We start from the raw sequence: 91,904 nt of genomic DNA, 5'->3' as shown, positions 1-91,904 counted from the left end.
TACGGGGGGTTTGGTGTTGTGGTGTGTTGTTTCAGATATTGTATAGTGGACGCGTATTCATGCTTTGTTTTGTTCTTATGGTTAATTATGGTCAAGTTATCGGCTTATTAGTACCGGTCAGCTACACACATTACTGTGCTTCCACGTCCGGCCTATCAACCCAGTAGTCTGCTGGGAGCCTCTCCACCCAAAGGGTGTTGGAAACCTCATCTTGAAGCGTGCTTCCCGCTTAGATGCTTTCAGCGGTTATCACTTCCGAACGTAGCCAATCAGCCGTGCCCTTGGCAGGACAACTGACACACCAGAGGTTCGTCCATCCCGGTCCTCTCGTACTAGGGACAGGTCTTCTCAAGTTTCCTCCGCGCGCAGCGGATAGGGACCGAACTGTCTCACGACGTTCTAAACCCAGCTCGCGTACCGCTTTAATGGGCGAACAGCCCAACCCTTGGGACCAACTCCAGCCCCAGGATGCGACGAGCCGACATCGAGGTGCCAAACCATGCCGTCGATATGAGCTCTTGGGCAAGATCAGCCTGTTATCCCCGGGGTACCTTTTATCCGTTGAGCGACGGCGCTTCCACAAGCCACCGTCGGGTCACTAGTCCCGACTTTCGTCCCTGCTCGACATGTCTGTCTCACAGTCAAGCTCCCTTGTGCACTTACACTCAAAACCTGATTGCCAACCAAGCTGAGGGAACCTTTGGGCGCCTCCGTTACCTTTTAGGAGGCAACCGCCCCAGTTAAACTACCCACCAGGCACTGTCCCTGAACCAGATCATGGTCCGAAGTTAGGAGCCCAAAACGACCAGAGTGGTATTTCAACAATGACTCCCGCCCCCGCTGGCGCGAGGGGATCAACGTCTCCCACCTATCCTACACAAGCCGTTCCGAACACCAATACCAAGCTATAGTGAAGGTCCCGGGGTCTTTCCGTCCTGCTGCGCGTAACGAGCATCTTTACTCGTAATGCAATTTCGCCGAGTTCGTGGTCGAGACAGTGGAGAAGTCGTTACGCCATTCGTGCAGGTCGGAACTTACCCGACAAGGAATTTCGCTACCTTAGGATGGTTATAGTTACCACCGCCGTTTACTGGCGCTTAAGATCTCAGCTTCACACCCGAAGGTGTTAACCGGTCCCCTTAACGTTCCAGCACCGGGCAGGCGTCAGTCCGTATACATCGAATTGCTTCTTCGCACGGACCTGTGTTTTTAGTAAACAGTCGCTTCTCCCTGCTCTCTGCGGCCCCCACCCCTAACCCGTAAAGGGTTTCAAGGTGGAAGGCCCCCCTTCTCCCGAAGTTACGGGGGCATTTTGCCGAATTCCTTAACCACGATTCACTCGATCGCCTTAGTATTCTCTACTTGACTACCTGAGTCGGTTTAGGGTACGGGCGGCTCAGACCTCGCTAGAAGCTTTTCTCGACAGCATAGGATCACCCTACTTCCCACATATGTGGTCACCATCAAGCCTGACCCAAAGACACCACGGATTTACCTATGGCATCGGGCTGCACTCTTGGACGTGGACAACCATCGCCACGCGGAGGCTACCTTCCTGCGTCACTCCATCGCTTACCTACTACAAGATCGGGTCCCACGCACCCCCACGCCCCGTCCCTCGAAAGGAACTAAGACACGGGTTAGGGTGGTTAGCATCACCTGGTTCAATATGAGCGGTCTTTCGCCGGTTCCGGAATATCAACCGGATATCCATCGACTACGCCTGTCGGCCTCGCCTTAGGTCCCGACTTACCCAGGGCAGATTAGCTTGACCCTGGAACCCTTAGTCAATCGGCGCACGGGTTTCTCACCCGTGATTCGCTACTCATGCCTGCATTCTCACTCGTGTAGCATCCACAACTAGCTCACGCTGCTGCTTCACCCGCTACACGACGCTCCCCTACCCAACCGCACCCCTGAACCACGAAGGCTAGGGTAAAATGCGGAAGCCACAGCTTCGGTGGTGTGCTTGAGCCCCGCTACATTGTCGGCGCGGAATCACTTGACCAGTGAGCTATTACGCACTCTTTCAAGGGTGGCTGCTTCTAAGCCAACCTCCTGGTTGTCACAGCAACTCCACATCCTTTTCCACTTAGCACACGCTTAGGGACCTTAGCTGATGATCTGGGCTGTTTCCCTCTCGACTACGAAGCTTATCCCCCGCAGTCTCACTGCCACGCTCTCACTTACCGGCATTCGGAGTTTGGCTGACGTCAGTAACCTGGTGAGGCCCATCAGCCATCCAGTAGCTCTACCTCCGGTAAGAAACACGTGACGCTGCACCTAAATGCATTTCGGGGAGAACCAGCTATCACGGAGTTTGATTGGCCTTTCACCCCTACCCACAGCTCATCCCCTCAGTTTTCAACCTAAGTGGGTTCGGTCCTCCACGCCGTCTTACCGGCGCTTCAACCTGGCCATGGGTAGATCACTCCGCTTCGGGTCTAGACCCGGCGACTCAAACGCCCTATTCGGACTCGCTTTCGCTACGGCTACCCCACACGGGTTAACCTCGCCACCGAGCACTAACTCGCAGGCTCATTCTTCAAAAGGCACGCCATCACCCACCACAAGGGCCGGCTCTGACGGATTGTAAGCACATGGTTTCAGGTACTATTTCACTCCCCTCCCGGGGTACTTTTCACCTTTCCCTCACGGTACTAGTCCGCTATCGGTCACCAGGGAATATTTAGGCTTAGCAGGTGGTCCTGCCAGATTCACACGGGATTCCACGAGCCCCGTACTACTTGGGAACACACAAACGAAGTCACACACATTTCGGTTACGGGGGTAACACCCTCTACGCCGCGCCCTTCAAAACGCTTCACCTATGCGCACGATTTATCACTCCGCGCCGGCATGTCAGTACCAGCAATGCACGTCCCACAACACCCACTCCGCAACCCCTGACAGGTATCACACGAAACAGGTTTAGCCTCATCCGCTTTCGCTCGCCACTACTCACAGAATCACTGTTGTTTTCTCTTCCTGTGGGTACTGAGATGTTTCACTTCCCCACGTTCCCTCTACACGCCCTATATATTCAGGCGCGAGTAACACCCCATGACGGGTGCTGGGTTTCCCCATTCGGAAATCCTCGAATCACAGTCCGGTTATCGACTCCTCGAGGCTTATCGCAGATTCCTACGTCCTTCATCGGTTCCTGGTGCCAAGGCATCCACCATGTGCTCTTAAAAACTTGAACACAAAAAACAAAGATGCTCGCGTCCACTATACAATTCTCAAACAACACACACCCCACACACACAACCCACAAACCATGAGCCACACATGCGAAACGCACAACAAAGAAAACACCACACCAACCCCCACACCCCCCACAAAACACAAGGGAAGCGCAAAGAATTGGTCCGCATGTTCTCTCAGGACCCAACAACGTGTCGACACCCAACCAGCGAACACCACCACACGCTTTCCAACCCAACCCCACAACAGCAGGACCAGGCGTACTCACCCACAGCAGCACCCACAACCAGGCACCATGATTGATGATCTATCCACGCCCGCGCTCACACCCGACAACCGGACATGACCACACGAGCAAAAACAACAAACCCCACACCCACCCCCACAACGGAGGCGAACATGAGGAGTGCTCCTTAGAAAGGAGGTGATCCAGCCGCACCTTCCGGTACGGCTACCTTGTTACGACTTAGTCCCAATCGCCAGTCCCACCTTCGACCACTCCCTCCAGAAAACTGGTTAGGCCATGAGCTTCGGGTGTTACCAACTTTCGTGACTTGACGGGCGGTGTGTACAAGGCCCGGGAACGTATTCACCGCAGCGTTGCTGATCTGCGATTACTAGCGACTCCAACTTCATGGGGTCGAGTTGCAGACCCCAATCCGAACTGAGACCAGCTTTAAGGGATTCGCTCCACCTCACGGTCTCGCATCCCTCTGTACCGGCCATTGTAGCATGCGTGAAGCCCAAGACATAAGGGGCATGATGATTTGACGTCATCCCCACCTTCCTCCGAGTTGACCCCGGCAGTCTCCCATGAGTCCCCACCATTACGTGCTGGCAACATGGAACGAGGGTTGCGCTCGTTGCGGGACTTAACCCAACATCTCACGACACGAGCTGACGACAACCATGCACCACCTGTGCACCAGCCCAAAAGGAAACCACATCTCTGCGATCGTCCGGTGCATGTCAAGCCTTGGTAAGGTTCTTCGCGTTGCATCGAATTAATCCGCATGCTCCGCCGCTTGTGCGGGCCCCCGTCAATTCCTTTGAGTTTTAGCCTTGCGGCCGTACTCCCCAGGCGGGGCGCTTAATGCGTTAGCTGCGGCACGGAACTCATAGACTGAATCCCACACCTAGCGCCCAACGTTTACGGCATGGACTACCAGGGTATCTAATCCTGTTCGCTCCCCATGCTTTCGCTTCTCAGCGTCAGTAATGGCCCAGAGACCTGCCTTCGCCATCGGTGTTCTTCCTGATATCTGCGCATTTCACCGCTACACCAGGAATTCCAGTCTCCCCTACCATACTCTAGTCTGCCCGTACCCACTGCAGACCCGGAGTTAAGCCCCGGGCTTTCACAGCAGACGCGACAAACCGCCTACAAGCTCTTTACGCCCAATAATTCCGGACAACGCTCGCACCCTACGTATTACCGCGGCTGCTGGCACGTAGTTAGCCGGTGCTTCTTCTCCACCTACCGTCACCCCGAAGGGCTTCGTCAATGGCGAAAGGAGTTTACAACCCGAAGGCCTTCATCCCCCACGCGGCGTCGCTGCATCAGGCTTTCGCCCATTGTGCAATATTCCCCACTGCTGCCTCCCGTAGGAGTCTGGGCCGTGTCTCAGTCCCAGTGTGGCCGGTCACCCTCTCAGGCCGGCTACCCGTCATCGCCTTGGTAGGCCACTACCCCACCAACAAGCTGATAGGCCGCGAGTCCACCCTTGACCAAAAAATCTTTCCACCACGCACCATGCGGCACGCAGACATATCCAGTATTAGACCCAGTTTCCCAGGCTTATCCCAGAGTCAAGGACAGGTTACTCACGTGTTACTCACCCGTTCGCCACTAATCCGCGATACAAGTACCGCATCATCGTTCGACTTGCATGTGTTAAGCACGCCGCCAGCGTTCGTCCTGAGCCAGGATCAAACTCTCCAAAAAAGAAAATCAAAAACCCGGCCGAATCAACGGAAACAAAAAAAGTTTCACAATGATCAACCAAACAAACATTTGGCATCAATCACTCGACACGCTGTTGAGTTCTCAAAAAACATGCACCCACGCGCACCTGAATCTGCAAGATTCTGTGGTTGTGAGCAACTCGCCCAACTTACCCGAAGTGCGACACCCTCGTCAAACTGGTGAGGATCTTCGCTCTTGGTGTTGGGCCCACTGATGTGCTGGAGTCCCAGCCATCCAATGGAGTGTCATCCGTGGACCGGCCAGCCTGGCGGCTGTCCGTGCCTCCTTGCGGCGACAAAGAGAACACTACGGCACCGATCGCGACCACACCAAATCGGGGTCGCTACCCCCGACGGGCCGCGACCTGATGCTTCCGGCCCCGCTTGATGAGCGCCACGCGCCCATGGAGGAAGTCGCCCTCCTCGAGGGCGTAGTCGGGGTCGGCGAGCTTGGCATTGTTGAGGGATATTCCGCCGTCAGACAGCAAGCGACGGGCCGCGTTTCGGCTGTCTGCGACGCCCGTCTTGATGAGGACGTCAACGATCGTGTCCCCCGCGTCAGCCGGTCCTCCTGGCAGCTCTGCAGTCGCGTCCAGCAGCGTCCGCTCGTCGAGCACGCCGACGTCACCCTTGCCGAACAATGCAGCTGACGCCGCCTCCACGGCGGCCGTCGCCTCAGCACCGTGGACCAGGGTCGTGACGTCAGTGGCTAGGCGACGCTGTGCGGCTCGTCGGAACGGCTCATCAGCCACCTGGTGTTCGTACTCGCCGATGTCCGCGGCACTCAGGTCGGTGAAGACCTTCATGCGGTCGATGACGACGGCATCCTCGGTGTTGAGCCAGTATTGGTAGAAGGCGTACGGGCTCATCAGGTCCCCGTTGAGCCAGAGCGCGTTGCCTTCGGACTTTCCGAGTTTGCGGCCTTCAGCGTCGGTGATGAGAGGTGTGGTCTGCGCGTGAACACGCGCTCCTTCGGCACTGTGGACGAGATCAACTCCGCTCAGCAGGTTGCCCCACTGATCGCTCCCACCTACCTGAAGCGTGCAGTCGTACGTCCGGTAGAGATGGAGGTAATCCAGACCCTGCAGCAACTGGTAACTGAACTCGGTGTAGCTGATCCCCTGATCGGACTCCAGGCGCCGCGCGACGATGTCGCGCTTGATCATCGAGTTGACCCGGAAGTGCTTACCCACGTCGCGGAGGAAGTCGAGCGCACTCATCGGCGCCGTCCAGTCCAGGTTATTCACCATGACGGCGGGGTTGTCCCCCTCCAGATCCAAGAACGGCCGTACTTGTTCTTGGATTGAGGCCACCCACTCAGCGGTCTGCTCCTTGGTGTGCAGCACCCGCTCTGAAGTGGGCCGAGGGTCGCCGATTTGCCCGGTCGAGCCGCCCACCAGACAAATCACCCGGTGGCCGGCCCGTTGCAGGTGCCGAAGGACGATGAGCTGGACCAGATGTCCGATGTGCAGAGATGCCGCAGTGGGGTCGAACCCGCAATAGACGGTGACCTGTCCGCCGTCTATTGCTTCCCGCAAGGCGGCCTCATCGGTGGACTGCGCCACCAGGCCACGCCATTGCAGTTCGTCGAAGACCTTGCTCACTGTCGGTCGTCCCTTCCGTCCGTGTTGCCTGCCCACGCGCGCAGGCTCTCGGCCCGCGCACGTACATCAGCCAACTGCTCTCGTACCCGATCTGGTGCAGTGCCGCCCTTGGCCGAGCGGGAGGCGAGCGAGCCCGGCACGCTCAAGACCTCGCGCACCCCAGGGGTGAGGCTATCGCTGATGGCCGCGAGGTCGGCGTCACTCAGATCCCACAGTTCGATGTTCCGTTCTTCGCAGGCCTGGACGCACGCGCCCGCCAGCTCGTGCGCGATCCGGAAGGGCACACCTTCGCGTACGAGCCACTCGGCGATGTCGGTGGCCAACGAGAAGCCCTGAGGGGCAAGCGATTCAAGACGCTCAGCATGGAAAGTCAGAGTCTCGAGCATGCCAGCGAAAGCAGGGAGCAGCAGTTCGAGGGTGTCGACGGCGTCGAATACCGGTTCTTTGTCCTCCTGAAGATCCCTGTTGTAGGCCAGCGGAAGCGCCTTTAGCGTCGTCATCAGACCCGCCAGGTCCCCTACGAGACGTCCCGCCTTCCCACGCGCAAGTTCAGCCACATCGGGGTTCTTCTTCTGCGGCATGATGCTCGAACCGGTCGAGTACGAGTCATGCAACGTCACGAAGGAGAACTCCTTGGTGGCCCAGAGCACGACCTCTTCGGCGATGCGGGAGATGTTCACTGCCGCCATTGCCGACACGAAGGAGAACTCGGCGACGAAGTCGCGGGACGCCGTTCCGTCGATCGAGTTGTCGACCGAGCGCGAGAACCCCAACTCGGCTGCGACTGCTTCGGGGTCCAACCCCAGCGACGATCCAGCGAGAGCGCCTGAACCATAAGGCGATTCGTCCGTACGGCGGTCCCAGTCGCGCACGCGGTCGACATCACGAAGGAGCGCCCACGCGTGGGCGAGGAGATGGTGCGACAACAGAACCGGCTGCGCGTGCTGCAGATGGGTACGCCCCGGCATCGCCACACCAAGGTGCGTGTCAGCCTGGCCCGTCAGGGCATCGACGACGTCCAGAAGCAGGCCAGCGACCACGCGGCCGTGCTCGCGCAGATACATCCGGAACAGCGTGGCCACCTGGTCGTTCCGTGAACGCCCAGCCCGCAAGCGGCCACCGACCTCCTGCCCCGCGCGTTCAATCAGGCCCCGCTCCAGAGCCGTGTGCACGTCCTCATCAGAGGCAGCAGGCACAAAGGCCCCCGAATGCACATCGGCCTCAAGCCGGTCAAGGCCGGCGAGCATGGCGGCCAACGTCTCGTCATCTAGAAGTCCAGCCGCGGCGAGCACTCGGGCGTGCGCCCGGGAGCCAGCGATGTCCTGTGGTGCAAGGCGCCAATCGAAGTGGGTGGACTTCGACAATGCGGCGAGGGCGCCTGCCGGGCCGCCGGAGAACCGCCCTCCCCAAAGCGCCGTGGGCTGATCGGTGGGTGGGGTGGTCACGCTTCTCCTTCGGATAGGGCGAGCAACAGGGTTGCCACATCATCGGCCGTGTGCCCGGCACGCGGAATGATCACGATGGTGTCGTCACCGGCAACAGTGCCAAGCACCGGGGTCAGGGCTGTGTGATCGATTGCCGACGCGAGAAAGTTCGCTGCTCCCGGCGGGGTGTGGACGACAACGACCTGACCGTTGCTTTCGGCGTCGACCAACAGTTCGGTCAGCACCCGGCGCAGCCGGCTGTCGGAGTTCGTCAATCCGTCGGCGCCAGAACGCATTTCACGCTCCGGCCCGTCTGAAGGAACTGCGTAGATCAGGCGCCTGCCATGGCGGACCTTCTCAGCTCCGATTTCGCCAAGATCACGCGAGAGAGTTGCCTGTGTGACCTCAACGCCCTCGTTGGCTAGCCGATTCAACAACTCGACTTGGGAGTGCACCGACTCCCGCTGGATGATGTCCGCGATCAGTTGGTGCCGAGCCACCCGAGTCTGCGCAATCACGTCGCATCCTTGTGCCACTCCAGCAACTGAGCGAGCAACGCCTTCTGGACATGGAGACGGTTCTCTGCCTCGTCCCACACCGCAGACTGTGGGCCATCCAGCACCTCCGCGCTAATCTCATAGCCCCGGTATGCGGGCAGGCAATGGAGCACAGTGGCCGCTGGAGCCGCATGGCTCACCAGCTCCTGGTCGAGGCTGAACTTGGTGAATGGCGACCCCTCGCCCTTGCGTTGTTGGGTCTCATGCTCCGCGCCCATCGACACCCAGGTGTCCGTGATGACCACATCGGCACCCATCACAGCAGCGACGGGGTCGTCCGTCACCATCACCGATCCGCCTGTCTGCGTGGCGATCTCGTGGGCTCGATCAAGAACCTCAGCAGGAGGCTGGTGCGAGGGCGGGCCCGCCACGCGGACGTGCATACCCGCAGTTGTGCCGCCAAGCAGGTAAGAGGCTGCCATGTTGTTGGCGGCATCTCCGACATAAGCCATGGTCAGTCCCCCGAGCTCCCCCTGGTGCTCGCGGATCGTCAGCAGGTCGGCGAGGATCTGACACGGGTGGAAGTCATCGCTGAGGGCGTTGACGACCGGCACGCCGACGTGGGCCGCCATCTCCTCAAGTCGCTTCTGGTCGTATGTGCGCCACACCAACGCCGCGACTTGGCGACCCACGACCCGAGCGACGTCTGGGATGGACTCCCGCGTCCCGATCTGGGCAAGACCACCGTCGACAGCCATCGGGAAGCCTCCGAGCTGGGCGATGCCCACCGAGAAGGACAACTGGGTCCGCAACGTGGGCTTGTCAAAGATCATGGCGACCGCGCGCGGCCCCTCCAACGGACGTTGGCTAAAAGGCTGCGCTTTCAGCGCCATCGCGCGATCAAGGACGGCGCTCTGCTCGCTCGGCGTGAGGTCATCATCGCGCAGAAAGTGGCGCATTATGGAGCTCCGCATGAGGTGAGGGCTGGGCCGAACGCCGCGACAAAGCTGTCGATTTCGGTGTCGGAGATGATCAGCGGCGGAGCCAGGCGCAGTGCGTCTGGTGCCACCGGGTTCACCAAGAACCCCTGCTCGCGTAAGACCCCCGCCGCGGCAGCAGCGATCGGCTCACGCAAGGTGATAGCGCGTAACAGGCCAACGCCGCGGACTCCCGTCACGAGCGGATGGTTAAGCGCCAGGACGCTGTCGCTCAAGTGCGTGCCGCGCGCGATGGCCGACTCGCGAAGATTCTCAGCATCGATGGTCTCCAGCACGGCCAGCGCGGCCGCCGCCGCAAGCGGGTTGCCACCGAACGTGGTGCCGTGCTGGGTTGCGGTCAGCAGATCTGAGGTCTCCTGCCCGAAGGTCACCAACGCACCAATCGGCACTCCCCCGCCCAGGCCCTTAGCGACCGTGATGGCGTCAGGCACGATCCCGGAGGCCTGAAAGCCAAACCAGTGGCCCGTACGCCCGATGCCTGTTTGGATTTCGTCGATGATCAGCAGCGCACCATGCTGCTGAGTGAGCGCACGCGCTGCCTGCAGATACTCAACGGCGGGTTCGATGACACCGGCCTCGCCCTGCACTGGCTCCAGGAAAACGGCGGCCGTGCGTTCCGACACCGCCGAGGTCAACGCGTCGATGTCGCCGTACGGGACATGGCCGACGCCAGGAAGCAATGGCTCGAAAGGCTCCCGGTATGCCTGCTTGTGGGTCAGCGCCAGCGCTCCGGTGGTGCGTCCATGGAAGGCGCCCTCGGCGGCGATGATCTCGGTCCGGCCCGTACGCCGCGACAGCTTGATCGCCGCCTCGATGGCCTCCGCGCCGGAGTTGGCAAGGAAGACCTTCGAGGCCTTGGGTGCGTCCGCGATCTCGATCAGTCGCTCCGCGAGCCGGATCTGACCCGGGCTGGTGAACAGGTTGGAGACGTGCAGCGCCTCACTCACCTGCTTGCTCACCGCCGCGACCAAGGCCGGATGGCCGTGCCCGAGGGCGTTGACAGCGATCCCACCGATCAGGTCGAGATAGCGCCGCCCATCGATGTCGTGCACCACACACCCCTCCCCATGGGACAGCACGAGCGGTGGAGTTCCAAACACTCCGAGCACGCTCTGGGCATAACGCTCGAGCCACTGCTCCGACTGCGGGGTTGCCTCAGGCGTGGTCATGAGCTGTCCTTTGTTGCCTCGTCGGGAAGGATCATGGTTCCGATCCCTTCGTTCGTGAAGACTTCGAGCAGGAGCGAGTGCGCGACTCGGCCATCGATGACGTGGGCCTGCGGAACTCCGCCTTGAACAGCGCGGATGCACGCGCCGAGCTTTGGCACCATTCCGGCATCGACCGTCTTGACCAGGTCAGCCGCCTCGGCCAGGCTCATCTGGGCCATCAGACTGTCGCGGTCTGGCCACCTGGCATAAACGCCCTCGACGTCAGTAAGCACGATCAGCTTCGCGGCGTCCAGCGCCAGGGCCAACTCGCCTGCCGCGGTATCGGCATTGACGTTGAGGACCGCCCCGTCGTGGTCCAAGTCGGGGGCCACGGACGAGATCACGGGGATGCGTCCGGCATCCAAGAGGTCCCGCACTGATTCGGGATTAACCGACTCCACGTCACCCACTAGGCCGAGGTCGATGGCGGAGCCGTCCGCTGCAGTCTGCCGACGACGGGCACCGAACAAGGCCGCGTCCTCCCCCGACATTCCCACCGCAAGCGGCCCGTGCTGATTGATCAGCCCGACGAGTTCGCGAGAGACCTGGCCGGTCAGGACCATCCGCACGACGTCCATGGCCTCAGGCGTCGTCACGCGGAGGCCGCCACGAAACTCGCTCTCGATCCCGAGGCGGTCGAGCATCTGCTGAATCTGCGGCCCGCCGCCGTGCACCACGACGACCCGAAGGCCCGCGTAATGCAGGAAGGCAATATCCGCCGCAAAGGCCTCCTTCAGGTGCTCGTCCGTCATGGCGTTGCCGCCGTACTTCACCACGACGAGTACATCGCGGAAGCGCTCCAACCAAGGCAGGACTTCCACCAAGGTTTGCGCCTTCAGGGCTGCGGCCGCAAAGGATTCGGTGTCGCGCGTCGTCATCGATTCACGCCTTCTCAGGTGCTGTATGCGGAGTTCTCATGGACATAGTCGTGGGTGAGGTCGTTGGTCCAGACCGTCGCCGACTCTTCACCGGCGTGCAGGTCGACCACGACGTGCACCTCGCGTGGCGTGAGGTCGACCAGCGCGCGGTCCTCTCCCACACCACACCCTCGACACACCTGTACGCCGTTGACCTCTACGTCGAGTAGGGCCGGATCGAACTCCGCCGCCGTCGTCCCGACTGCGGCCACCACGCGGCCCCAGTTCGGGTCATTGCCAAAGATCGCGCACTTGAAGAGGTTGTTGCGCGCAATCGCCCGAGCCACCAGAAGCGCGTCCGATTCCGTTGCAGCGCTGCGGATTTCGATCGCAATGTCGTGATTGGCGCCCTCGGCGTCGGCAATCAGTTGCCGGGCAAGATCAGCGCAACAGGCCGTGACAGCGGCAGCGAGCTCTTCGCGAGAAGGTCGGATGCCGGAGGCTCCCGATGCAAGCAACAGCACCGTGTCGTTGGTGGACTGACAACCGTCGGAGTCGATGCGATCAAAGCTCACTGCAGTCGCCTCGCTGAGCACCGTGCTGAGATCGCCGGGCTCCACTTCGGCGTCAGTTGTCACGACAACAAGCATCGTCGCCAGGGCTGGGGCGAGCATCCCGGCTCCTTTGGCCATTCCTCCTACGGTGAATCCCGCTCCATCAACCCGCGCTTCTTTAGCCACCGTGTCGGTCGTCATGATCGCCGTGGCGGCATCACGCCCACCGGATGTCGCGAGTTGAGCCGCTGCCAAGTCGACTCCCGCGAGAAGCCGTTCCATCGGCAACCTCTCGCCAATCAGACCGGTCGAGCACACGGCAACATCGGCCGATGAGATCGCGAGCGTCTCGGCCACGACCTCCGCCGTGCGATGTGTATCGAGGAACCCCGGTGCACCCGTGCAGGCATTGGCGCCTCCAGAGTTGAGAATCACCGCATCGAGGCGGCCATCGCGGACGGTCTCCCTCGACCAGGTGACGGGCGCCGCTTCGACCCTATTACTGGTGAACACCGCGGCCGCAGATCGTTGCGGCCCGTCGTTGACCACAAGTGCGACATCTGGCCGACCACTGGGCTTGAGCCCTGCAGTCACTCCGGCGGCCCGAAAGCCTTGGGCAGCAGTCACACTCATGTCAGGATCCCTCTAGGTGCAGTGGCGTCATAGTGATGGTGGAAGTGGTCACGGCGCGATCCCGGCCTGAGGTAGGCCGCGTCCTTCGGGGAGACCTAGCGCAAGATTCATGCTTTGGACCGCCGCCCCAGCGGTGCCCTTAGTCAAGTTATCCACGGCAGCCACCACGACGACACGACCCGCATGCTCGTCGACGATCACCTGGACCTGCACCATGTTCGAACCCAGCACAGCGCCCGTATGAGGCCATACCCCCTCGGGCAGCAAAGTGACGAATGCCTCTGTGCCGTAAGCCTTTTCGTAGGCAGCACGAACTCGTTGTGGGTCAACGCCGTTGGCCAACTTGGCAGTGCAGGTAGCCAGGATTCCGCGCGGCATGGGAGCCAGCGTCGGGGTAAAGGACACCGTCACTGGTGATCCGGCCGCCACGGTGAGGTTTTGCTCAATCTCCGGACTGTGGCGGTGCCCGCCACCCACGCCATACGGGCTCATCGCCCCCATCACCTGACTGCCCAGCAGGTGCGGCTTCAGAGCCTTGCCCGCACCGGACGTCCCACTCGCAGCGACCACGACCACGTCGTCGGTCTGGACCAGCCCACCTTCGAAGGCGGGAGCCAAAGCCAACGAGACCGCAGTCGGGTAGCACCCAGGTACCGCGATCCGCTGCGATCCGACCAGTTCGGAGCGCTGTTTCGTTCCATCAGCGCGCACGAGTTCAGGCAGGCCGTATGGCCACGAACCGGCGTACTCGGTGTCATAGAACGCCGCCCACGCATCCGCGTCACGCAACCGGAAGTCGGCGCCACAATCGATGACCACCGTGTCAGTCGGCAGCGCAGACGCCAGTGCGGCGGAAGCGCCGTGGGGCAACGCCAGAATCACCACCTGATGGCCCTCAAACGCCTCGGCGCGCGTCGCCACTAACTCCCGGTCAGCCAGGGGCGCAAGCGCCGGAGCGTGTGCACCGAGCAGGGTTCCCGCATTCGACGACGCCGTGAGCGACCCGATCTCGACATCAGGATGGCCCAGCAGGAGGCGTAGTGCCTCGCCGCCTGCGTACCCACTGGCACCGGCAACACCGACAGTAATCATGTGGATAAGCATACATAGTCATGCATGCCTATGCGTAGCGGCTCGGTCAACCTCATCAGGCCCGTTGCACCGCGCCATGGTCTCGCGCTGCAGCAGCAACGGCCGCGTCGCGCAGCGCGTTGACGTCTTCGGTTTTGAGCGTCCTATCGGGCGCCCGGAACACTAGCCGGAAGGCCAGGGACCGTCTCCCCTCGCCCAACTGGTCACCTACGTACGTGTCGAACAGGGTCACGCTCTCCAAGAGATCGCCTGCACCTGACCGCAGGCTCCGCTCCAGCGCCAGGGCGCTCACCGTCTCGTCGGCGACCAAGGCAACGTCACTGGTCGCCGTCGGGTGATGGCCAAGCGTCACAGCCTCGACGACAGCCTCGCTGGCTTCGACGAGCACGGCAAGATCAAGCTCGCCAGCGACCGTACGATCCGGCAACTTGAAGCGCTGGACGACCTTGGGGTGGAGCTCACCCACTGCACCGATTCGCGTTCCGTCCGACAGCGAGAGCACCGCACAGCGCCCTGGGTGGAACGGTGCCTCGTCGCCCGCCGCCACATCGATGTCGAGGTGTAGCGCCTCCGCGATCGCACGACCCGCGGCGAGAGCGTCACTCCAATCGGCGTCCCGTCCGGTTCCCCACCAGCCTGATCGCTCGACTTGGCCGCAGAGCGCGAAACTGAGGTGGCGTGGTTGGTCGGGAACGGCGTCGATGATTTCCTGCACCGCTGCCGCCCCGGGATAGCAGCCGACGTCGTAAGTAGTCGCCTTTGAATGCGCACCGGTGGAGATCTGCCCAAGCTCGAAGAGTGCTAGGTCTCCCGCCCCGCGAGTGACATTGCGACGAACCACCTGGAGCAGGGTCGCCAAGAGCGAGGTCCGAAGCAGCGGCTCTTCCTCCGAGAGCGGGTTCGTCAGCCGGAGCGCCGAACGCCGCGGATCATCATCCGAGTAGCCGAGCGAGTCGAACACCGCAGGCGAGACGAAGGGCGGGCTCAGGACCTCCGAAAAGCCCTGGCCAGCCAGGAGATTGGCCACCAATCGGCGCACTTGCTGCTCGTGGGTCAATCCGCGACCACCCGGCGGGGTGGGCAGGACTGAGGGGATCTTGTCGTATCCGTCAATGCGCGCGACTTCCTCGACCAGGTCCGGTCCGGTGGTCACGTCCGGACGCCAGGTCGGCGGCGTCACGATGAGGCGTCCGGCGTTTTCGTCGACAGCGCAGCCGATCTCACGCAGAATCTCGACCACACGTGCGGTCGGGTAGGCGACGCCAACAAGGCGTGTCGGCAACTCGGGATCCAACTCGATGCTCGCTGGCGACACGGGCTTGCCAACATCAGTCACGCCAGTGTCGTGGGAGCCTCCGCCGAACTCGACGAGAAGCTCTGCAGCGAGTTGCGCCGCCGCAGGGGCGATCAGCGGATCGACGCCCCGCTCAAATCGACGGGAGGCCTCGCTCGACAGACGGTGACGGCGGCTACTGCGTGCGATGGATTTGGAGGCAAAGTGCGCCGACTCGATCAAGACGTCGGTCGTGCGTGCGCTGACCTCGCTGCTTTCACCGCCCATGACACCAGCAATCGCGAGCGCACGCTCTCCCCCGTCAGTGATGAGCAAGTCCTCGGGCGATAGCGCCCGGTCAACGTCGTCGAGGGTGGTCAAGCGCTCACCGGAGCGAGCACGGCGGACCACAATGGGACCGGTCACCGTGGCCAGGTCGAACGCATGGAGCGGTTGGCCGAGCGCCAGCATGACGAAGTTCGTGATGTCGACCGCGAGCGAGATGGGTCGCATGCCTGCCTCGGTGAGCCAGGTCTGCATCCACCGCGGGGACGGCGCCGCCGGGTCGATACCGCGGACGATACGGGCGACGTAACGGTCACACCCAGGAAGTCCGCCGATAGGCGCCTCGTCGCGGAGCTCGACCGGAAAACCATCGTCATTTGCTGTGGGCGCACGCTCCCCCGGACCCTGCGCTGGGTCAGTGAACGCCGCGCCAGTCGCGTGGGCGTACTCACGGGCAATCCCGCGCAGGCTGAAGCAGTAGCCACGGTCGGGGGTGATGTTGACCTCGATCGTCTCGCGGTCCAGTCCGAGCAGAGGAATGGCGTCCTGCCCTGGGACAAGGGTTTCGACAAGCTCAACCGGCGAGGAGGGCTCAACCGGCGAGGAGGGCTCAACCGGCGAGGAGGGCTCAACCGGCGAGGAGGGCTCAACCGGCGAGGAGGGCTCAACCGGCGACGAGGGCTCAACCGGCGAGGAGGGCTCAACCGGCGACAGGACGATGATGCCGTCGTCGCGGGTGCCGGGCAGGCCTAACTCGTCGGCCGAGCAGATCATGCCAGCGCTCACGTGCCCATAGGTCTTGCGGGCCGCTATAGCGAAGCCCCCGGGCAGTTCGGCTCCGGGAAGCACGACGACCACCAGGTCACCGACGCCGAAGTTATGGGCGCCACACACGATGCCTTGGGGCTCGCCGGTTCCGTTGGCATCACCGACATCGACGGTGCACCAATTGATGGTCTTGCCGTTCTTCTGCGGCTCCGGCTCTAGGGTCAACACCTTGCCGACGACGAGCGGTCCGGTGACTCCGCCACCGGTGATGCCTTCTTCCTCGAGGCCCACTCGGACCAGGTCAGCCGCGACCTGGGAACCGGTTGCGTCCTCGGCCAGGGCGACGTACTCGCCCAACCAGTCGATGGGGACGAGCATCAGACCTCCAGTCCGAACTGTGCGTTGAAGCGGACATCGCCCTCGAACATGTCACGCATGTCGGACACGCCCGTGCGGAACATCAACGCGCGGTCGATTCCCATGCCGAAGGCGTAGCCGGTGTAGCGGTCGGGGTCGATACCGCAGGCGGAGAGCACGCTGCGATTCACCATGCCGCAGCCACCCCATTCGATCCAGCCCGTTCCAGAGCAGGTCCGGCACTCCGGATTGGTGCCGTCACAGACGAAGCAGCGCAGATCCATCTCCGCGCTGGGCTCAGTGAACGGGAAGTACGAGGGACGCAGCCGCGTCGTGATGCCTGCGCCGAACAACTCAGACGCGAGCCGGTCCAGCGTGCCACGAAGGTGGGCCATCGTCAGGCCCTCATCCACGGCGAGGCCCTCGATCTGGTGGAAGGCCGGCATGTGCGTCGCGTCGAGCTCGTCGGTGCGGAACACCTTGCCTGGGCACCCGACATAAAGGGGTACGCCGCGCTCCAGCAGCGCACGCGCCTGCACCGGAGACGTGTGCGTGCGCAAGACCAGCCCGTCCTCGGGCGGATCGATATAGAAGGTGTCTTGCATCTGGCGGGCCGGATGATCGGCGTCGAAGTTCAGCGCATCGAAGTTGAACCACTCGGCCTCAACCTCTGGCCCGTCGGCGATTTCCCAACCCATCCCGACGAACACATCCGCGATGCGCTGCGCCATCAACTCGACCGGGTGCCGACGACCGAGCGGGCGACGCGCCGGGACCATCGTCACGTCGACGGCTTCCTCCCGCAGAATGCGTGCGTCCCGCTGTGCCTCTAGCTCCGTCTGACGTTGCTTCATGGCCTGACCAACTCGGCCACGCGCTTGACCGACACGCTTCCCTGCTTCGGCCTTGGCCGTGGGTGGGAGCGCTCCGATCTCACGGTTCGCGAGCGCCAAGGGGCTTTTGTCGCCCTGGTGCTGGGGGCGGATTGCCTTCAACTCTTCCAACGAGCCAGCACCGGAAATCGCCGCAAGAGCGTCGGTCACCGCCTGTTCGATGGTGTCCGGATCAAGGGCATTGACCTCGACCGGGTCGTACTGCGTGTTGGGGCCCGACATCGCTCTCATTTCACCACTAGGCGGCACAGGCCTGACGAATGTGGTCGATTCGCAGGCAGATCGGCAGAAGTCTATCGACGGGCCGTCGGCTGCTTCACCTGGTTATCGCGCGGCCTCGGCGGAGGCGTACAGGCACAGCGTCGCGGCCATCGCCAGGTTGAGGGACTCGGCCTGACCATAGATGGGCACCCGCACGACTCGATCGCACCTGGCGCGCAGATCCTCGGGTAGCCCCCATGCCTCATTACCCATGAGCCAGGCATGCGGAGTGGTGAGGTCAACGTCAGGAAGCAGATCCGTACCGGACCCGTCCGCGGCGAAGACCAACAATTCATGATCCCGGGCAACGGCCAGCACCGACTCGGCATCAGCGCCTCGGCTGATGGGCAGGTGCCACAGCGAGCCGGCTGTTGAGCGGACGACTTTGGGGTTATAGATATCGACGCTGTCCGCGGTCACGATCACCGCGTCGGCGCCGGCTGCATCCGCCCCGCGAATTACCGTGCCGGCGTTTCCTGGGTCGCGCACATTGCTCAGGATGATGACGCGGCGAGCGTTCGAGAACGCCTCAGCGAGCGGAACGTCGATACTCCGGCAGACCGCCAGAAGCCCCTGCGGATGCTCGGTGTCAGCCATGGCCGCAAGGACGGCGGTGCTGGCCGCGTGCACTGATACTCCGGCCCGGCCTGCTACCGCTAGGAGGTCTGGATAGCGGTCCAGTCCGGTGTCATCGACATAAATATCGATCACGCTCTCGGCCGCACACCGAAGTGCCTCCCGGACCGCTTGCGGGCCTTCGGCGACGAATCGCCCGGCCCGCTCACGTGCCGAACGCCGACCGAGCGCACGTACTGACCGCACCCGCTCTGCGCGGGGGTTGGTCAGCACGTCGGCTCGATCGGCGTTCAGTGTCGTGGACGAGCTCAGGCAGCCGAGGAATCGGCGTTGGCGGCCGGCTGCGCGGGCACGTTGGCCTTGGCGAGCTCCACCAGCTGGGCAAAGGCCGGAGCGTCGTTGACGGCGAGCTCGGCGAGCATGCGACGGTCAACCTCGATCTCGGCAGCCTTCAGGCCCTGAATGAACCTGTTGTAGGTCATGCCGTTTGCGCGGCATGCCGCGTTGATCCGCTGGATCCACAGACGACGGAAGTCGCCCTTGCGAGCCCGACGGTCGCGGTAGCTGTAACCCATCGAGTGGGTGACCTGCTCCTTGGCCTTGCGGTACAGGCGCGACCGCTGACCGCGGTAGCCACTGGCCTGTTCCAAGACGGTGCGGCGCTTCTTATGGGCGTTTACTGCCCGCTTCACGCGTGCCATGTCTCAAATCTCCTGGTTCGTTGGTGGTGAAGGGGGCTTACTTGCCCAAGAGGCGCTTGACCTTGGCCGCATCGGCCGGCGCGACGACGATGTCCGGAACCAGACGACGGCTGTGCCGCTTGCTGCGCTCCTGGAACTTGTGCACGTGGCGGGCGCGCTGACGCTTGATTTTGCCCGAACCGGTCACCTTGAACCGCTTCTTCGCACCGCTGTGCGTCTTCATCTTCGGCATCTGCCGATCTCCTTCTCATCCTCGATGTGGTGACACATCGAACGTGGGTGCCGCTCATCGCGGCAAGTTCGTCGGGGACGCGACTATCGTCCCGCGCGTTGGTCAGTCGGCTGACTGCGGTTGCGCAGCCTGCGCCTCAGCTTCACGCTTGCGGCGACCCTCGGCGCGAGCCTCGGACTTCTTCCGCGTCGGGCCAAGCACCATGATCATGTTGCGGCCATCCTGCTTGGGCTTGCTCTCGACAAAGCCCAGTGCCTCAACGTCCTCTGCGAGGCGCTGCAGCAGTCGGAAGCCCAACTCTGGGCGGGACTGCTCGCGTCCGCGGAACATGATGGTCACTTTGACCTTGTCACCGGCCTTGAGGAAGCGCTCGACGTGGCCCTTCTTGGTGCCGTAGTCGTGCGGATCGATCTTTGGCCGGAGTTTGATCTCTTTGATGACCGTGTTGACCTGGTTCTTACGAGCCTCACGGGCCTTCATGGCAGCTTCATATTTGAACTTGCCAAAGTCCATGAGCTTGGCCACCGGTGGCTTAGCCATCGGTGCCACCTCGACCAGATCCAGATCTGCCTCGGCGGCTAGTCGCAATGCGTCCTCGACGCGGACGATGCCGACCTGTTCGCCGTTGGGGCCAACGAGCCGCACTTCCGGAACCCGGATGCGCTCATTGATGCGGGTCTCAGCGCTGATGTCTGCTCCTTCTGAGTTGCTGAAATTGCTGTCCAACAACGAGGAAGGCTCCCCGCCGCTGGAGTGCGCGAGGAGCCTCAAAGGTGCAATGGACTGTGTTGCCCTGACGGGCTCACAATCCTTCACCGGGACCCGGCGACCAGTGGTCAACGCGGGTGGAAGCGGGGCTTCTCTTGCACATCCGTGAACAGTGCGGTGCACGGATCGGTGGCCCAACCTTAGCACCGGGTCGACACACGTCGAAATCGGTACGCCGGAAGTCTAGGCAGCCAGCGCGAGGCGCTGGGCCCGCCGACGCTCACGCAGCATCACGCTGCCACCACCCAGTGCAATTGCCAGACCCACCGCGCAGACCACCAGAATCGCAACCTGGTAACCCCCGTGATCGATCGCGACCCCCGCGAGCGGAGCAGCAATGGCGGAACCCATCGTCATGGACGAGCCATGCCACCCCATCGCTTCGCCTCGCGCGAGCGCCGGGACCGCACGACTGACCGCTTCAACCGAGGCCGTGACAGTGGGCGCACAGAACACGCCAGCAATCAGCCCGAGAACAGCAACTGCGCCGGCCGAGGAAGCCCACGCCATAGGCACCGAGGTCACCGCCAGCGCCGCCAACAACAAGAACGGCGAGAATCCACGAGACAGCGCCCCATAGGTCACCCCGCCGAGAATCGAACCAAGGCCCCACGCCGCGAAGATCACGCCCAATTGGCCCTCATCACCCCAGTCCTTGACCGCGGCGACAACGGCAACCTCGCTGCCGACCAGAACGATCGTGGTCGCGGCGGCCGCAAGACAAAGCACCACGAATCGCGGGCCCAACCACGACGAACGCGCAACTGAGGCGGCCGGCGCATCCACCGGGCCAGCCTGTTGGTCCCCTTCTTCACGCAGTGGCGGATTGAGAATCCACAACGTCACACTGCCCAGGAGCGCCAGCATCTGCACCATCAGTAGCGTCCACGCCGTCCCGATCTGGGTGGAGATAAGCAACGCCAGCGCCGGGCCGGACATATAGGCGAGCTCGACCGTGACGCTGTCCGCCGACAGTGCCGTGCGCCGGTCCCCGCTCGGCACGGCCGCGATCACACCCTGGCGGGCGATAGAGAAGATCGGCACGACGAACAGCCCGGCGACGCCGACCATGATCAGCAGCGGCCAATAACCCACGAAGGGCGCAATCGCCCAGGTCGTCCCCGTGATGACAATCGAGGGGATCAGCACCCGCCGCAGACCATAGGTGTCGAGCAACCGCCCACGCCACGGCCCGCTGATCGCGATAGCCAAGGTCGCTAATGCCGACACGACCCCTGCCTCAGTCCAGGACCGTCCCAAATGGTCGGTGACGTGCAACATCAGCAGCACGCCCGTGCTGAAGATCGGCACTCTCAGGAGCAAGCCCAGCAGCAACATCTGGCGGGCCCGCGGGTAGGAAAAGACGCGACGGTAGGGGGCGAGGGACATGGACGTTATTATTCCATATCGAAATGTTCTTAGTCGAAGGAAATATCGCCCGCCGGCGGAGACTTTCGTCACCTGATCTCGTGCGAGGTGTTCCCGAAGCCTGGCCGTGATTGGCTGCCTCCATGAGCACTCCGCTTTTCCACCTCGCCCTGCCCAGCGACTGGGAGGAGGCCCAGCGCCGAGGCGTCTATGAGATCTCCACGCGCGGGGCAACCTTGACGCAGGTGGGCTTCATGCACCTGTCCTATGAGCATCAGTGGCCCCAGGTCCGCGCCGCGTTCTACGGCGACGTCGAGGAACTCGTGTTGCTCACCATCGATGCCGAGCAGATCGAGGCCGACGTCGTGGTCGAGGTCGGCAATCCGCAGACCGGTGAGGAGTTCCCACACCTCTACGCACCCCTACCTGTGGCCGCGGTGCGTGAGGTGCGGGTGTTGTCGGGCGACGCGGAAGCACTCCGCGAAGACCACTAAGCCCACTCGACGCGCGCGCCGAGTGCGGCGTACTGCTCGCGGACCCGCCTGCCCGCAGCACCGTCGCCTGGTGCAAGTTCGTCGTCAACCGCGATCTTCCAGTCCGGGTACTCGCCGGTCAGCGCCCACGCAGCCTGGCGGGCGGCGCCCAGGCCGACGTACTCGGCGGAGGCCGGGATGACCACCGGCGCATCGAAGATGGTTGAGGCCAGTGCGCGCACGGCTTGGGACTTGGACGCTCCCCCGATAAGGAGGACTCGGTCGATGGAAATCCCTTGTGCCGCAAGGCCGGCCGCGCTGAATTCCAGGTTGCACAGCATGCCTTCGACACAGGCCCTGGCCACATTCTCTGGGGTGGCATTGGTTCGGGTGATGCCGCCCAGCAGGCCTGTAGCGCCCGGCAGGTTCGGCGTCCGCTCCCCGTCGAGGTACGGCAGCATCGTCAGACCACCCGCCCCCGGCTCAGCCCGCATCGCGAGTTCGTCCAGACCCGCGAGATCGGTGCCAAGCATCGAGGCGCCCGCCGTCAGCACCCGTGCGGCATTCAAGGTGCAGACCAAGGGCAGGTGTCCCCCGCTCGCACTCGCAAAACCCGCGACATAGCCGCGCTCATCGGCCACCGACTCGTCGTGGTCGGCGAACACGGTTCCGCTCGTGCCCAGGGACAGAACTACGTCGCCAGGACGAAGTCCGAGCCCCAGCGCAGCGCCCATATTGTCGCCCGTGCCTGCCGCCACGATCCGGCCGTCGCTAGTCTGCCCAGCGCGTTCGCTTGGCCCCAAGACTTCGGGAAGGTTCAGTTCCCGACCGAACGCCGCGCGCACGATCTCCGGGCGATATTCACCTTCGCGCGCTGACCAGTAGCCGGTTCCCGAAGCGTCTCCGCGGTCTGTGGTCCAGCGCTGAAAACCGTTGCCTTCCTGAAGGATTCGACCAGTGAGCCAGTCGTGGGGCAGAACGACGGTGCGTACCTTTTCGGCATTCTTGGGCTCATGCTCGGCGAGCCACCGCACCTTGCTCACGGTGAAACTTGCCACCGGAATCAATCCCACCGCTCCGGCCCAGAACGAAGCACCACCGAACTCGTCAATCAGATCCGTTGCGGCGTCTGCTGACCGGGTGTCGTTCCAGAGCAGCGCATCGCGCACCAACTCGTCGTCATCGTCGAGAGTGACCATGCCGTGTTGCTGGCCAGCAACCGAGATTGCTTCGACGCCGTCGAGGAGGCCATCAGCGGTGGCCAACTGGTACGCCTCCCACCACCGACCAGCATCGATCGCCGTACCGTCCGGGTGGGCAGCTCGCCCTTCGCGAAGCACCGTGCCGGTCTCGGCGTCACACACCACAACTTTGCAGGACTGGGTCGACGAATCGACTCCAGCAACCATTCGACCCATCACACCCGGCCTCTCATCGGCACGACCACAGTTCAGCGTCAGTCTCGCAGAGTCGCGACAACCCGTTCGGTCGTAGCCCGTGCCCCGTGCTCATGCAGTGAGTCGAGGTGGCGCAGATAGGCCGCGGTGAACTCGGGACGATCGGCCAGGTCGCCGAACAACGTGGTGTCCCGCAGGAACGACAGCGGATCGTCGCCGCGAGCTGCCGCGGCCGCCATCACGGCATCCTTGCGGTGATCCACGATGTCAATCGACTCCCCCGCCTCGTCGACACCCTCGGCATACCGAGCCCACGCCGCGACCACGAGCGCCGAGCGTTCCGGAACTCGCCCTTGATCCAGGTTCTCCCGAATCACCGGTACGAGCCACTTCGGAATGCGGTCGGAACTCTCAGCGCACAACCGGGCCAGCGTGTCCCTGACCTGAGGGTTGGCGAACCTCTCAACCAAGGTCGTCGCGTAGGCGTCGAGGTCCACTCCCGGGACCTCAGGCAGGGTCGGTACGCCCTCGCCCCGCATGTAGCCCCCCAGGAACTCCACGAACAGCTCGTCTTGGCACACCTCGTGGGCATACCGGTAGCCCGCCAGATACCCCAAGTAGCACAGCGCCTGGTGGCTGGCGTTCAGCAGTCGAAGTTTCATCAACTCATAGGGCACAACATCGTCGACGACCTGGACGCCGACCCGTTCGAATGCGGGCCGCCCTGAGGTGAAGTGATCCTCCAACACCCACTGGGTGAACGGCTCACACACCACCGGCCACCCATCAGTCACACCCAACTCGGCTGTCTTCTCGATGTCCTGCGGTGTGGTGACCGGTGTGATGCGGTCGACCATGCCATTGGGAAAGGCCACGTGCTCGAGCATCCAGTCCGCCAGATCTGCGTCCTTCAGGCGGGCATACGCCGTCATCGTCTTGCGCGCGACGTCACCGTTACCGGGCAGGTTGTCGCAGGACATCACGGTGAACGGCGCAGTCCCCGCGGCACGGCGCCGTTGGAGTGCCTCCACGATGAAGCCAAATGCGGTCGCCGGGGTCGAACCGGGCTGCAGTTCAGCCTGGATCGAGGGGTGCTCCCCGTCGAACTCGCCGGTGGCCTGATTAAGCAGATAACTGCCCTCGGTAATCGTGAGCGACACGATTCGGATAGCGGGGTCAGTCATCGTGTTCAGGACGGCTTCCGGGTCACGAGGCGCGAGCAACATGCGCTGGATGCTCCCGATCACCCGCGCCTCGAGCGCCCCGTCAGGAGACTTCTGCACCAAGGTGTAGAGCCCGTCCTGAGCATTCAGGGTGTCGACGATGCGCTCGTCGTGGGGCAGCACGCCTACCCCGACGATGCCCCAGTCCAAGCCCTCGCCTTCGTTCATCAGGGCATCGACGTACATCGCCTGGTGGGCACGATGGAAGCCGCCGACGCCAAAATGCACGATGCCCGCGGTGACCGCGGAGCGGTCGTATGCCGGCTGTTGCACGTTCCCGGGCAAGTCACCAAGCGCCTTGTTAGACAAGGTAATCGGCGCATTCATCAGCGAACAGCTCCCATCGAAAGACCCTGGACCAGTTTGTCCTGTGCTGCGAATCCTGCCGCAAGAACCGGCAGCGACACCACCAGCGAGGCCGCGCAGACCTTGGCCAGGAAGAGTCCTTGACTGGTCACAAAACCAGTCAAGAAGACCGGCGCGGTCTGTGCCGTCGTGCTGGTCAGCACGCGGGCCAGCAGCAACTCGTTCCACGAGAAGATGAAGCAGATCAGCGCAGCAGCCGCGATGCCCGGCATGATGACCGGCGCGACAATTTCGCGGAGCGTACGCGTGACACTCGCCCCATCGACCTGGGCGGCCTCCAGCATCTCGACCGGGACCTCAGCCAAGAATGAGCGCAACATCCACACCGCAATCGGCAGGTTCATGCCGGTGTACAGAATGATCAAGAACCCGATGTTGTCCAGCATGTGCAAGTTCTGCGCAATGAGATAGATCGGGAGGACACCGGCCACGATCGGGAGGAACTTGGTCGACAAGAAGAAGAACATGACGTCGCTCCACTTCTCGACCGGCTTAATTGACAGGGCGTACGCCGCCGGCAGGGCCAGAATCAGCACCAGGATCGTCGACACCACGCTCGCGGTCATCGAGTTCAACAGCGGCGGCCACGGGTTGGAGTCGAAGAACGACTTGAACCCGTCCAGGCTCAATGGCGCGACGATGGCGGGCGGGTTGCTGGCCGCGTCCTCTTCGCTGTGAAAGGAGGTCAGGACCATCCACACCACAGGCAACACAAAGGCCAGTCCGATGAACCAGGCCAGCAGGGTGAGGAAGATCCCCGACCGTGGCTTCTTGACCTCCGATGGGGCTGCAGGCTTACGGGCCCTCGTCATGGTGCTCATCGCGACTCCTCCTGGAACAAGCTCAAGACCGTCCTCAAGGCGAACGTCGCGATGATGATGGTGCCGAGCACCACGACGACTCCGGCAGCGGACGCACGGCCGTAATCAAGCGCCGTGTAGAACGTTTGGTAGATGTAGTACGGCAGGTTGGCCGTGCCGAGCCCACCTGAGGTGATGGTGAATACATGGTCGAAGTTCTGCACCACGTAAATCGCCCCGAGAAGTCCGGACAACTCCAAGTACGGCCGCAGGTGCGGGAGCGTCATGTGGGTGAAGATCTGCCACGGCGACGCCCCGTCGATCCGGGCGGCCTCCACCACATCTAGCGGTCGGCTCTGCAGGCCGGCCAGCAAGATGAGCATCATGAACGGAGTCCACTGCCAGACAATCGCTGCGCCGATCGCGATCAGCGGATTATTCGTGATCCAGTCCGGCTGTGGAGCGTTGTCGCCGAAGATCATCGTGAGCATGCCGTTAAAGAGGCCGTACTCGGGGTTGTAGAGCGCGTGCTTCCACAGCAGCGCCGCAGCCACGGGGACGACCAGGAATGGCGTGATCATGAGCGTTCGGACCACACCGCGCCCGCGGAACTTGCGGTCCAGGAGAAGCGCGATTCCTAGCCCCAAGAGCAGTGACGTCAACACGACGGTCGTGGTCAACACGACGGTGACGAAAATCGCCTTACGGGCGTTGACGTCGGTCAGGACGGTGACGAAGTTTCCGAAACCGGCGAAGCCACGATCGTTGGGGTAGTAAGCGTTCCAGTCCATAAAGGACACGATGAGCGTCCCGATGAAGGGCAACTGGGTGACCACGATGAGGAAGATGAGCGCCGGAAGCAGGGGCGCCCGTCGAGCCCACCGGCCAGCCTTGCTCAGCGCCGGGCTGGGCGTCGACGGGGCGGTGTCGGTGCGTTCTTCTTGAGTGGCAGCGGTCATTTCCCTTCCCTCTCCTGATAGGGCTTTGCCACGTCTTTCGCGAGATCTTGACCAAGGCCGAGGGCCTCGTCCACGGTCTTACGACCGGCGATCGCCGAAGAGATCTCCTGACTGAGCTGTGTCCCGAGTGAGGGGAACTCCGGGATGGTGACGAACTGGATCCCGGGCGCAGGTCTGGGCTGGACGCCTGGATTATTCGGATCCGCGCTCTCGATCGCCTTCCTCGTCGCCGCCGAGAAGGCACCGGCTTCCTTGAGGTAGCGCGGGTTGGCATAGGTCGAGGTGCGCTTGCCCGAGGGGACTTTGCTCCACCCGAGTTCTTCGCCGACCAGGTTCTCGTATTTCTTGGAACTCGCCCAGGAGACGAACTTCCAGGCCTGCGACTTCTTGGGGCTGGCCTGCTCGATGGCCCACGCCCAGGCAAAGAGCCAGCCTGAGCTGTCAGTCTTCATCACAGGCGCTGGCACGTAGCCGATCTTGCCCTTGACCGGGGAGCTCGCCGCCTCGAGCGATCCTGCGGCCGACGTGGCGTCGTACCACATGGCCACGTTGCCCTGCGTCATGTTGTTGAGGCACTCGGTGAATCCGGCCTGAGGTGCGCCAGCCGGTCCATGCTTGCGGGTGAGATCCACATAGAACTTGGTGGCGTCGGTGAAGCCCTTGTCGTCGACCTTGGCGTTCCACTCTTTGTCGAACCAGGTGCCACCGAAGGTATTGACCACGGTGGTTAACGGCGCAAACAACTGGCCCCATCCGGGCTGACCGCGCAGACAGATGGAGCGCATACCGCGCTCGGCTCGGTCGACCTTCTTCGCGATATCGGCGACTTGAGTCCACGTGGGGTTCTTGGGCATCGTGACGCCCTTGGCGGCGAAGACGTCCTTGCGATACATCATGAACGAGGACTCGCCGTAGAAAGGCTGGCCGTAGACCTCGCCGTCAACCGACAGCGCCTTGCGCATCGGCTCCAGGATGTCGCCTTGGTCGAACTCTTTGTCGCGTTTGGTGAACGCGTTCATTGGTGCGACCCAGCCACTCTTGGCGTAGATCGGAATCTCAAAGTTGCTCAGCGTCGCCACGTCGTACTGACCGGCCTGGCTCGAGAACTCCTGGCTGGCTTTATCGCGCAGGTCGTTCTCCGGGAGGACGGTGAAGTTGACCTTGATCCCGGTCTCCTTCGTGAACTCTGGCGCCAACTTCTGCAGATCAACCATCTGCGGGTTGTTGACCATCAGCACATTGATCGTGTTGGAGCCGCCTCCGCCGACGCCACCGCCCCAGCCAGCGCAGCCGGACAACAGCAACGCCGCCGAAACGGGCATCACCACCATTGATTTCGCCCTATGCACAGGACCTCCTCTTCACGCCACGATGGCGCTCTCACACCGGTTCACAAGGGACCCGCCAGGCCGTATGCTCAAATGAGCGCACGGTGCACATCTGAGAGAAGTGTGCCAGATCACGTCGCCGAGCGGTGCGATCTGCCGACACCGTCCGCATCGTGATCGGAGAAGCATGTGAGCGAGAGCCACCGGCACCTTCTGGCGACGGTCGCGCGTCGGTACTACCTGGAAGATCGATCCAAGGTGCAGATCGCGCACGAGTTGTCGATGAGCCGCTTCAAGGTCGCTCGGCTTCTCGTCGAGGCGCGCGAATCCGGCGTCGTGCGTATCGAAGTCGACCCGCCAACCGGAGTGGACGCTGATCTGTCCGACACCATCCGCGAGCGATTGAACCTGCGCCGCGTCATCGTGGTCGACAGCGCGGAGCAGACAACAGCAGCACGCCGTGCCGCCGTTGCGGCCGCGGCGGCCGATGTGCTCGGCGGCTGCCTTGGCGCTGACGATATTCTGGGGCTTCCCTCATCACGCACGGTGGCCGCCGTCGTGGGCGTCTTGCCCGGCCTCCCACCCATCGAGGTGGTGCAGTTGACGGGCGCACTACGCACCGGGTCAGACCACGATTCATCGCTTGACCTCGTGCGTGAGGCCGCTCTGCTCGGCGGCGGGACGGCTCACCAGTTCTACGCCCCCTTTGTGGCCAGCGATGCCGAGGCCGCGCGCATCCTGCGTGATCAGCCCGACGCCAAGGACACCGCTGGCCGTGTTGCGGACGTCACTGTGGCAGTGGTCGGCATCGGCGCGTGGAAGCCCGATGACTCCTCGCTGTTCGATACAGCGACCTCAGCCGAACACCGAGAACTTCGCCGTGCCGGAGCCATCGGCGAAATTGCTGGAATCTTCCTCGACGCCAACGGCATACCGGTTCAAGCAGCAGTCGCTGAGCGACTCATCACTCTTCGACCGCACGAGTTGCGGGCGATCCCCCACGTCATCGGGATTCCCTTCGGACCGGAACGTGCGGCCATCGTCCGGGCGGCCGCGGCCGGTGGATTTATCGACACCTTGATCTGTGACGGCGCACTCGCTCGTGCCGTCATTGAGACATTGGACCTCGAAGTGTCGGACCCCTCACATCACCCGCCGTCGCCCCGTTAGAGTCGTGCCCGTGGCTGATCACTTTGACCTTGTCGTCCTCGGAGCCGGTCCTGGTGGGTATGTCGCGGCAATCCGCGCCTCCCAGCTCGGACTCAAGGCTGCTGTCATCGAGAAGAAGTACTGGGGCGGTGTGTGCCTCAACGTGGGCTGCATCCCGAGTAAAGCGCTGATCAAGAACGCTGAACTCGCACACACGCTGACCCATGAGAAGAAGAAGTACGGCATCGAGGGTGACGCCACGATGTCGTACGGACCGACCCACGAGCGCAGCCGGGCGGTCAGCGCCGGCATCGTCAAGGGCGTCCACTTCTTGATGAAGAAGAACAAGATCACCGAGATTGACGGATGGGGCACCTTCACTGGCCCCAAGACCATCTCGGTCGCGGACGCCGACGGCGGCACCCGCGAAATCACCGGCGACAACATCATCATCGCTGCGGGCGCGGTCACCCGCATGCTTCCTGGGGTCGAACTCAGCAAGAACGTGGTGACCTATGAGGAGCAGATCCTCGACCCCGAACTGCCCGGCTCCATCGTCATTGCTGGGTCCGGCGCCATCGGCGTCGAGTTCGCCTACGTCATGAAGAACTTCGGCGTCGACGTCACGGTTGTGGAGTTCCTCGACCGAGTCGTACCCACTGAGGATGAAGCAGTCTCCAAGGAGTTGCTCAAGCACTACAAGAAGTTGGGGATCAACGTCCTGCTCGGCACCAAAGTCGAAGGCGTCGAAGACACCGGCTCCGGCGTCAAGGTGACCGTCTCCCCCGCCGACGGTGGGGAGCAGAAAACCCTTGAAGCAGACAAGTTCCTCTCCGCAATTGGCTTCGCGCCACGCGTCGAGGGCTACGGCCTGGAGGCCACCGGCGTTGAACTGACTGACCGGGGTGCAATTGCCATTGACGACTACATGCGTACCAACGTCGATGGGGTCTACGCCATTGGCGACTGCACCGCGAAGTTGATGCTCGCCCACGTCGCCGAAGCGCAGGGTGTGGTCGCGGCCGAAACGATGGCCGGAGCCGAAACAATGCCCGTCGACTACGCGATGGTTCCGCGAGCGACCTACTGCCACCCACAGATTGGCTCCTTTGGGCTTTCCGAGAAGCAGGCCAAAGACGCCGGCTACGACGTCAAAACGGCAACCTTCCCGTTCAGCGCGAACGGCAAGGCGATGGGCCTTGGAGACCCCGTGGGCTTCGTCAAGGTCGTTGCCGACGGCAAGCACAACGAGTTGCTCGGCGCGCACATGATCGGCCCCGACGTGACGGAATTGCTTCCCGTCCTCACCCTTGCGCAGAAGTGGGATCTGACGGCGGACGAAGTCAGTCGCAACGTGTTTGCGCACCCCACGCTCTCTGAGGCCGTCAAGGAAGCCGTCGAGGGCATCGCCGGTCACATGATCAACCTTTGACCCCACTACGGCCCGTAACGGCCTTCGTTCTGGGTGGCGGTGGCATCCTCGGGGCGACACATGTTGGCGCGATCCGCGCTTTGCTCGACGACGGAATCGTGCCCGACATGGTCCTTGGCACCAGCATTGGTGCGGTGAATGGCGCCTTCGTGGCGGCCGACCCCACCCAGGCAGGACTCCAGCGCCTCCACGCTTTATGGGACGAATTGGCCGCGGCCGCACCATGGCGGGACCCGTTGCTGCGCGCGCCGAATCGGCCACGGACACCGCGGGCCACTCGCCCGCGGCGGGGTAGGTCCCATCTCCTGCGGCCAGGTCCGTTCCTGCACTTGCTAGACACCCACCTTCCGGTGGAGCGGATCGAGCAGATGCCGGTGCCCTTCCAATGCGTTGCGGCGAGCATTGAGAACGCCTCGGCTCGCTGGTTCAGCTCCGGTCTCGCGGCCCCAGCCATCCTCGCTTCCTGCGCCGTGCCCGGGCTATTTCCCAGCATCGAAATCGACGGCGAGCACTACCTCGACGGCGGCCTCGTGCACTCGATCCCGATCAGCCGAGCCCTCACCCTCGGCGCAACCCGCGTCTTCGTGGTGCACGTCGGGCGGGTTGAACAGCCACTGAAGCCGCCCCGGTGGCCGTGGGAAGCAGCACAGGTCGCCTTCGAGATCGCACGCCGCCATCGCTACGTCGAAGAGATGGCGGCGCTGCCAAAGGACGTCGAGGTCCACGTCATGCCCAGTGGTGTCGACGACGCACCGATGATGTCTCTGCTCCATCGGAACCCGCGCTATATCGCCCGTCGCATCGAGAGCGCCCACAAGGCTGGCCAGGACTATCTGGCCCAAGCGCTCGGCACCTCCGGCGGGCCACCATGAGCCTGCCAGTGCCGCCCAAGGTGGTGCGCCGAATTCTGCGAGACCCGCTGTGGCCGTTGCTGATTGGCACCCTATGTCTCCTGTTGGGACTGGCGGCAATTCCGTGCCTGCTCCTCGCGCCTTTCACAAAGCGACACCGCGCACTTCGCCTTGTACGCGTCGGGTTGGCGAGCCTGGTGCTCGACTTACGACTTGTCTTCGGGTGCTGGCGGCTCTGGTTCGTTCATCCCCCGTGGAAACGAGATTCCACGGTCTGGCGTCAGGCACACGTCGACCTTCTTGGACGCGCGCTGCAGAGCTACATCGACATCGTCGCGCGCACGACGGGACTGCGGCTCCGGACCGATGTCGATATCCCAGAGGCCACCGACCGCCAACCGCTGTTGGTTCTCGCGCGGCACGTCGGCTCGGGTGACTCACTGATCGTGGTTCATCTGGTGGTTAATGTGTGGGGACGCCAACCGCGCGTCATGCTGAAACGCTTTCTGCTGTGGGATGCGGCCGTGGACCTCCTCCTTGGACGTCTGGACTGCTACTTCCTCCCACCGCGCCACCTGCACGTCACCGAGCGCGACCGCCAATTGGAGGCCTTCGCGCGCTCACTCGACTCTGCCGACGCGTTGATCTTGTTTCCCGAAGGTGGCAACTGGTCGAGAAAGCGGCACGCTGAGTCGATGGAATGGGCTGCGCGGCAGCATAATTCGAGACTTCGGGATTGGATCGCCGACCACCCGCGCGTGCTGGCGCCGAGGGCCAAGGGAACACGCGAGATGCTTGAGGAGAACCCGCACCTCGCACCCGTGATCGTCACCCACCGAGGTCTGGAGAGCACTGGATCGCCTCGCCAGATCTGGTCGTCGTTACCGCTGCGCGACCCTGTCGACGTTCTTGCGCGTGCGGTCGAACGCCCACCGAATCATGACCTGAATGACGTCGAACAATGGCTCCAGCACTACTGGTCCCGAATCGACCGCTGGGCCAGGAACCTCCCATCAGGTCCCCGGCCCTGACCGGTCTAGCGCAGCGACCTCGCCCGCCCCTTGATCGGCACGGTCAGGCTGGACTTCTTCGGGTCGATGAGCAGTTCGTGCTCCGCTGCCGGAGTACGGGCACCGCCGGGTGCCACCCGGACCACCAAGACGATGCGCTGCCCCTTGGAGATCACTTCTTCCCCAGTTCCGATCGTGAAGGAAGAGGTGCTCCACACGTCGGGGCGGTGCGGGCGCATGGTCCGGTCGTCGACGGACAGTTGCGTCGGCCGCTTCGCCGAGGTACCCGTGAGGGACCAATCGTCGACCTCCGCGAAGTACTGGTCTTGCTTCGGGACGCAGTGGCGGTCGGTCTCGCTTGCGCTGCCGACGCACAGTTCCTCACCATCCATGTAGCCCGCGTCGAGGTAGCGCCGTTCTTTGCCGACCTTGAACGCCTGCACATGGATCGCTGTCTCGGGCTGCGTGCTCTTGTGCCGCACAGTGAGCGACAGGTCGCCGCTGACGGTCACCTCGTGCCCCAACGGATTGCTGACGAACACCGCCTGTGTATCGCGATGTTTGGTCAGGTCCTTCGGTGACACCGCTGATTCCCCACGAACCAGCACGTCACGGTCAGCCTTGGGTCGGCTGGCGCTCGTTAATGTCCCGGCCGTGGCGCCCTCGGTATTTCCGAGCTTGAGGGTGACCTCCTTCGCCTTTGGATGCGGCCAAGTCGAGTATTCCTTTCGTTCTCCGTCGCCGCCGATGACCGTGACCTCCGGGTGTGTGCTCATTACGCCGTTATCGAGATCATGCAACCAGTAATCGAACCATTCACCGAGGCGTTCATGAACCGAGGGATCCACGGCATGCCAGTTTTGGTGGCCCAAGGGGTGGACGAGAAGTCGACGAGGCACGTCACGCGCCGCGATCGCCTTCCACCAGGACGTGGCGTTTTGCATTGACACACGGTCGTCCGAGACGCCATGCATCTGGAAGACACTCGCTCGAATGTTGGCTGCGGAACGAATGGCAGTGCGCTCATCCCAGAATGCGTTCCGGACGTAGCGAGGATCCTCCGCCCGAGCAGCGAGGGCAGGCAGTGCCGTCTCCCGACAGTAGGGGTCGGGAGACGGCACCTGATCACCGTTGGACCCCTTGACCATCTCCAGCACGTGTCCGCCGCCCGGATCTCCGCTCGAGGAATTATCCAGATACAAGTCACCACCGGCGCCCGAGGGGACGATGGTCTCCAGTCCCTTGACGCCCGTCGCAGCAACCCCGATGGCATTGATCCCACTGGCGGAGTGGCCAATCATGCCGACCTGCCCGCTGGACCACCCGGCTGCCGTTGGCTTTCCGTCGTGGGTCTGCGCCTCCCCCAGGCCAGTCAGCCACTCCACGACCTTGCGAACACCCTGGACCTCACGCGGGCCGCCGAAGTAGTCATGGCATCCAGTCGAGCGGAAGGTGCCAGGGGCATCCACGAAGGCCACCGCGTAACCACGCGGAACGAAGTAGTTGTCCAGCCACTCGGTGGGTGCGGTCAATCGATTGAAGTTCTCGTCAAATGCGCCCCGCATGCTCGAATGTGTCCCTGGGATGACGGAGTTGTACGGCGAGGTCGTCACGATCACAGGCAAGTCGTGCCCGCTCTCGGCCGCTTCTTTGGGCCGCACCACATCGACAGCAACCCGGTCGCTCTCACCGTCCGCGTCGGTGTCCTGGCCAGCGTCGACGTACACCGTCTCCCAGATCGCGTCCTCGTACGAATACACCGGAGTCGTCCGGTGACCGGAGATGTGAGGCGGCGACTCAGCCGAGTCGCCAGATGTGGCGACGGCCGAACCGGCCGCCGGCAAACCCAGAGCTGTCACCAAGAGCGCGGCAAAAATACGTATTCTGCGGGAGGGTGAAGTGGACATTCTGAATCCTCTTTCGAGTCCGAATCGATGAATGCACGCTAGCGCCCCGGTGACAGGCGAGAGGATTTTGGCAGCAGTGAATTGGCGGCCGTGGCCGATCAGTCGCTCGGATGGCTCCGGGAGCCGCGCACGGCGAACGCAAGTGCGTCGATCCGGGCCCGGACCTCGCCGTCGGTCGCCAGTTGTTCCCCCACTCGCGTGGCGATCTCCTGAACCCGGGCGGCGTTCAGGCCCTTATCGTCTCGGAACCACACACTGGCGCGGCGTGATGCGTCGTGCGCAACCGATTGCGCTCCTGGTTGAGATCGGCTAACCTCGCGGTAAATCTGGTCCAGACTGCTGATGGGAACCACTGTGGCAACAACGCGCACGCTCGGACTGATCGGGCTCGGGGCCATGGGCGCACCCATGGCGTCCCACTTACTCGAGCACCATGGCCGCGTAGTGATTACCGGACGCGAACGCAAGTACGCGGCCCTTGAAAATCTGGGCGCAGAGTGGGTAGACACTCCGGTCGCAATGGCTGAAATGGTCGATGCGGTATTGGTCATGTTGCCCGACCTGCCCCAGCTCGAAGAGGTGCTCTTCGGGCCGCACGGACTATTGGCCGCCGGTCGACCGCTACTTCTCATGGTCGGGTCGACGACTTCGCCAACGCGACTACGCGAACTTGCCGACGACCCGCGCCTTGAGAATGTGCGGGTTGTGGACTGTCCTGTCTCCGGCGGGGTCGATGGTGCGACCTCAGCCTCGTTGTCGATCATGTTGGGCGGTTCCGAAGATGACACCGTCGAGGCTGCGTCATGGTTGAGCCCTTGTGGTCGCCCGGTACACCTGGGCCCGCTGGGCGCTGGACAGGTCGCCAAAGCCTGCAATCAACTCGTCGTCACGTCGACGATCTTGGCCCTAGGCGAGGCCAGCGTGCTTGCCGAACGATCGGGAATCGATCTTGGCCGACTATGGGACCTCCTGTCCGGCGGATATGCGGGCAGCAACTTACTACAAGCGCGCCGCGATAAGTTGGTGGCCGGCGACTACACCGCGTCTGGTGTGGCACGTTACGCCGTCAAGGATCTCGCCTTTGCCACCGACGTCGCCCAGGCCACCCAGACTCACGCGATGCTCCTCCCGACTCTGGTCGCAGCCTTCGATGAGTTAGTCGAGCGTGGATTTGGCGATTGCGACATCGCAGTGACGCGTCGATTTGTAGAAGAGCGCTAATACAAATGGTGCAAGTGTGCCAGGCGTGTGGAATGCACAACCGATTGCTTGCCTGGTCTAGTTCACTGCGCCAGACAAATACAAACCTGTCCGACCCTTGGGCAGCGGAAGGGATCGAGAGAGATGCTTAACGGGATTCGAGTGCTCAGTTTCACGCACTTCTTGCAGGGGCCGTCGGCCACTCAAATGCTGGCGGACCTCGGTGCTGACGTCATCAAAATTGAGCCTCCCCGTGGGGCGTTCGAACGATCCTGGTCTGGCCCCGATGCCTTCCGTGATGGCGAAAGTATCTTTTTCTTACTTGGCAACCGCAACGTTCGAAGTCTCGTTGCCGACCTCAAAGATCCGGCGTGGCGTGAGGTCGTCCTACGTCTCGTCGACGAGTCTGACGTTCTCATCGAGAGTTTTCGACCCGGTGCTATGGAGCGAATGGGGCTCGGCTCAGATGAACTACACGAACGGAACCCACGACTGGTCTATTGCTCGTTGTCCGGGTACGGCTCAACGGGTCCATATCAAGACCGCCCCGGTCAGGATGTTCTACTCCAATCAATGTCAGGAATCGCCGCGGCGACTGGCGGCGAGGCCCAACCGCCGACCCCGGTGGGCGCTTCGATCGTCGATCAGCACGGCGCTGCGCTCGGCGCCTTCGGCATCCTGGCCGCACTGCACGGACGGGAGCGAACCGGTCGCGGCTGTGTGGTTGAAAGCAATCTGCTCAGTGCCGCACTCGACCTGCAGATCGAACCCTTGGCATACTTCGCCAACGGCTGGGAAGGCACCCGCAGCCATTCCGGGGTTTCCTCGCCCTACTACAAAGCTCCGTACGGCGTCTTTGCTACCGCAGACGGGCACCTAACACTCTCCTTGAACTCCTTAGCCCTACTAGCTGAGGTATTTTCCGACGAGTGGTTCACATCGGTCAGTGAGGAAGAGTCCTATCAACGCAGGGACGATGTCAATATGCGAATCACTGAGCACCTTGCCCAGCGCTCGACAGCCGAGTGGGAGAAAGTTCTCGCCGATCACAAAGTGTGGTTTGCGCCGGTCAACTCATATTCCGACGTCCTGTCTGACCCCCAGGTAGAACACAACGGATCTTTCATCGAATTCGAGCATCCTGCAGCCGGTAAGACCAAAGTACTCGGGCACCCCGTCACTTACGACGGTGTGCGACCTGAGGTACGAAGCGTCCCGCCCTCACTCGGTTCGGCGAACGAAGAGATCCTCAACAGTCTTGGGCTTAGCAGCACTGAGATCGCGACACTGCAGCAGAAAGTAGGTCTGCGATGACCGCCGAGGAGTGTGGCATTAAGGTCGTGGACTCCGATGGGGTTCGTGATATCACACTCGATCGGCCCCGTCAACGCAACGCTCTCGATTTGACGATGCTCGATGCTTTGCGTGATGCGTTAGTCGCCAGACCCGACGATGTAAGCGCCATCGTGCTCCACGGTGGAGATTTCTTTTGCGCAGGTGCCAACATCAAGGTGTACTCCGCAGGAAGCTTAGCTGCAAGTCACCGACTGACAATGGCCGCGGCTGCCACGACCGAAGCCCTTGCGACGGTCCCAGTTCCGGTGATCGCCGCGGTCGAGGGCATGGCGTTGGGAGGGGGCTTCGAGATCGTCCTGGCCTGTGACCTCGTCGTGATGGGCCAAACCGCTCAACTTGGCCTTCCTGAGATCACCTTGGGTTTGGTTCCCGGCTGGGGCGGCACCCAGCGTTTAGCGGCTCAGATCGGTGCCCGACGCGCCAAGCGGGTAGCCATGTTCGACGAGCGCATCGATGCTGCCACGGCCCTCGCCTGGGGCCTGGTCAATGAGACTGTGGACGACGGCTCGGCGCTTTCACGATCACACGAACTCGCGGGCAACCTCACCGCACGGTCAACCACCGCGCTGGCCGCACTCAAGCGGCTATGCGGCTCGGTCGAGGCAGACCTCAAGCTAGCCGAGGAACGATCCACGCTTCGCGAACTGTTGATGAGTACTGATGGTCAGGAGGGAATCGCCGCATTCGTTGAGAAGCGTAAGCCCCGATTTGGCGACTCCAGAGATTTGAGGCAAGAGCGATGACGACACCGTCCATACCTGGCTGGCAACTTCTGTCCCGCACAAGTGCAGTGCCTGACAACGTTCCGGTACTCGCTGAGGTAGACGTCCTAGTGGTCGGAGGCGGCGCGGCGGGAGTCGCTGCGGCAACTGTCGCCGCCGAAGCAGGGCACAGCACCATGCTCGTGGAGCGTTACGGCTTCTGCGGCGGCGCCGCGGTGGCGGGCATGTCGAGCACGATCTGCGGGATGTACCTGAGCCAGCAAAACCTGGGAACTCCCGAGCAGGTTGTCTTCGGGTTCACCGAGCGCTTCAGATCTGCCATCGCTGAGCGTCGTGGGCTCACACCTCCGCAGATCTACGGGAAGACGTACACCGTCACTCATGACCCGCTCAAGTGGCGCGAGACTGCCGACCAATTCCTCGAAGATGCAGGGGTTACGTGCTTGTTCCACAGCGCCGTGACCGGCGTGATTGTGGACGGAAATACCTACACGGGCGTGATCTTGGAATCCAACGCGGGTTCCAGTGTCGTGCTGGCCAAGCGAATCGTCGACGCATCCGGCGACGCCGCAGTACTTGCTCGAGGTGGCTACGACTACTGGTTTGGAGACGATGGCACAATCCAGAACCCGACGATGTTCTTCCGCCTTGGAAACGTTGATATGGAGGCCTTCAGTGACTTCTGGGGCCCAGACACGATCAGCCCCCCGAAGGTCTCCGATCTCATCGATCAGGCTAATGAACACGGATTCACCCTCCCTCGCCGTAAGATCTGGATCTTTCCGAGCACACGTCCCGGAGAACTCATGGTCAACGCAACTCGCCTTACGGGAAGGAATGGGGAGATGCTCAATGTCATCAACCCATCCGACTTCACGGAAGCAGAGATCGGTGGGCGGCACCAAGTCCGCTCCTACGCCCGTTTTCTTGCGGAATCCATCCCCGGCTTAAAAGAATCTTTTGTGGTGGATACCGGGGTTGAGGCGGGAATCCGCCAAACGAGGACGATCGCTGGAATGACCACGTTGACCAACGAGGACGTTGTAGGCTGCGTGAAGCGCAGCGATTCGATATGTCGATCACCGTGGCCGATCGAATTGCATTCCGGAGACCGTCCCAAGTTGCATTGGCTCCTGGACGATTACTATGACGTCCCCTACGGGGCATTAGTTCCAGCCGTAGCCGAGGGAATCATCATTGCTGGGCGCAGCCTTAGCGCCCAGCACGAAGCACTTGCCTCCGCCCGAGTGACCGCTCAGTGTTTTGAGTATGGCCACGCCGCAGGCGTGGCAGCGCACCTATCGCTCGAAGGCGACCTGGCCATCCGCGATCTTGACGTGGGTGCAATTCAGAAGCAAATGCTCAATCGCGGAAGCGCACTGTCCTAGCCGCAAGCAACCGGCGAATAGGTAGGATACTGTGGAGAACTGGTCACAAACTCTGAGCACCGGCCCGCTGCTCGGCATCGCGGCCGCCGCGGTCATCCTGATATTAGTTCTTGTGATCAAGGTCAAGATGCACGCATTCTTTGCCTTGATCATCGCTTCCCTCCTCACCGCGCTGGCGACTGGCATCCCCCTCGATTCAATCGTCAACGATGTCATGATCAAGAGTTTCGGAGAAACGCTCGGCCCGATTGCGCTGCTTATCGGGCTCGGGGCGGTCTTAGGTCGCCTCATTGAATCTTCTGGCGGCGCGCGGGTGATAGCGGAACGAATGGTCGATATCTTTGGCGAGGATCGGGCCGCCTTTGCCCTTGGAGTCAGCTCACTATTCCTCGGATTCCCCATTTTCTTCGACGCTGGGCTTGTCGTCATGTTGCCGATCATTTTCGCGGTTGCCCGACGCATTGGCGGTAACAACCTCCTCCTCTATGGCTTTAGTGGCGCAGTCGCCTTCTCCGTAATGCACGTCTTCTTGCCGCCACACCCAGGTCCCGTGGCGGCAGCCGACACGTTCGAGGCAGACCTTGGCGTGGTGATGCTTCTTGGCCTCATTGTTGCCGTACCCACCTGGTACGTCACCGGATACCTATGGGCAAAGTTCATAAATTCCCGGTATCCCATGATTGTGCCGAACATCTTTGGCGTCGAGGACCCAGATCAACCCGAAAACCCCCCGAGCCTGCGTACGGTTTTGACAATCTTAATCTTGCCGATCGCTTTGATCTTTATGAATACAAGTCTCAGCGCGCTCGGGTCAGCGGGAAAGGTTGACCTTGACGATACGTGGGTGAAGGCGCTCATGCTCATCGGGACGTCACAAGTAGCATTACTCATTTCCGCAATCATTGCTCTTTTGGTACTTGGTCGATTTCGCGGAGTTGAGGGGTCCGCTCTGGAAAAATTGGTCGATCGAACGCTCGGGAGCGTTGCGGCCGTCATCTTGATCACAGGCGCGGGAGGCATGTTTGGTGGGGTTCTTCGGGCATCCGGAGTCGGCGACGCACTCTCCCAAACGCTGTCGGACACAGGGATGCCACTTATCTTCGCGACATACTTGATCGCGGTGATCTTAAGAGTGGCTCAGGGGTCGGCGACGGTGGCATTAGTGACGACAGCCGGCGTCCTGGCCCCTGCGGTCGCGACGGCAAATTTCGGTGTCATTGATACCGCTGCCGTTACGCTGGCCGCTGCTGCCGGTTCGGCATTTGCCGGGCACGTCAACGACTCAGGATTCTGGCTCGTGGGCCGCCTCATGGACCTCGACGTCAAGACCACGCTGAAGACCTGGACAGTCCAACAGGCACTGGAATCCGTCGTCGGCTTCGCGCTCGTGCTCGCGATCTACGCGGCGTTCTGACGCGAGCCAGGACTACGTCGTCACTCGAAGACGTTCTCACTCACCTGGGCGGCGCCGTGGTGTCGCGGATTAATAGCTCTGGTCGCGGCTCACCGACCACGATGTCCGCCAGGTCGGCTCCAGCAAGGTGCTCCAGAAGAGCACTGGCTGCGACCGATCCGAGTTCGCGGAGCGGCATCCGCACCGTGCTAAGACGTGGGTGAATCGTCTCTGATACCCAGGTGGTGTTGATCGCGAGGATCGAAATGTCTTCGGGAACGTGTAGTCCGAGTCGCTGAACTGTTGCGAGAACGCCGAGTGCTGCGTTCACACTCGCGACCAACAGAGCTGTGGGTGAATCCGCTCGACCAAGTCCGGTGGTGAGACCCTCGAGTTTTTGAACAGCCATGGCTCCGGCGGGAGCTTCCCACCCCGCTGAAATGACCCATTTATCGAGCACCGCGAGGCCTCCAGCGGCCATAGCCGCACGGAAACCGTCCTCACGGCGACGAGCGCTGTCGTGCGCTGTCGTGCCCGAGATCATCGCGATACGGCGGTGCCCGAGACTGATCAAGTAGTCGGTCGCGATCTTGGCACCGGACTCGTCGTCGAGGATCACAGACCCGATGTGACTCGGCACTCTGGAGTTAATAGTGATCGCCGGCAAGCTCGGACGCAGCAGCTCAGCCAGCATCTGATCGTCGTAATCCTCCCGGCGCTGGATCAAGATTCCGTCGACTCGCCCCTCCCGCACCAACCGATTTAGCCGACGATTGGGCCTGTCGTTCGGGTCGATCTGGCCCAGGAGCACATCCGTGTTATGGCGACTCGTCGCATCCTGGACGCCTGAGAGCAGTTCGGCAAAAACTGAATTATTCACATCAGGGACGATCAGTCCGATCGCCCCTGACTTCGATTGACGAAGGGCCTGAGCTCGAGCGTTGGCCACGTAATCGAGGTCCGCGGCAGCTTCAAGCACGCGCGCTCGGGTCGCCGCGCTCATCCGGGCATTGGCATCCCCGCTGATTGCCCTTGACGCGATCGACTTCGAAACTCCGGCCGCACGCGCGACGTCTGCCAGGCTCGCCACACCCCTGAGTATAGGGGCTTACCGTCCGGAGCAGAGTTCGGTTGTGAGCAATCGGTTGCGCACCCACCATGCGGTGTGCTTGACTCACTCATCGAGGCCAGTGTGGTCTACGTCATATCTATCTGGAAGGTCGTGCAATGCGTTCAGACGAGAGGTTCCTGGTCACCGGGGCGATGGGATGCATCGGTAGCTGGGTAGTCGCTCAGCTAGTGCGTGAGGGGGTCTCCGTGACGACCTTCGACCTGTCCGAGGACGATGCTCGCTGGCAGCTTCTGATGGATCCAGACGAGCGAGAGTCGGTAAACCGTGTCGTGGGTGACCTGACAGATCCAACCGCCGTGGCCGACGTCATCGCCGACGGTCAAATCACCCACATCGTGCACCTCGGCGGGCTTCAGTTTCCCTTCTGCCGAGCCAACCCGGTCCTTGGTGCGCAGGTCAACGTTCTAGGCACGGTTAACGTCTTTGCCGGCGCACAAGCCGCTCAACACGTCCGTGGACTGTCGTATGCGAGCTCGGTCGCGGTATTTGGACCAGCGGCGGACTACCCAGACCGCACTGTGGCGGACGACTCACCATTAGACCCACGGAGCTTCTACGGAACCTACAAGCAGGCAAACGAATTCACGGCTCGCGCCTTTTGGGCTGACCAAGGTGTTGGCTCGGTGGGCCTGCGGCCGCCGATCGTGTACGGAATGGGCCGCGATCAGGGCATCACCGCGGATCCAAGCCTCGCCATGCGAGCCGCAGCAACCGGTCAGTCTTTTGACATCAAGTTTGGCGGGACTATCGCCCTCGGGTATGCCGGGGATGTCGCCGCGGACTTCATCACCTCGGCGCGAGCAGAGGTCGACGGTGCCCTCGTGCACAACAACAGGGCTCGCTCGCACACTGTCGATGAGGTCATCTCAGCCATCGATAACGCGGTAGGCGTCAAAGGCCTCATCTCCCGCGGTGAAGCGACAGCGGAGACGGTCGAACACGTCGACGACCAATCGGTCGAATATCTGCTTTCCGAAGCTGAGCTCACGACTCTCATCGAGGGCGTCCAGGAGTCGGTTGCAGGATTTCGTCGAACCGCAGACTCAGCCTAACTCCGCACATTTCTGATATTTCTGACATAGATCCAGGAGCACCCCATGATCCTCACGTCCTATCTTTGCGATGGCGTGGAGCAACTCGTCGTCCACACCAAGTCCGGTGACGTTTTTGCCTCAGACCTCGGCGGTCCGAGCACGCTGGCCGGACTGATCGAGGCGGGCCCGGATGCCACAAGCCGACTACAAACCTCCGCAGCGACCTACGGCGGCCCTCCCGCGAATCTCGAAGGTGCGCAGCTGCTCGCCAGCGTGCCGAAACCCACCAATGTCATCGCCATCGGGCGCAACTATGCCGAACACGCCGCAGAAGAAAACGCCGACAAGCCAGCGGCTCCAGAGATCTTCCTCAAGCACACATCATCACAGGCGGCGCACCTACAGGACATCGTCTGGGATCCGACGTACACGAAAAATATCGACTGGGAGGCAGAGCTTGGGGTGGTGATTGGATCTGCAGCGCGCAACGTGTCGGTCGACACGGCTCTTGATCACATCCTTGGCTACACCGTATTCAACGACGTGTCTGCACGTGACATCCAGTTCGCCGACCTGCAGTGGGCGCGGGGAAAGTCGCTGGAGACATTCGGGCCGTGCGGTCCCTCGATCGTGACCGCCGACGAGGTCCCGGACCCGCAGAATCTGGCGATCCGCTGTTTGCTCAACGACGAGGTCATGCAGGAGTCGCACACGTCGTTGATGTACTTCCCTGTCGCGGAAATCATTAGTTACTGCTCGCGAGCGTTCACCCTTCAGCCAGGTGACCTCATTGTCACAGGAACTCCAGGCGGGGTTGGAGCCTTCCGCACACCACCGGTCTGGATGCAGGACGGCGACACCGTGGTAGTCGAAGTCGACGGCGTAGGCCGCCTCGAAAACCGTTGCGTCACCCAGAAGGCCTGAGTTAGATGACCGGGCGTTCAGGCGGGCAGCAGAAAACCCTCCGCTCGCAGGACTGGTTCGACAACGCCGACGAACCAGGTTTGAGCGTGCTCTATCTGGAGCGGTTCATGAACTACGGCTTGAGTCGCGAAGAGTTGCAGTCCGGGCGCCCGATCATCGGCATCTCGCAAACCGGGTCTGACCTGGCACCATGCAATCGACACCACCTGCAGTTGGCCGACCGCCTCCGCGCCGGTATTCGCGATGCTGGGGGAATCCCGATGGAATTCGGCGTACACCCGATTCAGGAGACTTGTCGGCGGCCAACCGCTGCGCTGGATCGGAACCTGTCGTACCTGAGCCAAGTCGAGGTGCTGCACGGGTACCCCTTAGACGGCGTGGTGTTCACCACCGGATGCGACAAGACCACCCCGGCCGCGCTGATGGCTGCGGCGACGACCGATCTTCCTGCCATTGTGTTTTCCGGCGGCCCGATGCTCAACGGTTGGCTGGACGGTGAGCGCGTGGGCTCGGGCACGATCCTCTTCAAGGCGCGCGAGAAATTCGCGCGCGGAGAAATTGACGAAGAAGGCTATTGGCGCATAGTCAGTTCGGGTGCGCCATCAGCCGGACATTGCAACACCATGGGCACTGCGTCGACGATGAATTGCCTTGCTGAGGCCCTTGGTATGAGCCTCCCGGATTGCGCTTCCATTCCCGGACCTCACCAAGCACGCGCGGAGATGGCGTATGAAACCGGACGCGCAGCGGTGGTCGCCGTGCTTGAGGATCGACGCCCAAGCACAATCATGACGCGCGCAGCATTCGAGAATGCGATACGAGTATGTTCTGCGATCGGTGGCTCCACTAACGCTATCGTTCATTTAAACGCAATCGCCAGCCTAATGGGCATAGAGCTGTCAATGCGTGACTGGCAGCAAATAGGCCACGACATACCGCTCCTCGTGAATATGCAGCCCGCCGGTGAGTACCTTGGCGAAGAATTCTGGCGCGCAGGCGGAGTACGCGCTGTTTTGGCCGAGCTTGCGAACGCTGGACTCTTGCACACTTCGGCACCGACCATCTCGGGTGAAGGCATCGGAAAGGGAGTAAAACCGTCGCGCGACCGCGAGGTCATACGCTCCTTCGATAACCCACTTCTCACGAGCGCTGGCTTTAGAGTCCTCAGCGGAAACATTTTTAACTCGGCGATCATGAAGTCAAGTGGCATCTCGGCAGAATTTCGTAGCCGCTACCTGGAAGACCCGAAAGACCCAGACGCATTCACGGGTAGCGCGGTGGTTTTCGAGGGACCCGAGGATTACGCTAGTCATATTGACGACGTCGATCTCGAGATCGACGAGAACTCGATTCTGGTCATGAGGGGCGTCGGGCCGATCGGTCACCCCGGGTCGGCCGAGGTCGTCAACATGCAGCCACCCAAGCATCTCCTGAAGCAGGGTTTCTCGTCATTGCCGTGCATTGGCGATGGCAGGCAATCCGGCACGTCGGGCTCCCCCTCGATCCTGCACGCCTCTCCCGAAGCGGCAGCAGGTGGCAACCTTGCGCTCTTGCAGACCGGTGACCGAATCCGGGTCGACTTGGCCAAGGGCACGGTCAACGTCGACCTAGATCCCGCAGAGCTCCAGGAACGACGCGCCCGACTTGAGGCGGCAGGCGGCTACGCGGTCCCGCCGAGCCAGACGCCGTGGCAGCAACTGCATCGCGACCACGTCAATCAATTGGACGTTGGCATGGCCTTCGATCTCGCATCTGATTATCAACAGGTGTGCGCGCTGACGTCCCTTCCACGCTTCAATCACTAGAGAGGCCCGCTCATGCGCGTGCGTTTGGCTGACCCCAACCTCCACTCCTTCGAGCAACTGCTGCGCGACCGTTTGCCTGACGACGAGTTCGAATGGCACAGCGACGGGATGTCGATGACCGGTGTTGATGTATTCATCGGCCCCCAATTTGGCCGGGCCGAGGCCGAGACCTCTGACCGCCTGCGACTCGTCCAGGTCGTCGGCGCGGGCACTGACGGCATCGCGCTTGAGTCGTTGCCGAAGGGAACCACGTGCGCGAACGCATTTTGTCATGAACAATCGATTGCGGAGTATGTCGTCGCCATGGCTGTGCTGCTGCGACGTGACCTCCTCGCGCAAGATCGCGCCTTGCGAGAGGACACCTGGTCAACCCCCGTATATCACCCTGCGCTGCCGCACCGCAGCGACCTTCGCTCGGCACGCGTGGGCCTCGTCGGTTTCGGCAATATCGGCAAGGCCGCGTGGCAGGCATTTGCGGCGCTTGGCGTGCAGGAGGGCTACGCGGTGACCCGCTCCCGCCCCGCTACCAACTGGGCCGCCGGGCACCCGCAGTGGTCACCAGTCGATGCCCTCGATGACGTGTGTGAGGCTGCCGACGTGCTGGTGGTCAGCGCGCCGCTCACGCCAGAGAGCCGCGGCCTCATTAGCCAACGACGTCTGGAACTTCTGGGGCCGCAAGGCGTCCTTATCAATGTGGGCCGTGGACCTGTCGTTGACGAAGCGGCACTCTTCGAGGCCTTGAGGTCAGGCAGCCTTGGCGGAGCTGCTATCGATGTCTGGTATTCCTATCCAGCGGATGGATCCCAAGGCGCTCCGTCGGCGCTGCCCTTCGCAGATCTGCCGAATGTTGTGATGACTCCACATACGTCTGGGCTAACACTCCAGACGTTCGCAGCACGGATCGAATGCGTTGCGGTAAACATCGAACGCCTACGCAGCGGACAGCCCTTAGAAAATGTCATAGTCAATGGAGAGAGCCAAGCATGAGCGCGGTCAATACAGCCCCGAAAGTGAGCGACGAGACGATTCGTCGCGCTGCATTTGCGAGCGCTATCGGAAGCGCTGTGGAATACTATGATTTCGCAATCTACAGCGCAGCGGCGGCCCTTGTATTCAACAAACTGTTCTTCCCTGAATTCAATGATGCGGTGGGAGTTCTGGCGGCATTTGCCACCTACGCGGTCGGCTTCCTGGTACGCCCGCTAGGTGGTCTGTATTTTGGGTCGCGAGGAGACAGGTTCGGCCGGCGTGGCGTACTTATGGCAACAGTGCTGTTGATGGGTGGCGCCTCGACCGCGATTGGGTTGCTTCCAACCTATGAAAGCATCGGGATACTCGCGCCGATCTTATTGGTTGTGCTACGTATGGTCCAAGGATTCGGAGCCGGGGCTGAGCAGTCCAGCGCGACCACGCTGATGTCAGAAATGGCCGCTGACAATCGCCGCGGCTACCTGTCGGCCATCCCCTTCGTCGGAATCTGGTGCGGCCTCTTGTTTGCCACTGGAAGTTTCGCCTTGATCGGCCTTGCCGACGATGAAGCGATCCAGGGCGGCTTATGGCGCATTCCATTCTTAGTCAGCATCGTTCTCCTCTTCGTCGGCGTATACATCCGGAGGCACCTACCCGAAACGCCCGAATTCGAGGCATTGGAGAAGACGGCCAAAACGAGTGGTCGACCCATTTCGGAGCTCCTGGCTACGGAGCGTCGGGGTCTCTTGGTGGGCTTCGGCGTCCGTATTGGCGAGGCTGGACCGTCTAACCTGTTCAGCAGCTTCTCATTGAGTTACCTCGCGATGACGGTAGGCGTCGCGGCGTACGTTGGTCCACTAGCGATCTCGGTCGCTTCGGCCTGTGCAATCGTGACGCTGTTGATATCGGCGAAACTAGCCGATCGGTTCGGCAGACGACCAGTGCTCTTTGCGACGTCGTTGTTCCAAGTTGCGTGGGCGTTCCCCTGCTTCGCACTGATGCAGACGGGCAACACCGTCATCATCATCCTGGCAGTTTCACTCGCTGTTTCGTGCGGAGTCGCCGGCATGCAGGGAGCGCAGTGCGCCTATCTGACGGAGCTGTTCGACGCTCGCCACCGAATGGCGGGAGTCGGAATCGCTCGTGAATTCAGCGTCGTACTGGTCGGCGGCACCGCACCGTTCGTTGCCAGTGGCCTACTGATCCTCTTCGACAATCACTGGTGGCCAGTGGCGCTCTACATCGTGTTTCTGTCGCTCGTTACTTTCGTGGCTGCATACTTCGGCCCAGAGACGGCACGACAGCCACTGCGTAATGCGGCGGCGCCTGTCATGGCAGGTGAGGACACGATCGCCTGATCGGTGTTGGCTTCGGAATCACACACCCGCCGCGGGGCCAGACAGGATGCTGAACGTCACGGCGTCGATGCGTGCGCGCACTTCGCCATCAGTGGCAAGGCGCTCCCCCGCGGCGGTGGCGATCTCGCGTATCTGTTCAGCGTCGAGACCGTGCCGGAGAGTGAGGACGACGCGCAGGCTGCCCGCCGCGACGTCGTCTGCCGCCTCACAGGACGCAGCGAGGACTCGTTCGTCCGGAGTGACCGCAGCCCGCACCGCCCGCTGAACGATCGGATCGCTCGCCGAGGGCAACCACTCGCGCTGCTGCGCCAGTGCCCACACCATGCTCGGGCGTAAGGTCACCTGCCTCGGGCCCGCGACATCGACCACCATCACATCGCACTGCTCGGACACCGCAGCCTGTGCCGCGCGAGCCGCCGTCACCGGAGTCGGGCGAGCATCCGCATCCCACGCAGCCAAACTGTCAGTGCCGGTGAACACCGGTAGCGCTCGCTCACCATCAGGTGCCTGCAAGGTCACAGCCGCCATGTCGGTCGATTTCTCGACCGTGAGACCGACGGCGTCGTCGGTTTCCTGGGCCGCCGCGACAATCGGCACCAGAAGCCTGGCATTCACGATCGCCCCCATGAGTCGAACGTCGTCACCGGCAACGAGCGCAGCGCGAAGATCGGGGTCAGCCTCGCCGGTATCGCGGTCGAAACCGGTGCTAGTGAGGGCCCTACCGCCGAAACTCTGGCCAGCAGAATCGGCTTCGGTCACGGCCGGCCCGCCACCTCAAGTGCATCGGGCAGCGTGAACGCGTGGCGATAGAGCGCCGACCCCACGATGGCACCTTCAACTCCATTGGGGACGAGCTCGCGAAGCACACGAAGGTCCTCAAGGGTCGAGATACCCCCCGAGGCCACCACGGGGCGCTCGGTCTGGGCACACACCTGTTTCAGAAGCTCGACGTTAGGGCCTTGCAACATTCCGTCCTTGGCCACGTCAGTGACGACGTAACGACTACATCCTTCGCGGTCGAGCCGCTCAAGCGTCTCCCACAGGTCGCCACCATCACGTGTCCACCCACGCGCGGCCAAGGTGGCGCCTCGCACGTCGAGGCCGACCGCTACGCGATCGCCATGCTCGGCGATTGCGGCGGCCGTCCATTCGGGATCTTCCAGGGCGGCGGTGCCCACGTTGACCCGCCGACACCCGGTCGCGAGCGCAGAACGCAGCGTGGCGTCATCACGGATCCCGCCGCTGAGCTCGACCTGGATATCAAGGCGTCCCACGATCTGCGCCAGCAGTTCATGGTTCGATCCCCGACCGAAGGCGGCATCCAAATCGACGAGATGGATCCACTCGGCACCCTGCTCTTGCCAGTTTCGGGCGGCGTCCCAGGGGTCACCGAACTCTCCGCCCGTACCCGCAACACCCTGGACGAGCTGAACCGCACGACCCTCCGCGACGTCTACAGCAGGAAGCAGTTCGAGGCGTGCCTCAGTCATGAAATATCTCCTTGGTCGATCACAACTGGCGGAGCCAGCGGGTCAGCAATTCGGCGCCTGCATCACCGGACTTCTCCGGGTGGAACTGGGTCGCAGCGAGCGCACCGTCTTCGACAGCTGCAAGGAACGTGTCCCCATGCCTGCTCCACGTGGCCATTGGCCGACCACCCGACCGGGTCGGCGCCTCATCAGCGGCGAATGAATGCACGAAGTAGAAGCGCTCCTGGTCGAGTCCGTCGAACAGGTCACTGCCCGGCGCAGGCTCCACCTGGGACCAGCCCATATGCGGCACCACCTGGGCGCGGAGTCGATGGATCTCCCCCGACCACACACCCAAGCCCGGCTGAGGCGCACCCTCAGTCTCCTCGGCGGAACCTTCGAACAGGACCTGCATACCGACGCAGACCCCGAGCACCGGCGCCCCCACACCGATCCGGTCACGGATCAGGCGCGGTCCATCGACGGCCCGCAAACCGTTCATGCAGGCGTGGAAGTTTCCGACACCGGGGACATAGAGCCCATCGGCCCGGGCCACTGCGTCTGGTTGTGCTGTCAGAGTGACATCGGCACCGACACGCTCCAGCATGCGTACGGCAGAGCGCACGTTGCCGCTGCCGTAGTCCAGGACCACAACCCGCCGGTTCACGGGCGCGGCTCCCGACCGAGGTCACGATTGATCTCGCGAGCCTCCTGGATGTCCCGATCGAATCGATCCACTCGACGACGCTCTGGGGTTACCAAGACTGCATCCTCCTTCGTCGCGGCACCTGCTCCGCCCAAAAACTCTGCGCCCGGAAGCCCTAGTGCCGTCACCACGTCAATGAGGGTCTGGCGGCAGGTCCCTTCCCGTCGCCCCAGCAGGGCCAGGACCGACCCTCGCTCAGACTCATCGAGACCCGCAGCAGCGAGTAGGTCGCGCACATTCGCCGAGGCGTAACCGGGAAGTTCCATGGCTCCTTGATCCGGCGCCCAAGCAAGCCACCGGTCCGACTTTGGCCCCGCCTTGGGTCGCACGACCACGACGGCCTTCTCCGGCTGATCCATCACCGCAAAGGCGATCATGGGACGCAATGGACCTGGCACCGGCCGTGCGCTCAGCACCGGAATCGCCTCGTCGTAGGGAGCCGCGGCGAGGGACTGGCCTGCGGGAACAACGGCGGTCCAACCACCCAAAGGAACGACATAACCCGGCACCGTGCCCCGCCCCAGCCATGAACTCACCTTGCTGGGCGCTGCGCGAGACAGCAGCAGGCCCGGAAGGGTGGCGGCAGCGGACGGTTTCGGCACGGCCCTACAGAGCGCCTTTCGCGCTGGGCACGCCGACCACCCGCGGGTCGGGAGCGATGGCCGCGCGCAGCGCTCGCGCCACCGCCTTGAACTGGCATTCGACGATGTGGTGAGGATCCCGCCCGGAGATCAGCCGGACATGCAGCGCAAGGCCAGCGTTGTAGGCGAGGGTCTGGAAGACATGCTGAGTCATCGACCCGGAATAGGTACCGCCGATGATGGCGTATGCCTGGGCGTCGGGTTCCCCGGAGTGCGCGACGAACGGGCGCCCGGCGACATCGACCACCGCTTGGGCCAACGCCTCATCCAGCGGCACCATCGCGTCGCCGAACCGGCTGATGCCCGACTTGTCACCAAGTGCCTCACGAATGGCCTGCCCCAGCACGATGGCGGTGTCTTCAACGGTGTGATGACCATCGACCTCAACGTCACCTTCAGCCTTGACCTGGAGGTCAATCAGGCTGTGCTTGCTGAAACTCTCAAGCATGTGGTCGTAGAAGCGGACGCCCGTGCTGATGTCATAGGTCCCCGTGCCATCGAGGTTGAGGGTGAGGTCAACCGAGCTCTCCGAGGTGCTGCGGGAAAGCATCGCGGTGCGGGTCATGGTGTCTCCTCGGACGCTTGCTGTCGGTGACCGGGCGCGAGGTCAGCAAGCGCCGCGAGCACCTCATCGGTTTCAGCGGGTGTTCCAGCCGTGATGCGAAGGTGATGGGGAATTCCGACATCGCGGACCAATACTCCCTGGTCGAGGAGAGCCTGCCAGGTCTGCTGTGCATCGGCGAATCCACCGATCAGGACGAAATTTGCGTCGCTAGCGACCGGCATAAACCCCAGGGATCGGGTCTGCTCAACCATGCGATCACGCTCGGTCTTGATGGCCTCGACCATCTCCAGCATGGTGTCGGCGTGGGAGAGCGCAGCCCGTGCCACCGCCTGGGTCACGCTGGAGAGGTGGTAGGGCAAGCGCACCAGTCGAAGCAGTTCGGTCAGATCACCCGCCGCGGCGAGGTAGCCCAGTCGGACTCCCGCGAAGGCGAAGGCTTTGCTCATGGTTCTGGTGACGACTAGCCGTTCACGTCCCTGCAGCAACGTGACTGCGCTCGGAGTACCCGGGCGCGCGAACTCGGCATAGGCCTCATCGACCACCACCACCGCGTTCGGTGCCGCGTCGTACACCGCGGTCACGATCTCAAGCGGCAGCGCCGTGCCCGTGGGGTTGTTCGGCGAGCACAGGAAGACCAAGGACGGGTCGTGCTCGTGGGCCTGCCGGACGGCCTCATCGAGGTCGATATCAAAGGCACCCGACTCGAGCGCACCACGGCGCAGGCCATCGACCCAGGCCATGCCCGCACCCTGCGCAATGATCGGATGCATCGAGTACGAAGGGGTGAAGCCCAACGCGGTACGCCCTGGACCCCCAAATGTTTGAACCAGGTGAGACAGCACCTCGTTACTTCCGTTGCCTGCCCACACCTGGTCAATGTCGAACTCCACACCGGTGGTACGCGTGAGGTAGCCCGCCAACTGCTCTCGCAGCATGGTGAACTCACGGTCGGGGTAGCGATTCAGGCTCGGCGCAACAGCGCTGACCTCGGCCACGATGGCGTCGACGACAGACTGCGGGACGGCATAGGAACTTTCGTTGGTGTTGAGCGCAACGGGCACCTGGAGTTGCGGCGCGCCGTACGCCGTCCGCCCACGCAGGTCTTCGCGCAACAGCGCGCCAACCTCACTCATCGGGAAAGCGTGCGGTCACAGCCTGCCCGTGACCGGGCAGGTCCTCAGCCTCGGCAAGAGTCACCACCGAGCGGGCGACCTCGTGCAGGGCCTCGCGGGTGTAGTCCACGACGTGGATTCCGCGCAGGAACGACTGCACGGACAACCCAGAACTGTGGCATGCACAGCCACCGGTGGGCAGCACGTGGTTGGACCCGGCGCAATAATCGCCCAGGCTGACGGGCGCGAACGGACCGACAAAGATCGCACCCGCATTGCGGACCCGCCCGGCGACCGCGGCCGCATCACGAGTTTGAATCTCCAGGTGTTCAGCAGCGTAGGAATTCACCACCCGAAGGCCGGCCTCGACATCATCGACCAGGACCGTCCCGGATTGTTCCCCGACCAGCGAAATCTCAATGCGCTCACGGTGTTTGGTGTGCTCGACCTGCCGTTGGACCGCGCTATCGACCGCATCAGCAAGGGCCGGGCTATCCGTCACCAGGACCGCTGCTGCGAGTTTGTCGTGCTCGGCCTGACTGATCAGATCGGCAGCGAGGTGCTCGGGATTGGCCGTGTCATCGGCCAGGATCGCGATCTCCGTCGGCCCGGCCTCTGAGTCGATGCCAATCAGCCCTTTGAGGAGACGCTTGGCAGCCACCACGTAAATGTTGCCTGGCCCGGTGACCAGGTTGACGGGTTCGCAGACAGTCGTGCCATCGGCTTCCCGAGCGCCGTAGGCAAACATGGCGATGGCCTGGGCCCCGCCCACCGCGTAGACCTCATCGACGCCGAGTAGTTCACAGGCTGCGAGTACGCCCGGGTCGGGATAGCCGACATAAGGCCCCGTATTGGTGCGCTGAGGAGGACTCGCCACGGCCAATGACGGCACACCCGCCGCCTGCGCCGGGACACAATTCATGACGACCGAGGACAGCAAGGGTGCCAAGCCCCCCGGCACGTAAAGACCGACGCGATCAACGGGGACCCAGCGCTCGGTGACCGTGCCACCGGGCGCAACCTCAGTGGTGACGTCCGATCGGCGCTGATCGGCGTGGACGGTGCGGGCGCGAGACACCGACTCGGTGAGCGCTGCCCGAATATCTGGGGACAACTCGGCGAGCGCACGGGTCAAAACCTCGCGTGGCACCCGCAGCGCCTCGGGGCGGACGCCGTCGAAACGCTCCGAGAGATCCCGGATCTCATCGGCGCCACCATGCTCCACTGCCTCGCAGATTGGGCCTACGACCTCCAGGGCCGCCTCGACGTCGAATGCGGCACGGGGCAAGGTGTCGCGCAGACCGCGGGCGTCCAAGGACGTCAGCGCATCTCCACGCAAGTCAGTAAGGCGTAGCACGGGCCCAGTCTAGAGAGACTCGGCTACATCCCGTAAAACACCCGGTCCACCACGGCGCGCGCATGCCGGGCGGACCTGCGGTAGTCATCGTGCACCTGGGGCCCGGACGCGGGCGGGTATCCCAGAATCCTGCCAATGCCGTCACCATCGCGCACATCGCTGGGCAGCGCATCAACGGCACGCCCGCGCCACAGCACCGCGGCATTGCGAACCCGCGTGGCAAACGTCCATGCGTCCAGCAACGCATCGGCCTCTTCGGGATCCAGGAGACCGGCAGCGGCCGCCGCCCGCAAGGGCGTCAGGGTTCCGGTGTGCCGCAGCGCTGGAACCGCGCACGCATGCTGCAACTGCAGCAATTGCACTGTCCACTCGACGTCCGAGAGTCCGCCATGGCCAAGTTTGAAGTGCGTCTTGCGATCTCCGCCGCGCGGAATGCGCTCGGCTTCCATCCGTGCCTTGAGGGTACGAATCTGACGCACGGCCGAGCTTGAAATTCCGTCTGCGGGCCAGCGCAGCGGGTCAATCAGCGCCGAGAATTTCTCCCCCAGCTCTGCGTCTCCCGCCACCGGTTTGGCGCGCAGCAACGCTTGCGCTTCCCAGCCCTCGCTCCATCGTTCGTAATAGGCGGCATACGAGTCCAGGCTGCGGATGAGCGGCCCGGATCTGCCTTCCGGGCGCAGATCGGCGTCCATCTCAAATGCGGGGTCCGGTCCGCCGAGGGTCGCCAGGCGAGTCAGTTCAGTCACGACCGCCAGCGCCTGTTTTCCGGCCGCGGTCTCGTCAGTACTGGGAAGAGGCTCGTAGACGAACATGACGTCAGCGTCGCTGCTGTAGCCCATCTCGCGGCCGCCGAATCGACCCATACCGATCACTGCGAGCCGACACAGCGGCTCATTCCCACCCGTCACTCCGGCGATAGCAATGTCGAACAACGACTGCAATGTCGCTCGGGCGATATCGGTGAGCGCGTCCTCTACTCGCTCCAGATCCACGGCGCCGAGCAGGTCGGCCACGGAGACGCGCACCAGTTCGGTGCGGCGAACGCTACGCACGGCATGAGCTGAGGCTTCGGCATCATCGTGTCGGGCGGCCGCCCGGCGCATCTGCTCGGTGATGACGTCTCGAGCTCGCGGCTCGAGCGGCTCGCCCGAACCCAGCAGGCCCACCGATGACGGCGACCGCTCGAGCATGGCGCCGGCATAGCGGCTGCGCGCCAGGACTCTGGCGAGTTGCTCTGCAGCGCTCCCCTCGCGCAAGTGCATAAGGAACCACGGACTAGAGCCAAGGTCTTCACTGATCTTCCGGAAAGACAGCAGCCCGGCGTCGGGGTCAGCTTCTTCGGCAAACCACTGCAGCATCACCGGAAGAAGGGTGCGTTGCATCACGGCCCGACGACTCACGCCGGTCGTGAGTGCCTGGACGTGGCGAAGGGCTCCAGCTGGGTCCTGAAAACCCAATGCGGCCAATCGTTCTCGCGCATCTGCCATCGAAAGACGGGCCGCGTCGTCATCAAGCCTTGCGACCGCTGATAGGAGGGGGCGATAGAACAGGCGCTCATGCATACGGCGCACTTCGCGAGCCTGATCCCGCCACAACTTCGTGACGGCCTTCGCTGATTCTGACCGCAGACCGACCGACCGGCCGAGCCGGCGCAGGTCCGCTTCGGCGGTGGGCACCAGGTGGGTGCGCCGCATCCGGTGCAATTGGATGCGGTGCTCCAGAACCCGCAGGAGACGGTACGCATCGTCGAGGTGATGCGCGTCCGTGCGGCCGACGTACCCGCGGGTGGAGAGCGCTTCCAGCCCGGTCAGTGTTCCGCGGAATCGGATCAGGTCATCCGTCCGCCCGTGCACCAACTGCAGAAGTTGCACGCTGAACTCGATGTCACGCAAACCACCTGGACCCAATTTGAGCTGTCGAGGCGCCTCGGCTGCAGGCACGTGTTGCTCGACCCTGCGGCGCATGCTCTGCACATCACCGACGAAGTTGTCGCGCTTGGACGCCTGCCACACGAAGGGCAGCACCGCCTCCAGGTATGCCTCGCCCACGCCGGAGTCGCCCGCCACATGCCGGGCTTTGAGAAGCGCCTGAAACTCCCAGGTCTTGGCCCACCGTTCGTAGTACGCACGGTGACTGGCAATCGTCCGCACCAACGGCCCCTGCTTACCTTCGGGGCGAAGCGCAGCGTCTACCGGCCACAGGGTTCCTTCCCCGGTCGAGGCCGAACAGGCCCGCATCATGGAGGTCGCGAGCGCGGTGGCGACGGTGAGCGCATCGTCTTCTTCGACGCCCTCTGCGGGTTCGGCCACGAAGATCACATCGACATCGGAGACATAGTTGAGTTCGCGCCCCCCGCACTTACCCATACCGATGACCGAGAGCCGACACGAATCGGCGTTCTGTACCTCGTCCCGGGCCACGTGCAGCGCGGCCTCGAGTGCGGCTGCCGCCAAGTCGGCCAGGGCCGCGGCAATCTCCGGGAGAACTTCCCGCGCGTCGGACGTCAGGTCGACCGCGGCAATGCGCACAATCTGGCGGCGGTAGGCCACCCGCAGTGCGTCGTACCGCGTCATGTCTGGTGGCCGGGCGTCGATGTCGTCCTGCACCATCCGGGTCAGTGCAGGTGCGTCGGCGAGTTCGGCGTGGCAAGCATCGTGCCAGTGCTCAGGATGTCGGACGAGGTGATCGGTCAACGCGCTGGAGGCGCCGAGCACCTGAAGAAGTCGGTCGCGTTCGAGGCCACTGTGCTCCAACACGTCGGCCAGCGCAGCCTGCTCGGACGTCGACATGACCTCGCGCAACCGCACCAGGCCAAGGAGCGCCTCGTCCGGGTCTGCCACTCGACCGAGTGCCTCGACAAGGCCGTCTTGGCTACCGTCCGCAACACCACCGACCTGGAGTTCGTCGAGCAGACCAAGCGCCCGCTCGGTATCGACCAGACCGGCTCGCGCGAGCGTGCTGGCGGGGCCTTCTCCTGCGCGGCGAGTACTCACCCCGGCGCGCTCACAACTGCTTGAGGTACTGATCGAGCTCGAACTGGGTGACCTGCTCGCGGTAGGACGCCCACTCGGCCTGCTTGTTGCGCAGGAAGAAGTCGAAGACATGCTCGCCGAGAGTTTCGGCCACGAGCTCGGACTCCTCCATCTCGGTCAATGCGGCATCGAGCGAGCCCGGCAACGGTTTGATGCCCATGGCTCGCCGTTCGCGGTCGGTCAGGCCCCACACGTCGTCCTCGGCCTCGGGCGGAAGTTCATAGCCTTCGGCGATTCCTTTGAGGCCGGCGGCAAGGAGCACGGAGTAGGCGAGGTAGGGGTTGGCCGCCGAGTCAATAGACCGCACCTCGGCACGCACGCTCTGTTCTTTGCCTGGCTTGTGCATCGGCACTCGCACCATGGCGCTGCGGTTGTTGTGCCCCCAACAAACGTGGGCCGGCGCCTCCCCACCGCTCCAGATCCGCTTGTAGGAGTTGACCCATTGATTGGTGACCGCGCAGATCTCTCCGGCGTGCACCAGGAGGCCAGCGATGAACTGCCGCCCGGTCTTGGACAACTGGTACGGCGCGCCTGCCTCATAAAAGGCGTTGGAGTCTCCATCAAACAGCGACAGGTGGGTATGCATCGCCGAGCCTGGTTGCCCGAGTAGAGGTTTCGGCATGAAGGATGCGAAAACACCGCGTTCGAGCGCGGTCTCCTTGACGATCGCGCGGAAAGTCATGATGTTGTCCGCAGTCGACAAGGCATCGGCATAGCGCAGGTCGATTTCGTTCTGCCCAGGCCCGCCCTCGTGATGGCTGAACTCGACTGAGATTCCCATCTGCTCCAGACGGGTAATCGCGGCCCGCCGAAAGTCGTGCGCCGTCCCATACGGCACGTGGTCGAAGAAGCCGGCTTGGTCGACCGGCACAGGGGGCTGCCCGGGTTCTACGTCTGGCTTGAACAGGTAGAACTCGATCTCGGGGTGGGTGTAGAAGGTGAACCCCTGCTCGCTCGCGGTGTTCATCGCTCGGCCGAGGACGGTCCGCGGATCGGCGGGGCTCGGGGTCCCGTCAGGCATCCGGATATCGGCGAACATCCGTGCGGTGCTGGGACTTTCGCCCCGCCAGGGCAAAACCTGGAAGGTCGAGGCGTCCGGAAGAAGCAACATGTCGGCTTCAAAGACCCGAGCAAAACCCTCGATGGAGGACCCGTCGAAGCCGATGCCCTCCGCAAAGGCACCCTCGAGCTCGGCGGGGGCGATGGCTACCGACTTCAACGTGCCGAGCACATCGGTGAACCAGATGCGCACGAAGCGAATGTCTCGTTCTTCGATAGTGCGCAGGACAAACTCCTGTTGACGATCCATAGGTGAATCCTGCCGCATCATCGGCCAGGAGCACAGCAGCCCCGGACCAGTCGGTCCGGGGCTGCCCTACATGCTCACGTGATCGGAGCGGTCTTCCTACCGCTTACGCATCTCCCCAACCTTGGGGAACTGCACCGACACGGTCGTGCCGTCCTTGGTCTGGCCCTTCACCAGGATCTTGGTCCCGGTGCCGGCCACCTTGGTCGAGTGGTACTGGTTTGACTCATACCAGTACGCATTCGGGTTGGTGTCATCGAAGACCTTGACTCCGGGCTTGGACTTGATGTTCGCCGCGAGCCCGTTCTTGTGCAACGTGAAGGCATCGGTCTTCGTCGTGCCGAACGTGCTGTCGTAGGACTGCAGCGTCGTCGATGTGTCGGCCCCATCTGGCCACTTCATCGGCTTCGGGTTGGCATCAACGGGAATGACCTGACCACCGCCAGGGTGCTTTGCGACGTTGTTGTCCTTGTAGGCGTTGTTGACGTACCAGATCAGCAGACCGTCCTGGTAGGGGTAGTGCTCGACCACGTCCGGACGAGTGCTGGCGTAACCGCGGGAATACGGACCCGTCTGCAAGGTGGTGTCATATCCGCTGTAGCGCCGGTGCTCGGCCAAGTAGTAGTGCGTGAGCACCTCGGTGTGCGAGCCCGTCATCCGAATGAAGCCAGACGAGGTCCAGTCGGAAGCCTCGGACTCCACGTCATCGGTGGCCTTCGCGCCGTCGATGGTCACCGTAATGTCGTCCAGGAACGCGCCAGCCTCGTTGAGTCCGCTGTCGGTCTGGTAGAGGAACCGGAAGTCAATCTTCTTGCCGGCATAGGCCGACAGGTCAAAGGACACCTCGCTCCATTCCTTCTTCGCTCCGGTCACCGGCTCACCGATCGTGGTCCAGGTCTTTCCACCGTCGGTAGAGACCTGGCCGTAGAGGAAGTCATAGTCGGCTTCGATGTCGTACCACACGGCCGAACTCACGCTTGCGGCCTTCTTGCCAGTCAAGTCGATCGAGCGGGTGAGTTTGGCGTTGCGATTGTCGCTTCGCCCGGTCCACCACTCGTACTCACCTGACTTCGGCGTGTTGTAGTCAGTGGTGACCGACTTGTCTGGCAGGGAGACAGCCACTGCCTGTGGCTTCTTCGCGTCGTCCATGTCTGCTGGACCAAGATCGACCTTGCCCGAGTGGCCGTACTGCAACGTCTTCACGTCCGACCAGCCGAGCTGCAACTTCTCCCAGGCGCCCATATAACCCGGTGTCGTTCCCGTGGTGCCCTTGCCGTGTCCGAGCCACGAGCCGGAACTCATCAGTGTCCAGTAGCCCGTGCTGTTGCTCACTCCGGCGCCGGAGGTGTCATACAGGTCCGGCAGGCCGAGGTCGTGGGCGTACTCGTGCGCGAAGACGCCGAGCCCGCCATTCTCTGGCTCGGTGGTGTAGTCGCGGACCCACATCCCGGTGTCGCCAATCTGAACGCCGCCAGCCTTGTTGGCTCCGGGCCCAATCTCGCCGCCTCCCGTACCGACCGACCAGCGGTGGGACCAGATCGCGTCGTCGCCTAGCGTGCCGCCGCCTGCTTCTTCACCTTCACCGGAGTGAATGGCCTGGAAGTGGTCGATGTATCCGTCGGGCTCGTTGAAGTTGCCGTCCTCGTCGTAGTCGTAACGGTCCCAGACGTCGAACTGCTTGAGGTATTTCTTGATCTCGGCCTTGGACTTGCCAGCCTTGACCTGCGCCTTGTGCCAGGCCGTCAAGCTATCGCCGACGAATGCCCAGTAACGCTCCTGTTCCTCCGGCTCCCCACCCTTGTTGGAGCCGTAACGCGCACCGTTGTAGGGCACCGTGACCCAGTCGCTCACGTCGCCTTGGATGTGGTGGCGCCCCAGTGACTGCGCTTTGTAGAAGGTGCGCATCGACTCATCGGTGTCGCTGAACATCAGGTTCTTGTAGTGCTTGCGGTTGAAGTTCTTCTTCCAGTACTTCTCGTTGTCGTCCGTCGCCGTACCGTCGATCTTCTTGTCCGGCTTCGCGATCTTGTTGTGCACCGGGCCGGGGGTTCCGCCTTCGGCGGCTCGTGCCTTGGTCCCAAACTCGGCGAGCACCGTGAAGATGTTCGAGGTCTCGGTGGGCTCGTACTGGACATAACGCTTCTTCGCGCCGTTGTGCTTGGCACCACCATGTGCTGCTCGCTGAGCAGACGTCTGCTTGCCGTCATCGACCTCTAGCACGCGTACGCCGCCGATGGTCTTGGGCTTGATCTTGCCCTTAACGTAGTTATCGACTGCTGTCTGACGGACAAGACGCTGCTTGTCCTGCAACGGGTCCGGGTAGTCGTGCTTCTTGACGTGCTGTCCGTTGGCCTGCGGCGGACTTGCCGAGCCGTCGGAGTCGGGAACCGCGCCAGCCGATCCGGCAATGGTGGCTACCGACAGTGCCGTCACGGCACTACTCGCAGTCACCAGCGCAAGAAATCGTCGCGTCACTGGGATCTCCTTCGTGAGAGAGGACACTCACAGCCCTACGGGGCGCGAGCCGTTTGAAGTTTGACCCATGGGAGAACCGCGTTCACTCTGATCTCAGAAGAATTTAAGGTTTCTTTAACTTTGCGTGGAGCGGGGCGCGGCTCGCCACAGCACCAAGGCCGCAGCCAGACCGACCCCGCCGCAGGCAGCGACCCCGACTCCGAGCGTCCACACCGCAGTCAGCATCGCCACGGTCGCGGGACCGCCAACGGCACCCAAGTCGGACAGCACCCGCCAGATTCCGAGGAATTGAATTCGGCCACGGGCCGGCGAAAGGTCAGCTCCAAGGGTCATGACCATGCCGGATCCGATGCCGTTGGCGAAACCCAGAACACACGCGACCGCCGTGAAGGCGAGCGGGGCCGAGGTCAACGGAATCGCCAACAAGGCCAGGCCCATCAGCGTCATGGACGGGACAGTGACCCATCGGCGACCCCACACGTCCATCACCTTGCCCGCTGGATAGAAGACGAGCATGTCCACGGCGTTACTCACGCCGTACGCCAGGGAGGCGGCCGCCGCCGTCATCCCGATCTCGTCGGCCCACAGTGGGATGACGACCTGCCGCGCGGAGCGCACGACCGCGACCAGCACGATGCCCATGCCCACGGTCAGAAAGACTCGGCGGTGATCGCGCAAGATAGTCCAGGCTGATACCGATTCGTGGTGGCCCGCGCGCGCTTCAGACACAAGATCTGGCATCGCCATCGCGCACAGACCAGCAACGACCAGCGCGACCACGCAGACGGCGTACGCACCCCGCAGGTCCACAAAGTGAATGGCTGCGGCACCGATGAACGGACCGCCAAAGAACCCGATCCGCATGATGCCGCCCAGCGTGGATAACGCACGCGCACGGAAGGCGATCGGTACCGCATCCGTCAGATAGGTCTGCCGGGCAAGAAAGAAGACTGACTGAGCGGCACCGAGGAGGAGCGCACCGACTGCAAACACCACGAGGCCGGGCGCGAAGGCCGAGATCACCGCAGCAAGAACCCCGCACAGCGCGGCGCCGACGATGGCTTTTCGTTCGCCAAACCGGCTCGACAAGAAGGCCGCAGGCACGTTGAACAGCAGCGATCCGACTTGGATCAGGGTGACCAGGCCAGCCGCTACCGACAGGCTCGCTCCGAGGTCGCGCGCGACCAACGGCATGACCGGCAGGATCGCACCCTCGCCCAGGCCAAAGAACAAACTGGGTGCATAGGCGGGAATGGCGAGTCGTCGGAAGTCGAACGTCTCAGGAACCGCCACCGCGACAGGCTAGCGACTCACCTCAGATGGTCACGTCGAGGAGGTGCCTTCATTCCACTCGCGGTCTTCGGCATCCCACGCTTCAGTCTTCTGCTTTGCCGTCGCCAACGCGTTGCGGGCTGCGTCCTCGGTGTCGTACGGCCCCATCAAATCGGCCTTGGGGTCGGTCTCGCCGTCCTTCTGTACTTGGCCGTTCGTGAGGTTGTACCAATACGCCATGGGTGTCACCTTTCACTTCATGTGGCTGAGCCCGTACAGCAAACACCCTAAAGCCACGGCGGCTCAGCGACGCTAGGCCGTCACGACTTCGACGCCGCATTGACCGATGTCCCGCCGGACATCAGTGGGCAGGCCCTCGTCCGTGACGAGCACATCGATATCCGAAAGGTCGGCATAGGTGAACACCGATGACCGGGTGAACTTCGTGTGGTCGGCGAGTAACACTCGGCGCTCGGCGGCCGCGATCATGGCTCGTTTCACTGCCGCCTCAGAATCGTCCGGCGTCGACAGTCCGTGCTTCACCGAACACGCATTCGTCCCGAGGAAGGCAACGTCGACGCGCACCTCGGCAAGGGCTCGAAGCGCCCAATGATCGACCTCCGCCATCGTGGTGGGGCGTACCCGTCCACCCACTGTGTGCACTGATACCAACGGAAACCCAAGAAGGGATAACGCGATAGGCAGGGCATTGGTGACGACCGTGACCTGCGCGGTCTGCGGAAAAGCGTCCGCGAGCGCCGCAACGGTCGAACCGGCATCGAGGAGCACCGCGCCCTGGTCGGGCACCAAAGCTGCCGCGGCTTCAGCGATCCGACGCTTCTCCTCAGATTGGACTGTCCGCTCGCTCACGTCCGGCTCATAGGACAGGGACTCCACCGGAAGAGCACCACCGTGTACTCGACGGAGCAGGCCCCGCGACTCAAGCATCACCAGATCTTTGCGTACGGTCTCGTGCGTCACACCGAGGTCGTTGGCGAGATCGACGGCACGTACCTGTCCGGCCGAGCGCAGCATGCGCACGATCCCGGATCTGCGCTGAGCCGCCGACCGGAGATCGCCGCCGTGGTGATCGGTCACCACCGAATGACGACTTTGATCTGCTCGCCACTTATCGCGTCCCGAAAAGCCTGCGCTGCCTCCGCTTCCGGGCGTTCGGAGGTGACTATGCGGTCGGCGGGGACCGCCCCTGACTGCAGCAGTTCGATTGCAGCGCGGACGTCTTGCGCGACATACGTCGCGCTTCCCTGCAGGCGAATCTGCTCATCCTGGACGATTGGCAACGGCACGACGAGGTCGTCGGTGGGTACGCCCACGATCGCGACGGTTCCGCCCTTACGGGCCAACTCCACGCCCTGGGCCACCGTGGGGGTGATCGCCACGCAGTCGAACACCACATCCGCGCTTTCGCCGAGAGCCGCACGTATCTGGGCGGTCGCGTGTGGCGCCGCCGCGTCGACGACTGCGTCCGCTCCCAGTTCCGCTGCGAGCGCGCGCTTGGCTGCAAGTGGGTCGGTCAGCACAACCCGCCGCGCGCCCGCTGCACGTGCGGCCGCGAGCGTGAGGAGGCCGATGGTTCCGCCACCGATGATCGCCACGCTGCGCCCCTCCAACGGTCCGGCGATTCGGACGGCATGGACTGGCGTCGACAGTGGTTCGATCAGCGCTGCGGTGTGATCGTCGAGCTCGTCCGGGACGTGGTGCAAGCGCCTAGCCGCAATGGTGAACAGTTGCGCCATTCCACCCTGCTCGTGGCCGCAGCCGAAGAACTTGAGGTTCTCGCAGAGATTCTCATCCCCGCCCCGGCACTGCTTGCAATCCCAGCAGGGCAGTGTCGGCTCGACCGTCACGCGCTGCCCGGGAGAAAAGTCGGTGACCTGCTCCCCCACCGCGTCCACGATGCCCAGGACCTCATGCCCGGGCGCATAGGGCAGCGGGACATGTGGGTGGCGTCCGTGCTGAGCGTGGGTGTCCGACCCGCAGACTCCCACGAGCACCGTACGGACCCGTACCTCCTGTGGGCCGGGTTCGGGCATGGTCGCCTGCTCGGTCACTACCTCGCCGTGGCGATCGACCACAATCCGCCGAATGTCAGCCATGGATGTCCCTCTTCTCTCGTGGATGCTGCTCTAGTCGATGCTGCGTGGGGGCGTGCCGGTGGCGATGACCTGGGTTTTCAGACCTTGACCGGAGCGCACCGCCTCGAGGGCACTGCGGTATTCCTCGAGGGCAAACTCTGCGGTGATGATGCGGCGGGGATCAAGGGCGCCATGACTGAGTAGGTCGACAGCACGCTCAAAACTGTTCCGCACCGACATCGATCCGGCAATGGTGATCTCATGCTGATAGACGCGATGAGGATCAATCTCGACGCGAGTTCCGGTGTGCGGCACGCCAAATTGCAAGTACGTGCCGCCCTTGGCGACCCGAGACAGCCCGTCCTCGATGGCCGCCGCAACTCCGGTGCAATCAATGACCGTGTCCCAATCGCGACGATCAGCCTCATCCGACGACGCCACGGCTAGATCTGCACCGGTCAGGGACTCCACGCCGAGCCGGCGCTCAGCGCGCGGCTCGACCACGGTGACGGAAGCCGCTCCCGAGGTACGCGCCATGCCAGCGATCAGAACACCCATCGTGCCCGCCCCATAGATCAGGTAGTGCTCAGAGGGTCGGCGTGGGAGTGCGTCCATGCCGCTGATCGCGCAGGCCAACGGCTCCACCAGGGCGAAGTCCTCCAGACGTGCCGCCTCGGGAATGCGCACGCAATTCCCTTGTGGCGCAACGGCATACTGTGCGGCGCCGCCATCAGCGGTCACACCGATCGCTGCCCAGTTGTCGCAGAGATTGCTTCGCCCTTGCCGACAGTAGCGGCAAGCATGGCACGGCAATGACGGATCGACCGCGACACGATCTCCCTCCGTGATGAACGAGACGTCGGCGCCGAGAGCTACCACCACTCCGGCGAACTCGTGCCCGGGCACGATCGGGAAGCGTGGCGCGAACTCACCGTCGAAGATGTGCAGATCAGTGCCGCACACTCCGCACGCGGCAACCTCGACGACAACTTCACCCGACCCTGGAGTTGGGTCCGGAATCGACTCAATCGAGATATTCCCCGGTGTGGTGACAACAGCCGCCTTCATGGGTTCACCTTCTGTCGTGGAGTGGGGCCGACTGTGAGGACTCGCACCTCGGCATCGTCGCGGAGGCCGGGTCGCTCGTCGACCGTGGTCGGCGAGAGGCAGGCAGACCTGCCCCATCGCACCGCTCGAGCGAGTCGTTCCTCCGTCGCGCCGCCATCAGCGAACCAGCCGGCCAGCAGTGCATCGCCAGCGCCGGCTGTGTTGATGGGCTGGAGCGCGGGAGCGCTGCCGAACAGCACCCGCTCGCCGTCGGCATACAGCGCCCCATCGGCCCCGAGGGTGACCAGGAGCCGGGTGCCGTGATCCACAGCGAGCGCGTGCGCGGCGTCGGCTAGCTCAGTCGGCGTTGCCGAGGCCGCCACCGCGGAACTCACCGCGCCAAGTTCGGCTTGGTTCGGAGCGGCCAAGTCCACACCCTCCTGCAGCGCCACACGTAGTGCGTCTCCGGAAAGGTCCACCGCACAACTGAATTCGTGGCGGCGCGCCAAGCGTACGAGCTCGCGCACCAGCTCTGACGTGGCACCTGGTGGAAGAGAGCCGCACACCACCAGCCACGACCGCCGGCCAGTGGCACCAGTGTCACTCAGGGCCTGGTCGACTTCCGATAGAAGGCGCTCCTGCTCATGCTCTTCAAGGACGCCGCCGGAACCGTTGACCTTGCTGACACTCTGGTCGGCGGCTAGTACCGAGGTATTGATCCGCGTCCAGGCCCCCTGCGCTGCGGCCCGGTAGGCCACCCCGTCCGCATCCAGAAGATCGACCAGGCACCGTCCGGTGGCCCCGCCAACCGGGAGAACCGCGACCGTCGGCACGCCCACCGCGGTCAATGCGCGCGAGACGTTGATGCCTTTGCCACTCGCCTCCAAGGTCGACGATTGCGCTCGGCGCAGGTCGGCGTCTTCTCCGCCATCCACGCCCATCGTGTACGTCAGGTCCAAGCCAGGATTGGCCGTCACCGTGATGATCGATGCGGGTGCGTTGTCCTCGCTCACCGTGCGGCCATCCCGATAATGCTCAGGAGGCGCGCTACCTCGGCGGCCATGGCTTCTCGACCCGGCAGAAGATACTTGCGCGGATCGACGATCGACTCATCGTGGCCCAGTGTCTGACGAACCGCCCCCGTGAAGGCGATATTGAGGGCGGTGCCGACATTGATCTTCACCATGCCTGCCCGCACTGCCGCGGCGAGCGTCTCGTCGGGCACTCCTGAGGATCCGTGCAGTACGAGTGGGACGGGCAACGCTGCCGCGAGCCGTCCAATGAGGTCAAGGTCGAGTGTCGCCGTACGGTCCAGCATCGCGTGGGAACTGCCCACCGCGACGGCGAGCGCGTTCACGCCTGTGGCCCGGACGAACTCAACGGCTTCGGCCGGATCGGTGCGCACCCCGGGCGCGTGTGCTCCGTCCTTTCCGCCGATCTTGCCGAGCTCAGCTTCGATCCAGATGTCGTGCTCGGCACCCCAGCTAGCGGCCTCGCGAGTGGTGGCAACGTTTTCGCGGTACTCGAGGGTGGACCCGTCGTACATCACCGAACTGATGCCCGTTCCTGCTGCTTGGTGCAGCAAGGACTCGTCCTGGATGTGATCCAGGTGCACGGCCAGGCTGGCCCGTGACTCCTGGGCGAGCGTGGCGACCGCAGCGGTCAAGGGCCGTAGCCGACCGCCGTGAAAGCGGATCGCATTCTCACTAATTTGCAGAATCGCGGGCTGTTGCGCCTCGCGCGCTCCGTCGGCAATGGCTTCGGCGTGCTCGAGGGTGATCACGTTGAAGGCACCGACGCCCTGACCCGCAGCGCGAGCGGTGTCGATGATCTCAGCGGTCGTGACGAGGGCCATCAAAGGCTCCTTCTCGGTAATGTCCAGAAGATTCGACAGGCAAATTCATGACGCGTCTCAGCCCTCGGCGACGGGAAAGTCGCTCGGGCGGGCGTACGTCCCGGCCGCCAGGCCAGCCATGAGAGCGGCGCCTCTCGCGCCCGCTTCGGTCACCGCGACCCGGTCCACTGGCCCGAATGCGGCGCGCTTGGCGGCCATGAGTGCCGCGCTGTTCGACCATCCCCCTGTGACCACGAGACGACCGCGCGGACCGGCCGCCCGACTGATGGTCTCGCTCAGCGCGTGAGCCTGATCGGTCACGGTGCGGATGGCAGCCGACCAGACATCCGCGGGCTCTTGAGAACCGGCGATCACCACCTCGTCTCCGGACGCGCCGACCTGAATGCTGGTGGGTGATGAACCCCGCCCGTTCGCCTCGACGTCAAGAGCCGCCATCTGTTCCCGAGCGACGCCGAGCCGCTGCATGACTGTCTGCAGTGTCAACCCGCCCTCGGTGGCACCTAAGACACTCCACCGGTCGGCGACCACGTGCCACCCGACGGTGACGCCCGCGCCGGTGAGAGCATCCAATGCGGCCTCCGTCAGGTCCGGCGGAATGGTGCGCACCAATGCCTCGGCCGTTCCACAGGAGTCGAGTTCGGCGTGATCGCTCGTCGCACCCACACCGACGGCGGCCGCTTGATGGTCGTGCCCGGCGACAGTCAGGACGGCGCCCCGAAGTTGCGACACAGGGTGGTCGACCCCGATAGTGCCAGCGGGAGTTCCGGCCGGGACCACGTCAGCCAAGATGCTTGGGGTCGCGCCAGACCATTCCACGGCCTCGGGCCACAGTTGCTTCGAGCGCAACCCAAGCCAGCCCGTGCGCGAAGCGAGCGACAACTCGGTGCCTGGATTTCCGCCGAGACCACGCACCACCCACTCGGCGATGGCGTATCTGCGGGCCGCCGTTCGTACCTGCGGAAGGTGGTCGACCATCCACCGGTGCTTGGTCAGGCTCCATTGAGTCCACACCGGCAGGCCCGTCATCTGGCTGAACGATCTCCCGCCGAGTTGAGCCACCAGGTCGTCGAGTTGCGCAACGTCACGCCGGTCGTGCCAGGCAATCACGGGAGCCAGGACCCTCCCGTCGCGATCGACCAGGACACCAGCCTCAGCCATGCTCGCCACACCCACCGCGACGATCCTGGCGTCTGGCACGTGGTTAACCGCCAGTTCCAGCGCTTCGTGGCTCGCGCTCAGGATCGCGGCGGCATCAGCCTCGACGCCATCGGGGGTGCGAATCCACTGCGTCGGTCGACGGCTGTGGGCGACCTCCACGCCGGCGGCGTCCACCAACGCCACCTTGACTGAGGAGGTTCCGACGTCAAGCCCGGCGAGTAACTCCTGCATTCGCACGCATCCTGTGTTGGATCTGGTTGGATTTACTTGGATATCATCGTGGCGCGGCAAGCGCCGCGTCAAGCCGCACCTTGTACTCTCACCGGATGCCGACCTCCACCCCCATCCGACCGGGGCGCGTGAGCCCGCTCCGAACGGTCCCGGATCGCATCACTCGACCGCCCTACGTCGGCCTCGACGAGCCGCCCGCACCGCGCCTGCCTGACGTCAAAGACGCCGAGACCATTGACAAGATGCGCATCGCTGGGCGCCTTGCAGCCCAGGCCCTTCGGGCTGCTGGCGATGCGGCAGTCCCGGGAGTCACTACCGACCATCTCGACCGGGTCGGCCACGAATTTCTGCTGGACCATGGCGCCTATCCCTCCACGCTGGGATACCGCGGCTTTCCCAAGTCGCTGTGCGCATCCGTCAACGAGGTCGTCTGCCACGGCATCCCAGATGACCGGCCGCTGCAGGACGGCGACATCGTCAAAATCGACATCACCGCATTCATCAACGGCGTCCACGGCGACAACTGCGCCACCTTCATCGTCGGCGAGGCCGAACCGCAGGTCACCGAGTTGGTCGAGCGCACCAAGCAGGCCATGCTTCGGGGAATCAAGGCCGCGATGCCCGGGCGGCAGGTCAACATCATTGGCCGCGTTATCGAGTCCTATGCACGCCGCTTCGGCTACGGCGTCGTCCGCGACTACACCGGGCACGGCATTGGCGACGCCTTTCACTCCGGCCTGGTGATCCCGCACTACGACGCGGCGCCCCTCTACACCGACGTCATCGAACCAGGCATGACGTTTACCGTCGAGCCGATGCTCAACCTCGGAACACCAGAGTGGGATCTGTGGGATGACGGCTGGACCGCGGTCACCAAAGACCGTCAATGGTCAGCTCAGTTCGAAAACACCATTCTCATCACCGAATCCGGTCCTGAGATTCTGACCCAACCCTGACGTACGCTCGCCGCAGCCTGCTTGTTTCGTGAAGGAGTCACCCATGGCCAGCACACCACACCGTCCGCTCGGCATCGATGTTGGCGGAACCGGCATCAAGGGCGCGCCGGTCAATCTCGAGAAGGGCGATTTTGCTGACGAGCGGCTGCGCATCCCCACTCCGGAAAACTCCACACCGGATGCGGTGGCCGGGGTCATCGAGGAGATCGTCGATAACTTTGCCGATCAGATTGGCGACGAGGCCATCGGGATCACCATTCCCGGCGTGGTGCAAAACGGTGTTGTGCGCACCGCCGCCAACATCGACAGGTCGTGGCTGGATTACCCCATCGAGGACACGCTAGAACAGCGTCTCGGTCGCGATGTCACGGTCTTGAATGACGCCGACGCTGCCGGGATCGGCGAATGGCACTATGGCGCTGCGGCCGACCTCACGGAGGGCTTGGTGATCGTCACGACACTCGGAACCGGCATCGGGAGCGCCATGATTCATCATGGGGTACTCCAGCCGAACACCGAGTTCGGGCATTTGGAGTTGGACGGCGAGAACGCCGAGAAGCGCGCCGCCAATAGCGCGCGGGAGCGGGAGGACCTCTCTTTCAAGGAGTGGTCCAAGCGCCTTGAGCGCTACTACCAGCACCTGGAGTTCCTGCTCTGGCCCGACCTGTTCGTCGTGGGCGGCGGAGTGTCAAAGAAGTCCGGAAAGTTCTTGCCACGCTTGGACATTCGTACGCCCATCGTTCCGGCCCAGTTGCTCAATGCGGCCGGCATCGTGGGCGCAGCACGCGAGGCGCACGACCGAGCGGCCGGCAAGGGCGCCGTACGCCCCTAGGTTAAGCCCGCCGTGCCGCGCGGGCTGACCGCAACGCCTGCATCGTGCCCTTGGGGTTGGCGGCCGCGGACTTCAGCGCGGGTACGCCCTTCTTGAGTCCACGCCGCACCATCGGCAACGCCTTGGCGAATGCTGGATAGAACGGGGACAGCGGCTTGTCCCAGGTTCCGATCAGTCGATCCTCATGCTTGGCGAACTGCCGCTTGAAGTCCGAAATCCCATCGTTGAGAAGGCCATTGAAGTCATATCGATGCACGCCTTGCGCCTTGACATGGGTCATGGCATGGAACTTCAGCCCGTAGTTGAGGCGCAACTTCATGCCCCGCTGGTTCACTCCGCCGTAAAGCTCGAACGCGGTCGTATCTGACACCACCAACCAGACGAATGCGACCACCTCTTGGCCCTCCCAGGCCGCCAGAAGTTGGGATCGGTCGCCGAGCAAGTCGCGAATCGCAGCGTGGTAGTCATCGCTATGCACAGCGAAGTCGGCGCGACGTGCCGTCTCTCGGTTGATTGCGAGGATCTGGTCGAGGTCAGCCTGCTCCGTCACTAGCCCAAAGCGCACGTTCTCAGCACGAAAAGACTTTCGGACGTTTTGCCGAGTTGAGGACCCGAGACCCTTCATCAACTCATCCTCGTCTGGCGTGAGATCGACGATGAGGGTGCTGGGGATCAAGCCCGTGTTGTTCGACCGAGCGAAACCCACATCGGCAAGCCCTTTGAGCCAGCCGGTCGGCCCGACCGAGAGCCCGGACTCGGTGAGCTGACCTGCGTCTTTCTTCGGCATCGGCGAAAAAGGCTCGGCCCAATCGGGTTCGATCGATAGCGCGACCGAACCGTGCTCGGCCTTGACATGCGCAGACAGCGCCGCCAGGACCCGGGCACGATCACCTTCTGCGGCCTGCGGGCCGCGCGGAACATAGGCAAGGTTTTTAAGCGGAGTCGGCAGCCTGCGAAGCAGCACCTGCGCCGAACCGACGATCTCGGCCCCGTCGCGCACAAAGTAGCGATGCGCGGTCCAGTCGTAACGTGCTTTGAGCTCCCCCCAACCCCACAACTGCAGTGGGTGCCCACCAGCGGAATTGACCTCGGCATCCCACGCAGTCGGGTCCAGGCAGGGCTCAACGCTCAGACTCATACGGGCCAGGCTAACGAGGGGCCGGACTAGTCCAACTCGTGAGGGTCGCCGTCCGCGCCATCGAGCACCGGGATGCCACCCTCGCGACCGAATCCACCGAGGTGGGTGAGATACATCTGTCGTCCAGTGGTCGAGAGCAGCGCGTCGTGGATCGGGATGATGCTCCGCGTCGGCGCGATCCGCCTGACGAACTCAAGGGTTTCGCGAATCGCCGCCCACGGCGCATTGATCGGCACCGCCAGGTAGTCGACCTCACCAGGTTCGCCGTCCAAGGCGTCGCCGGGGTGAAACAGGCGAGTGCCATCGGCCTGAAAGAGCAGGCCAACGTTGGGTACGCCAGGAACGTACGGATGGATGTGGGCGTGGTCCTTCCCCACTGGTGTAATGGTCAGGCCCCCGACCTGGAAGGTCTCCCCCGCGCGAGTCACGGTCGCCGCCACATTTCGCTCGGCCAGCTGCGTCGCGGTGCCAGGATCGACGTACAACGACACACCCGACTCCGCGACCAGCGCGCACACCCAGTCGATGCTGACGTGATCGGGATGCTGGTGGGTGACCAGCACGGCGTCGAGTTCCCCGAGATCCTCCAACTGCGAAAATGCGCCAGGGTCGACCAGGACTCGAGTGTCGCCGGTCTCGAGCACTAGGCAGGAATGTCCGCGATGGGTGAACCTCATGATCTGCACGCTACGCGACGCGACCAGACATCTGGCCTAGGATCACGGCCGTGAAGTTCCTCCATGAGCAGCGGCCGACGCACGACCTGACGTACAGCGATGTCTTTATGGTGCCGGCCCGTTCGTCGGTGACCAGCCGCCTCGACGTTGACCTCACCACCCCCGACCAGGTGGGCACGACGATCCCCTTGGTCGTGGCCAATATGACGGCCATCAGCGGTCGGCGGATGGCCGAGACCGTCGCGCGCCGCGGCGGCATCGCCATCCTCCCCCAGGACATTCCCGTACATGCAGTGCGCGAAACGATCGACTACGTCAAGCAACGCCACACGATCTTTGAGACTCCGGTGACCATTGGCCCGGACGCGCCGGTGTCCCAGGCCCTTGCTCTGATCGGTAAGCGCGCGCACCGGCTGATCGTCGTTGTCGATGCCGAACTTCAGGTGCACGGTGTCGTGACCGAGCGCGCCTGCCAGGGGGTCGACCGCTTCGCCACCGTCGCTGACGTCATGACCACTGACCTGGTGACCGCCCAGGCGGATGCTGCGCTCGCCGAGACGTACGACCGGCTTGAGCATCAGCACGTGGATGTTGCTGTCGTCACGGCTGATCACGGCAAGCTCGCAGGAGTGTTGACTCGCAAGGGGATTCTGCGTTCGGCGATCTATCAGCCGGCTGTGGACGACCACGGTCGGCTGCGCATCGGCGTGGCGATTGGCATCAACGGCGATGTCCGCACCAAGGCCGAGACGATGCTCGATGCCGGAGCCGACGTCCTGGTCGTCGACACCGCCCACGGCCACCAAGACAAGATGGTTGAGGCGCTTCGGACCGTCGCGGCGGCGCGGGACGTGCAGGCAAAGGAGCACGGTCGGTACGTCCCGATCGCGGCCGGAAACGTGGTCTCGGCGGAGGGCGTACGCGACCTCCTAGCCGCTGGCGCCGACATCGCCAAGGTCGGTGTCGGCCCGGGTGCGATGTGCACCACGCGCATGATGACCGGGGTCGGCCGCCCACAGTTCTCCGCCGTGCTCGAGTGCTCCGAAGCCGCGCTTGACCTCGGCGGCCAGGTCTGGGCCGATGGCGGAGTGAAGTATCCCCGCGATGTCGCCCTCGCCCTCGCAGCGGGTGCTGGGAACGTCATGGTCGGCTCGTGGTTTGCGGGCACCTGGGAGAGCCCCGGCGACCTCAACCGCGATGCGTCTGGCCGGCAGTTCAAGGAGTCCTTCGGGATGGCGTCGGCGCGCGCGGTGAGTCAGCGCACGCAGAGTCAGACCGCCTACGAGCGAGCCCGCAGCGCTCTCTTCGAGGAAGGCATCTCCTCATCCAAGATGTACCTGGACCCACAGCGCCCGGGTGTTGAGGACCTGGTCGACACCATCGTCGCGGGGGTGCGTTCCAGCTTCACCTATGCCGGAGCGCGCTCCATCGAGGAGTTCCGCGATCGAGCGACCGTCGGAGTGCAGAGTGCCAGCGGGTACGACGAGGGTCGGCCTCGCGAAACCTCCTGGTAACGCTCAGGATTAGGACATCGGCGTCAACGGCGCCAGAGAGTTACCCGCTCGGATCCGCCCGCAGTCCGACGGCGCCTTCTTGCCCGCAAACCGGTCGCTGATCCACGGCAGCGCAGTGGCATACCAGGGAACCGCGCCCGCGACGTGACTCAGCAGGGTGTATTCGTCGTACTTCACCGCTGGGGTTCCTTCCGTGCAGTATTTACGCGCCAGGCTGCGGACGTCTCCGGCCACCATCACCGCGTCGCCGGCGCCAATGCCGGGTTTCGTTCCACTGGTGCCTTCGAAGAAGCCTCCAGCACCCTGGCCCATAAAGGTCGGGATGGTGGGTGAGCCCGCCTGGCCCATGTTGACCTTGTTCACCGCCTCGACAAAGGGCGGCACCGAGCGCGGGTCGGCATACTGCGGCTTGACCATGTCCTTCCATTTCAGGCCGGGGTACTGACCTAGGGCGTTGACGATGCTCGCTTTGTCCAACTTCGCAAAGACCTTGCGGCCGTAGTCATTGAGGTACGGCCCAAAGTCAATGTCGTAGGCCCGGGCGACGCCGATAATGGCCATCGGCGCGACACCAGCCCATACGAGGCTGCCGCCGACATACTCAAGATTGCGCGCGGGGTTGACCAGTACGCCACCTGAGGCGACACCGACCAGACGCTTGTTGACCTCTGGTGCGTAGGTCGGGGCCAACTGAGCGGCCCAATTGCTGGCGATCGCGCCCCCGGAGTAGCCCGCGAGCGCCACCTTGGTGGACTGGTTCAGGCCGGTGTCTTTCGTCGCTACAGACGCTGCACGGATCGAATCCAGCGTGGTCTGGCCGTATTCGGGACCGGCGGCGAAGTTTGCCGTCGGGCCCTCGGTGTCTGGTATCAGCACCGTGTAGCCCTTTAGCAGCATCGGCGCAATCATCGTCGTCTCGAAGTTCGCGATCGCCCCACCGATGCTGACGTTGCCAGCAATGGCACGCGACGGGCTGTGGTCGACGTCCAGGGAGTCATAGACCGATCCGTACGAAACCGCCCTAGTGCCATCACCCACAGCCGACCGCACGACAGACGTGGTGTTGGCCACGGCTTCACCCCGTGCGTTGGTCGTGCGATAAAGCAACTGCACTGCCTTCAGCGGTGTTGGGATGCCGGCGATCCGGTACGAGATCGTGCGGGTCTTCAACACCGCGCCGGGTTCATAGTCGGCCAAGGGCTTGGCGCCGTCGTAGGTGAAGAAGTCGTCTGCGGCACTCGCCGGTGGAGCACTGATCAGCGCCGAGACCAGGGCCACGCCCATGAGTGAGGTACCCCAGCGCGCCGTCTTTTTCACCATCATGATCACCTTTCGCGAGGTCGTCATCCGACCTTCCGTTACCGAAAGTTACCAATAAGTAGCCGTGCTGTGGGTCGAATGCGCCGATCGACCTTCGGACCGCAATCATCGACTTTGGGATGCTGTGGCGAGCGCTGGCGCCGCCCTAGGCTTTCGCCATGACGACGCCCCAGGTCCCCGCCGATGGCATTGACCTCGGGCAGAGCAAGGCCGACCGCGCGTGGACTTACGTCATTTTTGGGGGCGGCGGGTTGCTGGTCCTCCTGGTCGCACCACTGCTCTCCGACTGGCTCGCGTCGATTCCCGTGGTGCCGTTCAAGGGCGTCCTGGAGTGGGTCGGATCCTTCGACCAGACGTGGGCCTGGATCGCTCGACCAGTGATGGGGCTGATCCTTGGGCTGGTGGTTGCCGTCCTAGCCGTCGCTGATGAGCGCCACCTGATTGTCTCTCACGACACCGTCGTGATTGTCCACGACCAAGACCGCCGTACCCTGCGGCGCGACCAGATCGTCGGCATTCACCGAGACGGCAAGAAAGTCACCATCGACGGCGACAGCGGTCGGGTCCTGTTCGACCATCGTGTGGAAGCGCCCAAGGATGCGGTGCGTGCGGCGTTCGTGGATCGCGGATATCCCTACGAGTCCGACTAGCTGGCTCGAGGCCGATGGGTGTGGATGAGTCGGTCGATACGCCGGGTTCTGTTCTCCGGTGCCGTTACCGGCGCCGAAGCGGCGACCATCCATCTCGCACGACCGTTGCCGGCCGCCTCTAGCGGTCTACCCGCATGCTCGGGCGAGCAGCCCTCAAGCACATGCTGTCTGACCTTGCTCCGGGTGGGGTTTGCCTAGCCGCTCCAGTCGCCTGGCGCGCTGGTGGTCTCTTACACCACCGTTTCACCCTTACCTCCGACCGAAATCGAAGGCGGTTTCCTTTCTGTGGCACTGTCCCGCGGATCACTCCGGGTGGCCGTTAGCCATCACCCTGCTCTGAGGAGCCCGGACGTTCCTCGACGCTCTCGCGCCGCGGCCGCCTGACCGACTCATCCACCAGTGGACCATGCTAGTCGGGTGCAGCCTGTGACTGATGTCCCCACCGCCTCACCCATCGATCGCGCCTGGACCCAGGAGGCTGTGCGACGCCTGATGGCCGACGCAAACCGTACGGCCGACACGCACCTGCGCGCTGTCCCGCTGCCCCGCGGCTGGGCGGTCGACCTCTACCTCAAGGACGAGTCGACCCACCCGACCGGGAGCCTCAAACACCGGCTCGCGCGGTCGCTGTTTCTCTACGCCATCTGCAACGGGTGGATCGGCCCAGGCACCACCGTCACCGAGGCGTCGTCGGGCTCAACGGCGATCAGCGAGGCGCACATGGCCCGATTACTGGGGTTGCCGTTCATCGCTGTCATGTCGAAAACCACTAGCCCCGAGAAGATCTCGCTGATCGAGTCCGAAGGCGGAGTGTGTCACCTGGTCGATGACCCCGCCGCTGTCTACGACGTCGCCCGGCAACTCGCCGAGGATCATCACGGGCACTACATGGACCAGTTCACCTACGCCGAGCGCGCGACCGACTGGCGGGGCAACAACAACATCGCCGAGTCGATCTTCGAGCAGATGAGCCTGGAGCGACACCCGATCCCAGAGTGGGTGGTGGTCGGTGCGGGCACCGGTGGCACCAGCGCAACCATCGGGCGGTTCGCCCGCTATCGCGGAATCGACTCCAGGCTGGCCGTCGTCGATCCGGAGGGATCGGCCTTCCTACGGTCCTTTGCCGGACAAGGGACCGGCGGCCGCGGCTCACGCATCGAGGGCATCGGTCGTCCGCGCGTCGAGCCCTCGTTCAACCCCGCGATCGTCGACCGGATGCTCGGCGTTCCTGATGCAGCCTCGATCGCCGCCATGCGATTCCTCAAGCGCCGCACCGGAATCCAGGCCGGTGCCTCTACCGGGACGAACCTGTATGGCGCACTTCTGCTCGCGTGCGAGATGCGAGCCGCTGGGCGCGCGGGGAGCATTGTGACGTTGGTGTGCGACCACGCCGAGCGCTACTGCGAGACGTACGAATGCGACGACTGGTTGCGCGAGCACGGCCTAGATCTGGAGCCCTACGAGCGCGTCCTCAAGCAGGCCTGGGATGACGGGGTCTGGACTGGGTGACGGTCGCAGGTCTCAGAAGGGCGGCAGATCAGCGCCGGGGCGGATTTCGCTCCGCTGACGACGGTCGAGCGTAGCGGGGTCCGGGTTGGTGAGTGCTCGGTGAAGGGCAGCCATCTCGCGGCTGATGGGAAGCGGGTCACGCGCCTCGTCGCGCCAGGTCGCGATGAGTTGGTCGGTACCTGAAGGTGCTGGTCGTCGCGCAGCCCCGAGGTCCGATCGGTGATCGGGTGGATGGTCAGTGAGCCGACGGCCGGTGAGAGTTCGCCAGTGCACGGCACCGCCGGGATCTTGTAAACAGGTCCACCATCGGCGGGTCTTAGCGTGATGATGTCCCCGGTGAAGCGCCTTGAGGTTGTCACGGTGCGTGGCGCCGTCCCGAGGTTCAACTGTGCCGGGGACCCACGAGATGGTGTGATCTAGATCTGACTCACGCGCGGGCAGCTCGCATCCAGGTGCGCGGCAGGTGCCGTCCCGCGCGACGAGCAACTCGCGCATCGCCTGACTGGGGCGGTAGGTGCGCTCCGCATCGACCACCGCGCCGGTCACCGCGTCAGTCACCAGACGCCGCCAGGTTGACCCAGACGCCAGGGCGACGCGTCGCACTTGTTCCGGTGTCAGGAACCCCAGTCCGGGCACCTCGCCAAGGCTCTCGCCGGAACCGGCGCCGTCGGCAAGCGGGAGGATCGCCTCGATCGGGACGTACACGTTCAGTCGCGCCGACGGTGCCGACCCCAGAAGCGCGTCGCCGGGTACCTGACCGTGGATGAGCAAATCGGTCGCGATATCCGAGCGCAACTGGTCCAGAGTCCGCTCGTCGCCACCGGAGCGCGCGGCCCGTGCCAGTCGATCGATTCGACTGGTCGCAGCGAACGCCCGATCACGCTCAGCGGAGATCCACGTGATGGCCATCCCGAAGTTTCCGAGCTCGGTCCGCATCTCACGCCCGGCCACAGCCTCAGTGGCCAACCGGTCACCCAACCCACGAGTCGACTCGACTCGGGTCAACTCTGCACGGAGGCGGCGGCGAAAGGTGCCCTGAGACAACGGAAATCCAGCCTCCGCTGCTGCGGCAATCTCGCCGTGCAGACTCTCCGGGTCTATCGGATCGGTTGCAGCCTTACCGAGTGGACGCAGCGCCGCACGAGCGATCCGGTCTGCCGTCAGCGGATCCAGGTGACGGGTCTCCTTCACCACGGTGATCACCCGATAGGCGCAAGTCGTGCCTGAGGCCAGTCGCTCGCGCAGGTAGCCCCCACGAGCAGGTGTCGCCGCCGCGAGCGCCACCCGGTCCCGGCACTGCGAAAGCGAGCGGCCGGTGAGCACTTGCACCTCTAGCGCGGCCGCGCGCCGCGCCTCGGCGCGCCGGGTGCGCGCACTCGACCGAGGCTCGCGCTCCCCCAGGTCGATCACCGGATCCTGCTCGATCGCGTGGACGAGACGACGGGTGCCCTCGATCTCCATCGACTCCGCCCATCCCGACACTGCCTGCGCCGCAGAGATCAAGTCGCCTGCGGACTCCAAGTCGGTCTCCGGGTCTGCATCGATGGTCCCCAACAGCTTGACCGCTCGCATCAACTCTCGTGCGACGTGGTCGGGAACACCCTGCAGCGACAACGTCGGCGGCGTCGCCGTGCTCGCGTCGTTTGCCATGTGCCCAACACCTCCCCGGATTCTGCCTTCGAACGACTCGACTCTGATCTTGTTGAATCGATCATACGTTCGAGCACCGACAAGGGTCTCGACAAGCTCGACCGGCGTGGGGGTGGCCCGACCGGCGTGGGGGTGAGGCTCGACCGGCGGGAGGAGGCTCGACCGGCGGGAGGAGGCTCGACCGGCGTGGGGGTGAGGCTCGACCGGCGTGGAGGTGGGCTCGACCGGCGTGGAGGTGGGCCCGACCGGCGTGCGGGCTGATCGACCGGAGGCCTACTGCTCGTCTGGGTCCTCGGTGAGCAGGAAGGACCGGAGCGCGGTGAGGTGGTCGGTATTGAGGACGTCGACGCCTGCCGCGATCTCTTCACGCCACACTGCAGTTCGCGCCGCCTCGTCCGTATCGGGCGTGGCCCAGAGCCTCACTTGGTAGCCGTCCGCGTGCAGCCCGCTGACGATGTCGTGAAGGAGCCGCCGCTGGTCCCCCGGCATCGGACCTACCCCGCGCCAGGTGAAGAACTTCGACCAGTTCTCACTCACCAACGGAATCTGCTCCGCGTTCGCTCCCGCCGGGAGGGCATCAATGCGGCCATCGAACCCAAACCACCGCGTATCCCGTTGCGGAACAACGCGATTCGCGAGCTCGCCCGACAACACCGCTGTCACCGGCCGGGTCTTGCGTCGCCCCTTGCGCCAGACCGTCACGAGGTCTGGGTATGCCGACAACTGCTGCTGAAGGACGCCGTACGCCTCGTCGCCATCGGACTTCACATCGATCAGCAGCCGTAGCGATCCACCCCAGTGGTCATAAGTCGAGTGCCCAGCGCGGCGCACGCGAGCGCGCAACGGCTCAAGATAAAGCGAGCGGAGCGTACGCGTCAGGTCCGGGCCGTCGTGCCCGATGTAGAGCTCGCCGTCGACCAGCCAGACGTCTGCCTCGACCGAGGTGAATCCGTTCGCCAGCGCGTCGCCCAGCGGTCGGTCGTGCTCGTAGTCGTTGTGGGCGTGGGCACGTTCCAGTGGCTGCGGAGCGGAAGCGTCGGCGGCGCGCGCGGTGGACATACCCACGAACGGTACGGCCAGCGCGCCTGTGGCACCGAGAACAGCAGTACGTCGACTGATCGAAGTCATGGCACGCAGCCTGGCAGGAGCAGGCTGCCTGGATGAGATATCGCGATGAACAGTTGCCTACGGCTCACGCGAGGGAGAACTCGACCTTGCGCGCCTTGATGTCTGCGCTCACTACCGTGACGCCGACTTGCGAACCAAGCTCAGCGTCACCCTGACAGACCGCGATGACAGGTATCTCGGTGAGCTGGACTAGAACGTCGTCGTCGCCGCGCTCATCTACGACGACCGCGTCAAAGGTGTTCCCCACCTGGTCGCTCAGCAATGCTGCCTCGACCGCATCGACACAACCGCGCTCGGCCGCTCCGGCCAGGGTGTCGCTGGACTTCATGATGTCCGGCAGGTCTGCAAGCGCCTCCCGCGCCCACGCCGGAATCTCAGTCCCGCTGCTGACCGCCTCGCAGATCACCAAACCGAATCGGTCGACGAGCCGCCGCAAGGGCGCGGTGACGTGCGCATACGGGGCTGCCACCGCTGCTTGCTCGGTGTGCTTGGGCACCTCTCCGTCAAAGGGTGTGTAACCCGCCCCCCGGAACAGGGCTGTCGCCGAATAGATCAGCGCCAGGTGGGATCCGTTGTCCCGGTCGAGCGAGCGAAGAAGGTCGCCGTAGGTTTGCCCCTTCTGCCATTCGACTCCAAGGGCTTGTGCTTGACGCCGGAACGTCGCCAGCGCCTTCTCGTCGGGCGCTGGCATGGTCCGCAGGATGCCGACTTTGGCCCGCAACATCAGATCGGCCGCGGCCATTCCCGTCATAAGGGAGATTTGCGCGTTCCAGTCCTCGCTGGGCACCGGCGGCCTCAACTGCATTTGGTAGTGGCCGTCCTCCACGGTCACTTCCTGGTCCGGCATGGGCAAGTTGGCTCCACCACGACTGCGCTCTAAGGCAATTCGCTTCTCACCGATCTCCTGCAGCAGCACCACACCTTCCGGAGCGGTGCCGGCGTCCACATCGCTCTGCACCTGCTGGTAGTCATACCGCTGCACGCTCTTGACCTGGGCGCGATAGACCTCAAAGGCACTGACCTCACCCGCAGCATCGAGCCGGAAATCCCAGACGTATGCCGAGCGAACCTGATCGGGCAACAGACTGACGGCGTCCTCGCTGAGGACGGCTGGGTGCAGCGGTATGCGCGCATCGGGGAAATAGATCGTCTGCCCGCGACGTCGGACCTCGGCATCAAGCGCGCCTCCCGGTCGGACATATGCCGGGACGTCGGCGATGGCATACCGCACCCGGTAGCCCTCGCCGTCACGTTCCAAAAACATGGCCTGGTCCAGGTCCATCGACCCCGACGGGTCGATCGTGAAGAACGGCACGCCCGTCTCATCACGGTCCGGCAGCGGGACATCCCCAATCGCTTGCTCGGCTTCCCGCACCGCATCCGCTGGGTAGTCCGCTGCCAGCTTTAGCTCATCGCGGAGGCTGTGAAAGGCCGACTCCAACGGTCCCTTGTGATCGGATACATCTGTGCTGGCCTGCGGGGTACGGAGTCGGCGCTGTCGCATGAGCCCACCCTACGCAAGCGCGCCGGGCCAGGGACCTAGTCTCGTGGCCGTGCTCATTCTGTTGCCCCCATCGGAAACCAAGCAGACCCGCCCACGTGGTCGCGCCACGGACCTCGAGTCGCTGTCATTTCCCGAACTGACGGCCATGCGTCAGCAAGTCACCTCGGCCCTGGGTAGGACCAGCGCGCTGCCTGACGCCGCAACGCGCCTCGGGGTGAGCCCCAACTTGACCGACGAGATCGCACGAAACACTGCGCTCGAGAGCGCACCCGCCGTGCCTGCCGAGCAGCTCTATACCGGGGTGCTGTACGACGCGCTCGACGTGGCCAGCCTGCCCACCGCGGCCTTGCGCCGAGCGCGACGGTGGCTCGTCGTGATCTCCGCCGCGTACGGCGCGGTCCATCTGCGAGACAAAGTCGCGCCGTACCGCTGCTCGATGGCGGTCAACCTCGAGGGAGTTGGGCCACTCGCCAGCGCATGGCGTCCGCACCTGGCGTCGGTGCTGCCTGCGGCTGCCCACCGCGGCCTCATCGTCGACTGCCGCTCGTCTACCTATGTCAGTGCGTGGCAGCCGACCGGTGATCTGGTCGACCGGTGGGTCCAGATCCACGTGCCGGGCGCAACCCATATGGCCAAGCACACGCGCGGCCTGGTGGCGCGCGCAATCTGTGAGGCGGGCGTCGACGCCCGCTCACCGCACGCGCTGCGCGAGGTGCTGGCCGACCAGTTCACCGTCGACCTTGCCGAGCCGACCAGTCGGACCAGGCCATGGGTCCTGTCAGCGACACCTCGCCCACGCGATGAATGATCGGTGGGAGACTGACGCGCATGATGTTGCGCCTTCCTGAGCTCATCGCGATCAAGGCTGGTGAGCGCGACCTCGCCTTTCGCCGCTGGGATCGGCCACGCGTATCCGTCGGCACGCAGTTGCGCACTGCGGTCGGCCTCATTGAGGTGACCTCGCTCGACCACATTGCTCCCAGTTCGCTCCGAGCCGATGATGCCCGGCGCTCCGGGCACCCCAGCGTGTCGGAGTTACGCGAACGCCTGTCCACCCATCCGGATCGCCCACTCTTTCGGATTGGTTTGGCGTACGCCGGCCCTGATCCTCGCGAAGCACTCCGCGAGCGCATTCCTGCAACCACAGAGATGCCCGCCATTCTGGAGTCCCTTGACCGGCTCGACAGGTCTTCGCTCATCGGCCCATGGACCCGCGAGACGTTGCGCATTATCGACCGCTCCCCCGAGGTACGCGCGCCGGACCTCGCGGCCGAACTTGGCCGCCCCACAGTCGAATTCAAGCGCGATGTGCGCAAACTCAAAGAGAAGGGTCTCACCGAGTCACTCGCGATTGGCTACCGTCTCTCGCCACGCGGCGAGGCTGTTCTCGACCACGGCGGCCCGACGCGCAAGCGGGCTCCCCGTCCGGTCGGCACCCCGCTACCGGTCACTATTGGTGCCGCCGCGACGGGCGCACTGCGTGTCATCGGCGTCACCAGCCTGGAGCGGGTCGCCACCTACCGGCGCACCCACCTCGCGACACTGCACGGCATCGGCCCCGTCGCGCTCGATCGCCTGCAGTCCGCTCTACGGGAGCGCTCGCTCGACTTCGCTCCGGAGGAATAGAACTCGTTATTCAGCGGTGGTGATTAGTGTCGTTCGTGAACGCGACCGACGTCACACCATCGGCCCACACTTCGAGCCCAGTCAGCGACGCAGGTGCCGCCGCCAGCCGCCAGGCGCTCTCCGTGGTGAGACCAAGCACGTGCTGCAAGACAGCCATGATCGGTTTGCGATGAGTTGCCACGATGACTGTTCCCCCAGGTCCGGCCAGGTCGACAGACCGCTCGAGGGCGGAGACGACACGGGCCCGCAGGACAGCGCTCGATTCACCGTCCGTTACTGAGAAATCATCATCGACGCGCATCTTTGCCATCTCGCGCGGGAACTCTCGAATCAGGTCCGCCATGGCCCAGCCATCCCACGCGCCGAAGGCCAGCTCGTCCCAGTCGCGATCGATGGATGGTTCGAGCCCGAGGGCTGTGGCGACCGCGTCCCCCGTCTGTATGGCCCGCGCGAGCGAGGAGGTCACCACGTGCACGGGGCCTTCGGCCCGGGCTAGTCGAGCGGCAACTCCGCGCGCAGCCCGCTCGGCCTGGGATCGCCCACGTTCGTTGAGGTCCGGATTGGCCCCGCCCCGCCCATCCAGCTTCCCGGCGACCGTAAAATCGGTAACTCCGTGGCGTACCAACAAGATTCGCGCCGGGCGGCCGACATCGGGCGGGCTCCCCGGCGTCTCGTCCGTCGACATCGTCACCTGCTTGATGACGGCGAGGTCCCGGCGCACTGACAAACCGTCCATGCCATCGTTGGAGAGTTTGTCGGCGTCCTTGTTCTCCTCGCGCGGGATCCAGCCGTACTCCACTGATCCGCCCGCGTCCTCGATCCGTTGAACGATGTCCCTGGCTTCCAACGCCAAGCGGCGCATGTCCGCGTGCTTGATCTTCCAGCGACCAGCCATCTGTTCAATGACCAGTTTGGAGTCCATCCGGACGTCGATTTCGGCGCTGGCATCGACAGCGGCCGCGGCCTCTAGGCCGGCAATCAACCCGGAATACTCGGCGACGTTATTACTGGCCTTGCCGAGGGGTTCTGCGCGTTCGGCCAACAGTTCACCGGTATCCCGGTCGCGCACCAACGCGCCGTAGCCCGCCACTCCGGGATTGCCGCGGGACCCACCATCAGCCTCAACGCGGAGGCGTCGCCTGCTCACAACCCTGACTCGGACGTCCGCACCAGGATCCGGCCACACTCCTCGCAACGCAGCACTTCGTCTTCGGCCGCAGCACGGATTCGGGACAGATCGGCTTGGTTGAGCTCAAGCTGGCAGCCGCCACACCGGCGCTGCATCAAGGGTGCGGCACCCTGGCCGCCGCGCTGCTGACGCACTCGCTCATAGAGCGCGACGAGTGGCTCCGGAAGGCTCGCCGGTAGCGCGGCACGTTGTCCGTCCACCTCGCCGCGTTCACGCTCGATGTCCTCCAGCGCGGCATCGCGCTGCGCCGTGAGTTCATCGACTCGCTCGCGCGCCTTCGCAAGCGCGTTCTCTGCGGCCCCAAGATCCGAACGCAACCCCTCTGCGCGCTCCATGACCTCGAGTTCGATCTCCTCGAGTTCGTTTTGACGTCGCGCCAGCGTCTGGAGCTCGTGCTCCATTCCTTGGAGGTCCTTGGGACTCCCCTGACCGGCATCGAGGCGTTGCTGGGTTCTGGTGGCGCGGTCGCGCACCAACTGCACGTCCTGATCGGCCTTGGTGATTTCGCGCTCCACATCACCGACGGCGGTGCGGGCCAACACCACGTCCTCTTCGAGCGTGTTGACGCGGGTCGTGGCCTCGTTCACCTGCTCCACCACGGGAAGCGTGCGCTCCCGGTGGCTGAGTTGGTCCAACCGAGTGTCGAGTTTCTGCAGGTCGAGCAGGCGCCACTGCAGAGTCAGGTCAGCTTTCAGCGGGGGCCTCCGGGGTGTGTGGTGTGGTTGCGTGGGAGTCAGTAGCGACGGTGAAGTCCCAAGGGTCAGTGCACCGAATCGATACCTGGATCTCCACGCTATCTGCCCTGGCACCCAAGGCGGACAAGATTTGAGTACGAGCGGACTCTAACCAAAGCCATTCGGTGGCCCAGTGCCCGGCATCGATGAGGTACGGCGGACCGCCTCGGCTCTCTTCGCGCGCTTCGAGCGCGGGGTGGTGGCGCAGGTCGGCAGTGACATACACATCCGCCTTGGAGGCGCGTACGGCATCAAACGCACCATCACCGGCGCCACCGTGGACAGCGATCCGCCGAATCTTCGCGTCGGGGTCACCAGCGACGCGAAGACCGGCGGGCGCTGCTGGCAGCGCGGCAGCCAGACGAGCGGCGAAATCCCTCAAGGTGGTCTCCGCCGCGAGGTCACCGACAAGGCCGAGCGGGTGGCCCTCTTCGTAGGTCAACGGCTCGGTCGACGACAGCCCGGCCGCGGCGGCGAGCGCGGTGTTGACGCCCGGGTCTGCGACGTCCGCGTTGGTGTGCGCGACATACAGAGCGACATCACCCACGATCAGGGATGTCACCGCAGCGCCCTTCGCGGACGTAGTCGCGACGGAGTGCACTCCTCGCATCAGGAGCGGATGATGGGTGATGAGCAGGTCGACACCACTGGCGCGGGCGTCCTCGATGACCGCCACGGTCGGGTCGACGGCCAGCAGAACACGTCGGATCGGCTGATCGAGGTCGCCGGACACCAGGCCCACCTGGTCCCACGACTGTGCCGTGTCGGTCGGGTAGAGCGACTCGATCGACGCCACGAAGTCCGCGAGATGAAGTTCGGTCACGGGTCAATCCTGACCTATCGCTAGGCGTCGTCGTACGCCCGCCCCGCTCAGAAGGCCAGCCCCATGACAAGAAGGATCGCAGCGGCGGTGGGCAGTGTGCCTTGCTTGACCGCAGCTGCCCGGTGCGATGCGCTCGAGAGCAACAGAACCAATGCAGCGGCTGCCATTGAGGCCGTGCCTGTCAGCACCAAGGTGGCACCGACCGCCTCCTGGCCCGCCAGGTAGATCGCCACACCAGCAAAGACCGCAACGGCGAGAAAGAGGTTGTAAAAGCCCTGATTGAACGCCAACTCCCTGGTCGCCTCCGCGCTGGCCGCATCGTGACCAAAGACCGCGCTGGCCTGCGGTGACGTCCAGACGATCGACTCCAGATAAAAGATGAAGACATGGAGCAGTGCGGCAAGCACAGCCAGGACTAGGGCAACCTGAATCACGAATTTCCTCCCACTCCTTCGCGCATGGAAGGAGCTCTTAGGTGGACCCGGCCGGGCTCGAACCGACGACCTACGCGGTGTAAACGCGGCGCTCTACCAACTGAGCTACAGGTCCTACTGCCTCAGCGAAGATCTTCGCTGAGGTCGGCGACATTGTGTCAGGTCAGGGCAGCCTCGAAGGACGCGAGGTCACGGGCCTCCCCCGGACCGTTGACGAGCGACCATTGCACCGTGCCGTCAGTGGCGATCAGGAAGGTTCCGCGGATCGCCATGCCGGCGTCTTCGTTGAAGACGCCGTAGCGTTGCGCGATCTGCCCATGTGGCCAGAAATCAGACAGCAGCGGAAAGTCGTAACCCTCGTGATCGGCCCACGCCTTGAGCGTGAACATCGGATCGCAGGAGATGGCCACCGTCTGAACCCGCTCATTCTGGAAGCGCGTCAGGTCGTCGCGAACAGAGCACAACTCACCGGTACAGATGCCCGAGAATGCGAACGGATAGAACACCAGCAATACGGACTTCTCGGCGCGCAACTCCGCCAGCGACGTTTCTTGACCGAACTGGTCCTTCAGCGTGAAATCGGGAGCGGACTGCCCCACTGAAATGGTGTCCGTCACCGCTGACGCACCCCACCTTGAACCAATTTGGTGGCCATCCAGTCTGACCCGGCGCGCATCGTGGTACTCGCGCGCAAGCCAGCACTTTGGGCCGCCTCTTCAATATCGCTGGGGTCAACATGTTCGGGGTGTCCGGCCACGGGGCTGAGGACAACAATCGAGCCGCCCTCGGCAAGCCCAGTCAAGGCGTCGACACATTCATCGAACAGGTCCCCGTCGCCCTCGCGCCACCACAACACCACGGAGTCGACCACGCCGTCGTAGTTGTCTTCCTCTAATTGACTGCCCACTGCGCTTTCGATCTCCTCGCGGAGACCGTTGTCGACGTCATCATCCCAACCAAATTCTTGGACGACTTGGCCGTCCTCAAATCCAAGCCGAGCGGTAGGCGAAGCGCCAGCGGTGGTCACAGATTCCTTCCCATTGGAGGTCATGGGTGTGTAGTCCACTAGGAAGTCGGGCCCTTTGCAACCCGACGGACCGTTCCTGTCTCATGAAGTTCATCGAGAAGGCGCGTCGCATGTGCACATCACCACCGCACAACATCGCGGAGTCCGGATTTCGGGGTGCGGAATCTGAGCGTTTTCATGTCTCGCCTACTGGCTAGTTCGGACCGCGGGTTTCCCTGGCCTTCCACGGAGGGAGACAATTGGCGATACCGACGCGTCAAGGAGGACAGCGACAGTGGCGAACACCCCCACCACCGGTGGCCCGATCCTGAACGGGATCCCCAGCCAGCTCCCCGACATTGATCCTGATGAAACCCAGGAGTGGATGGAATCTCTCGATGCCGTGATCGCTAATGGCGGTCAGGCACGAGCCAGGTACGTCGTGCTCAAGTTGCTGGAGCGCGCGCGGCAACGCCAGATCGGTGTCCCATCGCTCACCACCACGGACTACATCAACACCATCGCCCCTGAGGCTGAGCCGTGGTTCCCCGGTGATGAAGAAGTTGAGCGTCGCTACCGTGCTTGGCTGCGCTGGAATGCCGCCGTCATGGTGCACCGCGCTCAGCGTCCGGAGGTCGGCGTCGGCGGCCATATTTCGACCTACGCCTCTGCCGCCACGTTGTACGAAGTCGGCCTCAACCACTTCTTCCGCGGCAAGGACCACCCCGGCGGCGGCGATCACATTTACTTCCAGGGGCACGCCTCCCCCGGAATGTACTCCCGCGCCTTCCTGGAGGGACGCCTCACCGAAGAGGACCTCGACGGCTTCCGCCAGGAACAGTCCCACCAGGTCGATGGCGATCGGCGCGGCCTGCCGTCTTACCCCCACCCCCGGAACATGCCCAATTTTTGGGAGTTCCCGACGGTGTCTATGGGCATTGGCCCCATGAACTCGATCTACCAGGCACAGCTAAACAAGTACCTCCACAACCGCGGGATGAAAGACACCAGTCAGCAGCATGTCTGGGCTTTTCTCGGCGATGGCGAGATGGACGAGCCGGAGTCGCGGGGACTATTGCAGCTCGCGGCGAATGAGGAGCTCGACAACCTCACCTTCGTCATCAACTGCAACCTGCAGCGCCTCGACGGGCCGGTCCGCGGCAATGGCAAGGTCATGCAGGAGCTGGAGAGCTTCTTCCGCGGCGCCGGATGGAATGTCATCAAGGTCGTCTGGGGCCGTGGCTGGGACCCGCTCCTGGCTTCCGACCGGGACGGCGCCCTGGTCAACCTGATGAACTCCACGCCTGATGGTGATTACCAGACGTTCCGCGCCAACGACGGCGCCTACGTCCGCGAGCACTTCTTTGGCCGCGACCCGCGTACGGCCGAGATGGTCAAGGACTGGTCCGATGAGGACGTCTGGTGGCGTCTGAAGCGCGGCGGCCACGACTATCGCAAGGTCTACGCCGCCTACAAGGCTGCCACTGAACACCACGGCCAACCCACAGTCATCTTGGTCAAGACCATCAAGGGTTACAGCCTCGGAACGCACTTCGCGGGCCGCAATGCGACCCACCAGATGAAAAAACTGGCCCTCGACGACCTCAAGCAGTTCCGTGATTCGCTGAAGATTCCGATCAGCGATGAGGAACTCGAGAAAGATCCCTATCTGCCGCCGTACTACCACCCCGGCAAGGACGACCCGGCCATCCAGTACATGCTCGAGCGTCGGCGCGCGTTGGGCGGCGGCGTACCCGAGCGGCGGGTGCAGTCCGGGCCGTTGAAGCTTCCAGACGACAAGGTCTACGAGGTCGCCAAGAAGGGTTCGGGCAAGCAAGAGGTCGCCACGACCATGGCCCTCGTCCGCATCTTCAAGGAGTGGATGCGCGACAAAGACCTCGGCAAGCACATCGTGCCGATCATCCCGGATGAGGCCAGGACCTTCGGGATGGACGCGTTCTTCCCGACCGCAAAGATCTACAACCCGCACGGGCAGCACTACACCTCGGTCGATGCCGAACTCATGTTGGCCTACAAGGAATCCGAGTCCGGTCAGATCCTGCACCTCGGGATCAACGAGGCGGGCTCGGTTGGCGCCTTCACTGCCTCAGGCACGTCCTACGCGACGCACGGCGTGCCGATGGTGCCGTTCTACATCTTCTATTCGATGTTTGGATTCCAGCGCACCGGTGACTCGATCTGGGCTGCCGCCGACCAGATGGCACGCGGCTTCCTGATCGGCGCAACACACGGGCGCACCACGCTGACCGGCGAGGGTTTGCAGCACGCCGACGGGCACAGTTTGCTGCTGGCTTCGACGAATCCCGCTGTGGTTGCTTACGATCCGGCCTACAGTTACGAGCTGGCGCACATCATGCAGGGCGGCCTGCGCCGGATGTACGGCGACAAGCCCGAAGACGTGATCTTCTACATCACCGTCTACAACGAGCCGTACGTTCAGCCAGCGGAGCCCGAAAACGTCGACGTGGAAGGCATCCTGCGCGGCATGCACCAGATCGCTGCCGGCCAGGGCGACGGCCCCCGCGCCCAACTGTTGGGCTCTGGCGTAGGTGTGCCGTGGGTGCTCGAAGCGCAGCAGCTGTTGCGCGACGACTGGGGTGTCGCTGCTGACGTCTGGTCAGTGACCTCGTGGAATGAACTGCGGCGGGATGGGCTCGCGTGCGATGAGCACAACTTCCTACACCCAGAAGAAGACCCCGCGGCGCCTTATGTCACCCAGCGGCTGCGCGATGCTGCCGGGCCCGTGATCGCGGTGTCGGACTCGATGCGTGCGGTGCAGGATCAGATCCAGCAGTGGGTTCCTGGCGATTTTGCCTCGCTCGGCGCTGATGGATTCGGCTTCTCCGACACCCGGGCCGCGGCCCGACGGTTCTTCCACATCGACGGCCCGTCGGTTGCCGTACGCGCACTCCAGGTTCTCGCCGACCGGGGCGAGGTGTCTGAGGACGCGCCGCGCCAAGCGGCAGAGAAGTACCGCCTGCTGGACGTCACGGCAGGCACCAGCGGAAACGCCGGCGGCGACGCGTAATCGCTTTGAGTCGGCGTGTCGTGCTAGACGCACCTGGTGCGAACTAGCACGACACGCCGACTCAGCGTGGGGATTTGCTTAGGCGCGGAACTCGTCGCGGGCCACGAGGCCAATATCCGGAGTGTCGGTGAAGATTCCGTCAATCCCCGTCTCAAAGAGCTTCGCGAAGAAGTCGATCACGCGTCCGTAGTCTTCGGGGGATTTGCCCAGACGGTAGTCGGTCGGCAGGAATGTATTTTCGGGACGGACGGTGTACGGGCACACCTCTAGTCCGAGCGCGTGGGCATTCTTGACTAGCTTGGTTGGACGGCCAAGGCTGCCGTCAGCCTTCTTGGCGATGACTTGCGACCAGTCAGGTCCGAGGCCATCAATGGCATCGGCGTACCCTGCGAGTGCCGATGGCTTCAGCAGTTCGGCATAGGTGCGGTCGTCCCCGAACGGTCCGCCCGAGGCGCCGGTAAGGAACACCAGCGGCGCCTTGACCTTCATCTTCTCGCGCATCCTGAGCAGGTTTTTCAGTTCGAACGACTGAACGCGCACGGGGGCATTGCTGCGGTTGAGCCCGTACTTGCGCAGCAGCGGAACGAGTTTCTCTTCCAACGGCATGCCCTGCTTGCGGAAGTAGGTCGGGTGCTTGGTCTCGGGATATACCCCGATCTCACGGCGCAACTCTTTACTCAGCCGCGCCCTGAGCTGGAGGACCTCCTCAAAGGTCGGCACCCGCCAGAGTCCGTCATAGATGGTGTTCTCCTGACGAACCTCAGGGATTCGCTCAATGGCGCGCAGTTTGCGCAACTCGGCCAGCGTGAAGTCCTCAACGAACCACCCAGTGAGGTCCGTGCCGTCCAACGACTTGGTCTTCCGACGGCGAGCAAACTGTGGGAGTTGCGCGACGTCGGTCGTCTCGCTGATTTCTGGCTCGTGGCGGCATACCAACACACCGTCTTTGGTGATGACCAGATCGGGTTCGATGAAGTCGGCACCCATCCTGGCTGCGAGTTCATACGCCGCCAGGGTGTGTTCGGGCCGGTAGCCGGAAGCACCTCTGTGACCGACGACGTACGGTGACTCGAATCCGTTTCCGGGGCGTGGGCCGGCGCCCTTGGCGCCAACCGCCTGGGGGGTGCCCACTGTCGCCGCAGTGGCCGTCGCGCCCATCAGGGCAGTAAAGGAGCGTCGATTCATGCCTCCATCTCACCGCATCCGACCGTCCGTCGGGTAACGCGACGGTGACGATCGCGGGTGCGGGTGGCGTCGCGCGGTGTACGAGCACCGAACCGCACCGCGATACCGGACGGTCGGACTGTGCGAGTCCTACAAAGATGCCCGCCGTACGCTGTCTCCTATGCCTGGGACCAACCCTGCGGGAACTGTCGCGACTCTGAAGCGCCTCCAGAGCCGCGCTGGCGAGGTGTCGACCGCAGCGTTGGGCCGGATGGAAGCCCAGCACGAGTGGTACACCGCCCTGCCCGCCCAGGACCGCTCGTGGGTCGGCCTCGTGGCCCAAGCCGGCATCGCGGCTTTCATCGACTGGTACCGCGACCCCTCACGTCTCGACGCCAACCCTGGTGCCGTATTCGACTCTGCCCCAAAGGAACTCACTCGATCGATCAGCCTTCGCCAGACGCTCGACCTGGTGCGAACGGTGATCGACGAGATGGAAGCGCAGGTGGAGTCCCTGGCCGCCCCTGGCGACGCAGCCTCGCTTCAGCTCGCCATGTTGCACTTTTCTCGGGAGATGGCGTTCGCGGCGGCGCAGGTTTATGCCCAGGCCGCCGAGACGCGTGGAGCCTGGGACGCGCGTCTGGAATCGTTGGTGGTCGACGCGGTCCTGCGGGGTGAAGCCGACGATGCTGTTCAGTCCCGGGTGTCTGCCCTCGGCTGGGAGGACGTCACCTCCGTCGTGATCGCCGCCGGTGACGCGCCGAGCGGTAGCAGCGCCGACGCGATTGACGCCCTCCGTTCCGCGGCCCGACGTCACGGATTCGACTGCCTAGCCGCTGTTCAAGGTCATCGACTTGTCGCGATTCTTGGGCACGTTGACGACGGCGTTTCCGCCGTCACCCGACTTCAGGACTGCTGGGCTGAGGGCGGTCCCATTGTCGTTGGCCCCATCGTCCCCCACGTCTATGCAGCCGGCCGGTCA

77 protein-coding genes, 1 tRNA gene, 2 rRNA genes and 1 other RNA gene (1 of these 81 running past the window's edge) are annotated in these 91,904 nt (G+C 63.5%); 24 read left to right on the top strand and 57 right to left on the bottom strand.

The window, feature by feature from the left end; translation table 11 throughout:
* Positions 1-87 precede the first annotated feature (87 nt).
* From F562_RS0101850 to F562_RS0101770, 17 genes are all read right to left on the bottom strand, one after another.
* Positions 88-3,205, bottom strand: a 23S ribosomal RNA gene (locus F562_RS0101850).
* 419 nt (positions 3,206-3,624) lie between these two features.
* Positions 3,625-5,152: ribosomal RNA gene (locus F562_RS0101845) — 16S ribosomal RNA — on the bottom strand.
* Together the 16S and 23S rRNA genes form the textbook arrangement of a ribosomal RNA operon.
* A gap of 364 nt (positions 5,153-5,516) precedes the next feature.
* Positions 5,517-6,776, bottom strand: a complete 1,260-nt coding sequence (tyrS, locus tag F562_RS0101840; RefSeq protein WP_018155215.1) for a tyrosine--tRNA ligase — start codon at positions 6,774-6,776, stop codon at positions 5,517-5,519.
* Positions 6,773-8,221 (bottom strand): argininosuccinate lyase, encoded by a 1,449-nt coding sequence (gene argH / locus F562_RS0101835; protein WP_018155214.1) that lies wholly within the window; start codon positions 8,219-8,221, stop codon positions 6,773-6,775. The genes tyrS and argH overlap by 4 nt, the downstream gene beginning before the upstream one ends.
* Positions 8,218-8,718 (bottom strand): arginine repressor, encoded by a 501-nt coding sequence (gene argR, locus F562_RS0101830; protein WP_018155213.1) that lies wholly within the window; start codon positions 8,716-8,718, stop codon positions 8,218-8,220. Before argR ends, argH begins: the two co-directional genes overlap by 4 nt.
* On the bottom strand, positions 8,715-9,656 hold the full coding sequence (gene argF / locus F562_RS0101825) for an ornithine carbamoyltransferase (protein ID WP_018155212.1): 942 nt from the start codon (positions 9,654-9,656) through the stop codon (positions 8,715-8,717). The genes argR and argF overlap by 4 nt, the downstream gene beginning before the upstream one ends.
* The gene (locus F562_RS0101820) at positions 9,656-10,864 is read right to left on the bottom strand and encodes an acetylornithine transaminase (RefSeq protein WP_018155211.1); all 1,209 of its coding nucleotides are present in this window, start codon (positions 10,862-10,864) and stop codon (positions 9,656-9,658) included. The genes argF and F562_RS0101820 overlap by 1 nt, the downstream gene beginning before the upstream one ends.
* A complete protein-coding gene (gene argB, locus F562_RS0101815) occupies positions 10,861-11,781 on the bottom strand; it encodes an acetylglutamate kinase (RefSeq protein WP_018155210.1) in 921 nt (306 codons plus the stop codon). The genes F562_RS0101820 and argB overlap by 4 nt, the downstream gene beginning before the upstream one ends.
* A gap of 14 nt (positions 11,782-11,795) precedes the next feature.
* Positions 11,796-12,947: a bifunctional glutamate N-acetyltransferase/amino-acid acetyltransferase ArgJ gene (gene argJ / locus F562_RS0101810; protein WP_018155209.1), complete on the bottom strand. Its 1,152-nt coding sequence runs from the start codon at positions 12,945-12,947 to the stop codon at positions 11,796-11,798.
* A 48-nt stretch (positions 12,948-12,995) separates the two neighbouring features.
* Positions 12,996-14,039 carry an N-acetyl-gamma-glutamyl-phosphate reductase gene (argC, locus tag F562_RS0101805; RefSeq protein WP_026180923.1) on the bottom strand — a complete coding sequence of 348 codons (1,044 nt, stop codon included), beginning with the start codon at positions 14,037-14,039 and terminating at the stop codon, positions 12,996-12,998.
* 55 nt (positions 14,040-14,094) lie between these two features.
* Positions 14,095-16,743 carry a phenylalanine--tRNA ligase subunit beta gene (pheT, locus tag F562_RS0101800; protein WP_018155207.1) on the bottom strand — a complete coding sequence of 883 codons (2,649 nt, stop codon included), beginning with the start codon at positions 16,741-16,743 and terminating at the stop codon, positions 14,095-14,097.
* Positions 16,743-17,837, bottom strand: coding sequence for a phenylalanine--tRNA ligase subunit alpha (pheS, locus tag F562_RS0101795; RefSeq protein WP_018155206.1), 1,095 nt, complete (start codon positions 17,835-17,837; stop codon positions 16,743-16,745). The genes pheT and pheS overlap by 1 nt, the downstream gene beginning before the upstream one ends.
* Positions 17,838-17,939: 102 nt before the next feature.
* The gene (locus F562_RS0101790) at positions 17,940-18,725 is read right to left on the bottom strand and encodes a TrmH family RNA methyltransferase (RefSeq protein WP_018155205.1); all 786 of its coding nucleotides are present in this window, start codon (positions 18,723-18,725) and stop codon (positions 17,940-17,942) included.
* Between the two features lie 35 nt (positions 18,726-18,760).
* The gene (gene rplT / locus F562_RS0101785; RefSeq protein ID WP_018155204.1) at positions 18,761-19,153 is read right to left on the bottom strand and encodes a 50S ribosomal protein L20; all 393 of its coding nucleotides are present in this window, start codon (positions 19,151-19,153) and stop codon (positions 18,761-18,763) included.
* Between the two features lie 37 nt (positions 19,154-19,190).
* On the bottom strand, positions 19,191-19,385 hold the full coding sequence (rpmI, locus tag F562_RS0101780; RefSeq protein ID WP_018155203.1) for a 50S ribosomal protein L35: 195 nt from the start codon (positions 19,383-19,385) through the stop codon (positions 19,191-19,193).
* A 102-nt stretch (positions 19,386-19,487) separates the two neighbouring features.
* Positions 19,488-20,156 (bottom strand): translation initiation factor IF-3, encoded by a 669-nt coding sequence (gene infC / locus F562_RS17680; protein WP_169333352.1) that lies wholly within the window; start codon positions 20,154-20,156, stop codon positions 19,488-19,490.
* Positions 20,157-20,336: 180 nt separating this feature from the next.
* Positions 20,337-21,542: an MFS transporter gene (locus F562_RS0101770; RefSeq protein WP_018155201.1), complete on the bottom strand. Its 1,206-nt coding sequence runs from the start codon at positions 21,540-21,542 to the stop codon at positions 20,337-20,339.
* Positions 21,543-21,664: 122 nt separating this feature from the next.
* Here F562_RS0101770 and F562_RS0101765 point away from each other — a divergent pair, with 122 nt between their 5' ends.
* Positions 21,665-22,015 (top strand): DUF952 domain-containing protein, encoded by a 351-nt coding sequence (locus F562_RS0101765; RefSeq protein ID WP_018155200.1) that lies wholly within the window; start codon positions 21,665-21,667, stop codon positions 22,013-22,015.
* Here the strand turns inward: F562_RS0101765 and F562_RS0101760 are convergent.
* The 5 genes from F562_RS0101760 to F562_RS0101740 are packed head-to-tail and all read right to left on the bottom strand — an operon-like array spanning position 22,012 to position 28,070.
* Positions 22,012-23,412 carry a xylulokinase gene (locus F562_RS0101760; protein ID WP_018155199.1) on the bottom strand — a complete coding sequence of 467 codons (1,401 nt, stop codon included), beginning with the start codon at positions 23,410-23,412 and terminating at the stop codon, positions 22,012-22,014. The genes F562_RS0101765 and F562_RS0101760 overlap by 4 nt on opposite strands.
* A 38-nt stretch (positions 23,413-23,450) precedes the next feature.
* Positions 23,451-24,941 (bottom strand): mannitol dehydrogenase family protein, encoded by a 1,491-nt coding sequence (locus F562_RS0101755; RefSeq protein WP_018155198.1) that lies wholly within the window; start codon positions 24,939-24,941, stop codon positions 23,451-23,453.
* Entirely contained in the window at positions 24,941-25,801 is an 861-nt protein-coding gene (locus tag F562_RS0101750; protein ID WP_018155197.1) for a carbohydrate ABC transporter permease, read from the bottom strand. Before F562_RS0101750 ends, F562_RS0101755 begins: the two co-directional genes overlap by 1 nt.
* Positions 25,798-26,739, bottom strand: a complete 942-nt coding sequence (locus tag F562_RS0101745) for a carbohydrate ABC transporter permease (protein WP_018155196.1) — start codon at positions 26,737-26,739, stop codon at positions 25,798-25,800. Before F562_RS0101745 ends, F562_RS0101750 begins: the two co-directional genes overlap by 4 nt.
* The gene (locus F562_RS0101740) at positions 26,736-28,070 is read right to left on the bottom strand and encodes an ABC transporter substrate-binding protein (RefSeq protein ID WP_018155195.1); all 1,335 of its coding nucleotides are present in this window, start codon (positions 28,068-28,070) and stop codon (positions 26,736-26,738) included. Before F562_RS0101740 ends, F562_RS0101745 begins: the two co-directional genes overlap by 4 nt.
* 186 nt (positions 28,071-28,256) lie before the next feature.
* Between F562_RS0101740 and F562_RS17675 the strand changes: the two genes are divergently transcribed.
* The 4 genes from F562_RS17675 to F562_RS19975 are packed head-to-tail and all read left to right on the top strand — an operon-like array spanning position 28,257 to position 32,530.
* Positions 28,257-29,237, top strand: coding sequence for a sugar-binding transcriptional regulator (locus F562_RS17675; protein WP_018155194.1), 981 nt, complete (start codon positions 28,257-28,259; stop codon positions 29,235-29,237).
* A gap of 10 nt (positions 29,238-29,247) precedes the next feature.
* Complete coding sequence (gene lpdA / locus F562_RS0101730; protein ID WP_026180920.1) at positions 29,248-30,648, top strand: dihydrolipoyl dehydrogenase; 1,401 nt, start codon at positions 29,248-29,250, stop codon at positions 30,646-30,648.
* A complete protein-coding gene (locus F562_RS0101725; RefSeq protein WP_018155192.1) occupies positions 30,645-31,520 on the top strand; it encodes a patatin-like phospholipase family protein in 876 nt (291 codons plus the stop codon). Before lpdA ends, F562_RS0101725 begins: the two co-directional genes overlap by 4 nt.
* Positions 31,517-32,530, top strand: a complete 1,014-nt coding sequence (locus F562_RS19975) for a 1-acyl-sn-glycerol-3-phosphate acyltransferase (protein WP_156822465.1) — start codon at positions 31,517-31,519, stop codon at positions 32,528-32,530. The genes F562_RS0101725 and F562_RS19975 overlap by 4 nt, the downstream gene beginning before the upstream one ends.
* Before the next feature lie 5 nt (positions 32,531-32,535).
* Here F562_RS19975 and F562_RS19970 read toward each other — a convergent pair whose 3' ends face one another.
* A complete protein-coding gene (locus F562_RS19970; protein WP_083915423.1) occupies positions 32,536-34,416 on the bottom strand; it encodes a CocE/NonD family hydrolase in 1,881 nt (626 codons plus the stop codon).
* A 342-nt stretch (positions 34,417-34,758) separates the two neighbouring features.
* On the opposite strand from F562_RS19970, the gene F562_RS0101705 reads away from it, so the two are divergent.
* The 5 genes from F562_RS0101705 (at position 34,759) to F562_RS0101685 (ending at position 40,496) form a co-directional block, all read left to right on the top strand.
* Entirely contained in the window at positions 34,759-35,637 is an 879-nt protein-coding gene (locus tag F562_RS0101705) for an NAD(P)-dependent oxidoreductase (RefSeq protein WP_040385132.1), read from the top strand.
* A 123-nt stretch (positions 35,638-35,760) separates the two neighbouring features.
* Positions 35,761-36,930: a CaiB/BaiF CoA transferase family protein gene (locus F562_RS0101700; protein WP_018155187.1), complete on the top strand. Its 1,170-nt coding sequence runs from the start codon at positions 35,761-35,763 to the stop codon at positions 36,928-36,930.
* Positions 36,927-37,715, top strand: a complete 789-nt coding sequence (locus tag F562_RS0101695) for an enoyl-CoA hydratase/isomerase family protein (protein WP_018155186.1) — start codon at positions 36,927-36,929, stop codon at positions 37,713-37,715. The genes F562_RS0101700 and F562_RS0101695 overlap by 4 nt, the downstream gene beginning before the upstream one ends.
* On the top strand, positions 37,712-39,082 hold the full coding sequence (locus F562_RS0101690; RefSeq protein ID WP_018155185.1) for an FAD-dependent oxidoreductase: 1,371 nt from the start codon (positions 37,712-37,714) through the stop codon (positions 39,080-39,082). The genes F562_RS0101695 and F562_RS0101690 overlap by 4 nt, the downstream gene beginning before the upstream one ends.
* 31 nt (positions 39,083-39,113) lie before the next feature.
* Positions 39,114-40,496: a GntP family permease gene (locus tag F562_RS0101685; protein ID WP_018155184.1), complete on the top strand. Its 1,383-nt coding sequence runs from the start codon at positions 39,114-39,116 to the stop codon at positions 40,494-40,496.
* A 40-nt stretch (positions 40,497-40,536) separates the two neighbouring features.
* On the opposite strand, the gene F562_RS0101680 is transcribed toward F562_RS0101685, so the two are convergent.
* Positions 40,537-41,565 carry a LacI family DNA-binding transcriptional regulator gene (locus F562_RS0101680; protein WP_018155183.1) on the bottom strand — a complete coding sequence of 343 codons (1,029 nt, stop codon included), beginning with the start codon at positions 41,563-41,565 and terminating at the stop codon, positions 40,537-40,539.
* A gap of 137 nt (positions 41,566-41,702) precedes the next feature.
* Between F562_RS0101680 and F562_RS0101675 the strand changes: the two genes are divergently transcribed.
* The 5 genes from F562_RS0101675 to F562_RS0101655 are packed head-to-tail and all read left to right on the top strand — an operon-like array spanning position 41,703 to position 47,697.
* Complete coding sequence (locus F562_RS0101675) at positions 41,703-42,659, top strand: NAD-dependent epimerase/dehydratase family protein (protein ID WP_018155182.1); 957 nt, start codon at positions 41,703-41,705, stop codon at positions 42,657-42,659.
* A gap of 45 nt (positions 42,660-42,704) precedes the next feature.
* Positions 42,705-43,565, top strand: a complete 861-nt coding sequence (locus F562_RS0101670) for a fumarylacetoacetate hydrolase family protein (RefSeq protein WP_018155181.1) — start codon at positions 42,705-42,707, stop codon at positions 43,563-43,565.
* Between the two features lie 5 nt (positions 43,566-43,570).
* The gene (locus F562_RS0101665) at positions 43,571-45,370 is read left to right on the top strand and encodes an IlvD/Edd family dehydratase (protein WP_018155180.1); all 1,800 of its coding nucleotides are present in this window, start codon (positions 43,571-43,573) and stop codon (positions 45,368-45,370) included.
* 12 nt (positions 45,371-45,382) lie between these two features.
* Entirely contained in the window at positions 45,383-46,357 is a 975-nt protein-coding gene (locus tag F562_RS0101660; protein ID WP_018155179.1) for a 2-hydroxyacid dehydrogenase, read from the top strand.
* Positions 46,354-47,697, top strand: a complete 1,344-nt coding sequence (locus F562_RS0101655; protein ID WP_018155178.1) for an MFS transporter — start codon at positions 46,354-46,356, stop codon at positions 47,695-47,697. Before F562_RS0101660 ends, F562_RS0101655 begins: the two co-directional genes overlap by 4 nt.
* Before the next feature lie 18 nt (positions 47,698-47,715).
* On the opposite strand, the gene F562_RS0101650 is transcribed toward F562_RS0101655, so the two are convergent.
* From F562_RS0101650 to F562_RS17655, 18 genes are all read right to left on the bottom strand, one after another.
* Complete coding sequence (locus F562_RS0101650) at positions 47,716-48,456, bottom strand: SseB family protein (protein ID WP_018155177.1); 741 nt, start codon at positions 48,454-48,456, stop codon at positions 47,716-47,718.
* Positions 48,453-49,187, bottom strand: a complete 735-nt coding sequence (gene priA, locus F562_RS0101645) for a bifunctional 1-(5-phosphoribosyl)-5-((5-phosphoribosylamino)methylideneamino)imidazole-4-carboxamide isomerase/phosphoribosylanthranilate isomerase PriA (RefSeq protein WP_018155176.1) — start codon at positions 49,185-49,187, stop codon at positions 48,453-48,455. The genes F562_RS0101650 and priA overlap by 4 nt, the downstream gene beginning before the upstream one ends.
* A gap of 19 nt (positions 49,188-49,206) precedes the next feature.
* Positions 49,207-49,833 carry an imidazole glycerol phosphate synthase subunit HisH gene (gene hisH / locus F562_RS0101640; RefSeq protein ID WP_018155175.1) on the bottom strand — a complete coding sequence of 209 codons (627 nt, stop codon included), beginning with the start codon at positions 49,831-49,833 and terminating at the stop codon, positions 49,207-49,209.
* Positions 49,830-50,474, bottom strand: a complete 645-nt coding sequence (locus F562_RS0101635; protein WP_018155174.1) for a hypothetical protein — start codon at positions 50,472-50,474, stop codon at positions 49,830-49,832. Before F562_RS0101635 ends, hisH begins: the two co-directional genes overlap by 4 nt.
* Before the next feature lie 4 nt (positions 50,475-50,478).
* The gene (gene hisB, locus F562_RS0101630; RefSeq protein ID WP_018155173.1) at positions 50,479-51,078 is read right to left on the bottom strand and encodes an imidazoleglycerol-phosphate dehydratase HisB; all 600 of its coding nucleotides are present in this window, start codon (positions 51,076-51,078) and stop codon (positions 50,479-50,481) included.
* On the bottom strand, positions 51,075-52,211 hold the full coding sequence (locus tag F562_RS0101625; RefSeq protein WP_018155172.1) for a histidinol-phosphate transaminase: 1,137 nt from the start codon (positions 52,209-52,211) through the stop codon (positions 51,075-51,077). The genes hisB and F562_RS0101625 overlap by 4 nt, the downstream gene beginning before the upstream one ends.
* Complete coding sequence (hisD, locus tag F562_RS0101620; RefSeq protein WP_018155171.1) at positions 52,204-53,547, bottom strand: histidinol dehydrogenase; 1,344 nt, start codon at positions 53,545-53,547, stop codon at positions 52,204-52,206. Before hisD ends, F562_RS0101625 begins: the two co-directional genes overlap by 8 nt.
* Before the next feature lie 23 nt (positions 53,548-53,570).
* Positions 53,571-56,540, bottom strand: coding sequence for a bifunctional [glutamine synthetase] adenylyltransferase/[glutamine synthetase]-adenylyl-L-tyrosine phosphorylase (locus tag F562_RS0101615; RefSeq protein ID WP_018155170.1), 2,970 nt, complete (start codon positions 56,538-56,540; stop codon positions 53,571-53,573).
* A 10-nt stretch (positions 56,541-56,550) separates the two neighbouring features.
* Positions 56,551-57,888, bottom strand: coding sequence for a glutamine synthetase family protein (locus F562_RS0101610; RefSeq protein WP_018155169.1), 1,338 nt, complete (start codon positions 57,886-57,888; stop codon positions 56,551-56,553).
* A 96-nt stretch (positions 57,889-57,984) separates the two neighbouring features.
* The gene (locus F562_RS0101605; RefSeq protein ID WP_018155168.1) at positions 57,985-60,360 is read right to left on the bottom strand and encodes an immune inhibitor A domain-containing protein; all 2,376 of its coding nucleotides are present in this window, start codon (positions 60,358-60,360) and stop codon (positions 57,985-57,987) included.
* A 114-nt stretch (positions 60,361-60,474) separates the two neighbouring features.
* Complete coding sequence (locus F562_RS0101600; RefSeq protein WP_018155167.1) at positions 60,475-61,653, bottom strand: MFS transporter; 1,179 nt, start codon at positions 61,651-61,653, stop codon at positions 60,475-60,477.
* Between the two features lie 30 nt (positions 61,654-61,683).
* Entirely contained in the window at positions 61,684-61,872 is a 189-nt protein-coding gene (locus tag F562_RS0101595; RefSeq protein WP_018155166.1) for a hypothetical protein, read from the bottom strand.
* A 72-nt stretch (positions 61,873-61,944) separates the two neighbouring features.
* Complete coding sequence (locus F562_RS0101590) at positions 61,945-62,730, bottom strand: DeoR/GlpR family DNA-binding transcription regulator (RefSeq protein ID WP_026180918.1); 786 nt, start codon at positions 62,728-62,730, stop codon at positions 61,945-61,947.
* On the bottom strand, positions 62,727-63,749 hold the full coding sequence (locus F562_RS0101585) for a zinc-dependent alcohol dehydrogenase (protein WP_018155164.1): 1,023 nt from the start codon (positions 63,747-63,749) through the stop codon (positions 62,727-62,729). Before F562_RS0101585 ends, F562_RS0101590 begins: the two co-directional genes overlap by 4 nt.
* 30 nt (positions 63,750-63,779) lie before the next feature.
* A complete protein-coding gene (locus F562_RS0101580; RefSeq protein WP_018155163.1) occupies positions 63,780-64,796 on the bottom strand; it encodes a zinc-dependent alcohol dehydrogenase family protein in 1,017 nt (338 codons plus the stop codon).
* Entirely contained in the window at positions 64,793-65,788 is a 996-nt protein-coding gene (locus F562_RS17660; protein WP_018155162.1) for a 1-phosphofructokinase family hexose kinase, read from the bottom strand. Before F562_RS17660 ends, F562_RS0101580 begins: the two co-directional genes overlap by 4 nt.
* Positions 65,785-66,630 (bottom strand): class II fructose-bisphosphate aldolase, encoded by an 846-nt coding sequence (locus F562_RS0101570; RefSeq protein ID WP_018155161.1) that lies wholly within the window; start codon positions 66,628-66,630, stop codon positions 65,785-65,787. Before F562_RS0101570 ends, F562_RS17660 begins: the two co-directional genes overlap by 4 nt.
* 57 nt (positions 66,631-66,687) lie before the next feature.
* Positions 66,688-68,019 carry an FGGY-family carbohydrate kinase gene (locus F562_RS17655; RefSeq protein WP_018155160.1) on the bottom strand — a complete coding sequence of 444 codons (1,332 nt, stop codon included), beginning with the start codon at positions 68,017-68,019 and terminating at the stop codon, positions 66,688-66,690.
* A 95-nt stretch (positions 68,020-68,114) separates the two neighbouring features.
* Here F562_RS17655 and map point away from each other — a divergent pair, with 95 nt between their 5' ends.
* Positions 68,115-68,975 carry a type I methionyl aminopeptidase gene (gene map / locus F562_RS0101560; RefSeq protein ID WP_018155159.1) on the top strand — a complete coding sequence of 287 codons (861 nt, stop codon included), beginning with the start codon at positions 68,115-68,117 and terminating at the stop codon, positions 68,973-68,975.
* Between the two features lie 43 nt (positions 68,976-69,018).
* A complete protein-coding gene (gene ppgK / locus F562_RS0101555) occupies positions 69,019-69,807 on the top strand; it encodes a polyphosphate--glucose phosphotransferase (protein WP_018155158.1) in 789 nt (262 codons plus the stop codon).
* 1 nt (position 69,808) lies between these two features.
* On the opposite strand, the gene F562_RS0101550 is transcribed toward ppgK, so the two are convergent.
* Both F562_RS0101550 and F562_RS0101545 read right to left on the bottom strand, forming a co-directional pair.
* Positions 69,809-70,945: a lipid II:glycine glycyltransferase FemX gene (locus F562_RS0101550; RefSeq protein ID WP_018155157.1), complete on the bottom strand. Its 1,137-nt coding sequence runs from the start codon at positions 70,943-70,945 to the stop codon at positions 69,809-69,811.
* 26 nt (positions 70,946-70,971) lie between these two features.
* Entirely contained in the window at positions 70,972-71,622 is a 651-nt protein-coding gene (locus F562_RS0101545; protein ID WP_026180917.1) for an MBL fold metallo-hydrolase, read from the bottom strand.
* 50 nt (positions 71,623-71,672) lie between these two features.
* Between F562_RS0101545 and F562_RS0101540 the strand changes: the two genes are divergently transcribed.
* Entirely contained in the window at positions 71,673-73,136 is a 1,464-nt protein-coding gene (locus F562_RS0101540; protein WP_018155155.1) for a GuaB1 family IMP dehydrogenase-related protein, read from the top strand.
* A 9-nt stretch (positions 73,137-73,145) separates the two neighbouring features.
* On the opposite strand, the gene F562_RS0101535 is transcribed toward F562_RS0101540, so the two are convergent.
* Positions 73,146-74,483 (bottom strand): lipase family protein, encoded by a 1,338-nt coding sequence (locus F562_RS0101535; RefSeq protein WP_018155154.1) that lies wholly within the window; start codon positions 74,481-74,483, stop codon positions 73,146-73,148.
* 131 nt (positions 74,484-74,614) lie between these two features.
* Here F562_RS0101535 and F562_RS0101530 point away from each other — a divergent pair, with 131 nt between their 5' ends.
* A complete protein-coding gene (locus F562_RS0101530; RefSeq protein ID WP_018155153.1) occupies positions 74,615-75,106 on the top strand; it encodes a YqeB family protein in 492 nt (163 codons plus the stop codon).
* 21 nt (positions 75,107-75,127) lie between these two features.
* Here F562_RS0101530 and rnpB read toward each other — a convergent pair.
* An RNA gene (gene rnpB, locus F562_RS19980) (RNase P RNA component class A) lies at positions 75,128-75,498 on the bottom strand.
* 25 nt (positions 75,499-75,523) lie between these two features.
* Here rnpB and F562_RS0101525 point away from each other — a divergent pair.
* Positions 75,524-76,615 carry a PLP-dependent cysteine synthase family protein gene (locus F562_RS0101525; RefSeq protein WP_018155152.1) on the top strand — a complete coding sequence of 364 codons (1,092 nt, stop codon included), beginning with the start codon at positions 75,524-75,526 and terminating at the stop codon, positions 76,613-76,615.
* Between the two features lie 12 nt (positions 76,616-76,627).
* Here F562_RS0101525 and F562_RS19965 read toward each other — a convergent pair whose 3' ends face one another.
* The 3 genes from F562_RS19965 to F562_RS0101505 form a co-directional block, all read right to left on the bottom strand.
* Positions 76,628-78,265: an HNH endonuclease signature motif containing protein gene (locus F562_RS19965; protein WP_018155151.1), complete on the bottom strand. Its 1,638-nt coding sequence runs from the start codon at positions 78,263-78,265 to the stop codon at positions 76,628-76,630.
* A gap of 273 nt (positions 78,266-78,538) precedes the next feature.
* Positions 78,539-79,393: a phosphatidylinositol-specific phospholipase C/glycerophosphodiester phosphodiesterase family protein gene (locus F562_RS0101510; RefSeq protein ID WP_026180914.1), complete on the bottom strand. Its 855-nt coding sequence runs from the start codon at positions 79,391-79,393 to the stop codon at positions 78,539-78,541.
* A gap of 64 nt (positions 79,394-79,457) precedes the next feature.
* Complete coding sequence (locus F562_RS0101505; protein ID WP_018155148.1) at positions 79,458-80,897, bottom strand: RNB domain-containing ribonuclease; 1,440 nt, start codon at positions 80,895-80,897, stop codon at positions 79,458-79,460.
* A gap of 49 nt (positions 80,898-80,946) precedes the next feature.
* Between F562_RS0101505 and F562_RS0101500 the strand changes: the two genes are divergently transcribed.
* On the top strand, positions 80,947-81,705 hold the full coding sequence (locus tag F562_RS0101500) for a YaaA family protein (protein WP_040385151.1): 759 nt from the start codon (positions 80,947-80,949) through the stop codon (positions 81,703-81,705).
* Positions 81,706-81,725: 20 nt separating this feature from the next.
* Positions 81,726-82,523: a hypothetical protein gene (locus F562_RS0101495; RefSeq protein WP_018155146.1), complete on the top strand. Its 798-nt coding sequence runs from the start codon at positions 81,726-81,728 to the stop codon at positions 82,521-82,523.
* 10 nt (positions 82,524-82,533) lie between these two features.
* Here the strand turns inward: F562_RS0101495 and F562_RS0101490 are convergent, their stop codons facing one another.
* From F562_RS0101490 to F562_RS0101460, 7 genes are all read right to left on the bottom strand, one after another.
* Entirely contained in the window at positions 82,534-83,670 is a 1,137-nt protein-coding gene (locus F562_RS0101490; protein WP_026180913.1) for a bifunctional RNase H/acid phosphatase, read from the bottom strand.
* Positions 83,667-84,368, bottom strand: coding sequence for a zinc ribbon domain-containing protein (locus tag F562_RS0101485; RefSeq protein ID WP_425386845.1), 702 nt, complete (start codon positions 84,366-84,368; stop codon positions 83,667-83,669). Before F562_RS0101485 ends, F562_RS0101490 begins: the two co-directional genes overlap by 4 nt.
* A 28-nt stretch (positions 84,369-84,396) precedes the next feature.
* Positions 84,397-85,269 (bottom strand): Nif3-like dinuclear metal center hexameric protein, encoded by an 873-nt coding sequence (locus F562_RS0101480; RefSeq protein ID WP_018155143.1) that lies wholly within the window; start codon positions 85,267-85,269, stop codon positions 84,397-84,399.
* A gap of 47 nt (positions 85,270-85,316) precedes the next feature.
* Positions 85,317-85,703: a DUF1304 family protein gene (locus tag F562_RS0101475; RefSeq protein ID WP_018155142.1), complete on the bottom strand. Its 387-nt coding sequence runs from the start codon at positions 85,701-85,703 to the stop codon at positions 85,317-85,319.
* A 42-nt stretch (positions 85,704-85,745) separates the two neighbouring features.
* Positions 85,746-85,818 (bottom strand) — tRNA-Val (locus F562_RS0101470).
* 43 nt (positions 85,819-85,861) lie between these two features.
* Positions 85,862-86,320, bottom strand: a complete 459-nt coding sequence (locus tag F562_RS0101465; RefSeq protein WP_018155141.1) for a peroxiredoxin — start codon at positions 86,318-86,320, stop codon at positions 85,862-85,864.
* The gene (locus tag F562_RS0101460) at positions 86,317-86,754 is read right to left on the bottom strand and encodes a DUF3052 domain-containing protein (protein ID WP_018155140.1); all 438 of its coding nucleotides are present in this window, start codon (positions 86,752-86,754) and stop codon (positions 86,317-86,319) included. The genes F562_RS0101465 and F562_RS0101460 overlap by 4 nt, the downstream gene beginning before the upstream one ends.
* 250 nt (positions 86,755-87,004) lie before the next feature.
* On the opposite strand from F562_RS0101460, the gene aceE reads away from it, so the two are divergent.
* On the top strand, positions 87,005-89,758 hold the full coding sequence (gene aceE / locus F562_RS0101455) for a pyruvate dehydrogenase (acetyl-transferring), homodimeric type (protein WP_018155139.1): 2,754 nt from the start codon (positions 87,005-87,007) through the stop codon (positions 89,756-89,758).
* Positions 89,759-89,836: 78 nt separating this feature from the next.
* On the opposite strand, the gene F562_RS17645 is transcribed toward aceE, so the two are convergent.
* Positions 89,837-90,943: a glycerophosphodiester phosphodiesterase gene (locus F562_RS17645; RefSeq protein WP_156822463.1), complete on the bottom strand. Its 1,107-nt coding sequence runs from the start codon at positions 90,941-90,943 to the stop codon at positions 89,837-89,839.
* A 160-nt stretch (positions 90,944-91,103) separates the two neighbouring features.
* Here F562_RS17645 and F562_RS0101445 point away from each other — a divergent pair, with 160 nt between their 5' ends.
* A protein-coding gene (locus tag F562_RS0101445; RefSeq protein ID WP_018155137.1) for a PucR family transcriptional regulator crosses the window boundary here: on the top strand, positions 91,104-91,904 show its 5' portion. Its footprint extends 390 nt past the window's final position; only the first 801 of its 1,191 coding nucleotides appear in the window; the start codon lies at positions 91,104-91,106; its stop codon lies beyond the right edge, outside the window.

This window comes from Demetria terragena DSM 11295 (assembly GCF_000376825.1).
In the GTDB taxonomy this organism is placed as follows: domain Bacteria; phylum Actinomycetota; class Actinomycetes; order Actinomycetales; family Dermatophilaceae; genus Demetria; species Demetria terragena.
Note: the sequence above shows the minus strand (reverse complement) of the source record. Positions and strands in the feature narration are given on the sequence as shown.

Coding starts and splice junctions, on each gene's coding strand:
- F562_RS0101580 (WP_018155163.1), bottom strand. CDS start 64,796: ATGAAGGCGGCTGTTGTCACCACACCGGGGAATATCTCGATTGAGTCG.
- argF (WP_018155212.1), bottom strand. CDS start 9,656: ATGCGCCACTTTCTGCGCGATGATGACCTCACGCCGAGCGAGCAGAGC.
- F562_RS0101655 (WP_018155178.1), top strand. CDS start 46,354: ATGAGCGCGGTCAATACAGCCCCGAAAGTGAGCGACGAGACGATTCGT.
- F562_RS0101700 (WP_018155187.1), top strand. CDS start 35,761: ATGCTTAACGGGATTCGAGTGCTCAGTTTCACGCACTTCTTGCAGGGG.
- F562_RS0101705 (WP_040385132.1), top strand. CDS start 34,759: ATGGGAACCACTGTGGCAACAACGCGCACGCTCGGACTGATCGGGCTC.
- F562_RS19970 (WP_083915423.1), bottom strand. CDS start 34,416: ATGTCCACTTCACCCTCCCGCAGAATACGTATTTTTGCCGCGCTCTTG.
- ppgK (WP_018155158.1), top strand. CDS start 69,019: ATGGCCAGCACACCACACCGTCCGCTCGGCATCGATGTTGGCGGAACC.
- F562_RS0101595 (WP_018155166.1), bottom strand. CDS start 61,872: ATGGCGTATTGGTACAACCTCACGAACGGCCAAGTACAGAAGGACGGC.
- F562_RS0101610 (WP_018155169.1), bottom strand. CDS start 57,888: ATGGATCGTCAACAGGAGTTTGTCCTGCGCACTATCGAAGAACGAGAC.
- F562_RS0101530 (WP_018155153.1), top strand. CDS start 74,615: ATGACGACGCCCCAGGTCCCCGCCGATGGCATTGACCTCGGGCAGAGC.
- rpmI (WP_018155203.1), bottom strand. CDS start 19,385: ATGCCGAAGATGAAGACGCACAGCGGTGCGAAGAAGCGGTTCAAGGTG.
- F562_RS0101745 (WP_018155196.1), bottom strand. CDS start 26,739: ATGACCGCTGCCACTCAAGAAGAACGCACCGACACCGCCCCGTCGACG.
- F562_RS0101755 (WP_018155198.1), bottom strand. CDS start 24,941: ATGAATGCGCCGATTACCTTGTCTAACAAGGCGCTTGGTGACTTGCCC.
- argC (WP_026180923.1), bottom strand. CDS start 14,039: ATGATTACTGTCGGTGTTGCCGGTGCCAGTGGGTACGCAGGCGGCGAG.
- F562_RS0101495 (WP_018155146.1), top strand. CDS start 81,726: ATGATGTTGCGCCTTCCTGAGCTCATCGCGATCAAGGCTGGTGAGCGC.
- argB (WP_018155210.1), bottom strand. CDS start 11,781: ATGACGACGCGCGACACCGAATCCTTTGCGGCCGCAGCCCTGAAGGCG.
- F562_RS0101585 (WP_018155164.1), bottom strand. CDS start 63,749: ATGGCTGACATTCGGCGGATTGTGGTCGATCGCCACGGCGAGGTAGTG.
- F562_RS0101505 (WP_018155148.1), bottom strand. CDS start 80,897: ATGCGACAGCGCCGACTCCGTACCCCGCAGGCCAGCACAGATGTATCC.
- rplT (WP_018155204.1), bottom strand. CDS start 19,153: ATGGCACGCGTGAAGCGGGCAGTAAACGCCCATAAGAAGCGCCGCACC.
- hisB (WP_018155173.1), bottom strand. CDS start 51,078: ATGACCCGCACCGCGATGCTTTCCCGCAGCACCTCGGAGAGCTCGGTT.
- F562_RS17645 (WP_156822463.1), bottom strand. CDS start 90,943: ATGAATCGACGCTCCTTTACTGCCCTGATGGGCGCGACGGCCACTGCG.
- F562_RS0101670 (WP_018155181.1), top strand. CDS start 42,705: ATGATCCTCACGTCCTATCTTTGCGATGGCGTGGAGCAACTCGTCGTC.
- F562_RS0101765 (WP_018155200.1), top strand. CDS start 21,665: ATGAGCACTCCGCTTTTCCACCTCGCCCTGCCCAGCGACTGGGAGGAG.
- F562_RS0101740 (WP_018155195.1), bottom strand. CDS start 28,070: ATGGTGGTGATGCCCGTTTCGGCGGCGTTGCTGTTGTCCGGCTGCGCT.
- F562_RS0101820 (WP_018155211.1), bottom strand. CDS start 10,864: ATGACCACGCCTGAGGCAACCCCGCAGTCGGAGCAGTGGCTCGAGCGT.
- F562_RS17655 (WP_018155160.1), bottom strand. CDS start 68,019: ATGCAGGAGTTACTCGCCGGGCTTGACGTCGGAACCTCCTCAGTCAAG.
- F562_RS19965 (WP_018155151.1), bottom strand. CDS start 78,265: ATGGCAAACGACGCGAGCACGGCGACGCCGCCGACGTTGTCGCTGCAG.
- F562_RS0101660 (WP_018155179.1), top strand. CDS start 45,383: ATGCGCGTGCGTTTGGCTGACCCCAACCTCCACTCCTTCGAGCAACTG.
- F562_RS0101545 (WP_026180917.1), bottom strand. CDS start 71,622: ATGAGGTTCACCCATCGCGGACATTCCTGCCTAGTGCTCGAGACCGGC.
- F562_RS0101625 (WP_018155172.1), bottom strand. CDS start 52,211: ATGAGTGAGGTTGGCGCGCTGTTGCGCGAAGACCTGCGTGGGCGGACG.
- F562_RS0101770 (WP_018155201.1), bottom strand. CDS start 21,542: ATGTCCCTCGCCCCCTACCGTCGCGTCTTTTCCTACCCGCGGGCCCGC.
- argJ (WP_018155209.1), bottom strand. CDS start 12,947: ATGAGTGTGACTGCTGCCCAAGGCTTTCGGGCCGCCGGAGTGACTGCA.
- F562_RS19975 (WP_156822465.1), top strand. CDS start 31,517: ATGAGCCTGCCAGTGCCGCCCAAGGTGGTGCGCCGAATTCTGCGAGAC.
- F562_RS0101665 (WP_018155180.1), top strand. CDS start 43,571: ATGACCGGGCGTTCAGGCGGGCAGCAGAAAACCCTCCGCTCGCAGGAC.
- F562_RS0101550 (WP_018155157.1), bottom strand. CDS start 70,945: ATGAGTCTGAGCGTTGAGCCCTGCCTGGACCCGACTGCGTGGGATGCC.
- F562_RS0101510 (WP_026180914.1), bottom strand. CDS start 79,393: ATGACTTCGATCAGTCGACGTACTGCTGTTCTCGGTGCCACAGGCGCG.
- F562_RS0101570 (WP_018155161.1), bottom strand. CDS start 66,630: ATGGCCCTCGTCACGACCGCTGAGATCATCGACACCGCTCGCGCTGCG.
- F562_RS0101750 (WP_018155197.1), bottom strand. CDS start 25,801: ATGAGCACCATGACGAGGGCCCGTAAGCCTGCAGCCCCATCGGAGGTC.
- F562_RS0101760 (WP_018155199.1), bottom strand. CDS start 23,412: ATGGGTCGAATGGTTGCTGGAGTCGATTCGTCGACCCAGTCCTGCAAA.
- map (WP_018155159.1), top strand. CDS start 68,115: ATGCCGACCTCCACCCCCATCCGACCGGGGCGCGTGAGCCCGCTCCGA.
- F562_RS0101695 (WP_018155186.1), top strand. CDS start 36,927: ATGACCGCCGAGGAGTGTGGCATTAAGGTCGTGGACTCCGATGGGGTT.
- priA (WP_018155176.1), bottom strand. CDS start 49,187: ATGACTGAGGCACGCCTCGAACTGCTTCCTGCTGTAGACGTCGCGGAG.
- F562_RS0101460 (WP_018155140.1), bottom strand. CDS start 86,754: ATGACCTCCAATGGGAAGGAATCTGTGACCACCGCTGGCGCTTCGCCT.
- F562_RS0101675 (WP_018155182.1), top strand. CDS start 41,703: ATGCGTTCAGACGAGAGGTTCCTGGTCACCGGGGCGATGGGATGCATC.
- F562_RS0101690 (WP_018155185.1), top strand. CDS start 37,712: ATGACGACACCGTCCATACCTGGCTGGCAACTTCTGTCCCGCACAAGT.
- pheT (WP_018155207.1), bottom strand. CDS start 16,743: ATGCTCGTCCCCATCGACTGGTTGGGCGAGTACGTCGCCCTGGCCGAG.
- F562_RS0101535 (WP_018155154.1), bottom strand. CDS start 74,483: ATGACGACCTCGCGAAAGGTGATCATGATGGTGAAAAAGACGGCGCGC.
- pheS (WP_018155206.1), bottom strand. CDS start 17,837: ATGTCGGGCCCCAACACGCAGTACGACCCGGTCGAGGTCAATGCCCTT.